Here is a 115,343-nt window from a genome sequence, read left to right as displayed (position 1 = left end):
AATAGTTGGGCCTTGAAACTTATCGTTAGGCCGTGAGCTCGAAAATGAAAATGTACCTCCCGCGCCAACCACGGCATTAAAAATCACACCACCCTGATCCGACACGGTGATCAGGGACGAGAAAAAACTATTAAACCGAAGGGTGAATTCTGAATAGCCGCCCCGGCATGGTGCACACGTACCAGGCAGTGGGCAATCGCAAATTTGCGCAGACGCACAAAGCGACGTAAACAGAAATATGGCAAGAAAGATGGTCTTTCCGTGACGGGCAATGCAGGTCGGTTGCTGGGAGTTAGGGTTCATTGAAGGAATCTGGCTGGAAGCGGTCTCGTTTTCAGGCCATACAACAGGTAAAGATAGCTATTTACCTCTCAGTGAAGAAGTAACCCCGACGGCTGTGTAAGTTTTACGTCCAATTTATCTCATTGCTGGACCGGCTGCTATGTGGCATAGTTTTTTAACGGGTATAATTCGCCCCAGCGCCTGAAGAGTTGTCACGTGGCGTGAATTTCTATACGGGAAAACCCTATTAATCTACATTAAAAATTTTCGGGCGGTCATGTCACAAAAATTCTGGTTTGACAGTCCCCGCCATAAATACAGCCTGACTACACCCGACAAACGAACCTTCTGAAAAAGTATACACTACTTTCTGGCGTCACGCCCGCCATGTTCATCGGCTGCCACCTGTTGAATCATCTCCTAATTATTGGTCCGGCCATCCACATCGCGTGGATGGAGCGGTTCGGGTTGGTTTATCGTCATCCCGTTATCGAGATACTTCTCCGCGCTGCCGTGTTAGTTGAACGATTGCCGGAATTCTACGGGCGATACGTTGGTCTTGCGCTTAAAGATCTTGCTGAAGGATTGGGGGTGCTCGAAGCCTAACTGATAGGCTATTTCGGCAATGGTGAGGTTACTGGAGCTTAGAATCTGTTTGGCTTTCTCGATCAGTTTGTGATGAATATGTTGCTGGGTGTTTTGGCCTGTATGGACGCGCAGCATGTCGCTGAGGTAGCTGGGCGATACGTGCAGGGCATCCGCGAGCTCTTTTACGGTGGGCAGGCCGATATTCGAAGGGTTGTTGAAGTGCGTGTTCAAGAGGTCGTCGAGCTTTACCAGCAGGTCGTTGCTGGCGGGTTTGCGGCTCATGAACTGGCGGTTGTAGAAACGGTCGGCGTGGTGTAGCAGTACTTCGATCTGCGAGACCATTACATTTTGGCTAAAACGATCTAGCGGCGCCTCGTACTCCTGCCGTATACTTTTGAACAGGGCCTCGACGGTGCGTTCTTCTTTTTTGGAAAGGTATAGGGCCTCGTTGATGGCGTAGGAGAAGAACTCAAATTGTTTGATGCCTTTGTCAAGTGCGTAGCCACGGATCAGGTCGGCATGAAACAGGAGTGAAGAACCGGCGGCGGGGCGATCGTTTCGTTCTTCGTAACACACCTGCCCGGGCGCGATGAAGGACATGACGCCCTCGTCAAAATCGTAGTAGCTTTGCCCATAGCGGATCTTTCCGTTAAAGTCTTTTTTGATGGCTATCATGTAAAAGTCGAGTGAGCACCCCTGAGAGAAGTCCGCGGCGGATTGGTGGATGTCGCGGAAGTTTACCACGCTGACCAGTGGGTGGTGTGGCTCGGCAATGCCCAGCATGCGGTGCATGTCGCGAATGGAACGGATCCGGATCGAATTTTTGTTCATGACGGAGAGAGCAAGGTGATTTTACAAAGATACAAATCGACCGGATTGGCTGTGTAGCCAAATTGTGGTGCCACGAAGCCAAAATGAAGATGCTGTCAGACAAATAGCAAGTTCCGGGTTTCCGGGGACTCGCCACAGCAAGATCTTTGGGCCATTAACAACAACCTGGCATCTATGCACGCCTCTGAAACAACGACTTTGCACACAGCGCTTACTACCGCCGACTGGCCGGCCATTGCCCGGCAGTTGCACGAAAGGGGGTACGCGCTTTTACCCAACGTCCTCCCCGACGCATTGTGCGAAACGCTCAAACACGCTTATGCTGCCCAGCAGGGGTATCGCAAGACGGTGGTGATGGAACGCCACCGGTTCGGGCTGGGTGAATACAAATATTTTCAATATCCCTTACCGCCCGCGCTGCAGACTATACGCGAAGAAGTATATCCGCACCTGGTGCCCGTGGCGAATGCATGGATGGAGGCGCTGCATCTACCGGACAGGTTCCCGGCCACGCTGCAAGCGCTTCTGGAACAATGCCGCGCGCACGATCAGCACAAGGCCACGCCCCTCATTCTGAAATATGGGGCCGGCGGATTCAACACGCTGCACCAGGACCTGTATGGCGAGGTATACTTTCCGCTGCAAACCGTATTCTTTCTCAGCGCCCCGGGTCATGACTACACGGGAGGTGAGTTTGTACTTACCCAACAAACACCGCGGGCGCAATCAAAGGCGATTGTATTGACGCCGGGTAAGGGCGATATGCTTATCTTCACCACCAACTTCCGGCCCGTGAAAGGCAGCAAAGGATATTACCGCGCCAGCATGCGCCACGGCGTGAGTGAGGTGCACCGCGGCGAGCGGTATACCTTGGGTGTGATCTTTCACGACGCCGTCAGCTAACCACCAGCATGCTTACGATGGACTTATTCCATGAACCGGCCACCGGCCCCACGAACCTGCTACCGTACGAAGGCACCGTACATTACTACGGTCCTGTCTTCACGCAAACCGAATCCGATCGCTACCTGCAAACGCTGCTGGACACAATCGCCTGGCGGCAGGATGAAGCGATCATTATGGGCAAACACATCTTCACCAAACGCCAGGTAGCCTGGTATGGCGATCGTGCCTTTTCCTATACGTATTCCAATACCACGCGGCATGCGCTGCCATGGACACCGGAGCTGCTGGCGCTGAAGGCTGTCACCGAGCAACGCACGGGAGAAACCTACAACTCGTGTTTACTAAACCTGTATCATACGGGAGAAGAAGGCATGGCCTGGCACAGCGATGCGGAACGGGATTTAAAACGAAACGGCGCCATTGGCTCGTTAAGCTTTGGCGCCGACCGTAAATTTTCTTTCAAGCATAAGCAACAGGGCCTGACCGTTTCAGTCGTATTACAACACGGCAGCCTGTTAGTGATGAAGGACACGACACAAACATACTGGCTGCACCGTCTGCCGCCGACAAAGCTTGTCACGCGGCCACGCGTCAACCTGACGTTTCGCACGATCGTTTCCTGATCACTCCGACCGCAGCGAGCTTACCGGGTTGACCGTTGCTGCGCGGATCGCCTTAAAACTTACTGTCACCACTGCGATGATGAGGGCCAGCACGGCGGCAAGGCCAAACATCCACCACGATAAGGACACACGATACGGGAATGTTTCCAGCCAGCGGGTCATGGCCCACCACGACGCCGGGAGCGCGATGAGCATGGCCAAGACGACCAGCTTCAGGAAGTCCGACGACAGCATGCCAGCAATGCCGGCGACCGAAGCGCCCAGTACCTTGCGGATACCGATCTCCTTTACGCGCTGCTCGGTGGCATAGGTAGCCAGGCCAAACAAGCCCAGGCAGGCGATGAAGATGGTCAGTCCGGCAAAGATGCTGAAGATGCCTGTGAACTGTACGTCTGCGTTGTATTGCTGACCAAACGATTGATCCAAAAAAGTATAGAGGAAGGGCCGTTGCGGCGCCACTGTATTCCAAATGGTTTGCAGCTCGGCAATGGTCTTTTCATAATTACCAGCTGCTATCTTCAGCGTGATATTGTTGAGCGATTCTATCGGCGCCAAACGCAATGCGAGCGGCTCGACCTTTCGGTGCAGCGATTGATAGTGAAAGTCTTTTACAACGCCTACGACAACACCCTCGCGTCCCCATTGCGAGAACTTCTTGCCAATGATATCCTCCGGATTGGAGTAACCGTATTGTTTTACCGCCGCTTCGTTCAGTAGCATTGTCTGCGTAGAATCGATAAGGAAGTTTCGCGAATATGCGCGGCCTGCTGCCATTTCAATACCGTATGTCGGCACAAAATCGAAGTCGATCTCATACAGCGACGGCCCTGCAGCTTGCATTTCGCCCGAAGGATCTTCCACGACAGTGTGGGCATTGGGAAAGAAGTTTCCCGGTACCGCACGCGATGCCGCGGCAGCTTTTACCGCGGGGTGCCGGCTGAGGGCGGCCTTAATGGCTTCGATCTTTTTATTCACTTCGGCGTCGCCGCCATAGTCGATCACCAGCATCTGATCCTTTTCAAAGCCCAGGTCACTCGACCGCATATGGTCGAGCTGCGAGAGTACAACGGCCGTACCGGCCATCAACGCAATGGATAGGCTAAACTGCACAACCACCAAGCCTTTGCGCAGTAATACACCACTGGTTGACGCTTTAAATTTGCCTTTCAGGACAGCGGCCGGTCGGAAGCCACTTAATACCAGGGCCGGATAGCTACCAGCCAGCAGGCCGATCGCGCCCGCCGCGAACAGCACCCAGGGCAGCACCATTTTCATCGCTTCGCCGCCACCCAATGTTTTCCCCGATAACTGTTGTACGCCGGGCAACACCATCAACGCCAGCGTAACAGCCACCAGCGCGGAAATAAACGACAGGATTACCGACTCCGTCAGGAATTGGTATACCAGGGTGCGCCGTAAAGCACCTACCGTCTTGCGCACGCCAACTTCTTTGGCACGCTCCATGGAACGTGCGGTGGAGAGGTTCATAAAATTGATACAAGCGATGAGCAGTATAAAGACAGCTACCGAGGTAAAGATATATACGTTCGACAGGCTACCGGTTACGCCAGGCTGGCGACCGGCCTTCGAATATAGATAAGCATCTGAGAGGGGTTCGAAGGTCATGGCATACCAACCACTTTCACCATCCGGCACGTTGCGTGCCACGAAGCCGGATGTGCGCGCCTCCATTTTTTTAATGTCGGCGTTCTCCGGCAATCGGAAGTAGGTATAAAAATCTACGTAGCCCCACCATCCAAAGATTTCGGGCCGGAACTTGCGAAAAGTGTTCATCGAAATAAAAGCATCGAACGAGAAGTGCGAATTAACCGGTATATCTTCCATAACACCGGTAACAGTTACCTGGAAGCGATTGTCGACACGCAACATCTGCCCCAAGGCAGCTTCCTCGCCAAAGTATTTACGGGCCAGGCTTTTCGTCAGCACGATGCCATTTAGCTCTTTCAGCGCGACGGCGGGATTTCCCTCCAGTAGCTTCCAGCTGAAAATATCAAACGTACCGGAGTCGGCAAATGTGATATTATTTTCCTGAAAGCGCCTGTCACCATGCTCCAGCAACATCGTGTTCGGGCTGGTAAATTGTGTCACGTGCTGTACTTCCGGATAGTATTCCTGGAGGGCCGGTCCTACGGGCGCACATCCCCATACCTGATATTCTTCCGGTGCCGGGGCCTGCAGCGTTGCGCCCTTTTCCGGGGAGCGGAATGATTGCAACACCCGGTATATAGAGAGTGCGTGCTCATGGTACTGATCGTACGAAAGCTCTTCGCGTATATAGAGGGCGATGAGCAGGCAGCAACACAGGCCGACAGCCAGTCCGGTAATGTTGATGGTGGTGTAGATCTTGTTTCGAAGCAGGCTTCTCCAGGCAATGACGAAATAGTTCTTGAGCATAGCAGGCGCTGATACAATTCGACGGCCAAAAAAAATAGCCCCTCCGGGGCCAATTACAGGCTTTTTCCCTGAGGGGCTGTTCGGTTACAAGACAAACCGTTCGCGTGCGGACGGCTATTTTTTCTCTTCTACAGGTACTTCCTGCGGGGTCTTTTCTTCTTCCGTTGCGCTATCCTTGCCCCAGTAGGCCCAGATGGCGCCGGCGACCAGCACGAGGATAATAGCTTTTCCGCCGATCTTGTCCCACAAGGAAATGGGGTTAGACGGCAGGTCGAGGTTGTAAGTCGACGCGTACGCCTGTAACTCTTCCTCGGTGACGTCGAAGTATACATCCTGATCTTTTATAGACAGGCAATAGTGCTCGTCGAAGTTCCAGATCGGCAGCCATACGATCCAGAATTGTTTGTAGACATAGGCTATATCCGCATATGCCTTATGGTCTTCTGAATAGAACTGAGTGCTATCGGGCAGGTCGGCTACCGGTATGATGTACTGGCACTCGGAGCAATAGGGTATCCGGGCACGGGCCGAAGACTCGGTATACACCACAAAAAGCAAAGCGGTTAGGAGAAGTAGTTTTCCTTTCATGTTGGTTGTGTTTGCGGTAAAGATACGGGAAGGTATAACTATACCCCACGGCAATCTATAAAACCCCATGGGAGCCGTTGTCGGGTATAAAATTATCGGCGAAAGGTGACTTCCGCCTGTAGAATTAATGTAACCGTAAAAGTGTCGCCGCCAGTAGCACCGGGGCCGACCTCCGTTTTTTACAACTGCCCATTTACCGGACCGGCTGCCGGCGCGAGTGATCGGCCGGCAACAAGCTCACAGTAATTTCCTTAAAGTGCAGAAGGCTGCATCACGAGGTACTGGCGTATCTCGGCCTTGAGCAGGCCGGTGATAAGCCTCATCTGCTCGTAGCTCTCCTGGATACGGGCGATCAGCAAGGCGCCCTCCAGCATGGTAAACATTTTGATGGCAAACTGCTCTGCCTGGAATGTATCCCGGAACTCGCCTGCTTCGATGCCCTGTTGTACGATACCCGAAATCCGTCCCTGGAAAAGCCAGATGACATTGTTCACCTGTTCTTTGATGACGGGGTGTGCGGCGTCGGCCTCTACCCCGAAATTCAGGATGGGGCAACCACCGTCATCGTCCTGCAGGAGGTACTCCTCGTAAAAGTCCAGTAGAGCAAAAAGCTTTTGTTTGCCTGTATGTTCGCGTGCTACTACTTTGTCGAGCCTGTCGGAGAGGCCCATAGCCAGGTAGTTAAATGACTCTCGGCAAATCTCTGCTTTGCTTTCAAAATTTCCGTAGACGCCGCCCTTTGCCAGCTTGGTCACTTCCATAATGTCCGTAATGGAAGTGCCGGCAAAGCCTTTCTGGTTGAAGAGGGGGGCTGCCTTTTCAATGATAAACTGGCGCGTCCGCTGCGCCTTCTTCATAGTAGTGACCATACGTGCGTTGTTAGTTAGCTTGGGTATAAAACATCCACAAGGTCAGCACGAAACCAGAGAAAAAGATATGTAGTTATTAAGCGGCTCCGCTCAATTATTAAGCGGTCATGGTCGCTACAAAGGCTTTGTTTCAACGGCCGATAAGAGCCTGTCGAAAAGGCTCGTTTGCACTAAAGCGCGTTCCACTTCGTCCAGCGCCGCCAAAAGGTTATGGGGCGTATCGGTCAGCGTCGCCAGAACTTTCGTGAGCACCTGCCATGCCGGCTGCATCTGCGCGACCAGGGCCTTACCCTTGTCGGTTAGCTGTAACAGTCGCTTACGCTCATCCTGCTTGTCTCGTCGGGAGCGAATCAGTTTGTGCTTTTCCAGTTCCTTTAACAAACTGATCGTCGATGGGTGGGCATACCCGATCTCGGTCGCGATTTCCACTACACTTAGCACGGGTTTCCGATGCAGGGCATAGATCACCGGAAACCACTTTGGTTCGAAGTCGATGCCTTGCGCTTTATACAACAGCGCACAGTCTTTCCGCAGTTGCTCGCTGAGGCGTTGCAGGCGGGTCGAGATCGCCAGGATACCAGCTCCGTCTATTAGGGGTGTGCTCATGGTTGCGCGGAAAGATCAAGGTAATAAAAGACTGTGTCGACGGGCATGACAGGGAACGCCGGGGGCAGGTCTTGCTTTTGAATCAAACGAAAGCCATTGCGTTCATAGAAACGCAGGGCTGCCTGCAACTTCGGCACGGTGCCGAGGTATAACACGTGCAAGCCGTGTTGCCTGCTATAGGCTATCAGCGTGTCGAGCAATTGCTGCGCTATACCCAATTCTTTGCCGCGATACTCTTTTCGTACAAACATCTTGCGGATTGCACCGGCGGGGCCGTCGAAGGCAATCAGCCCGATGGTACCTACGAGTTGTCCGTTATACCGCGCACCCCAGAAGCCGCCACCCGAGCCGTGATAAACCTCATCGAGCTGTAACAAGTCCGGTTGCGCTTCCAAGGTAACGGGCACATTGAATTCAAGCTGCTGAATGGGCAATATAATATCGATTACCTCCCGGCTGCAGGAATTGCCGATCGGATCGATGGAAAGCGAAGTTGTCATCTTCCATGTATTTATGTACAAAACTACGTAGTTAACTACATAAATACAAAACAGGAAAAACACCCTTCCCCTCCCATTTGGTTCTTTTCGATCTTTTGGGTAGGTTTCGTCCATGAGCCCTTCCGTGTTGCTTCCCGTATAGCCGCGCAGATGGGCTTTTTAATTTATTGGTAACCAAGACACTTCATCTATACTATGTCAAACGGAACTTCTGCTAGTGGAAAAGAGGAAAAAGAAAATGAAAGCCAGGAATTGAGTCTATCGGCCGCGCTGCTGGCCCCGCTTAATTCTATTTTTGAGGCGCAGGTACAATCTGCGCGTGCATTTCTAAACTTTATCCTTCAGATCGGCTTCCGGCATAAATATGAGGACGACGAGCGGGCCGAGATTGATAAAAAGATCAATAGCAGCGATACCGATCCGGAGCATAGGAAGGAACTGGAGAGAACACGCAAGGAGATCCAGGATTATGACAAAGCCCGGGCCGACATTAGAGTGCAGTTGGATAAATCCAAAGATCCCAACCAGCAACTCACCCCCCAGGAACGTGCCGACGTGGAGGATTTCTATCGCCGTTTCGGGGATCTTTACCAACAATGTTTTAGTTATCTCGACAGCAGCGGTAACATGCGTACAATCTATGTGCCTAACCTGGCGTTGCTGCCAGTACAACCGCTGGGTATATCGGACGCGAAGTTTAAGTTTTCGATGGAAATATCCGACACATCGGAGAAATACGACCAGATGGGTACGGTGCAATCGGAGAAAAAAGAGAGCCGCCCCTGGTACCTCATTCAGCCTAAGAGTGTGCGCGGCACTATTTCATCGGGCCAGAAAAGGGAGAACTCAAGGGCTATTGAAATTGAGATGAATGTCAAGGCCGGAGACATGCCGTTTGGGCTGCACAAAATGCTCACCGCTATTACCAATGTATCGACCGATACGATGAATAATGAATCTGTTCGCCGTCCCGGCGAATAATACATAAACAGCTAATCAAAATTTAACCCCTACAACTATGGCCGATGGAGATATCAACGTTAGCCCCGCGGAGTTTCAGAAAATTCCGCTGGACTTTATTATTGCCACCCCCCTCCTTACCACCATCAATGCCCACCGCCAGGCGGCGGAAACCACACTGGCGTTTATTACCAAGCTGCTGAATAAACCGGCGGATGGAAACGGCCCCGGCGGGGTCGACAACCTGCAGTTTAAAATGAAGGTTAATGAGGTTGACTCGACTGGTAAGTCTGTTCAAGTTGAGCGCGAAATTTCAGTGCCGCTGATTACGCTGGTAAAAGTACCCAGCCTGAACTTCGACTCGATGAGTGTGAGCTTTAACTATAACATCTCGCAGATCAGCAAAGAAGTAAATACCAACGCGCAGTCGGCTAAACTGGACATTGGCACCACGGGCATTCTCAAGGGTTTTTTCAATGCATCGCTGGTAGGCTCTGTCGAGCACAGCCGTACACGCGAAACAACCAGCAACCGTGGCGGCACACTGGAAGTAAAGGTGAACGTCAGCGAATCACAATTGCCCGCCGGGTTACAAAAGATTCTGGACGCGCTTGTTGAAAACATCGAGCTCCCAAAGTAGATGCGGTCGTCGCGGCAGAGCAAAGATCAAAATGGCCGCCATGGCTGACCGCGCGTGATTTTAAATGGTTCGATAAAGTATGGAATTCCGTAAGCGTCGTCGGCCTGCATCGCCGGTCCCTAAAGGATTTGCTGCCGCCTTTCTTCAAGAAGTGGTTCGGGCAGACATGAGCATGCACGACATGCAGCTGGCTGCCTGGCGACACTTCCTGGGAAGCGATCCCGGCGGCCGGGCGACCGGTGCCACGGAGGGCTTCGCCGACCAACGCTATCTTTCCCTTGAGCACGTGAGCCTGTCGTTTTATATCAAACCCCTGCCCGGCTTACCGTTTTGGCAGCGGGTAAAGCTGTCGTGGAATGTGCTGCGCGGCAGAAAAGTTATAGACAGCATCGGCCCACAGTGGTATGAAGTGTGCGCAGCCGACGACCCCGACCGCATCGCCGTCGTCGTGGAAGTACGCCGTTCGGTAGACGGCAAACTGGAGGTTACAACACAACAAAATGCCCTGTCATGAAGCTATCCAATATTACTTCTCACTGGTCAAATGCCGTGGATTGGACAACTGCGGCCGATTCTTTTTTCGTCGCACCCGGCGAGACTGTCCAGGAAGCTGCACGGCGTCTCGGCCTGTTCAATGTGGGTGAGGTAAAGAGCGCGAATAAAACGATCACGGGACGAGCTGATGTGCCACGCCCCCTGACAGTTTCTGATACACCGGAAGTTGTACCCCGCGAGGTAAAGGCCGTGATCGAAGCGATGGACCGCCTGGGGTATACAGTGTTCCGAAGCGGCCAGAAGAACTATGACTTGAACCTGGTTGGGCTTCGCTCTGAAAACAGCACGCCCAATGCATTTGACGACGAACTGATGGCATTCTGGAAGTGGGAGAATCGTTGGATGCTAAAACGGTATAAGATCACCACCGACCCGGGCCTGACGTACCTGACCGATCCTGAAAATAAACACGGCACGGCGATCCTGAAAGAAGGTCAATACCGAAGCTCGCACCGGCTGGGAAAACACAAAGGCAAATATGAAGCCCTGGTACAAGCTAAACCGCTTACTGTTATCCGCGACTTTAACCGCGATAAGCTGCTTGACTTTGTTTCCGGCAAAGAACAAACCGGCATCTTCGGTATTAATATTCACCGCGCCACGGCCAACGGTGAATCAACGTTTGTAAACAAGTGGTCGGCGGGCTGCCAGGTTTTTGCCCGGTCGGCGGAGTACAATGACTTTATCAAGCTCTGTAAGTTGGCGATAGCGGAATGGGGCAATTCATTTACCTATACCCTCCTGCGCCGAAAGGACGTTGGCCTATAAAAAAAATATACCCTATTGCGGGTATCTATACATCAAATCCAGCACAAAATAGAAGCGGGCGACGTATAGCGCTTTGTTGTATCAGTCATCATTCGTCCGCCATTTTATCCAACCCTTCCCCAGACTGAAGTACGTGCCATTCGAACCCATTGGACTGTGTTCGCTCTCACTCACGCTGTTTTTAGACCAACCGGTCGACACACCTTTCATTCCACTGGGCGGACAGCCTAAGCGTTGGTCGATTCGGCTATGCCGTATAGCGCTATCTGTCTCAATTTACGCGCGAAAACTCCGGCGTGGTGTGCGTTATCAGCTGTAATTGCGCCGGAATCGGATCGTGCTATTAATTCTCCAACTATATTAATTGACAACCCCTATGAAGATTCTTTATCAACATGTTAGACGAGCGACGGCCGTGTGTTTCCGGCGACGCTTTCTTTGGTTGGCAGCACTCTGCCTGCTGCTGACTTATCCGCTACAAGCCCAATACGTCGTAGAAGATTTGACGCCCAGTACAGTCATCCGCGAGGGGCTTTCACTGGCGCAAGCATCTGACGGCCGCATCTTTATCGCGGAACGCGCCGGCGTCGTGAAAGTATACCAGAACGGCACCGTGTCTACCGTGTTTACGGTCACTACGACCACGGACAGCGAGCAAGGGCTTCTCGGCCTTACCCTGCACCCGAACTTTGCGAGCAATGGCTATATCTATGTATTTTATACGCGTGCTGACAAGTTTAACCACATCATCGAGCGTGTGCAGATCAACGGCACCAACCAGGAAGTGGGGCGCCAGCAAATTCTGACGCTGGATCCGATCCAGGGTGGGTTTCACAACGGTGGCGACCTGCAGTTCTTTAACGGGTTCCTGTTTATCACCACAGGTGACAGCCAGAACAATGCTAACTCGCAGGACCTGACGAACTACCGTGGCAAAATCTTGCGTGTCACGGATGCGGGTCAGCCGGCGCCTGGCAACCCGTTCTTTGGCAGCGGCTCTGTTCAACGCCAAAGCATCTGGGCCTACGGCTTCCGGAATCCGTTCCGTCTGGTGCCCAACGCCCGAGCCAATAAACTGTTTGTGTTGGATGTTGGCACGTCGTGGGAAGAGATCAACGATATCACCAACCCCGCACCGCTGTATAACTACGGCTGGGGCCACCCGCAAGGCGGCGACGGTGTGCAAACGGAAACGAACCTGTTTGTAAATCCCATCTTTACGTATGCCACCGGTTCCATCGGCAATGCGCTGACCAACGGTTTGCTTTATAATCCCGTTGTATCGCGGTACCCGGGTGAGCTGACGAACAAATTCATCATTAAAGACTATGTGCGAAACGAGATGCGGGTGTTTGACCCGACGCAGAGCAGCCCCACCTCTACCATCTTCTATACCTCCCCGCATCGTTCAGCGCTGGGTATGATGCTGGGCAACGATGGATATATCTATTATTGCGATTATGGCACGAACGGAAACCTTATTCGCTTGAAGTATGGCGAAGGCCAGGCACCGCAGGTGATCAACCACCCGGTGTCGCAGACAATCGTGGAAGGAAGCCCGGTGACGTTTGGTGTAGACGTCTCGGGTCAGGAACCGTTTACGTATCAATGGCAGTATAATCAGGTCAATATACCGGGTGCCAACGCGCGCACGTACACCGTCGCGGCAGTGACGATGCAACAAGCCGGTAATTACCGCTGTGTTATTACGAATAGCATCGGCACGATCACCAGCAACAACGCTGTACTGACGGTGCGTGAATTTAACAACCGTCCGAATGTACAGATCACCGCTCCCGTAGCGTCTCTGACGTGGGATGCCGACGACAATATTTCCTTTGCGGCAACTGCCACCGACGTAGAAGACGGCGTGTTGCCGGCGAGTGCATTCTCCTGGAGCATCGATCTGTTCCACGAAGATGTACCGGGTGCAGGACACTCCCATCCCGGTGCGAGTCCGCAAGGCGTAAGGTCGGGTAACTTCATTGCCGGCAACCAGGGTGAGAAAACGCCGAACGTGTGGTACCGCTTTCTGGTAACGGTTACCGACAGCGATGGCTTGACGGACACCACCTATGTGGATGTACACCCGAACCTGATCACGGCTACCGCTACGACCGTGCCGGCCGGGCTCACAATCGAGCTCAATCAAAAACCTGGCGTGGCACCGCGTGTACAACGCGTGGTGGTAAATGCTGACCTGCAAGTTCTAAATGCGCCGACACCGCAGTTTATCGGCAATACACGTTACGACTTTGACCACTGGGCTCACGGTGGCACGGCCAATCAGCTCTTCCGCGCGCCGGGTGAGGACATTACCTATACTGCCCACTACACGGCTACAGATGTAAGCCAACGCCCTTACCTGGGTGTTGTCGGCCAGATACCGGGCCGTATAGAGGCTGAGCACTACGACGAAGGCACGGGCGCCTACTTTGATATCAACCAGGGCGGTGACGGCGGTTTCCGCGCCGGCGACGGCGTGGGCACAGAAGGCTGTTCCGAAGGAGGTAATAACATCGGTTGGGTGGTAGACGGCGAATGGCTGGAGTATACTACGAACGTAAACCAGGCTGGTAACTATACCATCGGTTTCCGCATTGCATCGCCCAACGACGCCCGCAAGCTGCACCTGGAAGTAGACGGCGTGAACGTAACAGGCACGGTGAACATCCCGAACACGGGCGGCTTCCAAACCTGGCAGACCGCTTCGGTTTCGAACATTCACCTGGCTGCCGGCTCCCATATCATCCGTGTACATTTCGAGGCCAACGACATCAACTTCAATTATGTCGACTTTACGTACGACGGTGACTCGAACACGGCGCCGATCGCCGACTTCGAAGCCAGCACGCAAACGGTTTGCCTCGGTGGTTCCGTAACCTATACATCTGTTTCCCTTGGACAAATCACTACCTACGCCTGGAACTTTGGCGCGGGTGCCACACCGGCCACCGCCACAGGGGTTGGTCCTCACACGGTGACATATGCCACGGCATCGGGTGCTGGCACGCGCACGATACAGCTGATCGTCAGCAATGCTGCCGGTAGCAATACAAAGACGGCGACTATACAGGCCACCAGCTGCACGAGCGTACAGACGCCGTTTGGGGGATCGCCGGCCATTATCCCGGGCCGCGTAGAGGCCGAGGCATACGATCAAGACGGCGAGGGCATTGCGTATCACGACCTGAGCACCGGCAATGCCGGAGGCGCATTCCGTAACGACAATGTCGATATCCAGGGAGCTGCCGGCAGCAACTATAACATCGGCTGGGTTGAAACCGGCGAGTGGCTCGAATATACTGTGAACGTAACCGTGCATGCCGAATATACCATCGCCTTCCGCGTGGCTACGCCTTACGACAACAAAGTATTGCACCTGGAACAGAACGGTGTAAACATCACCGGTCCTATTGCGGTACCGAATACCGGCGGCTTCCAGAACTGGCAGACCGTGAGCGTAACCGACCTTCATCTTCATGAAAACATCTCCGAGTTACGCGTGGTGTTTGAATCCGGCGATATCAACTTTGATTATATAGACTTTACGCCTGTAACCGAAGGTCATGATCCCGACCCAGAACCGGAGACCTCGATCAGTCTGACGCTGCAGGCAGAAGACGCTATGGTCAGTGGTGCTGTTGTTACCGCCAACCAGGCGGGCTATACCGGCTCCGGCTTTGTGGATTATGTAAACGCCAGCGGTGACTATATTGAGTGGAACGTGAATGTGGCAACTGGCGCGGCGGTAACCTTGTCGTTTGACTATGCACTTCTCGGCGGCAATCGTCCGCTGGATGTGGTGGTGAACAATGCCTCGTTGGGAGCATCCAACTTCCCGGCAACAGGTTCGTGGTCGACATGGTCGTCGGTAAACGTGGCCGCGACACTGCAAGCAGGCAACAATACCATCCGGCTGGCAGCGCGCGGTTCCAGCGGTCCGAATGTTGATCGCCTCCGCGTCAATAGTACCACCGCGGGTACTGGAACGGCACATATAACGTCACTTGCCGCGGTGGTGGGCAACGAATCTACCGTTAAAGCCTACCCGAACCCTTCCGCCGGGCGTTATTCACTTTCTGCTACGGTAGCCTGGACAGTGGTGAACGCTTTTGGAGAGGTAATCTTATCCGGCCACGGCCAGGAGGTAGACCTGACCCAGCGTCCTGCCGGCGTGTATACCATCATCGTCAGCGGTGGAAGACAGAAGATTAAAGTAGTGAAACACTAACATCCCAAACCTGTATACACAGTGGCCGCCCTATTCCGGGGCGGCTTTTTTTGTCTATTCCCATGATATTTACTGCAATTACAAATAATATAAACCCTATTAACTACAATTACGTACAATATCATATATTTACTACAATCTGATAAAATATCCGATGAAGAAGACGAAACTAGGTGAATTTGAAGAGCTGGTGTTGTTAACGATTGCCGCCCTGCGAGAGGATGCCTACGGGTTAAAGATCAAGCAGGAGCTGGAAGAACGCCTGCGCGAAGACCTTAGCATGGGCTCTATACAATCAGCTTTGAAGCGGCTGGAAGAAAAAGGATTTCTTACGTCAGAATTCGGGGAGGCGACACAAAAGCGCGGGGGTAAACGAAAACGTATCTATGAAATTACACCCTACGCACATCGCACCCTTGCCGAATTGAAGGCCATACGGGCCGATCTCTGGAAGTCTATACCGAAGCTGGCCAGTAGCCTGAAAACTATATGAGCGCGTTTAACGACATAGGCCCACCCCGGTGGCCTCTTAACATTCTTCGTTTCTTTATCAAGAAAGAATATCTGGAAGAAATTGAAGGCGATATAGAGGAGCAGTTCTATTACAATATAGAGCGATGGCCTGTTAAGAAAGCCAAACGAATATATGCCGTGGAGGTCATCAAACTCCTACGGCCAGTGCTGCTAAAGAAACTTGGACATTCTATCACCTTACCCTCCTACCCCATGTATAGAAACTATTTCAAAACATCGTTCCGGGGCCTGATGCGAAATCCGCTGACCGCATTTATTAATGTCTTTGGACTATCTGTAGCGATTGGCATTTGCCTTATCGTCTACGCCTTTATGCTTTACGACCGCAGTATCGACCAGTTCCATGTCAATAAACATGAAATCTATCTTACGACCTTTACCGCCGATCGGGAAGGCGAAACACAGCAATACGGCCGTGCTCCCCGCCCGCTGGGGGAAAGACTCCGGCAGGATTTTGCGCAGATCAAAAACGTATGCCGTGTTGAGGAAGGCAAGGTTGTTATAAAAAATGAAGACAATGTGTTTCATGAACAAATTCGGTATGTAGACCCGTCATTCCTCGATATGTTTACGTTCCCACTTAAATGGGGCGCCCCGAAATCGTTGTCTGATCTCAACAGCATCGTTTTAAGCGAAGACATGTCGATCAAATATTTTGGAAATGACAACCCGCTCGGTCGTGATATACTGGTGATCTTTAATGATACGACGAAGAAAACATTCAAGGTCTCAGGCGTAGCGGCAACGTTCCCCAAGTCGCGCGACATCGAGTTTGACTTTCTGGTGCACTTCGACAACACCAAGGTGGCAGACCGCACCTACGATACGGACGATTGGAGCGCCTTCCTTCCCGCTACCTTCATTCAGGTAGAAAATTCTGTTGGTCTTCAGGCTATCGAACACCACCTGGCGCCATACAAAAAATTACAGAACGAAGCGCTACCCGACCGCCCCCTTGTTGCCTTTTCGTTTGAACCGCTCACCACGCTCCACGAAAAAGCGTCAACCCTCCACGACGCCATTGTTCACGATTATAACGTAGAAGGAAGAATCGGTATGCCGATTATCGCGGTCTTCATGATCGTGCTGGCTTGTTTCAACTATATCAATATAGCCATTGTGTCCGCGTCCAAGCGCCTGAAAGAAATCGGCGTACGGAAAGTGATCGGCGCCAACCGGCGCAAAGTAATTATGCAATTCCTTTCCGAAAATGTAGTCGTCACATCGTTTGCTGCCGGCATCGGTATCGTCCTCTGCTATTTTGTGTTCCTGCCCTGGTTCGTGCAGTTTAGCGGATGGGAGCTCGAGCTCCCCTTATTGCACGGAAACCTTTGGTTATTCCTCATAGCGTTGCTTTTATTTACTGCCCTTGTTTCCGGGCTCTACCCTGCCCTATATGTTTCCCATTTCGAGCCAGTCAAGATATTCCGGGGTTCGTTGCAATTTGGAAAAAGAAATCCCTTCACGCGGGTATTTCTTTGCGTGCAGTTAATCCTGGCATGTATGACTATTACGGCCGGCGTTGTCTTCACGCAGAATAACCACTTTCAAAATAATCGGAGCTGGGGATACGATCAGAAACATTTAGTCTATGCAAATGTCCCTGACGCGCCAGCCTTTGACCGCCTGCACGCTGCTATGAAACAGCAGCCGGGCATTCTTCAATCGGCTGGATCAGCAGACCACCTTGGAAAAAAAATCTCGCCGGTGCTGCTGCGCCAACCCTCCCATCAACAGTATGAAGCCGGTCGATTGGCCGTCGACGCAAACTATTTTGAAACCATGGGCTTGCGATTGATTGCGGGGCGCGGGTTCCAGGAAGATTCAGAAAATGACCGTCGCGCGTTCGTCGTAAACGAGTCGCTGGTCCGCACGCTGAAGCTGAAACAGCCCCTGGGGCAACAGTTTGAACTGAACGGCACGCCGTATGAGATCATTGGAATCGTACAGGACTTTCATAGCCAGAATTTCTTCAACGAGATCCGGCCTACAGTCTTTACGTTGGCAGCCCCGGGAGACTATCGCTATTTATCACTGCGGGTCGAAAGCGGTGCGGAAGAGAGAGCCTACCAGGCCCTGCAACAGCAATGGGCCAAGTTATACCCTGAAATACCGTTTCAGGGTGGCCATCAGGTCGACACCTGGGGAACCTATTTTCACCAGGTGAACCGGTCAGAAACTTTTAACAAGGTTATTGCCACCATTGCCGTCTTACTGGCAAGCCTGGGGTTATACGGTCTGGTGACGCTCAATGTATCCGGGCGAATCAAAGAATTCAGCATTCGCAAAATGTTGGGAGCAGGCATTAGAAGTATAGCAGCCGTCATGTTGCGCCAATATACTTCCCTCGTGGCGGTATCACTTTTACTCGGTGCCCCCCTGAGCTATCTCTTTGCTCAGGCGTATCTGGACATGCTCTTCGCCTACCCGATGCCGCTGGACTATACCGGAACGGCTATTGCATTGATTATCCTGGCCACCATTGTGTTATCCGTCATTGCCACGCAAATCAGACGCATCGTAAAACTGCGCTCGGTAGAAGGGCTAAAGATGGAATAACATATCCCCAATTTCACCTCCCCTCTCGAAAGTATAGCGCTAACCTCTACAGGGTATTATGTAGAATAATTCTAAATAGGTATTGTAATTCCTACACAGAAGTTGCATAATTGCGGCGAGAAACCAACCTCTCCACACTATTATAATTATTTACCATGAAAAGTTTAGCGCTTACTCTTCTGATGTTACTGAGTGGCTCGGTGCTCTTTGCACAGACCACTGGCTCCGTGAGTGGCACGGTGAAAACTTCTGACGGCTCGCCGGCAGAGTTTGTGAACGTGATGCTTGAAGGCACTTCCAAGGGCACCGTGGCCGATGACCGCGGCCGCTTCAAGATTGGCAACCTGGCACCGGGGTCGTATACCCTGGTCGTTTCTTTTATTGGTCTGGAAACCCAACAACAGGTTGTTGAGATCACAGCGGGTCAAAACAAGGAAGTAAGTTTTTCACTGAAAGAAAACTCGTCAGAGCTGCAGGAGGTCGTCATCTCCGGTACGCGCGACTCGTATAAGGCCGACCGCACTTCTTCTTCCCTGCGCCTAAGCTCTTCGTTGCTTGAGACACCGCAGAATATTCAGGTGGTAACTGGCGAGGTTTTGAAAGACCAGCAGATCATCAGCATGAGCGATGGTCTGATCCGTAACGTAAGCGGCGTGACGCGCGCCGAACACTGGGGCGATATGTATGCCAACCTCAGCGCCCGCGGCTCGCAGCTACAAGCGTTCCGCAACGGTTTCAATATTGTAAACTCGTATTGGGGCCCACTGACGGAAGATATGGCATTTGTCGATCACGTTGAATTTGTGAAAGGCCCCGCCGGCTTTATGCTGGCGAGCGGCGACCCTGCCGGACTCTTCAACACCGTAACCAAGAAGCCCTCAGGCCAAACCAAAGGCGAAGCTACTGTAACGATGGGCAGCTGGGGCTTGTTCCGCACGGCCCTGGACCTGGATGGCAAACTGGAGTCCAGCGGTAAACTGCTGTACCGCATCAACCTGGCCGCGCAAAACAAGAACTCTTTCCGCGCCAACGAATACAACGACCGTTATGTAGTGGCCCCGGTAATCTCTTACCAGGTGGACGAAAAGACTAAGTTTACACTGGAGTATGACTACCAGCGCGCCAATATGAGCGACGTAGGATCGTTTTATCTTTTTGCCAAGAACAAGTTCGCGGAATTCGACCGAGACGTGACGTCTCTGCCCGCCGGCCTGCCCGGCACGGTCATCAACGATCACGCTGTATACCTGAACATGCAGCACGAGCTGGCAGACAACTGGAAGCTGACCGCCCAGGTAGCGCGGTTTATTTACAATATGGAGGGCTCTTCTATGTGGCCTACTATCTTTAACGATGACGGCACGTACATCCGCACCGTCGGTATCTGGGATGCCGACAGCAAGATGTCGTTGGGCCAGATTTTTGTCAACGGCGATGCAACCACCGGTAAGATCCGTCACCGCGTATTGGGTGGCATCGATATCGGCCGCAAGGCGTATATGGCTGACTGGAGTCAGGGGCACAACCTCGACTCACTTGACCATCCGTTTGACCCGTACAATCCCGATCTGGGTATACCACGGGCCGGCTATCCTAAATTTGACCGCGAGACGCCGCTGGTAGAACGCGCCCAGCAAACCGGTGGCATATACGACACCCGCTATACCAGTGCGTACCTGCAAGACGAGTTGGGCTTCCTGGACAACAAAATACGACTTACGCTGGCGCTTCGCTATACCGACCTCTCCATCGTGACCTACAACAGTGAACCCAACACCGCCGAGCATTTTACACCACGGATTGGTGTCAGCGTAACCCTCACGCCTACACTTTCCGGCTATGCTCTGTATGACCAGGCGTTCGTGCCGCAAAACCCGATGAATGTTACCGGTGGCGCTGACGTCAAACCTATTACGGGTGACAACCGGGAGATTGGCTTCAAGAAAAACTGGAGTGGCGGCTGGTCGACAACATTGTCTGCTTTCAGCATTTTGAAAAATGATGAGCTCACCAACAATACTCAAACGACGGAGGATCGAAATGATATGATCGGCATCGGTCAGAAGCGTGCCCAGGGTATTGAATTCGATTTGCGCGGCTCTGTTGTCCGTGGTCTGAATGCAATCTTTAACTATTCGTACATGAACTCGAAGGTGACAGAAGGCACAGCTGGATTCACCGAGGAAGGCGATATCGTCCCCGGCTTTGCCAAACAAACATTTAACACGTGGCTGACCTACAAGGTACAAAGCGGCATGTTTAAAGGCTTCGGCGCATCGGCTGGCTACACATTCCTTGTGGACCGTGCCACGTATTATACGCCGTCTCCGGATCCAAGCAAAAACCTGGAGGACTACTATAAGCTGGATGCTGGGCTGTCCTATGAGAAAGATCGCATTAGACTGACGATGAATGTATTCAATGTACTCGATGCCTATCTGTACAGCGGTTCATACGAAAACTGGGTAACGAACGCCAACCAAGAAACGTCTCCTGTTTACAGCTATCAGGTAGAAGCTCCGAGAAACGTACGTTTTAGCGTAGCGTACAGCTTCTAAGCAACGCGTTACACACATTGCGGCGTAACGCATAAAAGCTTGCGGAGTAAAATCTGCAAGCTTTTTTTATGGTACGCTCTCCTGTCCGCCTGTTGCTTCGCGTTCGGTTCACCTGTCCATTTATTTCTTCATTTGACTCCAACAGGCGGTGAGTATCGTCGGCAAACCGGTGGCAGGATTTTTTGGCTGACGCCACTAAAAAAACGAACATGAATAAGAACGAGACCTACAGCACCGGCCGCAGAAAAGCCATCGGCAGCCTGGGTGTGGGGCTGGCAACACTCGCAGTGCCCGCTGTACAACGGCAACCGCATCGGCGCCCGCGCATCCACCGGTAAGTATAGACAATCCGGTGACCAAATATCCGAAGCCTCCTTTCAAATATCAATCACAACCGTGGCCCGGCCTGGCATCCGAAGTGGCCGACCCGACAGCCAGCTATGCTAACGGGCAGACATGTGGGGCGGCGGGAGGCGGTGGCCAACCCTAACCGGTTCTAAATAAAAAAGGAGCATTTTTAGTGCTCCTTTTTTATTTATTCAAGTACACCTTAGCGCCTTGGCCGAGGTATACTCTCTATCATGTGTGTTAATTATAGCCGGGGTTGTTATCGCCAAGCGCCGGGTTGCGTTGTCTTTCATTATTGGACAGCGGCAGTAATAGATACGTAGACGTATAGGTCTTGCCCCAGGGATTGGTCGCACCCACGACGTTGACATATGTCACTTCGCCCGGATTTGCTTCACTCGTCTGCGGATAACGCTGTGTGCGGAGGATATCGAACCACGTTTTGAACTCGAACACCAACTCTCGGTTACGTTCAGTCCATACCTCTTCCACGAACTCCTGTGTCCCCAAAGCTGAGAGGCTGGCTTCAATATCCGCCGGATCCTGCTTCCAATATGCTCTTGCCCGTACCTGAGTGAGATAGTCGACAGCCTCTGCCGTTACACCTTCCGACTGTGCAATGGCCTCGGCGGCAATGAGTAGTACGTCGGAGTAAGTGTAAATGACAACGTCTTTACCGGAATTGCCGGTAGTGAACAGCGCCGTTTCGTCATACCAGATATACGGCGTGCGTTGAAACGTGATTATCTCACCACCGGTGGTGGTAACTGAGGTGTGGAAGTATTGTTTTTCCTGTATCCTCAAATCTTCATCAGGATCGTACATCGTGACAAACTCATCCACCGGTTGATAGGCTCCGTTTACCACAGAATACTTTACGACTTTGTCTTCCAGGCCCGCGAAGGCGGGGACAGTCCAGCGCGGATAGTCGCTTGCGGTGATCGCCGCATCATATTCCCGGTAGAAGATATACTCATTTGCAGTTTTGTCTGCGCGGCGTATTTGATTATACGCGCTATTCGGCAGGTCTACGTTGCCGCCGCTCATTTGGTGCGGGGTTAGGCTATAGCTACCAAATTCGCCGTTGACCACGCGTCGCGCCATCGCGGCAGCGTCCGCATAGTGATCTTCCTGCAGCGGGTAGCCGCTCATTGTCAGGTATACTTCCGCCAGCAATGTAGCCGCCGCACCTTTCGTCACGCGGCCGCTATTGGTGGCCATGGTGACAGCAGCCATATCGCTCTCGTTTACGGCCCACAGCAGATCTGTTACGATCTGGTCGTACACCGCTGCGATGGGTGATCTGCCCACGTAAACTTCATCTGCCAGCGATACCACGGGCTCGGTAATAAGCGGTACCTCGCCAAACAATCTCACCAGGAAATAATAAGCGTACGCACGGAAAAATCTTGCTTCGCCTTCCAGCTGACCGATCTCGGTCTCGGTAAGCCCCGGCGTGGTGGCAATATTCTCAATTGCGAAGTTAGCTCGTGCTACGCCGTTATACAGTTCGGCCCACCGATCGTCCAGATAACCGGAAATGTTCGTGCCGTTGAGCGTCAGTTGTTGCGCGTGGCTTGCGTGCACTTCCTGACCTTTGTATTGGTTATCAAAGAGGCCTGACATGTCTTGAAAGAAAATGGCAGGTGTACCGGCGTACGCCGAACCGTCAAACATCTGCGGTGCACCGTTTCGGTAAAGTGTATTTACGGCGTTAAAGGCATGATCGCGGTCAGAAAAGAACTGATCGCTTGCCATTTCATCCTTTGGTTCCTCCTCCAGAAAATCGGAACAAGAAAAGGCGCTTAGGGCGGCCAGGAGTATGATTAATTGTATTCTTTTCATAATCTGTTCAAGTTAAAGTGATCAGAACTGCAGATTTACACCAAGCGTATAGGTGGTAGGCTTTGGATACTGAAAGAAGAAAATGTTTTGGCCCCACTGTGCATCTGTTCCTGTCCACGAGGTCGCTTCCGGATCATACCCTTTAAATTCTTTCGAGTTGATCACAAAGGCGTTTTGTACGTTGGCATAGACACGCAGGTTACGCAGCTTGAGGCGCTCCAGCATTTCGCTGTTGAGGGTATATCCCAGCGAGAACAAATTGCCGCGCAGGTAGGAGCCGTCGGCTACCCAGTGGCTGTCGACCTCGCTGTTCTGACCGCCACGGCCCTGGTGACGGATCTCCTGCACCATCGTATTTTGGCGCTCGGGCGTCCAGCTGTCGGTCAGAATTGTCCGTAAGCCGTTGGCGATACCCGAACGATCTTCAGTCGAGTGGAAGAATTGCTGGAGAATGTCAACACCGTAAACAAATTGCAGATCGACGGTCAAATCCCAGTTTTTATACCGGAAGGTATTGATAAAGCTTCCCGTCCAGTCAGGCAATCCCTTTCCAATGATCTTCTTTTCGGTAGAGCGCTTGGCTTCTCCGGGCTTATAGCCGCGTTCAGCGGCCTCTTCCGCTTCGTCCGTGCTCCACGTGCCCAGGCGTTCGTAGCCCCAGAAGGAGCTTAACGACTCGCCTACCCGTAAGATGGTCTGGCTACCGGACACCCAGTTCGGACCTGGGAAAATGTCTTCATCATTTTCGCCGAGCTTTTCAATCCTGTTTTTGTTATAGTTGAAGTTAAGCGAGGTAGTCCAGCGGAAGTCGTTGGACTCCGCATTCACCGAGGTGATCATACCTTCCACACCGCGGTTCGACACGGAACCGATGTTGGCAGTTACGGTCTTGAAGCCGGACGAATACGGCACAGGTCTATCCAGCAGCAGGTCGGTGGTCAGTCTGTGGTAGTAGTCAAACTCAAACGACAGACGGTTGTTAAACCAACCCATATTGAAGCCGACGTCAAACTGACGTGTCTTTTCCCACTTCAGGTCAGGGTTTGCTATACCTCTTAAATGAGCCTCTGTGCCTCGTGTTCCGTTGATCAGCGTGTTGCCCGACTCAACGGTGGACAATGACCGGTAGAAACCGATTTCAGTGTTCCCGGTATATCCAAAGCTGGTACGCACTTTAAACTCAGTCAGGTTTGTGATATCCTGCATAAAGGGTTCGCTGGAGACCATCCAGCCCAGGCCAGCCGAAGGGAAAAACGCATATTTATTGTTTTTTCCGAATCGAGAAGATCCATCGACACGCCCCGTCAATGTCAACATATACTTATCGCGGTAAGTATAACCACCCCGGAGGAAGTAAGAGTTCATTGCCCATTTTTCATATTCTGACTCGGGCGCTTTCGGGATGCTACCGGCTTGCAGACGATTATATCGGAAGAAGTTATCGGCAAATCCTTCAACTTCCACAAAATTCCTGTCATAAACACGTTCCTGCCAGCTCAAGCCCAACACCCCATTGATGCGGTGGTCGGTGCCCAACTCTTTGTTATACGACAGGTAGGTCTCTTCCTGCCAGTAGTTTATGCGCTGTGATTCTACACGGGCGCGGCCGTTGGGAGAGGAGATGTTAACCAGGTCGGTTGGTGAATATTCCTGAAAGTCGCGTTCGTTTTGGTCGAAGCCAAATTGCGTGCGCAGGTCGAGCCCCGGCAGCAGGTGGAACGTCATGTATACGTTGCCAAACAACTGCGTTCTCTTGCGCAAACGATCTTGTGTCTCCAACACGTGCACGGGGTTGGCCATCGCCTCCAGGCTGTAGGAGTCTGTCACCATGTTGCTGGCTGCCCAGGAACCATCCGGAAACTTTACCGGGAAGATCGGGGGCATTTCGATCATCGTACGGCGTGGCATCTGGTGGCCTCCGGTCTCTTCTACTTCATTTTCTTTTACGACGTTCGCCAGCAGGTTCACACCAATCGTAAGCCACTTCGTGGGATTGGCGTCATAAGCGATTTTGCCACTGATGCGGTTCATCCAGCTGTTGAGCATAATGCCTTCCATGCGTGAGTAGTTCAGGAATGCACCCATGGACGATTTTTCGCTTTTCTGTTGGATAGACAGCTGGTGGTTATACGATATCGCGGTGCGGGTAGCCTCTTTCTGCCAGTCTGTGTCGTAGAGCGGGTTGCCGTTGGCATCAAACAAACGGGGATCGTCCGCCGTGAAAACCGGTGACGCGCTTGGATTATACTTCGGAGAGTTTTCAATACCGGTCTGTACTACGTCCAGCCACTCCCTGGCGTTGAGCAGGTCCATTTCCTTACGCATGTGACCGGCGCTGACGAAGCCGTCGTAGCCGATAATCATACCTTCTGTCGCGGCACCACGTCTGGTCGTTACAAGTATAACACCATTGGCACCTCGGGAACCGTAGATGGCGGTAGATGAAGCATCTTTCAGTACTTCCATGCTTTCGATATCATTGGGGTTCAGGTATTTGATATCTTCCATGACCACACCATCTACCACGAATAACGGACCGGAGTTGGCATTGATCGTTCCCACACCACGGATGATCACGCGGGGGCTGGCGGTAGGTGACCCTGAGTTAAGGAATACGTTCACCCCCGCTACTTTACCCTTGAGGCCCTGGAGGGCGTTGTTCACGGGTGCCGTCAGCAGGTCGCTTCCTTTTACCACGCCCACGGAACCGGTAACGTCCGATTTTCGCTGGGTACCATACCCAACAACAACAACCTCATTTAATGTCTTGGTATCAGCTGCCAGCGTGACATCGACGATACCGCGGCCGCCGACGGTGACTTCCTGCGTGGTGTAGCCAATGAACGAAAACACGAGAACGGCTGTCGCCGGATCGGCTGCCAGTGAGAATTTACCGTTCGCGTCAGTAGTGGTTCCATTGGAAGTGCCTTTCACCAACACGTTTACACCGGGTAACGCCTGTGCGTCGCTGTCGAATACAGTGCCAGTAATGGTAGTCTGCAACGCAGAAAGGTCCTCCGGTTGCTGAAATAAGTTGGCGTTAAGTGTACCGAGATTTGTCAGCGGCGTCGATGCTGTGTCCCTGCGTTTGTTTAATACAATGCGGTCTTTTACGACACCATATTGAATATGAAACGGGGTAAGCAAACGGTTCAATACACTGGAGAGCTTTTCGTTTTGTGCGTTGATCGTTACTTCTTCCTTGAGTGAGACGAAATTTTTGCTATAGATGAATTTAACATCCACGCTCTTTTCAATCTCGTCCAGCACCTTTGAGAGCTTACTATTTTCGATGTTAATCGTAACGTCCCGCTCTAAAGGGTTTTGCTCTTTACTGACGGCGGCAAAAGAAATTCCTGTCAGCATCAACATGACTGCGAGCTGCCTGCGCGTGATGTGGATCACTTTGCCCAGACAGGCATTTGTTTGTAGAAACTGTTTCATTTTCATTCCTTGTTTTGGGGTTGCTTAATGCAAGCGCGACACATCCACATCGCCTTGTTCTCTTCTTCCTTGTTGTGATTGTTGGTCTTTAGGTTCGTCGTTTTCTTTGCATGTACTCGTAATTTAGATTTAGGGGTTGGGTAATGGCGAGCATCCCTGTCCGCGCAAGCGAATGGTGTTGCCCTCAAGTTCATAGGTTGCATCAACCGACAGGCTCAACATCTCCAGAATGTCAGGCAGGTTCAGGTTGCTTAAATCTGCTCGCAAGAGGCAGTTCATCAGCGCTTTATTTTCGGCCTCGATATGGACACCAAACTTTTCATTTAAGAGCGGCAGCACATTATGCAACGGCTGGTTATCGAATACAAACGTGGTGGACTTCCAGATAGCAAGCTCGGGCAGGGCATGTCCTTCTTGTTTTTCCAATCGGTGTTGTGCTTTGACATAGCGAGCACGTTGCTGCGCAACGAGCGATACAGACGTTGCGTCGACCGCCGTTGTGTTACCAGTGTCTTGAATGTTGACAGATACTTTTCCGGTCATGACCGATACGTCGACGGATGGTGCGTTTTCGTAGGCTCTTATGTTAAAGCTCGTGCCAAGCACCCGCGTAAGCACGTTTCCCGAGGTGATGAGAAACGGTTTGGATGGATCGCGTGCGATTGAAAAGAATGCTTCTCCTTTTAATTGCAGTGTGCGTTCTGCATTCGAGAATGTAGTCGGATAATTCATCTCGCTGCCCGGCTGAAGCCAAACCACGGACCCGTCGGGCAAGGATTGGCGCAGAATCGTTTTAGAGGTGTTAACCACGTACAGTGTTTCTGTGGCACTGCCCATCTGCCCCGGCCCCGAATTGAGCGCCACGCGTTCTGTTAACCAATACGCTCCTATTGCCAGCGCAAGGATCGCGACAGACGCCGCGACGCGATAAAATAAGGAGTAGGAGTACGTGCGCCGCGGTTGCAAAAACGGCACGGGCTCTTGTTCCCCTAGCGTCTGCTTAATCCGCCGCAGCATGCTGCGCTCCAAAATGTCCTGTTGTGCCGGTGTGAGCGGCAGCTCCTGAACCTCCCGGGCATTCAGTGCCGCGTACCAGGCATTCACACGCATTTCTTCTTCCGGCGTGCATTCATGCTGCAGGTACCGCTGCAAAAGCTTGGGGGTGACATCCTTGCTATTCATCCACTATATCGATTTAGCAAGTAAGTCCGGTTAGCAAACGTTTTCCCCTACGCCAAAAGCCACTTTTTTTAAAATATCTGAAATATGGAATACCGTGCGCCGTGTCTTAACGTGCCTACCGAAATAGACACCAGGAAAAGCCCCAAGCCCGAATTGGCTTACGGCAAGAAAAAGAGTACAATAACCGACATCGTATAATGTCTAAGGGATGTCCGCAAAACCTTCAACGCTTTTAACAATTGGTTCTCTACGGTCTTTTCTGAAACCCCCATCTGCGCAGCTACCTGCTTGATGGAAAGGTTTTCTTCGCGGCTCAATCGGAACACTTCCCGGCACCGCGCTGGAAGCTTGTTCACTTCGCGATCTAAGGCATCGTGTAAATCATTGAGCAGCACTGTCTGCTCTGTTGTATCGTCGCGATCTTGTGTAATAGCTGTTTGTTTCTCCAGGTAAGTCTTCCGCGTAAGCTGGCGCTCGTAATACGATATGACTTTATACTTCGCAGCCGTAAACAAATATCCGGATAGATTTTGTACCTGCAAGGAAGCCCGGTTCACCCACACGCTAATAAAGATCTCTTGCACCAGCTCTTCGGCCACCATCTTCGAATGCACGCGGTTATAGGCCATGGCATACAACCTCTTCCAATATCGATAATAGATCTCATCAAACGCAGCCATATCCTGCTGCCGCATAAGCTCTACCAGTTTATCATCAGAATATACTTTGAATACGCGCATGGGGGTTTGCCGTCAAGGTTATTCGTCTATTCGAGGATAATATTAGAAATTTTCTGTCACAAAATCGCATTTAAAACGATTGAATAACATAAAACAACGATTTCTGCCCTGCTGTTCAGCCCATAGCCACGCACGGACCACCGTTGGCAATCAACCCGATACGGTCGACGATGAACCCGCCAGTTTATTTTTTAGGAACATACGTACCGGCATGTCCATAAACACCAACACCAGGTACGACAACCCGATCAGCAACACCGTACCGACAACGGTAATGATGCTCATCAGCAACAACGTAGGTTTACGTGTTTCAACATAGCTCATAAAGATCCAGATGAAGGGATAGTAGATCATATATAGCGAATATGGACGATGCCTTTACTACTTGCAGCTAACAAACAATATTAGTAGTTGGTCCGGCAAACCAGCTACTCCTCGGATTTGGCAATAGAGTGCCTAACAGGATCATAATACTCAATTCCGATCTCATCGCTCCAACTGTATAGCACGGCTTCTAAAGTCTCCAGGGAAGTTGCTGCAAAGGCAATATGATACTCTTCAGGGTCAGACTTTAACTCTTTGTCATGCGTTTCGTGCGGCGTCCCCTCACTACATTTCTGACACAACCACTCTACCGCCGTCCAGTCCTCTATGCCGATGCGAGCTTCGCGACAACGTGCCCGTAGATTCTCAAAATTCACATCCAGCTCAGTAGGTTTACATTTGACGCTGAACGTCTGATAAACGGACCTCTCGAGGTGTTGTATTTCATCGAAGACAGAATATTCTTTTCCTTCCGAGATCCGATGGCCCTTAGGCGAGCCGTCATTTAGCACCACATCCATAAAACCGTGACCTGATTCCGGAAACGGAATATTAAAAATCCTGGCACGGGCAGGACATATGCGAGTAGCCCATACCGTTTCCGCATCACCATTGGGGTTTATTCGGACCGACGCTCTACCTACATTACCTGCAGTATCTTCGTCGATAATTTCATAGTCCATGCCAAACACATTCCAACATGTGCGGGCCACTTTCCAACGATTCAACATTGTTGCCGCAATGCCCAGGTTCCAGTTGGCCGCCTGGTTCTCCGGCTCTAACTCCACGGCACGCGCATTGTGATAGAAAGACTTCTCCCACGCACACCGGTATTTATAGATCAACCCGAGATTGTAATGCGGCGTGGACCAATATTCTTTCTGTAAAAGTATCTTCTCATAAATGGCGATCGCTTTATCGTTATCGCCTTGATCACTAGCCTCCATGGCTAAACCCAACAGGATTTCTACACTTTCCATGTGGCCAATATAGCAATTTTTGAATTTCCTCAGATTGAGCCTGTTCGATAACCCGTTCTTCTAAAAAGGAACAACGTATATGAAAATTCCAACATCTCAAATACTTCAAAGCCAAAGCTATTGTACCAAGCCACATTCTTTAAAGAAGAAGTTTCGAGATAGATCGGCCGTTGGGCCATTTTGGAGCGATCAATAACATTTAACAACAACGTTGAACCAATTCCTTGATGTTGATATTTCGGATCAACACCGATGAACCATAGATAGGTAATGTCTCCTTTGGGATGATGTCCCTTTATCGCCTGCTCACGCTTAGCGATAGACGCTACCCTCAATAGCCCAATAGCAAAGATAGCCACCTTTATGTCCAGCAATATCGAACGAAGAGTCTGCTTCTTCTCTCGTGGATAAAGTATCAGCGCACAACCTGTATTGCCATCGCCGATCCAAATTTCACCAAACGAAAGACAAAGATCAAACGAATATTCCATGAGGGCCTTCATACGTTTCGCCTTGTGCCGGTCTTGCTTCACGACATGATTTACACTCTTGTTATCGTGGAACGATTTTACCAGGATATCGACGACCAAGGCGCGATCAGTATCTTCAGCTCTTCTCATAACAGAATTATTAAGCATTCTTTGAAAAGAAATTTACAATACTGGCTTTAGAAAACAAACAACGCATAACCGCAGTGCATGATCACCATGCTGCATTTGCACTGGCCCGAATTTTTAGTAAGCTCGTGGACAGTAACAAAAGAACTACCATGGAACAACGAGTAAGCGTCTTGACCATCGCGGCCGACAACCTGCCAGCTATGCAAAAGTTCTACGAACAAGTATTGGCATGGAAACCCGTGGCGGGCAACAAAGACATCGTCTTCTACCAACTGAACGGTTTCCTCTTTAGCCTTTGTAGACGCCCAGACTTGGCAAAATTTGTCGGTATACCGCCAGAGGGTAGCGGTTTCCGCGCGGTAACAATTGGTTACAATGTACATTCGGAGCAGGAAGTCCGGGATATTCATACCCGGCTAAAGGCTCAGGGGGTCGACGTATTGCAAGAGCCCACCGCGGCGCCGTTTGGCGGACTGTTTTTTTATTTTAAAGACGTTGAGGGAAACATCCTGGAGGTTGCGTATAACACTTACATTCCCCTTGACGAAAAAAACAATGCCGTCGGGCATAAGCCCATTGATCAGTTGTAGTTTTATGGTGATGTACCGACCAAGCCCCACGACTTTAAACCATCAAAACAGAAAACCAACACTTAAAAAGACAGTCACTGTCCCAATCACCCCGCCGAAATGTCTAATTCGCACCCCCTTATACGGATATAAAGACATTACCTTTGTGAAACAAAACCACCCCCAATTATGAAAACACTCAAATTCGTTCTAGTAACCGTGGCCGCGATCGCCATGAGCTTTGACCGCCCTGCCACTACCCTCACCGAGTCCGAACGGAAGTATGCACTGGAACTGCTGCAGAGTACAAAAGACGACCTGCTGAAGAAAGTGAAAGGACTTACAGCCGAACAGCTGAGCTTTAAAGCTGACGCTACCCATTGGTCAATCGCCGAATGCGTCGAGCACATTACCTTAGCAGAAACGCAACTTTTTGAATATGCTCAAGCGGGACTGAAAGAACCAGCCGATCCGTCTAAACGAAGCGAGGTAAAGACAAAAGACGACGAGCTGGTAAAGATGGTCGCCGACCGCAGCCAAAAACGTGAAGCGCAGGAAACCCTCAAACCCACCGGCAAGTTCGGATCCTTTGAGTCCACGCTTGCCGACTTCAAGGCCCAACGCGATAAACACATACTATATATCAAAAAAACGCCCGATGATCTGCGAAATCACTACAACGACTTCCCGTTTGGAAAACTTGACACCTATCAAACGATCTTGTTAATGGCCGCGCACAGCAGACGACATACAGCCCAGATTCAAGAGATTCTGGACAATCCTAACTTCCCCAAAAAGGATAGGTAGCAATCTATAGATCTGCGGCGAATGCGGAGATGCCTCGCCGCAGATCATTCACTTCCATAATCAATCCTTCCATCCCCGGCCGACGGTTCTGCTCCGTTGGCTTTTTGTCTTATTCGACCTCACCAAAGACTTGTTATCTTTAACGTCATGGATCAAACGCCAAATCGAAAAACACGATGGCAACGGTGAAACTGAACAGCGCCAAAGGCGTATGGGTAATGTTAGCGGCCATCATAGCATCGGCGATGGCATTTATTGACGCCACCGCGTTAAACGTGGTGCTGCCTGCTTTACAAGATGGCCTGCAGGCCACCAGTGGCGACTTGTTTTGGATACTGAATGCTTACCTGCTGATGTTGGCCTCCCTCATACTCGTAGGAGGTTCCTTGAGCGACACGTTGGGACGCAAGAAAATATTCATGGTAGGCATCGTCATGTTCGTAGTGGGTTCGGGATTGTGCGGAACTGCGAACACCGTTTTTCTACTGATTGTATATCGCCTCATGCAAGGCATCGGCGGTGCCTTCATGATTCCCGGTAGCCTGGCGCTTATCTCCTCTGCGATCGATGAGACTGAACGTGGTAAAGCCATTGGTACCTGGTCGTCTGCTACGACCATCGTGACCGTGGGCGGTCCCATTTTAGGTGGCGCCTTAGCTGACGCCGGCCTGTGGCGTTACATTTTTTTTATCAATGTTCCCATCGGTATCGCAGCATTCTTCATCCTTTGGACAAAGGTCGATGAGACCAACGCCGAGAACAGTAATCCTTCCATTGATATCCTTGGCGCCATCGTGATTGCATTGGGCCTTGCCGCCCTTACTTTTGGCTGTCTGAGTATGCCGGAAAAAGGCATTTACCATTGGCATGTCTACTTGCCTTTGATCGCCGGCACCATTTTGCTGATTGCATTTATCGCCATCGAGAAGGTCAGCAAATATCCCATGATGCCGTTGAACCTGTTCAACAACGGCACCTTTAGTGGCGCCAACCTCCTCACATTCTTTCTCTACGCCGGCCTTGGCACCGGTATGCTTTTCCTCTCGCTGAACCTGGTTCAGGTACAAGGCTATACACAATTGCAGTCGGGCCTCACCTTCTTACCCTTTACACTGTTGATGATCACCCTGGCGAAGTTCTCCGGCAAGCTCGCCGACAAATACGGACCCCCGGTTGTTTCTGATCATCGGCCCCGCAACGGCGGGCATAGGCCTGCTGTTGCTCGCCTTTGTCGGCCAGACCCGTGGCGTTGCCGACTATTGGGTCACCTATTTTCCGGGGATACTTGTCTTCGGGCTGGGAATGTCGATTACCGTAGCTCCCCTGACGTCGACCGTGATGGGCTCTGTCAGTCAGCAATATTCGGGGACAGCGTCGGGCATTAACAATGCCATCACACGCATTTCCAATGTCCTGGCCAATGCCATTTTCGGCGCCCTGGCCGTAATGCTCTTTTCCATGGCACTGCAGGCACGCCTGCGCGACGCAGATCTATCGGGCACGTCGCGACAGGCCGTGATGGCCCAGGCGGTAAATCTGGGAAATGCCGCGGTGCCTAAAGAAATTGACAATACAGCAAAAGAAAAAATAGAACGATATTATCACGAAAGCTTCATCGAAGCCTATAAGAAGATCATGCTCATCTCGGCGGGACTTGCATTCATAGGAGCATGTATGTCACTTCTGTTCATTCAGAACAAAACCGCGCATCAGCCCGACAAACCTTAGAGCTTCGTCCACTTCTTGTGCGTAGTCACTGTGCCGAGGGAGACCTTGATCAGGTATACACCGGGCTTAAGTTTCTGCGACTCCACAGGCACTTCCAATGTTCTTGTTCCTTTGTAGCCAGCAAATGTTTTGTACACCTCGTTGCCCATGATCGATTGCACCTGCAGGTGAACATCCCCTACGTATCCATTGTCGATGAGAATGGTAAAGCGCTCGGCTCCAGGGTTAGGATACAGTGACACCCCGGGCACGCCGCCCTCTTCCTCGGTACTTAATACAATTTCCTGGATTGGTTTCGGGCGTATCGTAGCATAGGCGGAATCTAAACACCCGGTGGCCTTATCGGAAACCAGTACAGAATATGTACCCACATCAAGTCCCCTCAGGATGTGATCCGTTCCCAAAGTATCGTCGGCAAAAATCTCCAGGCCGGTATACCAGGCATACTCGAAATTATCTTCCGGGTCGCCAACGCCATCGTTATCCAAATCGTTGACAACGGCCCGAAGCGCGCCGTTGGGATGCACGTCATCGTCAAGCTCCCTTTCCAGTACGATACGGGCGTCAACCCTGGAAAAGGCCTGGCCAACCATGGCGGATGTCGTATCCGATACACAATCCAACGTTTTATGGACGGCGTAAACCGTGTAAGCGCCCGATGCCAGGTTTACATAAAATGGCCCCATGTAGTCAGCCTGTGGCTTAACCATCGCCCCATTGAACCAATAGAAATCAAAATTAGCAACATCCTGACTGTTGCCTACAGGGACATAGGCTTTTAGCACACCACTGTTCGGCGTGAAGGGCAGCCCGGGCGCCGTTATACACGAGAGGTTATCTTGAATAACTTCCGCCACAAGCGGCACGGCGTTCGGGATGATCTTGACCTGAATAATATTGTCAGAGTAATCACACTCAACAATATCGCCGGATTGTGCCGATAGGTTCAAAGGAAGGGTCGTTCCATCGCCGTTTACCACGAGGTATAGATCAAATATCCCTCCCGGATTCTTCACATACGCCGTGGTAGTGATCGTATCCCCAGGATGCATGTCCGAAAGCTCAAAGGCCTTTGTACCCAAGTGCGTAGCAAATGAGGGGTCTGGTGTTGGATCTCCCTGATAAAAACTGATTTGCACCGTACCGTCGATGGTGGCGGTACCCGGGTTGGCGTATTTAAAAGTGACCTGAAGGCTCTCGTCCAAACAGGTGACGGGGATATAATCAATCAACTTCGCTTCACTGAAAGGAACAAAAGCCAGGTTCGGCGTGGGAAAAGACGGGCAGCCAAATACATCCAAATACGTTGTTTGACTCATAAATGTATTTAACGGCCGGTTAAGTCCCGGTTTGCAGGGCGCATCATGAGCGAAGGCCAGGTGATGCAATTGTTGCACGCGGGGGATTGTCAGGTTATCGTTAACATTGACAACGAAGTAACCATGTTGGTTCCACACCTTCCGTGCTGGCAGCCAGGGCCTATTCGCGGACTCGTATACACGCACTTCCCCGACATCGTACTGCGGAAGATCTTTTCCTGCCACAGCGTCCGACGTGCTACACGTTACACAAATCTCCGCCGATCCGTCGCCATCCAGGTCCACCACAATAGGATATTCATTTTGCGTGCGGGATGAGCACCGGATGGGTGTACTCCGCGTGACGACACCATTGAGTGCCGTGGTATAGATGGAAAAGTAATTTTCATCCCGGTGTATAACCTCGGCCCGACCGTCGCCATCCAGGTCAAACGTTGTCACACCGGTAATGCCCGATGTTCCCTCGGCTATTGTCACACGCCAAAGCAGTTGCAGGCTGGTGGCACCCTCTTTTAAAGCATACATATACGTCCCAGATACATAAACAGCATTCGGCGATCCATCGCCGTCAACGTCGGCAATGCTGATACGACCGGATCCATTTCGTCCACCCCTGGCGTCGGGGCCTGTACCAATAAAATCGGCGTATTTCTTCACAACATTGTTGTGAATATCCCAAAAGAAGATGGTTGTGTTATCGTCATATTTATTTTCCGAACCTGTGGTCAGCACGTCCAGGTAGCCATCCTGATTAAAGTCGACAATACTGGTGGGGTTGCTCGCAAGTCGGTTCGTACGGGTAAAGTATTGCGAAATTTGCTGGAGGGGTGTCACGGTCGCAATCATGGTTGTCCGATTAATGACAACACCATATATCCTGCCACCGGCTACTAACTCCAGATTAGCGGAAGTCGGAATGATATCTACCGCGATGGGGGCATTGCTGTTCTTACCCCAATTACTGGCGTCTACGACATATTGGCCTAACAATCCTCCGGTGTGCGCATCATAAATCTGCGTGCGTGTATATAATTCTACCAATCCATCATGATCAAAATCGGCCAGCCCGATCAACCCGGGCTGAAAAGGCAAGACCGCACTGGTCCAGAGCGGAGTCTGATTACAATCGTAGGCTACAATCCGGAACGTGGATTCGGTGCCCAAATTCTTCGTGATGACAAAGATCTCTGCACACCCGTCTCCGTCGATGTCTGCCGTGGCAATATCTTCATATCCTATCCCTTCATTCGGGATGGCCTGGGGGACATTGATCGAGCTCTTCAGGGTAAGCGTACCCGATGTCGCTGAAGGCACTCCAAATATGTTTATCTTATTGATGGAAGCCCCGGCGCCACTATTGTAATTGTTGTAGGTTGTTACAAGCTCGGTGTGACCGTCTCCATCGATATCACCGGCAACGATCTGGTTGACGTGGTTAGCAGGGCCGCCAGCACCGGAACTATACTTGAGCTTCGCCTCGATCGGCGGGAAAGCATCAGGCTTAACCCCACAATCAGCATCTGTCAAAAAGAAGTCAGCGCACGAAATGTTATATCGACAATCCTGGTCGTAGCAGTCAATAAAGCCGTCGCCATCGTCGTCATAGCCGTTGTTGCAAACTTCCTGCGCGTTTGACCGAGTGACAAAGAGGGCCAAGCAAAGGGCGAGGAGGAATAATAGCCGTATCATAGTATATAATAACTTACTATAAAGCTAAGGCTATAACTTCAATTTGAGGCCCCCTTTCTACCGTTATGTAATGTTTAGCAACAGATTGCTCGGAAAATACATTCCGATTCCTACAATTTCTTTCGCCAACGCTTGGTCTCCCCGACGTGTTATGTCGGAGTTGCTATATGTACTATCGTACCACAGACAGCACTCCTGGGTGCCACTCTGCAGACGGCGCGAAGCCACCAATGCCGAGCTCCAGTTGCGCCGAACGGAGCACGCCGAGTATGATTTTGTGAATATCCTGCGTGAAATTCAGGTAATGCGTATAACCCGGGCCACGCTTGCGGGCCTCGGCAAAAACTGTCTTACAAAACCGGGGTGGCAAATTCGATTCTTTGAATGCCACCAACTGCACCTGTATCTGTTCCAGCTGCTGCGCGGAAACATCCATCGACAACTGCTGACCAACATATCCGCGCACATCGTTTAAAACTCCTTCGACGGCAATCCTGCGGTGCTCGTTCAAGGATGCCACTACTCGGATCATTTCTTCCAGGGCGGCCTCAACGTCGGTTCCAACGAATCCCGAGGCTATTTTTATCGCTGCTCCCATTTTCTTAATCTTTCTTCAAATTTAAGAAAACTAAATAAATTAGTAAACAAAACTAATAATTTTTGTTTGTCCTCAGGGTTAGTCGGGTACTTAATGACCATCACAGTGTTGATTTTAAGGATCGGTGTTGATTTGTACCAATTTCCGCAAAAATTGCGTTGATGGTGCCCAAATCCTGAAAACCTGTCCGTCAGAAAGCCAGCCTCGGCCTTGTCATAGGCCTGCGTCAGCCGTTTCCGGTAACACCGGCCGTTGCCCGGTGAGTGACTGGCTCCAACCCTCTTCAATAGAATCGATCAACATGGTTCCACCAGCCATTTTCAAAATAAGCTTCGCTTACGTTCAGCGCGATGAGTATTACCATAAGAAGTTATCAAGGCAGGAAGCCTATCCTTGCCCCACGTGTGCGCGGCATGGTCGATAATCGTGATCAGGAGGTCGCCTCTCTATTTTTGGTTACAACAAAGTGCAATTCGGTTACGTCACGGTTTATAATCCTCTGCAGCTTTGCAGCATCAATTCAAGATTTATTGTATAAACCAAACCACATGAAAAAGATACTGCTTCTCGTATGCGTGGCACTTTCAGTTGCGTGCCAGGGTCAAATGCGTAAACCCCGCATTTTTCTATTCGTACCAGGGGCATGGGACGGTGGCTGGGACTACACCCGGGTCGACTCCCTATTGACGGCCGAGGGGCATATCGTTTACCGCCCGACGCTTACCGGGCTTGGAGAACGTGTACACCTGTCGAATACCGACATCAACCTGAGCACATATATTACGGATATCATAAACGTCATAAAATTCGAAAACCTCCATGACATCATTTTGGTAGGCCATAGCTATGGCGGCATGGTAATTTCTGGCGTAGCCGAGCAAATGCCTGAACGCATCAGACAGCTTGTCTATTTGGACGCCATGGTGCCCAACGATGGCGAAAGTGCGCAGGTAGTGTGTGGTGAGTTGTGGAATATCCTAATAAAGCCTCATATCAAAGATGGTTATGTTCTATATCCCTTTGGTACCACCACTTCAGCACAGCCGTCAGACGTGCCGCAACCGTTAAAGACTTTTACGGAACCACTCCGGATAAGCAACGCCCTTGTGAAGAAAATTCCAACTGCCTTTATTTTGATGACTAAAGGAGGGAAGAGCAATAGCGCGACGGACAAGATGGGCGTCGTCAGAGCGCGGGCACGGAACTGGAGAATTTATACACTGGAAGGGGGACACTACGCCATGCGCGAGCAACCCCAAAATTTAGTACGGAAGTTGGAACTGGTTTTGCGAGATGCCGGTTCCATGGGTGAGTGATCTGTTATGAAAAATAAAGTGCTTCATAGGATAAAAACAATCAGTGAATATCATGCCGTAATGGGGCTTTCTACGCCGGAGCATCCTTCGATCAGCGTGATCGACTACAACGATGTCGTGTTACCCTGCAAGGCAGAGATGAGTTTAATGTTTGATTTTTATTCTATCCTACTTGACCGGAATTTCAAAGCGAAAATGAAATATGGTCAGCAGCAAGGCGGTTTCGATGGTGGTATTTTGTTTTTTATGTCGCCTGGCCAGGTTTTTGAAATTGATCTCGAAGGGCGACAGGCCAACCGATCGGGCTGGATATTGCTCATCCATCCCGACTTTTTGTGGAATACGCCGCTGGCCAAGAACATTCGGCAATATGAGTATTTCAGCTATGCAGTAAACGAAGCATTGTTTCTTTCCGAAAAGGAAGAAACGACCGTCCTGAGCGTCATGCAGAGCATGGCACAAGAGTATGAGGCCAATATCGACAAGTTTAGCGAGCCTGTGATCCTGGCGCAACTCGAGTTGCTCCTAACATACGCCGATCGGTTTTATCAGCGACAGTTTATCACACGTAAAATTCCCAACCACACAACACTCCATCGCCTGGAAGATTTATTAAATGCGTACTTCAACAACGATGCATTAGTAACTGGAGCCCTTCCCACGGTGCAGTACGTTGCCTCTACATTGAATATTTCTCCCGGCTATTTAAGCGGACTACTTAAGACACTGACAGGGCAAACCACACAACAGTTCATTCACAGCAAGCTGATCGAGCATGCCAAGGAGAAACTCGCTACAACAAATCTTTCGGTGAGTGAGGTGGCTTATGCTCTGGGATTTGAACACCCACAGTCATTCAGTAGATTGTTCAAGGCCAAGACGAGCTTTTCACCCCAGGAATTCAAGGCAAGTTTTAATTGAGCTATTCTCACTACAAACGAATTGATCATCTCAATATCTCTGGAAAGCTCTCAAAGAGTAAGCGCTCGCGTGCAAGATTTATCAGGTCTCCATGCACTCCAAAATCATATGTCATCAATGCGACAGCTCCACCCTGATTGCTGGCAAGCTGAATTGCCGGTACAAAATCTCTATCGCCTGTCGATAAGACAACTAAGTTTCCCTTCATCGCATAATAGACTATGTAGCTAGCAATCGCGACATCAACCTGTTTCTGCGCCCCGCCCTCCATCTCATAGAGTTTAACAACAACACCGGATTGTTCCATGGTATGATAGAATTGCTTCAATCCATGGTCAATGCCATAGTGCTTATCTACTCCGTTAAAAATTATGGTACCGCAAGGGTTGTCGAATCGTTTCTCCAGAAATGCCCGCACCTTCAAGTAGTCAATCTTGCCGCGTCCACGGCTAGCCCGAGTAATGTAGCCGACATCAACGAGCCAAATAGTTTCAGTTTGTGCCATTAGTCGGCAACAAGTTAGGACAAAAAAAAGACCACACAAATTTGAGAAAGTCAACCGAATTATTCCATAATGACCGGGCACGTATGGGGAATTTAGTTTTTTGACAGCCAAATAATATTTTTTTACTTCAGGTAAAGCTCCCGGCCTGCGCATACCAGGACCGGGAGATTATATATACTTACAAGTTTTTATCAGAACGGATCCGGAACAATTGTCCAGCCATACTCGTCATGCAGTTGCCGCAGCTGATCCACGGCCGTTACCGACAGCGGTCCGATCATTGTCTCGCTGCCATCGGGAGCGTCCAGCTCCAACCAGCCCTCGCTTGTGTGACGGGCCACGGCGTGGTGGTAAACATCGCCGATGATCTCGTTCAGCACAGCCGGCGGGAAACCTACATTATCGGAAAGTTCGATATACGTTAACCGGGGATTGTTGCGTACATTAAAATATTGAATGCCGGTGCTGTTCAGTCCCAGAGACTCCAACTTGGTGTTTTGTGAAATATCCAGGGAGTCGCCCACCCCTGCCCAGGCAAGCGACAAGCTTATCAGCTCCGGCAAGGCACGCACCACGACATCGTCGTTCACGCCCCAGGGGAAAACGATTCCCAATCGGCCGACCGACGCCAGATCGCCGGACACACTGACGTGATAACGACCCACCGCGGGATATCTATGCCCAAACTGCAAGTAGGTCGGATCGTAAAGTTGTTCGACAGTGCCATCTCCCCAATCGATCGTGAATGGTGTCTGGGGCACACCAGCCTCCATCGAGATCCAGAAGATGTACGGCTCTGTGATGTCCGGTCCTGATGCGTACGGCAACGCGGTAAACGTGAGAGCCTCTACAAGCGTCACCTGCAGCGGCTCGCCGTTAAGTTCTGCCAGCAATTCTTGTAGTACAAACGTTCTGCGGTATGTGGCATGTCCGGGCACGTTCAGCACGAGCGTATACGTCCCTTCGGGATTTCCCGAAAACGCAACATCATTCGTCCGGGCCGGCAGCAACCGGTTGTAAAGCGTATCGCCGCTTTCAACCACGTATGCGTGCGCCGCCGAAAAGGCCAGCCCGGCGCTGTCGGGTCGAAAAACCGAAAGTTTAAAGAACGGGTACGGCACGACGTTGACGCGGAACGATACGTATCCGAACTGTTCGGGCGTGTGAATGCCTACGGGCACAACTTCTACCTCTACCTGCGCAAGGGCATCGTCGCTCACGGCAAAGGCTACCGGCAACGGGTCGTCTACCCAGGAAGCCATGTCGGCCCCCTCCTTCGGCGTGGCATACACCACATCGCCGGCCGCATTGCTCACCAGGAAGTCAGTAAGCTCGTAGTTTCCTCCCGGCAGGGTCAAAGGCTCGCTGACATAGGCATCGCCCATTTTAAGGAGTGTGACTTGTTGCAAGGTATATACCTCATCGCCACTCACCCGGCGAATGCTGACGTACACCGAAGCACCCTGAGGCAGAGAGGCCAGCGTACGCCCGGCTGGATCGGTCACTACACCGGCGCTTAGCGTAAACCGTATCTTTCCGGGAACCGCCGGTTCGTTTTCCCGACAGCCCATCATCGTGACCGCCAGCGAAGCAACATAAAAAAGCCAACTAAGTTTTTTCATAAGGGTATTTTTTAGGGTTTAGCAATACAATACCGCAGAAGTACCGTCGGCACTTCCGGAAGGATCATTGCCCCAGAACAGGGGCTATTGCCTATGGCACACAGCCATTGACACGACGCGCCGCCCACAGCAGCAACGAAAAGGCGAACAGATTTTTTCCATAGACAGTGTTGTTAATTTACTTACATCGCAAATGAAAAGATCCCTGCGAAATCAAAAGAAAACAGACGCACTCCCGGGAACACACGATATCAGCCAAATCCGCGGGGAGTATATAAATATAGAAACTTAATATTGTATTCATAACCGTGTGCATCGAATAAATCTTCACCATACTATGCGTAAACATACCGACGGAATCACAACAAAAGGCGGTGTCAATTTCGAAACTTCAGTAGTATCTGGTATTGAGATGTCGCGTCTAATCTGACCAATGCTCCTGTGTGCGGCATAGAGCTCTGCTGAGATCCGCAATAAATTTCCGGTCGATAGGCCGGTATTCTTAGCCGACATCGATTTTCTGACTGAACCACCGCTGTACTCCCCTCCGCTTATCAACCATTTGGCTAGCGGTACGTTTCGCGTGATCTCCGCCGCCCCTGGAGCATGAAGCCGTCCAACAGTGCGGCGGGGTATGCCCACTCCGGGGAGTCTCGGGAACACAAAATGCCGACTGACGCAGAGAAGGTTATTGAGACTTTTTTTGAGTGTAAAAAATGTGGTTAGCTGTTCCTATTCTCAAAAGGAGGTCTTATCTTTCTCATGCAGCCATTGGCAAGGTTGGTAGAGCCAATGGGTGAGGCCGGGCATTTAAGCTGCCTATGCTTCGAAGTATCTATTCGGCGAAAATCCAAACCGCAACTTGTTGCTTCATTAGGTTATCTTTTATAGACAAGCGTATTTTTTAACGGCGTATTTGATGAAAAGAAAGCCCCTTCTCATAGTCTTGAGTGTATTTCTCTTTTTCAATGTCTGTGGACAAAATCAACGACTGGTTTTCCATCACATTACCAGCGAACAGGGACTATCACAAAATCATGGTATATGTATTGGCCAGGACCATAAGGGGTTCATGTGGTTTGGAACGAACAATGGTCTCAATAAATACGACGGAGAAAAAATAACCGTTTATAAAAATGATGCCGAAGATTCCAGTAGTTTGAGCAATAACATGATCACTGTGATCTATGAAGATAAAGATAAAAATCTGTGGATCGGAACGCGCGGCGGACTTAATTTATATAATCGGGATATGGATACCTTCACACGGTTTCCCCTGGGTCCTGATCACCCGGAAAGCCTGGTTTATACCATCCTCGAAGATAGCCATAAAGACCTCTGGATTGGTACGGCCGACGGAGTGTATGTTTTAAACCAGGAGCACAAAATCGAACACATCACCGACATTCCGACAACTTGTTTGTATGAAGACACGCAAGGCAATCTCTGGATAGGAGCACGTGCTCTCGGGTTGTATCTTTTTGATCGAAAAAAAAAGAAATTTAAGCACTACGAACAAACCCGAATCTCTTCCATAGTGGAAGATCGTTACGGAAATTTATGGGTCGCTACATGGGGTAATGGACTGGTTTTGTTTGACCGCAAAAAGGAAGCCTTTACCCTGGCTTACACACACGACTTTCGTCGCCCGGAAAGTATCAGTGCCGACATGATATATTCCATGTACAAAGATCGCAAGGGTAACATATGGATAGGAACAGAAAACAGAGGGCTGAATCTTTTTAACCCGATCAAAAGAACTTTTGAAACTTATGCGCACGACGTCGCGAACAGAAACAGCATCAGCAACAACACCGTTTCAGCGATCTACGAAGACCGCACGGGCACGCTGTGGTTCGGCGTGCACAGAGGCGGGGTCAATTATTGCAATCCACGGTTGGAAAAATTCCAACACTATCAACAGGAGCCTTGTTCTGCAGGTCTTAGTCATAACAATATTAAAGGTTTCTGTGAAGATACGGATGGAAAAATATGGATTGCCACCGACGGTGGCGGGGTTAACCTGTTTGACCCGTCTACAAATACATTTATATACTTTAGACATGATCCCAAAGATGCCAACACCATCAGCAGCAACGTGATCATCTGTGTGTACGAAGACCGTCAGAAAAATATCTGGACCAGTGCATACCTCGAAGGCATTACCAAGTATGACAGGAAAAACAATAAATTCACTCATTACAAACATGATCCTAATGACAAAAGCAGTTTAAGTCATAACAATGCCTGGGACATTTTTGAAGACAGTAAAGGAAATTTATGGATCGGTACCCACGTTGGCGGTCTTAATCTAATGGATAGAGCAAGTGGCCGGTTTACACAATATAAATTTGACGCGGACAATGACAAAAGCCTAAGCAGCAATGTAGTCACCGCTATTTATGAGGATAAAAATAAAAATTTATGGATCGGAACGGAGAGTGGCTTGAATTTATTTGACCCCGCCAGCAACAACTTTACCAGGTATTACAGTGACGATAGACCAAGAAGTCTGAGCAATAACAACATCCTTTCAATATTTGAAGATCTGGCTGGTAACCTTTGGATTGGTACAATGAATGGTCTAAACCTGTTTGACCCGCAAACTGGCACAGCCCGGGTTTTTACTACTAAAAACGGATTCCCTAACAACGTTATTCAATCCATTATTGAAGATGACCATGCCAACCTTTGGATAAGCACACTGGAAGGAATATTCAAATTTAATTATAAATCAAACAAGGTAAGGAATTACCAGGCCACCGATGGCTTACAAGGGAATGAGTTTATTCAAAATGCTGCGCTTAAAACCCGCGATGGCAAAATGATGTTCGGTGGAAATAATGGGTTTAACTTCTTCCATCCAGATAGCGTTAAAGACAATCGTGACATGCCCCCGGTCTACATCACCGGTTTTCAGCTCTTTAATAAACCGGTGGAGATCGGTGAAGATTCGCCTTTAAAAAAGCATATCGGTGAAGTAAAAGAAGTCACCCTTTCGCATAAACAATCTGTGTTCTCTTTTGAATTTTCGGTACTGAACTATATAAGTCCGGAAAAAAATCAATACGCCTATAAGATGGAAGGCTTCGATAAAGAGTGGATTTACGCGGGTACACAAAATTCGGCCACCTATACCAACCTCAATCCCGGAGAATATGTATTCAAGGTAAAGGCATCCAACAATGATGGCTTCTGGAATGAACAAGGCACTTCGATCGACATCACTATTCCTCCACCTTTTTGGCTTACGTGGTGGTTTAGAGCCCTCGTAGGGCTCGCTACAACGGGGGGAGTTCTCCTTTTCTTAAGAATAAGGCTTAATGTAATCACGAAACAAAAAGCAGAGCTGGACAAACAGGTAAAACAGCGAACGGCTGAGGTCATTGAACAAAAAGAGGCACTGGTGGAACAAGCCGTAAATATGCAGACGCTCAATAGCAAACTTCAGGCGCAAACAGAGTCTCTAAAAAGCATGAATGAAGTGCTTCAGCAACAGAAGAAGGAGATCATAAACAAACATGAAGAGGCAGAAGCGGCTCGCCAGGAAGCCGAAAAAGCCAATCATGCCAAAAGTATTTTTCTCGCCACCATGAGTCATGAGATCCGTACCCCCATGAACGGTGTCATCGGCATGGCTTCGCTGATGGCCGAAACCTCTCTTACACTCGAGCAACGCGAATACACCGCGATCATCCAAAGCTCGGGCGAAAATTTGCTCGGCGTTATCAACGATATTCTGGACTTTTCGAAGATAGAATCCGGTAAAATGGAGCTGGAAGAAAAAGATTTCGATTTGCGCACGTGTATAGAAGAGGTTTTGGATATGTTCGCCAGTAAAGCGTCCACGATAGGATTAGACCTGATCTATCAGATGGACACCGATGTTCCCGACCAAATTATCGGAGATAGTCTGCGACTACGCCAGGTACTTCTGAACCTTGTAGGAAATGCTATCAAATTTACACACCAGGGAGAAATTTTTTTAGGCGTTCATTTGCGCAAAAGAGAGGATGCCCTGCTAACCCTGGGATTTGACGTACGCGATACAGGAATAGGAATACCGGAAGACAAATTAAACCGTCTGTTTAAAGCATTTTCCCAAGTTGACGCTTCAACCACCCGCAAATATGGAGGCACAGGTTTAGGGCTGGCCATTACCGAGAAGCTCGTTGAGTTAATGGGAGGCCAAATATGGATAGAAAGCACGGTAGGGAAAGGCACTACATTCTTTTTCACGCTGTCGACAAAACCTGGTGAAAAATCGGCACAAACCTATGTTCACCATGATATGGCAAGTGTCGAAGGAAAAAAGGTTCTCGTGGTCGATGATAATCAAACCAATCGTTTGATGCTGAACAACCAACTGGAACATTGGAAACTTAAACCCATCTTAGCTTTTTCAGCAAAGCATGCATTAGAGATCTTATCGGAAAGTCCGGGCTTCGACCTGGTACTTACCGATATGCAGATGCCTGAAATAGATGGTCTTCAACTGGGCGAATCCATCCATGATCTATATCCGGGTCTTCCCGTAATTCTTATGAGTTCTATTGGCAATGAGCGAAATGAAAAATATCACCCCATTTTCTCTGTCGTATTAAGTAAGCCTGTGAAGCAGAACGTACTTTCCAAAAGTATTCTTATAAGTTTGCATAAATACGACAGCTCCGCATCCGACAGAAAAAACGGTCAGAAACTCCATGCCGATTTTGCCAAACAATACCCTTTGCATATCCTTATCGCGGACGATAATCCGATTAATCAGAAGCTTGCTGTTCGTGTATTGGCAAAACTGGGTTATCAGGCAGATGTTGTATCAAACGGAAACGAAGTGATCGAAGCATTTCTTAAAACGAAATACGATTTGATATTGATGGATATACAAATGCCTGGAATGGATGGCCTTGAAGCAACTCAAAAAATACGCACGCTTTCAGGAACACAGCCCTTAATCATTGCCATGACCGCCAATGCTATGCAGGGCGATCGCGAAATGTGTTTACAGGCGGGTATGAACGATTATGTAAGCAAGCCTATAAACCTGGATCAACTCGTAAGTACGCTTGAACGATGGGCCCAAACTTTTCAGAAATAATGCCCTCCAGAAAAAAAGTCCCTACTTAAGCTTGTTTTTACGAAGTGAATACTTATAAAAGTCTTCAACCTTTGTACGGGCCCAGGGTGTTTTTCGAAGAAACTTGAGACTGGATTTTACCGAAGGCTCGTGCATGAAGCAATTGATCCGGATCTCTTCGGCTAATGTTTCCCAACCATAACTTTCCACAAGGTGGGTTACTATTTTTTCTAATGTTAATCCATGGAGCGGATCATTCGACTTACCTTCGGGGGCCATACAATATTCCTCGCCATAAAGATACGTTAATTCGTTTCAAACTTCGGATAAACGATTCGAGTCATGCATAAAATGGTTTCGTTCGTCGGTTGTGCCTTTGATGGATTGATGTGACTACTCTTCTCCAGTCAACTGCGTTCTGGCTTTTTGAAGCGAGGCCTTCTGCTCCTCACTGATCGACGGATAGCTGATTTTGAGTTCTTCAAATTTTCCTGCGATTGCCGACGCGATGGCGAGGCGGGCGTACCACTTATCATCGGCCGGAATGATGAACCACGGCGCGTGATCTTGTGACGTGGCGTTGATGGCCTGCTCATAGGCCTCCTGGTATTCCTTCCAGTGACCCCGCTCCCCGATGTCGCTCATCGAGAACTTCCAGTTCTTGGACGGGTCGTCAATGCGCTCGAGAAACCGCTTCTTCTGCTCCTTCTTTGACAAATGCAAAAAGAACTTGAGGATCACGGTGCCGTTTTTCGACAGATTCTTTTCGAAGCGGTTGATCTGCTTGAAGCGATCCTCCCAGAAGTCGCCAGTAATATCGGCTATACTCCTGATGCCGGGAATATTTTCACGGAGAACATATTCAGGATGCACGCGCGTTACCAGCACATTTTCATAGTGTGATCGGTTGTGTATGGCAATCTCGCCGCGTGCAGGGAGGGCAAGGTAGTGACGCCAGAAGAAATCGTGCTCTAGCTCATAGCTTGTGGGTGCCTTGAAGCTTGTCACCTTCACGCCGAGCGGATTGAATCCCGACATGATGTGTTTCACGGCACCGTCTTTTCCGGCGGCATCCATAGCCTGAAAAATAATCAGTACGCCATAGTGATTGTGGGCATACAGTTTGTCCTGGATGGACGCGAGTTTTTTGCGGCTTTCATCGAGAAGCTCAATGCCTCGCTCTTTTGTGAGCTCCCCAGTATAGCCGGTATCAAAGTCTTCGAGCCTGATCTTTTTACCCGTCTTGACACGCAAGCTCTCAACAGAGACGATCTCTTCATTTTCTTTCATACGAAAAGATACAGATAATTGGTTAGTTCATTTATATCTTCACATTTTATCTACCTGCGTGACTCGCCTCCCTAGGTGGATATCCGTACATTTTTTTGAATGCGTATGAAAAGTGAGATAAATCCTCGAATCCAACTTCACGATAAACATCGACCGGCTTTTTCATGACTGTGGTCAATTGCTGATGGGCAAACGCTAATCGTTTCTTTGTAAGCCATTTTTGTGGTGGCATGCCGAACGTATTGCGGAAATCCCGATTGAAGGCAGAGGGGCTTCGGCCAGTGAAATAACTGAAATCCTCAATTGTTATGTTGAACATAAAATGCCCTTCCATAAATCTCGCAAGATCATTCCGGCCAGGTGTTTCAAAACTACCCAGGACGTTGTCAATCTGCGGAATAGTTTCCCGAAGAATCTGCAGCAATTCAAAAATCTTCTCTGCACTAGCTTCTTCCGTTAATTTCGTTCGCCGGTCATACAGGCTCACGAGTGATCTGTAGTTGCCATCCAGCAACGGATGACTGCTTATGCAAAGCGGCGTAATATCCATTCCCAAAACGGAAGGAATGATGTTCAATGGAGAATAAAACTCCTTGGCATTTCGTCTGGATAGCTGGACGGCCAGTGCCTTATATTGGACTCCATTCACGGCGCTATTCACCAACCTGACCACCTGATTGTGCGAAAGGATAAATGTACTTCCAGCATCAAAAGTGGTGGATCCATTAGCTTGTACAACCCTGGTTTGCCCTGCGATCACCCATACAAGCAGGTGATGCTCGAGCAAGGCTTCCGTATGATAGAATGTATCATGACTTAATGACATCTTGATATCAGATGAAATATGATAAGAGCTTGAATCCATTAACGTTGTTTGCGGATATGGTCGTGACTGGAGGATCGGTTTATGGATACGAATAATAAAGTTGATATTCATACCCATAAATTGATACTTCAAATTCTAAGCATTTAGGAATGGATAGTCAATGTATCCTTGCGCCCCACCGCCAAACATGGTTGCCCTGTCCGGCTGGTTGAGCGATGTATCTTTCTCGAACCGCTGTGGAAGATCAGGATTGGCTAAAAACAGAGTTCCAAAAGAAATAAGTTTAGCAATCCCTTTTTTTAGTTCTGCTTCAGCAGACGCTTTGTCATAACCACTGTTGGCAATAATCGAATGCTTAACCTGCTTTCCAAACAATTCAATTTCGTCGTCATTCGGATAGCTTGGCACCGGAAATGCAGCGCTACGCCTCATTAACTCTACATAGGTGAAATCCAATTTATTGAGCTCCCCTATTAAATACGTGAAGGTCTCAACAGGGTTATCAAACAAAATATCACCATAAGGGTGGAAAGGCGAGAGCTTAATGCCAACTTTATCACCGCCAACAGCAACGATCAATTCCTGCATCACCTCCAAAACAAAGCGTATTTTGTTTTCGATACTCCCGCCATACGCGTCGAATCTTTTGTTGGCGTTGTCTGCTAAGAATTGATTGGGTAGATAACCGTTCGCAGCATGCAACTCGACCCCGTCAAATCCAGCCTTGATTGCATTCTTTGCTGCCTGGCCATAATCCTTTATTATTTGTTTGATTTCCCCAACGGTCAACTCCCTTGGTGTTTCATAATCCTTAGGGCCCTCGGAAGTGAAATGCTTCATGCCGGTAATAGCAACAGCTGATGGCGCTACCGGTAGAATACCTTTCCGGTCAACCGAATGCCCCACCCTCCCTGTATGCCAAAGCTGCGCGATAATAATTCCACCGTTATCGTGCACAGCATTGGCAACTTTTCCCCAGGCCTCAATCTGTTCGTTCGTGAAAAGACCCGGTGTAAAGGGACTTCCAATCGCCTGTTCGCTGATGTTGATGGCCTCTGTAAATATTAGCCCTGCACTTACTCTTTGAGTATAGTATTGAACGTGGACATCACCCACGACTCCGTTTATGTCCGCGCGGCTTCTCGTCATCGCAGACATGGCCATCCTATTCTTCAGTGGCAGACTCCCCAGTTGGGTTTTATCAATAAGGTTCATAATTTCTTAGATTACAGTACTTGCTTGTTTAAAATATGTTTGCTTCAAAAATTCCTGTACCGATAAAGGCTTTCTGCCTAGAAGCATTTCCAGATCCGTCGACGAGGATTGAAACTCCCCAAGCTTGATTGCTTCTGAGATGGCGGAGAATATCTTGACGAGCTGAGTAGGCAAACCGCGTTTTTCCATCGTCTCGATATAGTCGGCTGTAGAGGGATTGACAGTTTTTATATCAACACCTGCCTGCGCGCTTAACACGCTGGCGATCTCTGCTAAGGACAGATTTTCAGTATTGCTGATATTGTACGCTTTATTAAGATGCCCGTCTTGCAGACAGACGTTGGCGACCGCATCGGCGATGTCCGTACGGCTTACGTAAGCTGCCCTACCCTCCCCGGCTGGCAAATAGATACCCGTTTCCATTACCCTGTCCCCGAAGAGTATCGGCAGCAGTTCCGCATACAAATTGTCTTTGAAAATCGTATAAGGAATGCCGCTTTTCCTGATAGTTGAGTCTGTTGCTTTGACGGATGATGAAACGAAATCGAATGGGGAGTTTCCTATGTCATTCCCATCAAAAAAACTGGTGTAAAGCAAATGTTTTACACCGGCTTCTTTAGCAGCGGTAATTACGTTGTCGTGCTGTTCGATTCTGGCAGTGAGATCTCTTCCTGAGACTAGGACTAATTTCTCAATCCCTGCAAAAGCTTTAACTAATGTCGGGTACCAGTCATAGTCAGCTACTCTTAGCGTGACCCCTTTTGCTTTTAAATCCTGTGCCTTTGACTCTTCCCTAATCAAGCCAATGATGTTGTTAGCGTCAACACCTTTATCCAGTAGAGAATTGACAATAGATCTCCCGAGGTGCCCATTTGCTCCTGTTACTAAAATCATTTTTTTAAAGTTTAATGTTGTTACTTAATCACGATGTAAAGTTTGTGTGCTGAAAGAGGATAAACTTGTATCAGATCACTGTTCTTGACTGATACCCCGGGGGATGGTTCCCCTTCCATTAGATTAATGAAAAATACGGGATGTTCAATTAACCTCTATGACGACCTTGCCTATGTAACCACCTTCTTCAGCGTACTTGTAGGCCTCTTTTGCTTGGGCAAATGGAAACACCTTACTGACTTCAATTTCCAGCCCGTCGGCGATAGCATTCAACAATAGATCGATATTCTCTTGCGACGGAGCGGTAAGCAGGGCAAGATGTTTTTTACCCCTAAATAAATTCACAACAGGTGTTGTGAGAATGTCAAGAGGTTTCGGAACAGGATTTAAAAACAATGCCCTTGGCTTCATGATCTGTTTTGCATTTTTATAACCCAGCTTTCCTGACAAATCAACAATCACATCATACGTAGTTCTTTGAGAAAGAACATTCTCGTTTTTGTAATCTACCACTGCATGGGCGCCCCAGCGCTTTGCGAAGCCTATGGCATTTGTCCCGGTAACTGCCGTGGTGTTGGCGCCCATACGTTTTAGTAGCTGCAATAAAAACATGCCGAAACCACCACCGGCGCCATGGATCAAAATGTGAGAATTTGAATTGACTCCACCCATTTTCTGCAAAGCTGTAACAGCGGCAGCACCGACCGTAGGAATAGACGCAGCTTGATTAAAAGTAATGTCGGCTGGTTTTTTCCAAACAGATGTCGGGGAAACGGCAACGTATTCGCGTAAGGCTCCATCCTTCATATTGTTTTTCACCATACCAAAAACTTCATCTCCCTTCTTGAAGTTAGCTACCGCTGGCCCGGCATCTTCAATAATTCCAGCAAAATCAGTTCCCGTGTGCCGGGGAAATTTTGCGCCGGACATTAGCTTCATTTCACCTTTTCTGATTTTCCAATCCAAGGGATTAATTGAAACAGCTCTTACCTTCACCAAAATTTGATCAGGTTGAATAGCCGGCTTTGGCTCATCCTGGGTTTGTAACACACCAGTGTCCCCAAACTCTTTGTATGCAATCGTTTTCATCTGCGCGTATTCAATGTTTAATGAATATGCTACAAAGATGGCCGGCTTCAGGCTAATAGACTTGTATCAGATCACTGTTGTGTTTCAAGGCGATGGGCGGCATGCCAAACATTTCATGCATATACTTGTTTAATTGGGGTAAATCGTAAAACCCCGTGTCATATGCGATATCTGTAAGCCCTTTGTCTTTTTCCGAAAGCGTTACATAGATAGCCTGTCGTAATCTCGTCCACAGTAAATATTTAGACAAGCTGCTGCCGGTCTGCTCTTTGAACAACGACGCTAAGCGAGAAGGGGAAAGAAAAACCAGGTCAGCGAAGGTCTGTGGATTTATATCTCGTTCAAAGAAATTACTTCTGATAAATTCCACCATTGTTGTTACCCTTTCATCATACTGTATTGTTGGAACTTTTGAAAGCAACGCGCTGATGACCGTGTTTATATCAAAATGGTTTGTTCCCATTTTAAAAAAAGCATCTATTTCGGTTCTTGAATTAAAAATGATGTAATCTTGATTTGAAGCGAAGCTTCGGGCAAGTTCCAGGCCAATACTTGAATAAGGCTCTATATTTAGAACACTTAACGTCCCCTGTTCCGCTGTACATAAATGCGCAACGTGTGGTTTAATCAAAAATCCATAGATGTTTTTACACAACTCGCCACTAATAGTTGAAGTAAACGGATAGTCGTTTGACAACACAATCTGATAAGCCGAATGTTTATGAATCTCCACGGTAAGATTGCGAGCTGTAAGAGCAAGAATAAATGGATTGGCTGGTTGTTTTTTCATTTGAACGTATTCTGTAAAAGCAGTTTCAAAGTATTGATAAATACAGAGAATTCGCAACAAAGGTTAATGACATTTTAAACAAGTAGAATTAAAATTCTGAGCAAAGTAGATTGGAATTTGGAGCAAAATAAATTGATATTTTGAACAAACCCGTTTTGTGGGATGGAAGCCTTTGAAATAGCTCAATACGCTTTCGTTGCCAGGACTATTCGCGACCGTTCCAGTTCATGGGCTTCCTCGCAGCAACTGCGGTAACAACCGCTCAATCGCCACCCAGGTTGACACGTCTATAAAAACAGCAAAAAATATTTAAGGAGCTATAAAAATTGCGCCGGGCAGTTAGGTGAGTAGCCGTATTTCGACTTACTTTGAATACCTAATTCTTGACTTATGTCATCATCACATACAGATGCATCCCGAAGCAGTCTTGTAAAAGCTATTTTGATCACAGGTTTCATTGCCGGTACGTTAGATATAGTAGCTGCTTGTGTTAATGTATACATTACTTCCGGCACTGATGCGGTGATTGTTCTGCAATATATCGCCAGTGTATTTCTGGGCAAAGAATCCTATGCGATGGGTCTCGTTTCAGCATTGCTAGGCTTGACCGTGCATTATGCAATTTCGTATGGCTGGACGAGTCTATTCTTTCTGCTTTACCCTAAGTCGAAATTTCTTTCCGGCAATAAAGTGGCGGTTGGATTGCTGTATGGATTATTTGTCTGGCTGGTAATGAATCTTGTTATTCTCAAGCTTATCGGATTGGACAAGGGGTCCTTTAATTTGCTCCAGGCTACAATTGGTTGTGGTATATTAATGTTCTGCATTGGCTTACCCATAGCATGGGGTGCGAATACGTATTACAACCACCGATGACTAAGTCTTGTCATGTACCTGTTCCATTGGCTACGGGCCGGGTGTTTAGAAATACAGGGGATATTCGTTTCGAACATCTCGAACCCGTTATGCTGCGGCAAGTTCGTTCGCTATAATGAAGCGCAAAATATGAAGACGGACAACAAATACTGCCCGATCGAAGCTCTCAGATGCTTGAGCGCCATGGATACATTGTTTTCAACGGTGTGTGGGGCAATTTCCAGACGCATGGCGATATGTTCGGCCGAAAGCCGTTCTTTCCACCGGAGTTTGAAAATGGTTTGGCACTTCTCCGGTAGCTGAGAAAGACTGGTATCGATGACGTTTTCAAGATCTTGCAAATCCTGCCATTCTATTGTCGAATTATCATGCAGTGATGCCGAGAACAGCGCCAGATCCGCGGCGTATGCTTTTCGGGCCTTCTCAGACCGGATCACATTCAACATCGCATGACGTGCCGATACCAGCAAATAACGCTTTAATGAGCTATTGATTTTAATCACACCACGTTTTGCCCACAAGTAATAAAATACCTCCTGTACGATCTCCTTACTCTCTTCGACTTTGTGAAGGCTATTGTAAACGGAATCGAAGATGCCTTGGCTATGCCGATCGTAGATCGCCTGGAAGGCCATCTGATCGCCCTTTTTGATGAGCGCCATCAAGGCGCCATCATCATATGCTATATAGCGGTCTGGCTTCAACTTTACTGGTTTGGGCAGGTGGTACTCGTTTACCTAATCTGCAAGTTAAAAAAATCGCTCACAAATTCATGATCCGACACCGATTCACAGGCGCACCTCAATTGCAAACGTAGCCAAAACGAGGTTCCCTACGTTTTTGTATTTTTTTTGAAAGAAATCGCGAATCAGTCGGGAGTTCGGCGCCAGTTCGGTGCCTTTATAGGTAAGGGAATAGTTGTCCCCAAGCCTAAACCCTGTTATGCATCTATGAGCGAAAGTGAATTCAGCGACCTGATCAGACGTTATCAGTCGGATACCTGTACCCCACAGGAAAGAGCGCTTGTTGAAAAGTGGCTCGAAAACCGTACTGAAAGCAATCAGTCAGAAAAGATTCCTCCGCAGGAACGTAAAGAGATATTATCCGACATCTCGATAGCGCTGTTTGAGAAGATCACAGCAGCCAGGGAGCAACAGAACACGCTGACGCCATGGTGGCGAATGGCGGCCGTTTTTGCATTGGTAGCCGTATCAATGTATTTTTTGTGGCATGTAGCCTATCGGCCGTCGGCTGCCGAGCCAGAAATCCTTCACGCCTCAACCTCGGGTAATGAAGTGCGCAAAGTGATGCTGGCCGACGGTACCATTATCTGGCTAAAAGGTAACAGCTCTGTCTCCTATCCAAACGAATTTTCCGGCCGCGAACGCAACGTCACCCTTAGCGGTGAAGCCCTGTTTGAAGTGGCAAAGGATGCCGCACATCCCTTTATTATATCCTCTGGCGAGTATAAGACCACTGTTCTGGGTACCAGTTTCAATCTTAAGGTAACACCCGAAAACGTCGAAGTATTGGTGCTCACCGGCAAAGTTGCCATCACGTCCAGCCGGCGGACGGACCGGATTATTGTAATGCCCAATCAAAAAGCGTCCTTCAGCGGCGTAAACGAGCAACCCGAAAAAGCACAGGTCAAAATAGCGGAACAACAGCAGGTGATCGACCGAACGGAGTACGATATGAATTTCCGGGATACCCGCATGGATGAGGTCATCAAGAGAATTGAGAAGAAGTTCGATGTTTCTACTGCCTTACAAGAGGGTACGTTGGCGAACTGCATTATCACGATCGATCTCACAGATCAGTCGCTCGACCGGACATTGGATATGGTCTCTGCCATTCTGGGATTCACTTATGAGATAAATAACAAAGATATTTCAATTCGCGGCGACGGCTGTGAAGCAATAAATAATGCCTATAACCTTAAACCATAAAAATGCATATGCGCGCATATTCTCGTAGCCATTCACCATAACGATAAAAAAGCAGGGGTGTTGGTACCACCCCCGCTTGTCTCTCGCCCGTGCAAACCCCGACCAGGTCGGGAATAAAAGGGCAAATAGTCTCTTTCAATTTCTTGAATTCAACAGCATAAATATATGGAAAAAACCTCTACCAGGTATGATTTACCTGCCGTAGTAAGGGCGTGCTGGCCATGCAGTGCCCACTCAATAAAGGCGGATCGGATAGTAAGAATTATGAGAATAGCGATGGTACAGGTTACGGTTGCGCTGACCTTCTCAGTATTGGCAATCGCGCATCCAAACCATGCACAGGAAGTGCTTAACCGGGAAGTGTCACTTACGCTGAGCGAAGTAACACTCGAGAAGGCGTTGATGAAGATTGAATCGACGGCCCATGTGCGTTTCGGCTATAGCCGTAGCAAGTTGAACCTCGGGTTAACCGTTTCCGTTACAGCGTCTAATAGAAGGCTCGGGGATTTACTGGATTCGCTGCTTTCTCCGCACAAAATACAATACAGCGTACAGGCCGAGGGAGATTACATCATCCTCACCGGCAAATCATCCGTCGACACCACGAATGAGGCTTTCATAATGCAACAACCATCCGTTGCGGTCACCGGTAAAGTGACCGATTCACAAGGTGTCGGTCTGCCGGGTGTGAATGTGCTCGTGAAAGGGACTACCAACGGGGTGACGACAAACGCCGGCGGGGAGTATACCATCGACGCCATACCGGGCGATGTGTTGTTGTTTTCCTTTATCGGGTATAAAGCGCAGGAGGTGAAGATTGAGCAGCAAACAATTCTCCATGTTACGTTAATCGAAGATGTCACCACCCTTCAGGAAGTCGTCGTAACCACCGCGTACGGGGTCGAAAGAAAATCGAAGGAGATTGGCTATACGGTTACAAAAGTTGCCGGGACAGAAGTGAATAAAGCCAACTCCGGAAGTCTGTTAACGGGCCTCGTCGGGAAAGTGGCGGGGCTCAGCATTACAACGCAGAGTTCGGATATGACGCCCCAGATGCGAATCCTCTTGCGCGGTGTCCGGTCGTTTGGCGCCAATACCAATAACCAGCCTTTATTTGTCTTCAATGGTGCTCCGCTTTCGTTCGGCAGTGATCAGACCGCGGCTTCGCAAGCCCTGGACTTCATCAACAACCTTAACCCGGCCGATATTGAAGACGTAACGATATTAAAAGGCGCAAACGGTACCGCGCTGTATGGCCCGGAAGGTGTCAATGGCGTGATCATCATCACGACAAAGAAAGCCGCGCTAGGCTCACCGGTGATCAACTTCGCCAACAATACTTCGATTCAGATCGTCGATTTCAGGCAAGACTACCGTCAGCGGCGATTCGGCCTTGGAAGCGGCCTGGTAGATAGCGAAGGCAATGGCATCTATGATCCCATGGGTAGTTACAGTTGGGGACCGGCATATGACGGCAGCGTGGTGCCTATCGGCTATCCGGATGAAAATGGAGACTTACAGTATATAACATACGACTATAAAAAAGATTCAAGAAAATTCTTTGAGGCCGCGCTGACCAATAGAACCAACCTGTCCTTTTCGCAGGCCGATGTGAGTTCTTCCTATTACCTGGGACTGGGCTACGTGAAACAAACCGGGCTCCTTCCCGACGACAGGCAAAATCAGCTGAATGTATTGTTGACAACGACCAAAAAGATCGGTAATGCCGTAAAGATCCAGACCAACTTCAACTATTCGAGAGTGGATAGTGACCGGGGTAGAAACCTGGAAGCTACAATAAAAAGTATTCCCAATTTTATTCCCTTATTAGATTACCAGGATTGGCAACATGGATACTGGGCTAACCACGACCGGTATTACAAGGGCATCAGTCCATATGAAGAGCTTGCCAATAACCGTTCGAAGGCTACCACCCACTCGCTGAACGGTAACCTGACTTTCGACGTAACTCCCGTTCACTGGCTTACCATTACCGAACGTCCAAGTGTAAATTATACAGCTGCCTATATAAAGACTACCGGCAGGGCCGTGAGGTTTGCAGATTTTGTCACGGACCCTCAGAAGCTTTATGATATCGGTGCCACCACCTCAGAGCTGATGATCAGCAATACCTCCGTAAACAATGATTTTATAGTGTCGACCGTTCATAAAGCCGGTGATTTTCTCATTCGGACGAACGTAGGGAATACTGTTCGTCAGAATTATATCAAGGAAATGCGGGCTGGCGCGCAGCTCGCGGGTAATGTATTCAACCTGGCTTTTAGCGTCACACCCGTCCAGGCATCCGAGAGTGCCATTCTGTCCAGAACAACATCGGCCTTTGGTAGAGTTTCCGCCGGATACAAGGATATGATTTTCGCTGAGGTCACCGGCAGGAACGAATGGGATTCCAAACGCGCGAAGGTTGCCCGGGGAAAAGACTTCTATGCCAGCGTCAATACATCGATCCTGCTCAATCAGATGGTGCCCGTTCTCAAAGAACTGAAATGGCTAACGTCTGCCAGGCTCAGAGCGTCGTTTGCCAAATCGGCGAACATGAACATCACGCCCTACCAGTCCGAACGGATCTTGTACCTGACGGATGGATACCCCTATTTAAATGCCGATCAGTCCAACTATGTATATGGCTACGGCTTCCTGGCGGACAACAACCCCAATCCCTTGCTGGAACCCGAGAAAGTTTTCTCGCAGGAATACGGCTTGAGCCTGGGCTTCAAAAACATTCTGACAGCAGACTTCACCTATTACTACCAGTTAAACAACTCGGTCATTCTCAACGTGGCTAACGCCTGGCTGAGTGGATTTCCCACGACCGACAATGCCGGCAAGTTCGAGAATCACGGCGTGGAACTTGAGCTGACGATCAACCCGATAAAGCTTGGGCGTGATTTTTCAATCTCCGCCAAGGTTACCGGTGCCATCAACAATAACGAAGTACTATCCCTGACGCCGGTATACAACGGCATGTTTCCCGTTGATGATCCGGGCGGACAAAAATACTTTGCAAGACCGGGGCATAGTGCGTATGAATTTGGCATCACCGACTGGCGGCGCGATCCGCAGGGACGCGTCGTTATTGATAAAAACAATGGCTTTCCCATCCAAGCAGATTATGGAGAATATCAAATTGGCGGTAATACGTTGCCACGATATTCTTCATCGCTTTCGCTGACTTTTAACTGGAGAAAATTCGGCATGTCTGCCCTTCTTGACTACGTAGGCGGGTATAATCACATGTTTTCCACTTCAGGCGGCTTCTTTATGGGAACGGATCCGCGCACTACGTATAACGATCGAAAGCCATTCGTTTTTCCAAATTCTGTTTACATGGATGACAACGGGAATTACGTCGAGAACACGGATATAAAGGTTCAAAGTGCGGGCCAGGATTTGTACACACGGTATTCGACCCGGAATATTTATGGTTTGTCGAGTGGTGCCTTTCTCAAGCTCAGGCAGGTGTCGTTCGAATACAATCAGCCCATCAAGTCCACTTCGATCAAGTATCTCACTGCTACCCTGTACGCACGAGATGTGTTTTCGGTATACCCAAGCTCCAACGTGTATGGCGATCCCAGCCTGGTGCGCGGCCCGGGCTACCGCGATTTTATAACAGCGGGCAACAATGCATCCGGTGGCAACTCCGATGAATCCGTACTACCGGGTACCGTACTCTTCGGCCTGAGTCTCTCGGCTACATTTTAAAACCATGAATTCTTTAAATCGCTTTTGATGATGAGAAATAAAATAACTTCAATTATGACCGCTGCGGTTTTAATGCTCGGCATGGCGGCATGCGATAATTGGCTCGATGTCAATTACGATCCGCGTAATTTAACAGACAATAGTGCAACCGTCGAAGTCATAATGCCCCCGCTACTGGAGCGATGCGCCAGCGTTGGCGGTCCGTGGGTCATTCACCATTGGATGGGCTATTGGAGCCATTGGAATATGACTGAAAACTATGGGGCCGTGAACTACAAAGATGTTCAGGCTACGGGCGCGTTTTACTTTAATGCAATACCTCCGGCGGAGATTCCATACCTGGAGAAAAAAGCCAAACAGTCCGATCAGCTGTTCTACTGGGGTATTGCCAAAGTAGTGAAGGCCCTCAAGTGGAGCCAGGCAGTGGATCTGGTCAATAACATGCCGTATGAAGATGCCTATAATATAAAGATACTTCAGCCGCGATACAGCCAGGGCGAGGCAATCTACGAAGATCTGATCAGGCAACTGGATTCGGCTACTATACTGATAAAAACGGCGACAAGTCTCCAAAGTGCAGACATCATCAATACCGACATCATGTTTCATGGCGACAAAGTCAAATGGGCAAAACTCATCAACACGGTAAAATTAAGATTACTCATCCACCAGGCTAACCGCACTGACCGGCAGCAATATATTCTGAGCGAAATTCAAAAAATCGTCAGTGAAGGATCCGGCTTTCTGGGAAGTGGGGAGGATGCCTCCGTCAACCCCAACTACAGCACAGACCGCCACAAAGTGTCCCGTTATTTTGGATCGTATTCCAGTCATAATTTTCAGTGGGGTGGCGGGTTTTACGATGCGCAATATCAGTTTACATCCACACAAGTAGCGCACGCCAATGTGTATGCACTGGAACTGCTCAAGTCGGACAACGACCCCAGGATCGGCTTGCTCTATAGCACTGTCGATACCCCGTTTACCCCGGGCGATCCAGAACCGTTTACTCAATCAGCTCCACTCGAATTCAGAGGCAATCAATTTGGCCTGTATGTCGATGCCCTCACATACCCGTATCAGGACATGCTCCATGTCTCGGCTGTTGGAGGCTCCAGAAACATAGCCGACGTAAACCCGTCGGCGCAAGGGATTATCAAGGGCAGAAACATGAGCGACTGGGTGCTGACCAGTGTGGAAAGCATGTTTTTGCAGGCAGAGGCTGTACAGCGAAGCTGGATCGCGGGCGACGCGGAACAAGCTTATCTGGACGCCGTAAATGAATCTTTCCGTTGGCTCAATGCTGGAGGCAATTCCAGCGATCCTTCGCTTTCCGATGACATTTTTGCCACCTGGTATACGGACCAGGTTTCGTCCGGCAATGAATGGGTCAGTTGGGAGGCGGCGCCCGACAAATACAAATTATTGATGTACCAAAAGTACATGGCCCTGAATGGAATAGAATCATTGGAAACCTGGAATGACTACCGAAGGAACGGTCGATTCCCCGATGTTCCTTTATCGGGAGCTTCCAACCGGGTAAGCGACGAGATTCCTTTCCGATTGCTGTACGATCAGAATGAATATCTATACAACGCCAATAATGTCAATGCACAAGGGGCGATCGATATGTTCTCCAGTAAAATTTGGTGGATGCCGGATTGATCGCGCTGATATTCCTTTGATCGATACCGTCAGCAGGCTGCCTCCGCAGCCCGGCCTTTCCACCTTATAAAAAGAAATTTAAATGAACTTATATATCTCTATGGCATGCCTGTGCCTTGCGGGCTCGGTATGTCTCGTCAATCGCGCGGAGGCGCAAATGATTCCGCTCAATCCCGCCGTTACCGTCGGCACGCTGCCCAATGGTTTTACGTATTACATTCGAAGGAATACAACGCCGTCCGGACGGGTTACGATGTACCTGGCCAACAAGGTAGGCTCGATCCTGGAGTACGACGATCAGCAGGGGCTCGCTCATTTTATGGAGCACATGAGTTTCAATGGTACAAAGCACTTTCCCAAAAATCGGTTAGTCGAGTACCTGGAGCAGGCCGGCGTTCGGTTTGGTGCCGATCTAAATGCTTATACGAGTTTCGATGAAACCGTTTACCAATTGCCCCTGCCCCATCATAAAATTTGTAACTTTCGTCGCAGCGATGACAATAAAGAAGGATTAAAAATAAAGCGCCATGCGAAAAACACTCATTCTCATAGCAGTTGTTCTCAGTATTCCTTTGCCCGGCGGGGTGATATGGGCGCAAAGCGTCTTGTATAAAGGTATCTTTCCGTTAAGCGAGGTAACATTATTGGATGGACCTTTTAAGCATGCCCGTGATCTTAACCTCCAGGTAATTCTACAATACGATGTAGATCGCTTGCTGGCGCCGTTTTTAAAAGAAGCGGGCCTGCCTCCGAAAGCGCTGAGCTATCCGAACTGGGAGGGGTTGGATGGACATGTCGGCGGACACTATCTGTCTGCATTGGCCATGAATTACGCAGGCACCGCAAACGCTGCTTGCAAGAAGAGAATGGAGTATATAATCGATGTTCTTAAAACGTGTCAGGATTCCCATACAAAGCATCATGCTGTGTGGGGCGCTGGTTATGTAGGGGGTGTGCCCCATAGCCAGGAAATCTGGTCAACGTTAAGTACCGGCGATTTCAAAGCTTACCGTGCAGCCTGGGTGCCGTGGTATAATGTGCATAAGATGTATGCCGGGTTACGGGACGCGTGGATATATGCCGGAGACGAGGATGCCAGGCGTCTGTTTTTAACGTTTTGCGATTGGGGGATAAAAATTACAGCCTCGTTGACGGAAGCGCAAATGCAGACCATGTTGGATATGGAGCATGGTGGCATGAATGAGATTTTTGCAGATGCATACCAGATCTCGGGGGACGTCAAATATCTGACGGCCGCAAAACGTTTTTCACACAAGGCCCTTCTGGATCCCCTATCTTCGGGCATCGATAACCTCGATAACAAACATGCCAATACCCAAGTGCCGAAAGCTATTGGTTTTCAGCGCATCGCGGAACTTACGCAGGACAAACAATATTCAGATGCCGGCCGTTTCTTCTGGGAAACTGTTACCCAGAATCGATCGATCGCTTTTGGCGGCAACAGCCGCCGAGAATTTTTTCCCGCGATAGCCTCCTGCGAGGATTTTGTACATGATGTAGAAGGGCCCGAGACCTGCAACTCGTATAATATGCTCAAGCTGACCGAGGATTTGTTCCGTGTACATCCGTCGGCGGAATATGCGGACTACTATGAGCGAACGTTATATAACCATATTTTGTCAACGCAGCATCCCGTTAGCGGTGGGTATGTTTACTTTACACCCGCCCGTCCGCGACACTACCGCGTGTACGCTACGCCCAATGAAGCGATGTGGTGTTGCGTGGGTAGCGGCATGGAGAATCACGGCAAATACAATCAGTTTATTTACACCCACAACAACGATTCATTGTTCCTGAATCTGTACGTCGCGTCGGAATTACACTGGGCGGAGAAAGGTATCCGGATTCGTCAAGAAACAAACTTTCCGTATGCGCAACAAACCCGGTTGAAGGTTACCGAAGGAGCATCGCATTTTACCTGGATGGTACGGTATCCTTCGTGGGTAGACGAAGGTACATTGAAAATCAAGATTAATGGAAAAAATGTTGTGTATACGGCCAAACCATCATCGTATATCGCGATTAATCGGAAATGGAAAAAGGGCGATGTCGTGGAAATCCAGCTGCCGATGCATCGTCGGATTGAACACCTGCCCAATGTCCCCCATTACGTGGCCATACTTCATGGCCCCATCCTGCTTGGCGCAAAAACCGGTACCGAAGATTTAAAAGGTTTAGCGGCGGACGACAGCCGTTGGGGCCATATTGCGAACGGTGAGCGGCTTCCGATCGACAAAGCGCCGATCATTATCGAAGACGATCTCCCCGAGATGGTCAATAAGCTCAAGCCGGTATCGGGAAAGCCCTTAGCCTTTACGACGTCCGGATTAAACACCATTCATGCTGCCGACGTCGTGTTGGAACCGTTCTATCAAATTCATGATTCCAGGTATATGATGTACTGGCTGGCCTTGACTCCTCGTCAGTATCAGTCATACCTCGATTCATTGGGCAGGTTGGAAAAAGAAAAACTAACCGTACAAAAGCGAACAATCGACTTTGTCGCACCGGGTGAGCAACAACCCGAAGTGGATCACGCCATGGAAAGCGATCAATCGCGAGCAGGGTCTACACATAACGAATTTTGGAGGGATGCTGAGGATGGAGGGCATTTCAGTTATCAGCTCGCGACAGGAAATGAAAAAGGGCTGAGTCTGATGGTTCGATATTGGGGAGCAGAATGGGGAAACCGAAAGTTTGAAATTTATATCGACAACGAGAAATTGATTACAGAAGATAACACCGGGAGGTGGAATCAATCAAAATTCACTGACATGGTGTATGCTATTCCTGATTCGATGATCCTGGGCAAGAAACATATCCGGATAAAGTTTCAATCACTGCCGCAAAACTCGGCCGGCGCCGTTTATTATGTGCGCTTGCTCAAGGAAGGTGGACCGGATAAGTAATCCACAGGCATCTAGTTTTCCTCCCTATGCCCCTGTATTCTGAAAAAATCGAAATCAACGCTTCCGCCCACATGTTGGCTCGCATACTGAAAGATTCCATAACGGTATCCCATAAAATGAGGCAATGTATAGCTCATTTTAAGTTGCGCCCCGATCGTCATCCACGACTCTCCGTCCAGGCTGTAAAAGAATGACGCGGTATCGTTTCGTTCGTTAAAGACACATTCGATTTTCAGGAAGACAGCATTAAGCCTGAGCGGCAGGCGGGCTATTTCAACCGGCCTTTCTGTTTCAGCGCTGACCATGACAATACTCTTCGTACCATTGCTCATCTTCACCCCGACAAGCCCATATCGCTTCTGCAGCACAGCCAGGCCGGCAAAATCACCATCCTTCATGTTCGATACATCGAGAAAGGTTATGCCGGAGCACGCTGGGCCGATCGTACGCTGCGTAAGGGTGTTCCGCGCCTGAAGAAAAGAAGTATCTATCCTACCCGTTGTGAGACGTAGATAACCAGGTCTCGCGGCGAGAGACCAAAGCGTATTGTCGGGATTGTGGTTCCATTGCCAGACGAGCGGCAACGGCCGATCGAGTTTTCTTCTGTTAAACTCGTCGGAAGCAACGATGCCGGGTACGAGGCCCCGGCTGGAAGGAAGATTGAGCTCTACAGGCACCTTGCCCTTTTGCCCTAGTATAGGCCAGCCGTCAACCCATTGTACCGGCACCAGGTAAGGAATGCGCCCCACCGCACCAAAGTCGCGAAACAAATAGGCATACCAGTTGCCGTCGGGCGTATCGATCAGGCCGCCTTGCGCCACGCCAAGATCTTGCAAGGCCAGGCGGCCTTCATACGGGCCGGTTATCTTGTCGGCGCGATGAATTACCACCGTGCGCATCCCACCTTTCGGCCAGGTAATGTTAAACAGGTAGTATTTGCCGTTCACTTTGAACAACTGCGAGCCTTCCGCTTTCAGGCCGACATCAGGACCTGCCGGTGCGCTGGCGTCTTCTATGATCACCTGCTCGGTTGTGCCGGGCTTTATACCCGAAGCATCGGCTGTAAGTTCCACCAGCCGCAGCGTACCCACCCCATAGACGAGGTACACGCGTCCATCGTCATCAAAGAAGAGTGTATGATCGTGATAGGACGGTTTGAACGACGAAACTTTCCACGGGCCTTTCTCGATGTTACGCGTTGTAAAAATATAGGTCTTCCCCGTGGTCTGCGCAAAGGTCGTAACGTAGTAGGTACCGTGGTGAAACCGCATGCTGCTAGCCCACGATCCCCTGCCGTACGAATTTTTGCCGTCGACCAGATTCAACGCGTCGATGTCCGCCAACGTGTCATAGGCATAGTTGACCAGCTGCCAGCTCACCAGGTCTTTCGACTTCATGATGGGTACGCCCGGACTCATGTGCATGGTGGTACTGCTCATATAGTACACATCTTTCACGCGAATTATGGACATATCCGGCACGTCCGCAAAAACTACGGGATTGCGCGCCTTCCACGACTGTGCCCCTGCCAAGAAGGTAATGCACTCCAGGAGAGGCACCAGCAGTACCAGGAGAAAATTCCGACAGGAAGAAAGAATGACATGTTTCATCAAACGCAAAAAATTTTAACCCCTTTCCTTGATCCGAAGCAACGTAAATGATCCCGCCGGTGCATTGTACTCAAATGTCCGCGTTATTTTCAACGTGGATTCGACAAACATCACAGGGTGCTGATCGTCGTATGAATTTTCCTTTTCCGGAGGCCCCTGCAAGACTGTTTGATGCGCGGTGGAGGTAATGCCTTTGAAGCCCGACAGGTCGATCTTCATAACCTTCGCATCTTTTCCTGCATTCGCTGTTATTAATTGTTCTAAATACAATTTATCACAATTAATATCACAAAGTCAAGTAGCAATAGAGATGCAGAATCCTGCGCTGAGTACAGGGCCAATTGATGCCGGCCAGTACCGGCTATGCCTCGTTTACGATCATTCGAGAACCATGACAAATCCGCCATTTACCGGGAGCACAAGATCCCGCTTCCTCCCCTTCGAAACGTTAAATTCATCTTTTGAAAACAGGGACCCATTTCGCCCCTCGGTGTAAAGTGTGGCCTTACTTTTTTTGAATGGAGCCAGATCGAGATTTATCTTCCGCCCGGTGGTATCTCCATTAATGCCCGCAATGTACCAGCGATTACCACTTCTTCTGGCAATCACAACATACTTTCCGGGATAGCCGTCTATGAAAGTTACGTCATCCCAATGGTCAGGCATGGTTCGCAGGAAATTCTTTACGTCATCCGGCACTTCTGCCATGCCCTCCGGCGACTCCGCATAGTGCTGAATCCCCGACAAAAACAAAACCGACAACGCGAGCTCGAATGCAGCCGAAGTTTTTCTTGTACATTGACTATGGGTGAGCTTATGCAAGTTCATGGGCGTGAAGTCCATGGGATCATAGGCATTGCGTGTAAAGGGTAGCATGGCGCAATGATTCGCTTGCACGTCGGCATGATGCTGGCTGAACGTGACCATCTCCATACCCATTACTGCTTCTGCCGAGACCAAATTAGGATAGGTGCGATGCCAGCCTCTTGGAAGCGTAGCGCCGTGAAAATTCACCAATAATTGATACGCTGCCGCATCTTTTAAAATATCCAAATAGTATTTCATTACGCTTTGACCATCGCCGCCGAAGAAATCCACTTTTATACCTTTAATACCCATCCCCTGAATCCGTGTAAATTCCTTTACCCGGTCTTCATGCGAAAGGAGAAGATTTTTGGGATGATACTCCACCGTATTCCAGTCTCCGGCCGAGTTATACCAAAGTATAAGCCCAACATTCTTTTTTACAGCGTAATCGCTTAAAACTTTTATGCTGTCATATCCGATCTTTGTATCCCAGTCGACGTCGATCAGACAATACTGCCAATGCATCTCCGCGGCATAATCGATATATTTTCTTTGTTCACGAAAAGTAATATTTTCATCCTTGCTGTTGATCCAGCTCCAGCTGGCTTTCCCGGGCTTTACAAACGATACATCTTTTAGCACGTTTGCCGGCGCGAGGTCTGTACCGAGAGTAGATTCCATGATACTTTTAAGACTACCCACCGCAATAATTCTCCAGGGAGTATACCAGGGCTGATTGTTCACCGGTAGATAACCGCCGCCCGTATACACCTCTTTGGGATCGGGCATGCCTATGTGATAGATACTGCTCAGGGAGTCGTTCAACAACCTGCTGGCGCAGTAGTGTTCATCTACACCGGTTTCGGTTATCAACGCCCAGATGGCATTTGTTTTGAAAAGGGCCGGGAAGACCCACCCGGAATGAAAAGAAGGCATTGTGCCTGCCGGTATATCTTGTTTGTAATGCTCCTCGTAGCTCGGATAAGTGTGATTCCATCCCTCCTTGGCCTTGCTCATGGGTTGTAGCCATGCCCTGGCCGCTGTGCTGAAGTGAAAGGATGTGGCTTCGCGTTCGATGACCTGTTCCTGATTGACCCAGGGGAAATAATATCGAAAGGCAAGACCATCGTCCGACATCCGGAAGATAATATCCATCTGTTTCCCCTCCGTATTTGCAAATGAAGCTGTCAACTGCTTCGCCTCATAGTGAATGTTGCTTTTTTTTGCATTTGTCATCTGATAGTCGTCCTTTACGAGCAGGGGCTCCGATAGGGAGAGTAATTTCATCCCTTGCGAGAAATTATGCCCTTTCATCACAATCCCCAGCGTAGAAGGTTCAAGCACCCTTACCCCCGATTTCATCAGGTTATACTGTATTTCGCCCGACTCCGAGAGCGATAATTTCAACTGCAGCAACTTGTCTGGGCTTTCCAGCCGGACAGTTTGCTGTGCCTGAGCCAACACGGCAAAGCACAAAGACAACAACAGTAGTATTCTTCTATACATCCAGACTAAAGGTTTAATGTTCTATTATTTTGAAGTGGTAATCCTAACCACTACAGCAATATCGTTAGAAATCACCTTCGTTACCAGCGAGTCACCCTCCTGCAACGAGCTTTTCCGGATTCCGGTTTCCTGCGTTCAGACCAATGATGGCCTGTAGCCTTACATGATCTCTAAGCCTATTTTAACATTAACACCACCTCGGCTTCATTCAGGCCAGGCGCCGAAAGAATAACCTTCACTGACCCCGGGTTTTCCGCCTGAATATATCCCAACCATTTGCCACAGAAGGCTTTTCGATTGTTCCCCTTATAATCTTCATGACTGGCCAGGTCGCCACTTTCAAGGCCGATAAGCCTGGCAGGTCCTTCGAGTCGGCAGCTAATTTCGTGCTCCGACGACGGCACCACGTTTCCCGCTGCATCCGTCACCTCCACGACAATGTGAGCAACCTCGCGACGGGCTGCGGACAGGATGGCTCGATCCACGGTCACTGTCAACTGACTGGCGGCGCCTGCTGTTTGAAGCGTATAGCGGCCTGTCTCCTTGCCTTTAGTATAGGCCACGAGGGTGGCAGTGCCGGGCTGGTAGGCAACTTTCCAGCGGATGATCTTCTGTTCACTTTCCAGCAGCGGCTTCCGGCTAACAAGCCGATCGTTTATAACCAACTCCGCCTCGTCGGCGTTGGTATAGCCCAGCACAGTGAGCGAATCACCCGCCGTCCAATTCCAGTGGGCGGCGGCCCCCCCGCCCTGGCGTCGTGCGCCCTCATGAGAAATCTTCGCGGCCGCCAGGTATATCACCGGCTCATCGGTCCACAGGCTTTTGCGATAGTAATACTCCGGCTTCGGAAAACCGGCCAGGTCTACCAGACCTGCGCCACTGCCGCGTACAGGCCAGGCGCGGGCTTCGCCGAGAAAGTCGATACCAGTCCACAGAAACTGGCCGGCGATGAAGTCATTCTTCACCACTGCCTCCCAGGCGTCATATCCTTTGCTGTTTTCACTACCATAAATAATTCGGTGGGGGTGTTGATCATGATCGTCGGCATAGCGGTACTCCTGGTAGTTATACCCCACCAGGTCGAGCGCTTCTGGATACGTGGTGAGGTTGGACATCACCACCCCTGCCAGGGCCGCTGTCACGGGACGGGTAGTGTCATATTGTTTCACCACCCCCGCCAGGTGTGCCGCGATCTCGCCGAGGCGCCTGGCGGGCGGGTTGCCCGCCTGATAACCCTTTCCATAAATCTGCGGGTTGCGGCCCGTGTTGAGAATTTCGTCGGTATAGGGGTCGTTGGGATAATCAATCTCGTTGCCAATGCTCCACATCAAAATGCAGGTGCGGTTACGATTTCGCAGAATCATGTCGCGCACGTCGCGGTCGGCCCACTCCGCAAAGTTTTTGCTGTAGCCATCCTTGCCGGGCTCCCCAACGTTCCAGCCCTTGATCCATTTGTTTTTGCTTACCTCCCACTCGTCAAAGGCTTCGTCTTGTACGATCAGGCCGAGCTTGTCACATAAGTCATAAAGGTAATCCTGGTGTGGATTATGGCTCATCCGGATAGCATTGCAGCCCATGGCTTTGAAGAGCCGGAGGCGCCGCTCCCATACATCGGCGGGAACGGCCGAGCCAAGGGCGCCCGCGTCATCGTGGATACACAGGCCTTTGAGTTTGACGTTGCGGTCATTCAGAAAGAATCCTTTGGCAGCATCAAAGCGAAAGCTGCGGAAACCGACGGCCTCCGTTACCGTTTCTGTCTCCTTTCCGTCTACAGACAACGTTGTGCGTAGCGTATAAAGTGTTGGGGTCTCCGGCGACCATAGCTCCGGCTTATCGACGTCCAAGTTCATCGTGACATCGCCGCCGGTCACAACAACGTGTCCGGAGCCCTCGCCACGGCTAACGGTCTTACCGGCCGCGTCGACCAGTTGGGCAGTTACACGCACGGCTGCGGGTTTCTTTGTTTGGTTCTCAACATGCACCGCCAGGCGGGCCCGTGCACGGGTGGCAGACACCTCCGGTGTCGTAAAGGCAATACCCCATACCCCAATGTGTACCGGCGCCAACGTCAGCAGGTATACGTTTCGGTTGATACCCGAACCACTATACCAACGGGAGTCGCCAAAGTCGGTATGATCTACCTTTACAGCTACGACATTTTCGCCCTGCTTATTCAGGTGCGGCGTAATGTCGTAGTAAAACGAAGCGTAACCGTTGGGGCGTTTGCCGAGGTGCTGGCCGTTGATCCACACGTCACTGTTTTTGTATACGCCGTCGAAGTACAGGTACAGCCTTTTGTTTTGTTGTGTCGGAACAAGATGGAACGTTTTACGGTACCACCCAATTCCCGCTGGCAGGTAACCCGTCCCACTGGCCCATTCTTCGCTGAAGGGCCCTTCAACACCCCAGTCATGTGGAAGTGAAAGGGCACGCCAGGAAGCATCGGTGGTCGTAGGTTTCTCCGCGCCGGCAACATCACCTTTGTGAAATCTCCAACCGTCGTTGAACAACATGCCGCGGCCCTGCTGCGCACAAAGCGGTATAGCCAAAATTATAGAAGTAAACAGCAGGAAGATTGATGTCGCAGTCAGGTATTTACCGGGTAGAATAGGCATCATAAGATATCGTTCGTTTTTATATCGTCTCAAATCATTGTTCTACGGCACGCGGCCGTCATTCATGTTACTCCAGCGTGCTGACCAGCGTCACGACAGACCGGCCAGGAATAGTGACAGGCTCGTGACTGTCTTGCACAGGTCGTGGTTTCAGATCGTCACCGACGCCGGCCGAAGTAATGTAGGCGATAACCGGTACGTCCGCACGCCCCTCAACCGACAGATGCAACGGCACGTCTTCCCGGCCATAGTTCACGATCACAGTAACGAGTTTGTGTGTATCGTCGTGCACATAAGCAGACACCAGCAGCCCCTGCACATTATCGATCGCAACATCGTCCGACGATACGGCTACTCGTACCGATCCCGGCCTCACAAAGCGGCTAAAGTTACCCAGCGCCCACAACAGCTTGGTGTCCTCCACCGTGCCATCGGCCTTATTTTTTTCTACATATACCAGGCCGTCCTTATAGTCGTATGCCGACAGCGACGTCCACCAGTGCCATGCAGAAGCGTTGGCAACGGTCAGGTCGTGATGAACGAGACGCGCCACATACAAAGCCGTCGTCATACCGCGGTCCTTACCGGGGCCGGGTATCTCTTCTTGCTCACCAAGCACGCAATATTCACTTTGCCAGAACTCCAACGGTACGGATGATGCTTTTATCTTGGCGTCTACCGCTTTGCGGACGGAAAGCATTTGGTCCATCGGTGCCGACGTGAAATAACTGTGAGCGGAGATGACCTTATCAACCGACTTCATGTCGCCTACGTACCGCGGTGAGGTCGGCGAAAAGAAATCGTCCACCTGGTTTCCGCGGGTGGGCTTGTCGGCCGTTTCGTACAGGTAGTTGATTTTACCTGCTTCGGCCAGTTGTATTTTGGCGGCAAGACCCTCGGCGATGAATACAGAGTCGAGCTTGCGGGTGATGTCGTATATCTCCTGGTTGGTATAGGGGCTTCCCTCCTGCCCGTTGCCGGTCCACTCCCACTGTGGCTCATTAAAGGGACTAAGGTAGTTAAACACCGTTCCCTGGTCACGGAAGTGTTTAACGACTGTGGCCAAAAACACGGCGTAGTCGCCATAGCGTGAGGACAAGATGTTGCCCTGTTCACCGTTGCCGGAGTAGGCCTTGCCGTTGCGGGTGAGTTGTACCGGGGGGCTATTCACAAACGCCACAAACCGATCCACCCCGCGCTGGCGGGCAGCTTCCAGAAACCACTGCTGCCCGGCTTGCCGCGTCCAGGTATAGCTCCCGTCGGTATTGAGAAAGCCCTCCGTACGACGCCATTCATCGCTAATATTATTCTGGGCCGCACTGCCGGCGCCGATGTTGAAGCGCCACAGCGACAAGCCAATGCCCTGAGGCTTTCCGTTGGCGTCGTTGTCCATACTGAATAACCAGTCGGCTACCCGCTGGCGTTTGTCGTCGGGCCATTGGCCTACAAACTGGCACGCCCAGGCGTCCGAGCCGCCAAAGTTATGGATGGTCTGCCGCCGGTCGTCGACGTGTATGGTAACAACGCGTGCGTCGGTCGTGACGGAGACCGAATCATTCCGCGAGCAGGTCGTCAGAAGGACCGCCAGCGCAAGGCACCAGGGTCTGAAGTGTGTAAAGAGAGATTGCATGGATAGTATATATCTTCAACATCGATCCCGGAAGCATATTGCTCCCGGGATCGTGAGTACAAGGGCTAGTAATGTGGGCTCTGATCCAGACGGTCGCCGGACGATTGAATCTCCGCGCGGGGAATGGGGAGCCAGTAATGTTTTTCCTCAAACTTGCGTCCATCGAGCGCTACTACCTTCTGGTACGTCAGGGTATTACCGCTTTTGGTGATTGATACACCGTAGGCGGGTTCGTTCTCAGTGTCCATGGCGATCATCCACCGGCGCACGTCGTAAAAGCGATGCTCTTCGAAGGCAAGTTCCACCTGACGTTCGCGGCGAATGGCATCGCGCATACCGTTCTTGTCAAGTCCCGCCGGTAGGTCGGGCATATCCGCGCGCTGACGTATGAGGTTGATCGCGTCATACACCGAGGCGTCGGGGCCGGCCACTTCATTCTGCGCTTCCGCGTAGTTCAGCAGTACCTCGGCATACCGCAGGTAGATCCACGGCTGCGTGCCGGCAACGTCCCATGGGTTTTGGATAGGCAGTGCATCGTTCAGGAATTTCTTCAGGTAGTATCCCGTCTTCGAGGCGTTCCAATTGTCCTGACCGTCTTTGCTGTCTTTTCCGCCGGGCAGGAAGGTTTCGATCTGACGGCCGCGGTAGTCCGAACCGTTGTGCAGAACGCTGGCATTAAAACGCGGGTCACGGTTGGCATAGGGGTCGGCTTTGTGCGCAGCGTTGTCCCAATCAAAAGGCACCGCCGTGGTCGCATCCACCTTCACTTCGTAAGCATCCACCAGATTTTGTAACGGCGAGTTTCCAGCCCAGCCACCGTATCCGTTCGGACCGTTGGAAATTTCAAGGCAAACATGGCGCGCGCCGACGGCATACAGCCGCTCGAAGATGATCTCGTTGCTGGAAGGCGAGAGGAACAGCGAGCGGTAGTCGGGGTGCAGCGAATAGCTCAGGTCCATCACGTCTTGCGCCGCGTCGGCCGCCGCCTGCCAGGTGCCCGCATTGTACAACGGACTGGCCGCATACAGCAGCATCCGTGCTTTCAGCGCCAGCGCAGCGCCGCGGGTAGCCCGGCCAAGTTGCCACGTGGAGTTGTTCGAAGCCGGCAACCCGGAAGCCGCTTCGTCGAGCTGAGCAACCACATACTGTACGCCTTCCGCGATGCTCGATTTTTCAAACAATTCTTCGGCCATAAGGTCGTCGGTGAGGTTATAAACCTTGTCGCCCATCAGCACCACCGAGCCGTAGTTGCGCACCAGGTCGTGGTAGCGATACGCACGAATAAATTTCAACTCTGCGGTGAGCCACGCTTTGTGAGTCGTGCTCATCTGTACCTGGTCGATCACGCTCAGCGCATAATTACACTCACGAATGCTTCGGTAGCTGCGCGCCCATTGTGTACCTGTAATGCCAAGATTCTCCGGGGCCAGTTGCCCCCGTTGCACCACCCAGGTGTTATCATCGTTGTTGTAGATAGCTTCATCGGTAAGCGACGCCCACAGGGCGTATTCAAAACCACGTCCGAAACCAGGCGGCGTACCTTCGGCTTCCTTGTCTTGAAGGCGCACACCCATATAGCGGTTTATCACAAAATCTTCGAACAGCGACGAGTCGTTCACAATCGGATCGTCGCCGATACGGTCGGTCGCTTCAACATCCAGCAACCCGTCGTTGCAGGCACCGGCAAGGCAGGCAAGGGCGGCCAGGACTACCGGGTATATACACTTTACTTTAAAGTTCATAGTCATAATGATTAAAACTGAAGATTGACGCCTACGTTGATGATGCGCTGCTGCGGATAAAACTGACCGCTTTCGCTACTGCCTTCCGGATCGTAATCTTTCACATTGGTAATAGTAAAAAGGTTAAATGCATTCGCATATACGCGCAGGTTCGATAGATGCAACCTGGAGGCCAGCGCGCCGGGCACGTTGTAACCGATAGCGATGTTTTTCAGACGCAGAAAAGACGCGTCGTTCAACCAGAAGTTGTTTTTATACGACCCATTGATGGACGCAGACGCCCTGGTGTCCACACGCGGGTAGCTGCCGTCGACGTTCGAAGGACTCCAGCGATTGTCGGCCCAAGTGCTGTAAAAGTTACCGACAGTGCCCGACTCCGCCAACACATATTGGCTCACGCGGCTCTGCCCCGCAAAGAGAATGGACACGTCGAAGTTCTTCCAGCCAGCGTTGACATTAACGCCGTAGGTAAGTTCCGGAATGTTACCATACCTGGTACGCACCTGGTCGTCGGCCGTAATCTCACCGTCGTCGTTATAATCTTCATAGATCAGGTCGCCCGGTTGAGCATTTGACAAGTGCGGGTAGCTGTCGAGGTCCGCGGCGCTACGGAAGATACCGATGGTGTTGTATAGCAGGTAGCTGTTCAGCGGCCGGCCGGTCTGACGCTGGTACGGCAATACCGAAGAGGCCTCATCCATAAAGATCACCTCGCTTTTAGCATAGGTCATGTTGGCCGAAACGTTGTACCAAAAATCCCCGGTGTGTTTATACCCCACCGTCATCTCGATACCGCGGCTTTTTACTTCGCCGATGTTTTCAGATGGTACCAGCGGGTTGTAGGGATTGTTCGGATCCTTCGGATCAAAGGGATTAACAATCCCCGAACTGCCGGGTATCGAAGCGTTGCGCGGCGCCAAAATATTAGAGCGGTCTTGAAGAAAGTATATAAACTCCAGCGAGAAGTTGCGCAGCACAGTGGCGTTCAGGCCAATGTCCGTCTTCTTGGCCACTTCCCAGGTAATCCGTGGGTTGGCCAATTTGGTCAGATCAATGCCCGGATGCTTGTCGCTTCCGATCACGTACACGCTGTTAAACGAGTAGTTGTTGAAATACTGAAACTGCCCCACGTTGTCGTTTCCTAACCGGCCGTGCGAGGCGCGGATTTTGAGGTCGTCGAGAAACGTCACGTTGTCGGCAAACCAGCTTTCCTCCGAAATCCTCCACCCTGCAGAAACAGCCGGAAAAGTGCCATACTGCTCTCCGTCGGGGAAGGTAGACGAGCCATCGATCCGCACCTGCACTTCGGCCAGATACTTTTCTTTGTAGTTGTACGCTGCGCGGCCAATATAGCTTTGCCGGGTATAGTTATAGCTGGATCCTGTGTTGTCACGGTCGGTCGCCGCCGATCCCCCCTGGGTCAGCTCAGGGGTGAGTGACGTGGGGTAGTTCAGACGCGTGGCGCCCATCTTTTCGCGATGCGTTTTGCTCTGCTCGTACGCAACAAAGGCATTGATGTTGTGGTCGCCCAACTGGCGCTCGTAGTTTAACTTGCCGTTGTAACTGATCAGGCTGTTGTTTTCCTGCGACTGCGTCATCTTCGCGGCACCGGAAGATCCACCGGTAACCGACCGGGTATAAACATCGGTCGCGCTGTTATAGCCATAGACAGCATACGGCTGGGCAAAAGACTTGGAAAAATTCCAGGTCTTGTCCACCGCATAAAAGCCGTCCACGGAAAGCCCCTTCACCGCAGGAATAGCATAGCTTGCCCGCAAAATGCCGTTGAATACCTGGATGGGATTTTTGTTCGTACCTCCGGCGCTTGTCGCCAGCATAATGGGGTTGTTGTTCTCGATGCCCGTGGACGGAAAGCCGTTCGGGTAACGCGCAATGACCGTCGGGTACGCCCGGTAAATGGACCGGAAAATATCGTTCGCCCCCGTGGTAGGAAAGATACGGTCCTCCTCGCGGCCAGCCAGCGACAGCGATACTTTAAAGTCCTTGGTGATGTTGGCGTCTATATTCGACCGAAAGTTATACTGGTTGTACTTCGTCGCACCGTGGCGGTACAGACCATCCTGGTATATTTTGCCGAGCGATACATAGTAGCGAATGTCTTCCGTACCACCATTAATGGAAAGGTTCTGCTGGTTTTGCAGTGCAACAGACTTGAGAGTTTCGTCCGCCCAGTTGGTGTTGGGATAATTGACGGGGTCCGAACCATCGCGGAAGCGCTGCAGCTGCTCTTCGCTATAGTGCTGGTTCATGCCGCCCGCCTTATTGTTATAGTAATCTATCTCGTTCTGAATGGTCGCATACGTAAAGGCATCGGCCATGTCGGGCAACCGGGTCGGCGACGAAAAGCCCTGGTTGAAGCTGTACGAAATCGTAGGCTTGCCGCTCTTGCCGCGTTTGGTGGTCACGAGTATTACGCCGTTAGCAGCGCGACTGCCGTACACAGCGGCAGAAGCGTCTTTCAGAATCGAAATGCTTTCAATGTCGTTTGGATTAAGTCGCTCCAGGCCACCGAGCTGGCCCGGTATACCGTCGATAACCACCAGCACGTCGTTATTACCGGTAGTGGCCAGACCACGAATGTTATAGCTGCTGCCGTCGTAGCCGGGCTCACCGCCACGGTTGCTGGCAATGATGCCCGAAAAGCGGCCCGCCAGGGAGTTGGACACGTTGGTTTGCGGACTCTTGACGAGGTCACCGCCTTTCACTTGCGAAACCGATCCGGTCAGGGTCTCGCGTTTCTGCTCACCGTATCCTACCACCACAACTTCCGACAGGGTCTCGATATCCGTCACCAGGGCAACATCGATAGAAGTCCTGGTACCCAGGGGCACCTCCTGAGAGGTATAGCCAATAAAGGTAAAGATGAGCACCGGGTCCTTGCCAGACACGCGCAGGCTATAACGTCCATCGGTGTCGGTAGTCGTGCCTTGCGAGGTCCCTTTCACAATCACGCTCACCCCTGGCAGGGGTGCATTGTCCTCTTGAGCCGTGATGACGCCCGTCACGGTCACCTCCGTTTGCGCTCGCAGGGAGCCGGAACAAAGCAGGCCGCCACAGACTGCCACGAGGAGCAGCACCCGGGGCGCCAGGATGTTTAGTAAATGTTTTTTCATCATAGGTTTGTTTATTAGGTATGGGAAATGGCTTCTGCAAACCATTGCATAAAAGTGACCGAAATCGTTTGCTATGAGCGGGGGTGAACTTGTATTTCGTGAGGGGCGGATGGGTAAGGGCCCCAGAAACGCTCTATTGGCGTCTTTTTAGCGGTCTACTCCATAAAAAAGTACGTACAGGGGGTATCGGCTCCGAAGCAGGTCAAAGATTAACCCGTCTCCCCCGCGTTTTTCAGAAAGTCAGACGGCGAATAGCCAAATTCCTTGACAAAACACTGCCGGAAATACTTCAGGTCCGAGAAGCCAACCATGTACACAACCTCAAAGACTTTATATTTTTTGGACTTCAGCAGCTTGGCCGCCTCCTGCATGCGGAGAGACCGCAGATACTCCACCGGCGAGAGGCCGGTCAGCATTTTCACCTTCTTATATAATAAAGAGCGGCTCATGTTGAGCGCCTCGCACAGTTCGTTTACATTGAAATCCTTGTGGTCGAGGTTGGTCAGCAGCATTTCATAAATAGTGTGCAGAAATTTCTCGTCGGGAGATTGCGACGCCAACGGCTCCGGTCCGGGCGTTTGAGCTGTAAACAGGTTGCGGTAAAAACGCTTAAGGGTCTCGCGTGACTGCAGCAGGTTATTGATCGTCAGCGTAAGCATCTCCGGACTAAACGGCTTGGTAATGTAGGCGTCGCCGCCGATCTCGATCCCCTCCTTGTGATGGGTTAGCGATGTTTTGGCCGTCAGCAATACCACCGGAATATGGCTCGTGCGGATATTGTGTTTCAACTCACGACAAAAGTCAATGCCGTTCATGCCCGGCATCATAATGTCGCTGATCACCAGGTCGATGTGGTGTTCGGCGGCCAGGGTAAGTCCCTCCCCCCCTTCCACCGCCTCCATCACGCGGTAGTCTTTCGCCAGGTATTCGCGTAAAAACGTACGGATGTCTTCATCATCCTCTACAATCAGCAGACAACGCTGTCCCTTGCGACCGGTGACATCGTCCGCAGCCTCTTCGAGTAGCAACGGCGGGGTAGGCACGACGACGCCCCCGGGTTGTAGCAGGAACTTGTCCTCACCGGCATCAGGCACAATCTCGTTCGGTTTGAAATGGTCCTTACCCAGCGGAAGCTTCACGCTGAACGTCGAACCACTCCCTTCCGTGCTTTCAACATAAATCTCCCCCCGGTGCAAGTTAACCAGCTTCTTAGCCAGCGCCAGGCCAATGCCCGAGCTCATCGGCCCGGAGCTGTCGCCACGGTAAAACCAATCGAATACACTTCCCAGTTGTTTACGCGGAATGCCGATGCCATTGTCTTTCACCTTGATCGACACCTTGCCCTGCGGCCACTTTTCAGACACCTGCCGGTGCAGCGATACGCTGATTTCACTGCCCTTGCCGATATATTTAAAGGAATTGGAAATGATATTCGTAATCACCATCTCCATCTTCTCTTTATCAAACCATACCTGCAACGACGGCACATCGGAATAAAACCGGAAGGCAACGTTCTTACGCGAAGCCAGTTCCTGAAAAGTAATACAGATCTCTTCCACAAAAGCTACCAGATCGTCTTCCGTCACGTGAAGAACGATGTTGCCGCTTTCGATCTTACGATAGTCCAGCAGCTTATTGATCAGGTTCAGCAACTTGTGCGCATTGCGGTATACCATCTTCAGTTTACGGCCGTTCGGAGTATAGCTCCCCTCGCGCGTCACCATCTCTTCCAACGGGCCGATCATCAGCGTCAGCGGTGTACGAAACTCGTGGCTAATCTCGGTAAAGAAGGTCAGCTTCTCTTGCACCATCCGCCGCTCGCGCTTGCGTTGCGCTTTTTCGATCTTGAGCCGCTTCCGCAGGATAGTTTGTTTCCTACGCACAGTTACCACCGCGAAACACAGTCCCCCCGCGACCACCACATACAAACAATACGCCAGCGGTGTGCGCCAAAACGGCGGCAGGATGGTTACGGCAATACTCGCATACTCGTCGCTCCAGGCATTCTCCTGATTAGACGCCTTGACTTTAAATATGTAGTCGCCGGGCGCTACGTAACGATACGTGGCCGAGCGCTGCGCGCCGACATAGTTCCAGTCATGATCCAGCCCTTCCAGCTTGTAGGCATACACATTCTTCTCGGGATAGCTATAGTTAATGCCTACAAAGTCAAACGTAAACACCGACTGATCGTGCGTCAACGCAATGGCCGGCGTGCGGCTGATAACCTGGCGTAGCACAAAGTCGCTGTCGTTGCGGGCATTTACTTCCACCGGTTTGTTGAACAGCTGAAAACCCGAAATCATCACGCGCGGCTTCTTAATATCCTGTTCCACCTGGTCGGGATAAAAAAGGTTGCAGGCCATCGTACCGCCAAAGCACATATACCCCGTCAGGTCGTTGTACAGCGCTGCCCCCGGGTTGAACTGCCCCTCTTGCAAACCATCGTTCACGTCGTAATTGGTAAACTTCTCCGTCACAGGATCATACTTCGAAATACCTTTGTTGGTGCTAAGCCACAGATTGTCGGTATGGTCCGCCAGAATAGCATAGACTGTATTGTTCGCCAACCCGTGTTTGTCACTAAAGCGGCGCAGCGCTTTCCGACCCGGGTTGTATACACTCAACCCTCCCCCTCCGGTACCGATCCATAGCATACCCTTACGGTCGAAACGCAATGCAAAGATCACATTGCTTTTGAGTTGATCTTTTGCATCCGACGAATAGAAGTATCGTTGGGACTGCGCTGCGCCCGCCGCCCGATAATGCACGCCATCGCCGTAACAGCCTAGCCATAAACCACCAATACTGTCCTCCGCAATCGCGCGGATGTCGCCATCGTGCAGTACCCCCGTGGACCCCGGCACCTGGCTGTAGCCGCGACGCGTTTCATCCACCCGACAAAGCCCCCCGCGGTTGGTACCCACCCACAATGTGTGCTGCGCGTCTTCGAAGATCACACGTACGTCGTGCCCCCCCGTCAGCGCCGGGTCGCCCAGGTAACGGTAGTGCTCGAAACGGTCGTGCTCGTTGTCATAGCGAAACAATCCCTGTGAATAGGTACCGAACCACAGATTGTTATGGTGATCACGAAAAGCACTGAGCACAGCGTTGTCTTTCAGACTTCCCGCGCGCCCGTCAGCCTTGTAATGCCCGATGGTCTCGCCAGTACTACGCGCGCGGTATATACCGTCGCCATCGGTACCCAGCCACAAGCTGCCGTCGGCATCATAGCACATACCGTAGTATTGCACATAACTAAGCGACTCGTCGGTATACTGCTTGCGCTGAAACTTTATAAACTTCTCCCGCAAGCCACTTATCATATACACGCCATCACCAAACGTACCCACCCATAGGTTCTTGTCTTTGTCTTCGTACAGTGACAGAATAGTGTGTTTGGAGATATTGTAAGTGTCCAGATTCTGAATACGCTTAAAGATGATATCGTCCAGATTGCGACTACCGAGCTGCCGCAGGTCTAACGCATAAAGGCCACCACCTTGCACGCCGATCCAAAGGTTTTCATGGCTATCGGCCAGTAGGGTAAAGATGCTCCTGCCCGCAATGCCGAACTGTGCGTCGTTGAAGGTATAAAAAGTGTTCTCCTGCCGCTTGTACAGCACCAACCCATTGGCCGTACCGATCCATAGGTTACCCGCCTGGTCCTCCGCAAAACACCGCACCGTATGCGACGGCAGCAGCTTCTTATCCGACAAACTCTCATGTTTTTTTTCGATCTTCCCCTTGCTCACCTGGAACACGTCAAGCCCGCCGTTCTGGGTCCCCACCCACAGTAACCCAAACTTATCTTCCAGCAACGTCAGCGTCTGCGTACTCGTAAGCCCAGCCAACGTTTTGTCAGTGTATGGTGTGAAAGTATGGGTAGTCTTATCAAACGACGCAAAACCTGCCCCATACCACGCCACCCACAAATTGCTCGCGCCCCCCTCGGCAATAAAACTCACGTCGTTCCCAACGCCCTTCGCATCCGACGGCAGCGGGTGTTTATACAACGTAAACTGTTCCTTGAGCTGGTCGAAGAGGTGCAGCCCCTTGCGAGAAGAAACCCAAAACGCCCCGCGCGAGTCTTTAAAAATACTTTGAATGAAGTTGTCTGCCAGCCCCCGAACCTGGTCGGGGTCGTATTTAAAGACCTTAAAAGAGTAGCCATCAAAGCGGTTCAGACCGTCCTCGGTCGCAAACCACATCAGCGATTGCTCATCCTGCGTCATACTATTAACCACGCCCTGCGAAAGACCCTCCCGAATGCCGTAATGCCGAATGCGGCTCTTAGGCTCGTGCGGTATAAACGCGGTCAGCAACAGTACAGCTGCGCCCAATATCAGTCCGCGCAACGCGTGCGAAAAACAATATCCGTTCGTATCACAATTCATGGTCCCCACAGCTAAGTCCGGACAGCCAAGTTACCACAACCCCTCTGGCTTGCAATGGGGGTATTTGTGTAAACCATGGGGGGTATTTGGATTTAAAAGGCCTCCCCGCCACCCATGTGCGAAAACACAGCGGGCCTGGGCAATCCCATTCTATGAGCTTGCTCCACCCAATTTGTTAAGCGGGTCAAAGTGACGCTCAAACATTTTACCACTGAAATAGTCTCTTGTAGATATAGCTTTTACGCAGAAAAATTTTTAGCTTCATTAACTTTCCAACGGAATCTCGAAGATTCTCTATAAATGATCCGTTCATCTGTAAAAGATTGTAAACTGATCATTTAAGCGATGTACTCCCATCTCATATTCAACACTTATATCATGTATGGCCATTTCAGCCGGATCACTTTTTATTTGACGAACACATTTAAAAGGATAACATAAATTCTCTCACCCCAATGCAGATTAGCATACTGCAAGAAAGCCTTCTATCTCGATTAAGGGTTTCACGAATATTACACTTCAATGATATGACTGAGGCCCTGACGAACCTTCATGAGTGTGTGTGTCTATGTGTGATGCATGTGTATATATGTGTGCATGTGTGTCAAGAAATATTTCCGTCAACATAGTATTAGATTCTTTTCACCACCCCGTTTTACCTCAAATACACTTTTAGTAAAAATAAAATCTACTGTTGAGTTGGTGCGTTGAAGTCGCTGGGCAAATATCCGGTGGTTGGAGATCTAGTTTGTTTGGACAAACTATTATACCTCGCCAATGGATGCGCCTGGTCACTGGTAATGGTTGTGTTGCCTGCCTTTAAAGATACAGGCGGCTTTTTGGTAGAATGAATTGCTCCTTTGCCGGAGGTTCAGATTATAAATTTTCACAACAAAAAAACCATTATTCTATGATCAAAAAAGTACGAAGGAGGGTAAAATTGCTAATAACTCTGGGCCTGAGTCTTTGCTTTGCGATAGCCGCACAAGCACAGACCACCACGGTTGCTGGCAAGGTAACGTCTAACGGTGACGGTTCTCCCCTACCCGGTGTAAGTGTATCGCTGAAGGGCACTTCAACGGGCGCGTCAACCGATGCTGACGGAAATTACACGATAGAGGCTCGCAGCGGCGCCACGCTTGTATTTTCATTTATAGGTTATGCCACACAAGAAGTGAATGTTGGCACACAAACCGAAGTGAATGTTGTGTTAGTGGAAGATATTACGCAGCTCGGTGAAGTTGTGGTGACTGCTTTTGGTTTGGAAAGAGATAAGAAAGCGCTAACCTATTCAGCACAGATGGTCCAAACTGACGAACTTTCAGAAGCACGCTCCCTGAACGTGGCGAACTCCTTGTCAGGAAAGGTAGCAGGGCTAAGCTTCTCAACCACCGGAAACGGTGTTGGCAGCTCGTCAAGAATTACGCTCAGAGGTAACCGGTCACTAACGGGAAACAACCAGCCGCTTTTCGTCATTGATGGTGTGCCGATGGATAATTATATGAGCCCCACATCAACGCCGGGAACGGACATTGGAGGAACTACCACCTTTAACGGTATCTCAAGCATCAACCCGGAAGACATTGCTTCCATTTCAGTATTGAAAGGTCCATCAGCAGCAGCGCTCTACGGAACACGTGCAAGCAACGGGGTTATCATTATCACCACTAAAAAGGGCTCCGCGGGGCAGAAAGCTACTGTATCCGTTTCATCAAATCTAATGTTTTCCAAAGCATATAACATGCTGAACCTTCAAGACCAATATGGTCAAGGACGTGCCGGCGTGTATGATCCAGCATCCCGGAATAGTTGGGGACCTGAAATGGTTGGTCAGGAAGTAGCGGCATGGCAACTTTCATTCAATCCTAATTACGCAGGGCCGGCAACCTATGCACTTACCCCCCAGCCAGACAATGGCATGGACTTCTTCAAAACCGGGTACAACTGGGCAAAGACCATTTCTACGTCAATGGGAAATCAGAATACCCAGGGATATTTTTCCTATACTAATACCACTTCAGAAGGTATAGTACCAGGTAACGAGCTGAAAAGGCATAACGTGAATTTGCGCGTCACCAGTGACCTTAGCAGCAAGCTGAAACTGGATGTAAAGACCAACTACATCTATCAGGAAATCGACAACGCGCTGAATACTGGCGAGGGATCGATCGGTGAGGGTGCTTATGCAATGCCCAGAAGTATGCCCTACGCGCAATACAAGGATTATCAGTATATAGATCCTGCAGGACAGATTCGCTACAATTGGCCTACTCCAAACTCTATCGGGGGAGTACTGGAAAACCCAGCCTGGCTCGCCAAAAGAAACCTGAGAACAGACGAGCAAAACAGGTTTATCGGGATGGCATCGTTGAAGTACAACTTTACCAGCGCGCTCAGCCTACAGGTGCGATCCGGACTTGATCAGTCATCGATTTCAACAGATATTTCCAAGTATGCTTCACAGTCAGTAATTGCGAATGAGGTTGGGAGCTATTCACAAGCAAGAGGAACCACTCGTGAGTTAAACTCAGACTTTCTTCTGGCTTACAACAAAAAGTTTGGAGATTTATCTGTTAACGTAAGTGCGGGTGGTAATTCGCTAGTACAAACACGATCTACGCTAACGGTGAGTGGTCCGCTTAGTAAGAGAAACTTTTTTGCGATAAGCAACATCTCTTCTTATACACCAGTCTCTGAGCCTTATGACAAGCGAATCAACTCACTGTATGGTTTTGCTCAGTTAGGCTACAAAGACTATCTGTTCCTGGATGTTACAGCACGTAATGACTGGTCTTCAGCGTTGCCTAAAAATAACAGATCGTATTTCTATCCATCGGTAGGTCTTTCAGGAGTATTGACGGATATATTTAGCGTTGAGTCCGAAATATTGACTTATTTGAAAGTAAGAGCTTCGCATGCTTCTGTGGGTAATGACACCGAGCCTTATCGATTAAGTCAACAGATTTTTTACTACGGAACGGATGGTGGAGTCGTGCAATCATCAACCATGCTCAATAATCCAACGCTTAAGCCGGAAATCTCCAGTTCAAACGAGTTCGGATTAGATGCCCGGTTTTTGAATAACCGGATCGGGTTAGATTTCACCTTCTACGAAACCAAGACTAAAAACCAGATCTTTACTATAAACGTGCCGGAATCTGGCGGGTCTGCAATCGAGGTAGTGAACGGAGGTTCAATTCGGAACAGAGGGATCGAAGTGGTACTGAACGCAGATATTATCCAAAGCGATAATTTCAAATGGGATGTAACCCTCAACTATTCAAGCTACAGAACGAAGGTACTGAGCATCATGAAAGGTCGTCCCTCACTGTCGATCAGAACAGGATCTGAGCGACTGGTCCAAACAATTATTAAAGAAGGAGGCGGCTACGGTGACCTTTACATCAGAGGTTTTAATCGTACAGCCGATGGACAGATTCTGGTAAATGGAACCTCAGGTTTGCCAGAATTCACTCCTGGCTTTGATATTAACGCAGGTAACTTCAATCCGGATTGGCTGGGTGGTCTTCAAAACAGGCTGTCGTACAAAAACTTCTCTCTTAGCTTCCTGATCGATGCCAGGGTCGGCGGTACAGTGATCTCCTATACCCAGTCAAAACTGGCCGGCGGGGGAGCAAGCGACATTACAGTAAGGGGACGGGAAGAGAATTTTGTAGTAAAGGGGCTTGTTGCTACGCGTGCTTCTGATGGAACTATTACATCTACGACACCGAATACAACTTCCATTTCGGCAGAAAATTATTGGACGCAGGTTGCAGGCCGGGACCCAAGATCTGCAGAAGATTTTGTATTTAGTGCAACCAATGTCCGTTTGAGAGAATTGGTACTCGGGTATTCACTGCCGAAGAAATTTTTAGAAAAAACTCCACTCACGGGAGTGAATTTCTCGATTGTAGGAAGAAACCTGTTCTTTATCGTGAACAAGGCTAAGTACTTTGACCCTGAACAAGGGGTAGGCGTAGGAAACCTCCAGGGCGTTGAATCATTCAATATTCCTACCACCAGAGACATCGGGTTTAATGTGAAAGTAAATTTTTAAAAGAAAGTCGTAATGAAAAAGATTACAATAAAGTATATCACACTGGCCATGCTGATATTGTCGGTGAGCTGTACCGGGGATTTTGACGAGATTAACACCAATCCGAATACCCTTACAGCAGATCAATTGGATGCGACCCTGGCAGGTCCGTCATTTGCCAACGCCTTGTACAAGGGAATCAGCCATTCGTCCTGGGCCCTTCCGGAGGATGACCCTGGAACGTTCGGACTTATAACGATGCTACATTCCATGCTTTTTACGCATTACTTTTCTGCCGGTCCCACGGATTGGGCAACAGAAAGAAATGGGATCAACGATGGATGGAGAGGCCGCGGGTGGTTGAGATTTTATACCCTGGCAGTGCCTTCGCTGAGAAATACCTATACTGCATCAGAAGGAAATGCTGAAGCGTTGGCCATTGTTGATATTTGGAAGGTTTTTATGTTCCACCGATTCACCGATTCCTGGGGTGCTGTGCCTTATTCCAAGGCAGGAAAAGGCGGCGCATCCGTAGCGTATGATTCCCAGGAGGCAATGTATCAGGATTTTTTCAACTTGCTTGATGCTGCAAATACTACATTGAGTGCCACCTCGCAGAGCAAGGTAGGTATTTTTGAAACTTTTGACAGGATATATGGTGGCGACGTTGAAAAGTGGAGAAGATTTGGCAATTCATTGAGGTTGCGTCTGGCATTGAGATTATCGGATGTGGCTCCTTCTACCGCTAAAGCTCAGGCGGAAGCTGCCGTAGCGGCGGGTGTTATCGAGTCTAATACTGGAAGTGCTTATTTTGCGACGAGCGATAATGCATATAATGACTTTGTCGATATAGCAGGTGGTTGGGGATTTTATATGTCGGCCGATCTGGAAAGCATCCTGAAAGGATACGATGACCCGCGGCTTTCAAAATGGTTTGCGACCAATCCAGACGGAGAATACATAGGTCAGCCAAATGGTGGCGGAAGTGTACGAGGCTGGAACACGAATGACTTAAGTCAGATAAATCGAGCCACTTTTGTAAGTGGCCCAACAAAACCGATCGAAGTTATGATGGCATCTGAGACCTACTTTAATCTGGCAGAAGGTGTTCTGAACGGATGGAATATGGGTAGCGGAACAGCACAGTCTCACTACGAACAAGGCATCCGCTTGTCTCTGCAGCAATGGGGCGTTACAAGTGAATCTGAAATTAACACCTATATAACAGGAACAAGCACGGCAGTTGAACCCACTCTTGTCTCTTATTATGATGATGCCGGCTTAAGTACCACGCCTCCCGTGAACGTACCGGTATTATGGGCCGGTTCTGAGAGTGACCAACGAAAGCAGATTACTGTGCAGAAATACCTTGGACTTTTCCCGGAATCATGGGAAACGTGGTCTGATCTGCGAAGAACTGATGCCGACATTTTGTATCCTTTGTTGGAAACAGAAAATTCTGCTGTCGGAAGAGGAATCATGAAAAGGTTGACCTATCTGCCGAACGAGTACAGTACAAACAGAGAAGCAGTTGATGATGCTGTCAGTACCATTCCAGGAGGACAGGACGTAGGTAGCGCGAACGTTTGGTGGGACGTTAATTAATAATTTACTACCCACGAAAAATTAATACTGAACTTGCTATGCGGAAAAGGGGAAAATCTCAAAGGAGGTTTTCCCCTTCTTACTTCATGGGAGCGAGCAACTCGCGATAGTGTTTAAAGATTTAACTTGCTCGCGTCACCTATCCCCAGTGATCGGCACACGATCAGTTGCCTGCACTTGCTGTGAACGTGTATGCTTAAAATCCTGCAGGAACTCCCGGGTAGACTTGCCGGTAAGCGCTTTAAGTTTGCGGTGTAATTGTATACGGCTTAACCCACTGGCTGTTGTGAACGCTTCTGCGTCGAAGGTGGCTTCGGTATAACGTTCTTCCAGGATCTCCAGCAAGGAATCCATAAAATCTGATTCCGGATCGGATGAAAATATATCCCGCGGTTGTGCGAGCTGTTGATTGAAAGCATGGCGCAGGTTCTCGCGTTGCGCAATAATGTTCTGTACCCGCAGGCGAAGCTCTTCGGGTACGAAAGGTTTGCTAATGTATTCATCGGCATCGGCTTGAAGCCCTTGTGCCTTGTTCTCCTGTTCTGCATTCGCCGTCAGCATCACCACCGGGATATGGCTGGTGATCGTAGCATCGCGCAGCTTCTCACAAAAGTTATTGCCATCTGCCGGCAATGTCTCTATATCGGTAATAACAAGATCGGGCACTTGCGCTTGCGCCTTCTCCCATCCCGAGTTTTCGTTGGTGGCAACGATCGTCCGGAACTGTGTTTTTAAGGTCTTCTCCATTAGCGAGCGCATCGCCGCGTTATCCGCAATGACCAGCACAACGGCCTGGTCGCTGGTTTCATCGTCCTGTACGGCAAGCGCGGCCTCGAGCGTAGCCACCGCAGGTGGAACGGGTTTCGGCTCGGCCGCGACAGAACGGGGCGCCGGGCGTGGGCTCGGGGAAGGAACGGGCGCTCCCTGCCCCGTGGCACGTGCCCGTGGCGTTGGCACTTTCGTGTCAGGTATCTTTTCAGATTTCCTGGCCCGAGTCGAACGCCGGTAGTACAGCAGAGCACCTAGCCCCGTCAGCAACACTACCAGCAATACCGCAGCCGTCAGGTAATTACGTTGTGCCGTGAGACCCTGTAACTCGCGTTCCAGTGCCTGAACCTGGTTCTCGGCGGTGAGCGTAAGGGAGTCATCAGCCTCTTTATTTCGCGCATACCGCGCTTCGAGTTCCCGGTATTGTGCCAGCGCTTCTTTCCGGTGTACGGTGTCGTTCAATTGTAAATAGGCGTGCAGCTGTGTAAAAGCTTTTTCGTATTGCTTACGTTCGGCATACCATTGTGCCAGCGTATAGTAGGCGTCGGGCAGCGAGCGCACATTGGTGGCGGTCGTTGCCGCGACGACATTGTCCACTAACGTCTTTTCAGCATCCGTGCCGCGGCGACGCGAAGTCGAGACGACGGCCAGGGACGTCTTGATGCGGTTCATCATGACGCTGTCGCCGGAGACATAGGCCAGAGATAACGCTTGCAGGAGATAACGCTTGGCCTGCTCGGGGTCTTTCCGGGCCGTGTACAGCATGCCGAGGGAATACAAGGTCTTCATGGCTTCCGGTGTGAGCTTCATGGCCTCTGCCTGCGAAAGCGCGCGTTGGTAAAAGTCGGCCGACGTTTCATAGCGCCCCATGCCGGCATAGGCTTTGGCCATGCCACTTCGGATCGCGAGGGTTTCGCGCGCATCTTTCACCACATCCTGTAACCTCAGGGCTGACTGAAAATACTTTTCTGCCTCGCGGTACTCTTCCTGCTCCAGCAGGTCCATTCCCAAACCGCGCAAGCTCAGCGATTGTCCGCGAAGGTTGCCCGATCTCTCGAATACACGCAACGCACGGCTGTGATAGTCGGCAGCGCTGACCGGATTTCGTAACGACAAATGTGTATTGCCAATGGTTAGCAACTGCTCTCCATAAGAAGGATCGGGCTCGATGGCATCGAGGTACTCTAATGCAGAGATCATATAAGGAAGTGCCTCTCTCAGATCTCCTTGCCGCTGGAAGTAAAGACCGGCGGTCATGAAGTAACGCGAAGCTATTTTATGGTCCTTACGATTGTCGGCAAATAGATTTCCCAGCATCCCTAAGTAATGACGGGCACTATCGGGCCGGCCACCGGCCTGGTAAACAAGCGTAAGTTGTGCATACGTGTTTGATAATGTATAGGGCGTCCCGGCAAGGGACGTCACGTGGTGAAGGCTGTCGATACGTCGCTGCGCAGGCTTCTGCCCATACACCGAACAAAAAGCAAACAACACGGAAAAGCAGAGTAGCCACCGCATAAATAGAAGGGTTTTAAGTAGGGTTTTATCGTAACGAAGGTACGAATTCCCCCAAAACCACTCCATAAAATATTTTTTGATCGGTGTTTTTTCATGAACCGATCCGACAGCTTCCTCCGCCCGATGTAGATTTTCATCAACAAACCCGGCCCATCACATGGATTCATGCGCCATCTTGCAGCATGTTCGCAGCAAACAGATGTACCGTGAAAATATCTTTTTTAAGCACAATGATTTACGATAAGTAGCGTTGTTGCCCGGCTGCAGCAACAGTGCCCCGGGCATCTCAACTCCTGCTGCGTAACATAGCATGGAGTTTCCAGGCCAGGTTAGTCATGCATTGCAACGCATTCAGCCGAATGTATACACCACTACTCTCGACGCTTATCAAACCAACGCGATACGTTTCGCTATGATTGGATTTTCAACACACGCTCCCCCGGCGAATGGTCCAGCGTAAGGTTATGTACAATGGGAGAAACGAAGAGTTCAAAATAAATTTAGAACTGTAGCACCATCTGCAGCTAGCCCATTGAGCAGCTAAACGCACAGATTGGGGATCTAGGCGACGATCATAGAACTGTTGAAAACTTGCTTGGCACTGGGGTTCCAAAACTCTTCCCGCTAGCTGAAGCATATATAGAGAGTGAACATTGAGGGGAAACGGTAGATCTTTAGTTCGATATATCCCGAAAAATTGAATTTCGACGGAACGAGGGTTCGAACTATTCGAGTCAACGAATTACCACAAACGATCTATCTGATCAACAACAATTTAGAGGACAAAAAAAGACCAGACAAATCTCGAAAAACGAGTTTGTCTGGTCAAGTCGGGGTGGCCAAACACGAACCACCTACCTTAAATGCTGTATGTCAATTACTTACTAAAAGTCTCCAGGCTCTAGGGCGAGATAAGGGCGACACGCAATACAACGCCTTAAACTCACCTCATTGTGCATTATAAATATACGTATTTCATGCGATTTTGAGCGTAAAAGAACCGAGACTTTCTTATTCAAACCATCAAATTCTTTCAAGGAGGTTCATCGCGTGTAGCCGCAGAGATGCGCCAGTACTTCGTGCTCCGGAAGACCGGTGTATGCGCAAAACTCGCCAAGTGATATTAATTGATGTTTCTCTTTGCCTAGCTCCTTGCGCATCCTAGCCATGATCTTTCGGGCGTACCGACCGCTTTTGCCGGTGATAAGCTCTATGTCTTTTGAGTATATAACGACGCGTTTGAGTTCCATAATACTTTATCTATGCTACTGCTATCCCGATGGTTTAACGATGCGTCGGGAATATAGCAATTGGAAGATTTAGGAAGAATTGGCACAACATAACCTGATGCGGAACCTGCTCTTTTGACGACCGCCCCTTTCATTATTCTTTTGCTGCTGTTGTTGCAACGACGGCCTAACCGCCTTGGGCATGTAAACAGGGCGGACAACGAAACAATAATAAATGGCAAGACAAGAAGGCCTGATCAAACTGACAGGCCAAATGGGAGGCGTAAGCTTCTACAAAACCGCGCAGGACGGGTTCCTGGCGCGGACAAAAGGCGGAGTGGATGGAGAGCGCATTAAGAACGATGCCGCCTTTCAGCGCACACGTGAGAACGGATCGGAATTCGGCAGAGCCGGCACCGCCGGCAAGCTGCTTCGCACCGCTTTCCGGGCGCTTACAATCAACACATCTGACGGCAGGATGCCGAGCCGCCTGACGGCGGAGATGATGAAGGTGATTAAGGCAGATGCGACCAACTTGCGCGGCGAGCGCAATGTGATTGACGGCGAAGCGGAGCTGTTGCGTGGGTTTGAGTTTAACGAAAACGCGAAGCTGAACCGTACATTTTTTGCGCCTTACACCGCGACCATCGACCGCACCGGCGGCGGCGCGACCATCGACATTCCGGCGTTCATCCCGGCCAATATGATAGCGGCACCACAGGGCGCTACACACGTGCGGCTGGTCGCGGCCTGCGCGTCCATAGACTTCCAAGGCGAAGACTACGGTACAGACAGCGCATCAAGCGCGGAACAGTCGGTAAGCAGCACAGCACCACTGGCTGCGCTATCGCTGGAGATGTCGTTTGGAGAAACCGACGGACAACCGCTCTTCCTGGCGTTTGGCGTGGAGTTCTACCAAGTCGTTAACGGCGCTATGTACACCCTCAAAAACGGCGCGTACAATGCCTTAACCCTGGTGACTGTAGACGGAGGTGCATAATGGAGCTGGAGCTGAATCGGCAATATTATCCAGAAGGAACAAACGGCCACATTCAACACGAGGGGCAGCTAGTCTGTCCCTCTATTGAGCTACCGTGGCGGGAAAACCGGCGGAGCATTTCGTGTATACCGGAAGGCCGGTATGAAGTGCGAAAACGGTATACGCAAAAGCGCGGGCATCATCTCCTGGTAGTAGACGTACCTGGCCGGAGCGGAATCCTAATCCACCCGGCGAACGACGCACAACGGGAGCTGCTCGGCTGTATTGCACCGGTGACGACAATCACCGGCCCCGGACGCGGTATCCAATCGCGGGCAGCAAACGAGAAGTTGAAAGCGCTGGTAACGGCTGCACTGGACCGAAAAGAAAAAGTTTTTATCACGATTAAATCGAAAGAACAATGAATGTAATTCAACGAATGCAGGCGCCAACGCCGAAGTTTTTCAAAACGCTACGGGCTGTTGGCCTGGCCCTGGCGGCGGCCAGCGGTGCGCTGCTTGCCGCGCCGGTGGCACTGCCGGCAGCCATCATTACCATTGCCGGCTACCTGACAGTGGCTGGTACTGTGGCAACGGCCGTAGCACAAACGGCGGTGGCCAAGGATGGCGACGACGAGAGCGAGTACGACGATGACGGCCCTTAGTGAAAGCACGGTGGCGGGCGTGATTGGCGGAACCCTCTCTTCCGTCTTCGTAACGCTTCACCTGGTGAACGCCGTGGAAACTATTGTGCTGTCGGTTTTAGGTGCTGTGGCGAGTTTCCTGGTGTCGCTGGGTATGGAGTGATTAGAAAAAGGATCCGCTCGCTGTAAATGAAAAGGCCTCCCGGGGGAGGCTTTTTTCATTTTAGCATTTTGTACATCAAGCTACGCTTCGCTCGTTGAATTAGCGTTAGCTGCTCGTATAATACGTCTTGGTACTTTGCCAGTGTCGTGAGCGCGTTCAGAGCCTGACCGAAACTTTCAGCTTCCTCGGCCACCTTCTCTGCAACGGTGACAATCAGCTGTCTAAGATCATCGAGGTGAATAAACGCGATCACGGTACCAGACAAAAACTGGCGGAAGAAACCACCCTCCCATAAGCCGTAACAAAGCCAGTAAAACCGCTCTCTTTCAACGGCATCTTCGGCCAGGAATACAAAGCAATTCGGGCAGGGCTTTGCCAGTGGTTTTCCTGCATTAGTTCCCTTGGACAGTATGAAGAAGTGTTCTCCAGCATACTCTTTCATCATTCGGTGTGTTTTGATTTTCATAGATTACGGCATTTGATTTTTGCCGCTGGCGCGCACACACTTCCAGAGAAAAGAAAAAGGAAAAAAAGAAAAGAGAAGCCGACTCACTGCCTGCGGGAAGGCGGAAGTCAAGGTTTTTGATAAAAAATAGTTTTGTGCTCTGTAGGTTATCGTTCGGAGTGGCCTGGTTCCGAAAACTATTTTTTATCAAAACCCGCAGGGCCTGACCTTGACTTCCGCCTTCCCGCAGGCACACCTTTGGCGGCTCTTTGATTTTATTCCACATGGCTAACGTAATCATTATACATATTTCACTATCTTCCTAACCGTTGTTAACATTGTGACTATGCCCATTAATGTATATTTTGATGAAGCTGGAAACACCGGCGACAATTTGTTAGATGTAAATCAGCCTGTTTATGCTCTAATGTCCTGCAGTTTTCAGCATGAAAGAGCCGATGAACTTCTTTCTCGGATCAAGTGTCAAGCAGACGAAGTTCATTTTAAGTCCATCCGAAAGTCTAGATCAAATCAACTTCAAATATTACAGATTTTAAACGACGACGCAATTTCCGAGGCTTCGGTTAGATATTCAGTAAGTGATAAAGAATTTGCCTTAACTGCTCATATTGTAGATCGATTAATTGAGCCGGTGCTTTATCACGATATGAATCACGACGGATATGGGTCAGGGTTAAATGCTCATTTGGCAAATAGTCTATACGTAATCGGAAAGTTTGGATGGGGACAGGAGAGATTTGCAAAAATGCTATTTGCGTTTTTGCTAATGGTCAAAACGAAAACAAATGAATCCATCGCTAATTTTTATACCGTAATGCATGATGAATATAAAATATCGGATGATGCCACTCGTGGATTACTAGATTTAATAATGTCCAGTATGCGACACATAAGAGATATACTCTCACATTTAGATAAATTTGATTTAGATCTGGCATTGACGTCCTTTGTTATTTTGTGCAATCAGTGGGGAGAGACAGTAGAAGAGCCATTTAATGTTTTTCACGATGATTCAAAACAGATTGAGTTTTCAAAGCATTACCTTGAGTTTCTGTCGTCAAAAAAAATAGAGCCTGCGGTTGTAGGTTTCGAAGGTGATACATTAAAATTTCCCTTTCTAATTCGAGAGTTATCCCTTGTTAATTCGAAAGAAGTAAAACAAGTTCAACTCGCCGACATTTTAGCGAGTTCGGTCCGTCATGCTGTAACGGAAATTTACATTAAGAAAAGCGAAGATCGTTTCGCAAGGGAAATATTGGAGACCCGACTAATGCATCTTTTTCACCATTCGATATTTCCCGATTTTAACAGTAAAATGCCGGATATGACACAGAAAAAGGGAGAAAATATTCTAGACTATCTAGCCAATTTGGCTTGCAAACACGAAGAGGCGCAGTTGAATCGAAAAAGTGGGGAGTCCAATTAGGGCAAATCACCTTTGATCGATCATTGATCCCTTCGTGGAATAAGAAGAGTAGCCCAACACCAACTGCCCCATGAAAAAGAAGTCCCTATACGGGGTTCCTTGAAATGCAAATACTAAACCACAGCAAACGAATACTATACTGAGGCCAACCCCAGTTGTCAGTCTCCTGAAATTTAAAGAGCGATGGATCAGGCCACGTGCGCCAAATACCTACCAACAGCCACCAGCCGCCGATACGATCACGATATAAAACTTTGTACATGCGTGAATGAGTTAGGCAAGAGCCCCCTAAAAAGGGAGCTCTGAAAGACAAACTTCAAACCAGAACACACGCACCAGGAACAGCTCTTTGCGATAGCGACGCGAAGAACCAACATGAAGACTAAACGCAGCCCACCACTTAGGGGCAATGCCGACCAACAGCCACCGGCCGCCGATTGGTACACGAAGGATGTATTTAAACATAGGGCCCACATCACGGGATCGGTCAGAAAGGTGCAAGGGCCGCCAAAAGAAAATACTACCTGTAGCCGCGATGGCTGGGGCGGCGGAAGCGAAAGGTGGAGATTTTGTTTTGAGCGGGCGCAGCGAACCCTTGCAGCTTTCTGATCCGCACGCCCGTAACTTTGGTCCTGTGTTTAAGTGCAGCACGCCGTAAGTCACAACGACTCACTCCCCGGTCAACCGAGTTGTAAAGGACATCGTAAGCGACAAACCGTCCGTTGGTCTCTCGCGCGCCCGAGCCGGCGTATGGGGGGTGCGGGGGGAGCCGGCGAGGATCAAGGCGCGCACCAACAACTGGGCTTGGCCCGCCCCTGCGGTCCCCCCGCAAAAAATAAAGGCGGGACAAGACCGCGCGAGCACGGGTGGTTGTGTAAAAGCTGGCCGCTGATTAGGCAGAGCGCAGCGGCGCCATATAAAAAACACGTCAGCAGGGCCGGACAAAAGGCATGACAGGGGCGGAACGGAATGGGCTACGGAACGAGGCAAGTGCGGCAGGGAACGGCAGGGTGCCCAGGCGCGCTGGAATGTGCGTAGTAAGGTCTGGGCTCCCTGCCGGCGCGGAGTGGGTAGGCCATAAAGAGGAGCCCCTGGCGGGACTTTTGTGCCGGCCCCACAACCACCCGCGCGGAGCGCACCGCTTCGACCTTGAGGCAGGCCGGAGGCTGCCAAGGCGCGGGTTAGGCATGCGCGAGGGCGTGCGGTGGGAGTCGTGGGACTGCCGTCATAAAGAAACATATGGTGATGCATGAGAACCCGTTACTAAGGACACCCGCAATAGGGATAGAAGCGGAAAGCCGGAAGCGCGATGACCCAGAGGCGGCCGGACTTGTGGCGGATAGGCCAGGCCGAAGGCATTACCAGTTTGAATCAAAACCAGTAAAACAACACAAATTACTTGTTGTAGATTATTTTCTACGGAATATCTTATACCTAACGTCGAAAATACACTCTTTAATATACAAAGACTCAAACCCCAAATTCAGATAGTCCTTGCTTAATGGTATCGCCTATAGCCAGTATGATATCTCTCAATATGGCGACTGGGAAAGTCTGTACAGGCATCGGGAAAACTAGCCAGATGCTCCAAAAATGAAAACATTATTTTCGAAAAGAATCGTTCGCTTGTAGCATCTAGAAGACTATACCAGCGAATAGCCATAAGCTCAATAAACATTTATGTCTGAAAAAATACAAATAGGCATCTATGCGATTAAAGATGAAATCAGGGAATTGGTTAAGCACCAGCCTCAAACGACGGTAGTCGATATACCCTATTTGATAGCTTTGTTGAAAAAAAAGAAGTTCAAAGAACAATTAGTTAATCCAAACCTATCGACAGAATTTACAATTCACCTCTTCTTTAAAAAGACTACTACACCGATTCTCTGGAAGGATTTTATCGGCGTAGTGGCTAAACCAGGTACTGATATTGTATCGCGGACTAAAAATTCAAATGAAAGCTATGTAATCCTTTTTCAAAATAATCGATCGAACAAAATCTATGCAATAACAGGTGGATACGGACATACTGCCCTGCAAGGTATTACCGAGAATGATTTTGGACTTGAAATACTATCTAGGATAATAAAGGCTGATGACAAAACAATACGGTCGTCTAGGGAGAAAAATCTCACCGGGGGAATTCTAGGAGAAATAAAATTTTTCCGAAAGGACTACAATCTTAATGAAAACGAAAATTTTGGAAATTTTTACCAAGAATTACAATCTGCGCTCAATCCAGATCACCTAAAACTCTTTGGTTTTACTCAAGATGATATCGACTCTGATAAGCTTTGCATTGCAAAAAATTCCTTCACGATAAAAAAGACAATATCGTTCGATCAATTACTAGTCATTATAAAGAGATGTGAGGAGCTATTAGCTACCGTAGCCCCTGTGGTGGAAATAAATGGCGTTAAGAAACTAAGCAAGCCAGAGCAAATACTAATCGTCGACCTCGAACGCTCGGTTATTACTTCATGTTATGAGGAGTACTGCGAAAGGCAGCCTACTTGTGATGTTGAGCTTTGTCATCGCGATTTCGATAAATACTTAGACGCCGCAAAGTATACAATCACATTTAAGTACAAGGGACCTGAAGAGGTCGAAATTCACGATCATCCGATAAAGAAAATAGCAGTAGTGGTAAAATTTATAAGATCTAAATTTCTCAGACTCGACCTAAACGAATTTATTCGAGTTCTAGGCGCCACAATAATAACGTCATACGATAGCGACGGAAATATCATGACGACTGACAAGCTTGAAAACCACTACTATACAGAAATTTATCACCAACAGAAGAGCTATTTTCTTCATGAAAAAGAATGGTTTGAAATTAAACCGGGATTTATAAGTAAACTAAATGCACAATGCGGCGACTTCATAGCCAAATATCTCTACCGCGGCGACATTGACAAATGGACCAATGCCACAGACATAGAAGACACGTTCAACGAAAAGCATATTGGAAAAGCAAAAACAATTGTATTACACAAATGCACCCCTGAAAATATTGAAGCATGCGATGTACTTCAATGGGATGACGAGAATGTATATCTAATTCATGTTAAATCTGGATTTGATAATTCTATGCGAGATTTAGCTAATCAAATCCTCATATCTGCCAAGAGAATAAATGAAGACACAAAGACTGGGTTCGTCTTCTTAAAACTTCTTTTCAGTTCCGCAAAGAAATACAACGGCACAGATAAGTACTTTTTGGATGTTAAAAAACAGTTGGATAACATCTCAGAAGATCAATTTCTAGACATCTTTGCTACGAGAAAGATTACACTTGTTCTTGCCGTACGAGACACCGCGAAAAAGAAACGCAATCTTATTGATATAACATCATTCGAATCAAACATTGCAAAATTCTCCCTTAGTGAGTTGATAAAAAATCTTCGGGGTATGGATGTTGGATTTCAGGTATTGGACCTATAGGAATAAAGCTTTCCTTGACGCAGGAAATTAACTCATTATATAATGGATACTTTGACAATTAGAAAGATCATTGATCGAATCCCTAAATTCACTTACCGTGCGTTTCATTGGATCGGGAAAGGTCTTCCAGTCTATTCCAAGTAATTAATCAACGGAACAGAAAGTAGATTCCAATGGCTCATTAGCTTCACCTATGAGTGTCCGCCTACGACTGGCCGAATATCCCGATAGTCTAGATGGGCTTTATTATTTGTTTTAAATTGTAGTGAGTCAAATTTAGATCAAGGAAGTGAATTTATGATAGAAAAATGTTATAGATGCGATGTACCACTTTTAAGAAAAGAAGAAGCAAGTTTGGCAGATGTTGAAAAAGGACGCTATGCCTCGTTAGAGCATATTATACCTAATTTTTGTGGCGGTGTGATCACGAGTTGGTTCCTTCTATGTGTGAAGTGCAATAGCGAATTGGGTAGTGAATTGGAAGGAGAATTAGACAAGCAATTGCTGCTTCATACGTTATTTACTTTTGACCGCGATCGAGGTAAGCAACCTGATGGATATTTGACTGCTTATACGCAGGAATCGAAGACGGAAATTCAAGTGAACAAGAAATTGGAATGGAGACATCCTAGGCCTAAAATTGAAGTTGATGACGAAGGAAGACTTGTGCGATTTTCCTGTCGCGATATAAAGCAGGCCCGCTCAATACTTCAGGGCTTCAAAAGGCGTTTTCCCGAGATTGACGTCGAGGAGAGTATCAAACATTTAAAGTTAGTAGAGGAGTATCAGAATGAAAAAATTGACTTCAGTCATAGATCACTTGGAGGTTTCGAAGTGCATCGTGCGATTGCGAAAATCGCCGTTAATTATTATCTCCATCAAGGAGGGAATAGAGAATTAATTCAGGATATAATTCAATACGTTAGCCATCCCGGAAAAAGAAATGTATTTGTCATATTCTACTATTCTTTTATGGAAATTCACTCTTTAGGCGAGAAGGAAATATCGAATCTTATTTTCCTTAAGGGTGATCCTAAGAAGGAACTTTTGTATTGTTATATTGAATTGTTTAGTACAGCGAATTTTTTGGTTATCTTAAATAGATCCTATACTGGAGAGGCCTTTACGAATACTTACTGCTACGACATCATTTTAGGTGAGGAGATTTTTGGCAAAGAAGTAAATCTAAAATTATTTCGAGATCCTATCGCCTGGTTTATATACAATAATGAACTTAATGACCATCATCGAGAGACTGAAGAGTATGTGAAGGATAAAGTTACCAGAGCTTTAAAAATATACCAGGACATGGTATATGGAGATGATGAGTATGAATATCGTGCTGATGATAGCTATTCAAAAAATCACCCAATGTAGTTTTTTCTTATAATGACCCTAATAAATGTTTGATAAGTTATCTCTTTAATTTTACCTTCATAAAAGTATTTACTATGTCTCTTACTTTACACAGCGTAGTCAACGGCACAACGCCTCAAGCGGAATTTGTTTGGATTCGTGTTGATGTCGACGTCAATACAAGGGGATATGCTCTTGTGGACCGCACCTTGACAGCAGACGGCCAGGTCTCTAATGAATTTCGTCATATTTTTGTATTCCCGAATTTGGCAGTTCGGAGAGGCGACTGGATTCGTCTGTTTACTGGGACAGGAAATTTTTCAAGAAATGAAGCGGATGGCTCCCCTGGTAACTTTATTTATAATCTTTACTGGGGGGCAAACGCTTGTGTTTATAATAATAGAGGAGGCGATATTGTAACACTTTTGAGATATACGACTATCAATCAAGTAACCGTCCCCTCAGTTCAATAAGTCGACTTTTGGGATGGCATTTTAAATTCAACCGGTGTTATATTCATATAACTTCAAGGCGGTCGCTTCGAGAACGATACAAATGGTCACAAGTGGCGGATTGATTTACAAGCAACAAGCATTCTTGTTGCTTGTATAACACTTACGTTAGACAAGCTGAACATGAGTCGGAATCTGTTTCAGAAATACAATTCTATTTCGAGGTGCCGGATAGGGCATCGCGACGTAGTTATGTACTAAAAATGACAGAAATAGTCGTATCGAAATTCCGTTCTATCAGCCTCGATTTCTTATCCCCTTGGGTCAAGGGGGGTATTTCGATTTCAATTGAGCCAAATCAGATTTTGGATGATCTTGTGTATCTGGTTGTGTGACCGCAAGCAATAACGGTAAGTTTTTTGTGCATTAACAAAATGCCGAGTTGACAATCATGGCTTTAACCCTTTCCATCAATTTCGGTTGCTTATGGGAAGCTGATTCAGTTCTTCCCTATAGGTTTCCCAACCAGGCATGTATTTGTTTAGATAGGAGATGAAACGGTCGTTGTGTTTGCGCTCCAGGAGGTGGATCATTTCGTGTACTACGATGTATTCCAGGCAGTGCAGTGGTTTTTTTGCGAGCTCTAGGTTTAGCCAGATGCGGCGGGCCTCTATGTTGCAGGTGCCCCACTTGGTTTTCATTTGTTTTACGCCGAAGTCGCGAACCTTTACAGGGATTTTCTTCTCCCACTTCTTGATGTATGCAGGGATTAGTTCTTTCAGCTCGCGGCGGTACCACTGGTTCATGATTCGTTGCCGTTGGGAGGTTGGCGTGTTTGGCCGAATGTGCAGATCAATATGTTTTTTGTTCACGACGATACGGGCAGGCTCGTTTGCCTCTATGATGCGAAGTAGGTATTTCCTGCCTTGGAAATAATGGGTTTCTTTGTTGATGAATTCACGCTTGCTCTCCCGGCGCTGGCTTTGGATTTTCTTCCGCTGTTTTCTTATCCAGGAGAGTTTGGATATGGCGTATAGCCGGATGGTTTCTTTGCTTAGGTGCATGGGTGCAGCTATGCGTACGTCACCGTGGGGCGGCAGTACGCTGAGGTGCAAGTTTTTGATGCTTTTTTGAACCAGTTCTATCTTGATGTCGCCTAAAACCATATCTACTTTAAGTATTCCCCCTGCTCCTTAATCACGTCAAACACTTTTACGGTTTCGTCGAAGTCGTTTAGCTTTTTGTAGATCACTTCTTTGATCTTGTTTTCTTTGGCGCTGTCACCCTTCCAGCCCGACGGCGCATATTCCACGACGACGTCGTGGACCATCAGGGCCTTTTCAACATCCTGGTCAAAATAGTGGTATAACACTACTTTGGCCGGGCTATCAAGTTCCCTCGGCGTGTCGGAAGTTTTACCTTCTTGCACTTGCTTGGCAAGGGCGGCAATCTGCTTGAGGTATTCTTCGTAGTCGATCGCCTTGGCTTTTCTTTGCTTGATGATCTCCGAGAGCAGGAGACTCATTTTTTCGAAAAATACGGGATCTGTCAGATGTTCCTTTACAATTTTGGTGCGTACATTATTCTCAATTGTTTCTGCCATCGCCGCCGGGTCGGCAGTGATCGCTTCCGGAAGGGTCTCTTTGGCCTTTTCGAGCCCAAGCTTGGTGATGATTTCCAACAGCGACAGGCTCTCAAACTCGGAAATCTGTCTCGGTTCGTCTGCGTGCAGGTAGTTGTCTATGAGGTGACGCATGTCGGCCTCGTAATCCTTCATGTCGAGTTTTTCGCCGCTGGCATTTTTTATGGCTTCGCGTAGATCGATGTAGAATTTAAGCCGGTTGTCGATGTGCTGGATTTCGTGGGCGTTGTATCCTGCTGCTTCCATTTCGTCGGCCAGGTTGGCGTAAGCTCGGATGAAGGCGACGGTTTTCTTATACAATTCCTGTCGTAAGAACTCACGCTCTTTGAGGTCTTCCGGAAGCTCGGTATTGCCGCAGAAGTAATAGCGGTACGCGGCATCGTCTTTGGGATTAGCAACAGGCTCGCAAATTAACTCCAACTGCTCAAGCGCGGTGTCGAGCCGCTCACGGGCTTTTTCCAGCCGTGACTGCAGCAGGATGTCGCAATCTTCCTTCTTGAACTGGTCATAGGCGAGCTCGGAGGTGTACACCTGGATGGCTCCGGTGCCTTTATCGTTTACCAGGTTTTTAAACAAATCTTTGTAATCGACGATATAGCCAAGTTCTTTGTCGTCCGTATCCAGGCGATTGACGCGGCAAATGGCTTGAAACAGACCGTGGTCCTGCATGGACTTATCGATGTAGAGGTACGTGCAACTTGGCGCATCGAAACCGGTGAGTAGCCTTGAGACAACGATCAGCAATTTCATCTTTGCGGGGTGCTTGATGAACAAGTCCTTTGTTTCCTCTTCGTATTCTTCGGTGGCTCTTTTGCCGAGGATCTTTGTGTAGATGTTATAAACGGCCTGCTTTTCGGTTTCAGTGTTTTCACCAAGCTCCTCGTTTACGACATGCCGGGTGCTAGGATTGTAGCTGGTGATGATGCCACATTTGCTTTTTAAGTGCGTGAGCTGAAACAACTCATAATATTGACATGCTTCGTAAATGCTGCCGGCAACCAGGATGGCGGTGCCTCTGTCGTCGTTCAGGCGGGGCTTGACGCTAAAGTCGAGGATGATATCGTTCACGACCTTGCCCATCCTGCTTTTGGAACTGAGCACCTTCTGCATGGTGCCCCATTTCTTCTTTAGCTCGGCCCGTTGGAAGTCGTTTAGCCCCTTCGTCTTAGCATCAAACCAAAGGTCGATGTGGTCTTGTGAGCTTATTCTCTGGTCAATGTCGCGGGCTTCATAGACAAGATCAAGTACGACCTTGTCTTCCACAGCTTCGTTGAATTTGTAGGTGTGAATGTATTTGCCGAACACCTCCAGGCTTGTTTGTTTATCCTGCTTTAAAAGCGGCGTGCCAGTGAAGCCGATGAATACAGCGTTGGGCAAAATGGCTTTCATGACGTTGTGAAGCCTTCCGCTTTGTGTGCGGTGGCACTCATCGACAAACACAAACAGTTCTCCTTTTACATTTGGTCGATTGTTCTCTATCTCCTTAATGAACTCATCGAATTGCTTGTCTTTGCTTTTGCCAAACTTGTGAACGAGGCTGCAGATCAGTCGCGGGGAGGGCTGACTGAGCTTGTGCATCAGATCTTCACCACTTTTGGCGCGTTCCATCGTCTTCTCGCCGGTATTGGAAAACACCTTCTTGATCTGAGCGTCCAGTTCGGTGCGGTCTGTAATGATGGCAATACGGGCATCCGGGTTGTTGGCCAAAATCCATTTGGCCAACAGGACCATGGTGATGCTTTTTCCAGAGCCTTGTGTGTGCCAGATGATACCGCTTTCTTTCCGGAGTACGTGCTGCTGGGCGGCTTTGATACCGAAATATTGGTGGTAGCGCGGCAGCTTCTTTCGCCCGTCGTCGAACAGAACAAAGTCGTGTATGATTTCGAGAAAGCGCTCTTTGCTACAGATCTTTTTTAAATATTTGTCCAGCAGCTCGGGCTCGTATAGCTGTTCATCTTCACGCCACGTGAGATAGTATTTGGCGCTGGTCTCGATGGTGCCATAGCGCAAGCCTTCGCTGTCACTGCCGGCAAAACAGAACTGGATTGTGCTGAAGAAATCCTGGATAAACTCCGTCTGCTGGTTGGTCAGGTTCTGCCGAATGCCTTCGCCAATGTCTTTGCTGCTTTTTTTGAGCTCGATGACGGCGAGGGCAATGCCGTTTACATATAATACTACGTCCGGTCTTTTGTCATGGATACCTTTTATGGTGACCTCTTCGGCAATATAAAAGTCATTGTTAAGCGGATTCTTCCAATCGATCAGCCAAATCGCATCGGTCTGCTTGGCTGTCCCCATTTTTACAGATACACCGTAATGAAGCAAATCGTATACAGACATGTTGTTGAAATACAGGTCGCGTTGGTGATTGTTTGCTTCGTTGTGGAGTTTGTCGACCGCCTTTGAGATGTGCTCTTTGGAGTAGCCTTGTTTTTGGAGAAATAATGTTAATGGGATTTCTTCAATATTGCTATTGCCTGCGCGATCGTGCAGATTTCCCTCGAAGAGGAGCGCATAACCCAACTCTTGTTGGAATAGTTTAACTATACGGTTTTGGGTTATGCGCTCGCTGTTCATAGTAGTCTTATCTTGCCGGTAAGGAGGTTCTGCATCATGCCGGATTTGATTTCCTGGTATTTCTTCTGCTTCGATTCTAACAATGCTATTTCGGAATCGAAGTCTCCTAAGATAGCAGATATCTTTATTTGATCACCAATCGTAGGGGGTATTAGAACTTTGAAGTTCTGCAAGGTTGGTAGTCTTAGCGAATCCACTGTAGCTTTAACGGAGTTTTGCATCGCGTGTCGTCCAAAGTTTTCGCACATAAACCTGTAGATATATTTGACTGAATAACCCTCTCGAAAGTCACTGATCTTGTAAACTCTCTGATGAAAATCAAACCTACCATTAAAATAATGAAAAATATTTCCGATGCCGCCTTCGCCAGGGATTAGTATTGCCTCACCATCATAGCTGTATGTGTTAATCCTTTCAATGTTTTGAGAACGAACAAAAAAAGGATAATTACCACCATCAACTTTATCTTGGTTATTTTTTTTTCCAGTGTATATTTCTGAGATATCTCCTAATCTTCTCATCTCCCACCCTCCTTTAGGCGTAAGCAACTCTTGCATGGCGCCTTGTTTGATGTTGCGTTTTTTGGCGATGAGTTTTTCTAAACTGCTGATGAGGGCATCGGTGTCGGAGAGGGCGGTGGCTATGGCGGCTTGTTCTTGGAGGGTTGGTGGAATTGCACAAGGAATGTTGACCAAAGTTCCTTTCGATAGCTTGTATCGACTTGCGCCTTGGCGAGTCAAAAATTGTGAAATGTCTTTGTTTTTGAAATAATGGTAAAACCATTGGGTGATCGTAATACCTTCTCTTCCTTTTATTAAATGAGCGTGATTATTGACATTAAATTTACCTCGTGCTAATTGAGTCATCGGCATTTCCCTCCACTTTAGGAAGTGATCGCCATCTTCTCCAATTAGAGCATATTCACCCTCAACCCGATACTCATTAATGTAATCCTGAATTTTCGTTGGTCCATAATATGGATAAATACCCGGCATTTTTTTTCGTATATCCTCACTAATCGGAAATCTCAGAGTATTGAAAATATCAAAAGCCTCTCGTATCGTTAATACATTCCAGTCGACGGGTATTATACCTGCATCGGTAGCTTTATTTTTGTTTTGTATCACCATGCAAATCCCATTTTCTTAAGGTGAGTATTCACTTTTCTTTCCAGTGCAAGAACTTCCGCGTTTTGCTGTGGTAACGGCAATTCATAGCGCTCTGCGAGCTGTGTGATTCGTAGCGTAATAGTTTCACTTACCTGATCCATTTCCTCATTCATCCTCCTTTCAATCTCAGCCATCCATTTGTAATCTACAACCAGAATTTTCACATCATCTTCCGCGAGAGTTTTATAACGTTCAGTTACTCTATCGCTTAGCTGAAGAGCGGCCGTTTCTATTTCTTTTTTGACGGCAGTTTGCTCATCTGCTAGTCTCAGCCAACCTTCCAAAGCTTTTATTTCGTCAATGCTTTTTTTGTCATTCTTGATCTCCTTAAGGCGTTTAGATACGATTATTCTATTGACTTTATCCATCATAGAAAAGAATCCTTCTTCGCCAGAGTACTCGTCTGTAAGTTCCTCAATTTCGCTGGTTAGTGCCTCCCTTTTTGCTTCCATGGCGTCGATGGCCTTCTTGTCGGCCTTAAAGAAGCGATCAATTACCAGTGTCTTCGGCACTAAATCGCTATCCAATATCACTTCCTTCTTGCCTTTATTGATATTATATAGATCGGCCTTCCATCCATTTGCGGCGATGAGATAGCAGTCGTCTTGCATGGTGCTATTCCAGTAGGTCATCAAATGCTGGTAGACGTCGTATTTATCGACCAGACCTTCACTGGAATAGATTTTCAACAGGTCTTCGGATATTTCGTTGATGACCTGCCGAGGCTTAAAGCCCTTCTTTAGTTCCTTGAGCTGCTTCGTACTCCTCTTTCGCCAGGTGTTGAAGAGTTTATCGAGCTCTTTTATAAAATTCAAGAACTCGGGATGATTAAATATCGTGTTATTGATTTCTTCTTTAGTAACCTTTAGTTTACTGTACTTCTTGCGCTTGCTGGTAGAGAATAGATCCTTCCGCAAGGTAGGGTATACTTCCCAGTATTTAGCCAGAGCATCGATGTCGGCATTGGGAATGTCACCCAATAAATGTGCTTCGATGTCGTGAATATCCTCCGCTTCCTGGTTGTCGATGTAGCGCGGGATATTCAGGTTGTAATCATTCTTCGGGTCGGCGATTTCCGCGAGCGAAACCATGCGGCTGTACTTGGCTAGTTCCAGCTGCTTATTGAATACATCTACGATTTTGTGGATATCTTGTTCGCGAAGGCGGTTTTTGTTCCCGTCTTTCATGTATTCTTTACTTGCGTCTATGATGAAAATGCCTTTACGTTTTTCGACGTTTTCTTTGTCGATCACTATGATACAGGCGGGAATGCCCGTTCCGTAGAACAGGTTGGGTGGCAGGCCGATAATGCCTTTGATGTATCCCTTCGTGATGAGTTTCTTGCGTATTTCACCTTCGGCGCCGCCACGGAATAAAACGCCATGGGGAAGGATTATACCCCCCTTACCTTTTGACTTAAGCGACTTGATGATGTGCAGCAGAAAGGCATAATCACCATTCTTTTCTGGAGGGATGCCAAAGCCGGCAAAGCGATTGTACCTATCTACTACAGCCTTCGTTTTGTCATCTATCAGACCGTTGGTCCAACTGGCGAACGAGAACGGGGGATTCGCCACGGCATAGTCAAAGGTTTCGAGCATCTCGTCAGTGCCCGCTTTTTTAATGAACTTTGGATCCGCAATGGTATTGCCTTGGCGGATGCCGTGCAGGTTTTGTGCCTGGTTATGTAACACCATGTTCATGCTGGCCAACGCGACTGTGGCAATGTCCATTTCCTGGCCGTAGAGGGTTATCGCCTTCTCAGCCTCTTCGCCTGCCCTAATAAGCAGCGAGCCCGAACCACAGGTTGGATCGTAAATCGTTGTGCTGGCGGTGGAGTTGCTCTTGTTGATGCCGATGATCTTGGCCAAGATACGACTTACTTCCGCTGGTGTATAGAATTGCCCCTTGGACTTACCGGAGTCTGTGGCGAAGTGGCGCATCAGGAATTCATATGCATCGCCGAGGATGTCGTCATCGTCGGCCCTGTTCTTGGAGAAGTCAAGGTCGGGGTTTTCGAAGATGGCAATGAGCTTGGTGAGTTTATCTATCTTGTCTTTGCCGGTGCCGAGCTTTTCATCGTCGTTGAAGTTGGCGAAATCACTCATCTTGTTCGCATCGCGGATGGGCGCAAAGATTTTTTTGTTGATGAAGTCGCCGATTTCGGGTTTGCCCTTCAGCTTTACCATGTCCTGGAACGTGGAGCCTTTTGGTATGGTAATGGGCGCGAACGGAGTGTTGGCGTATTTATCGCTGACATACTTAATGAACAGCATCGCCAATACATAGTCCTTGTATTGACTGGCGTCCATTCCTCCTCTTAGCTGGTTACAACTTTCCCACAGGCTGCTGTAAAGTTCACTTTTCTTAATGGCCATTCTTAGGTCTATCTACTTTTATTTGTATTGATATTTTATTTTACTACTAACGACGATCATAGCGCTGGAGGAATTCCTTGATTTCACCAAGCATTCGTTCAACGTCGCCGGGCGCAGGAATTTCCGACCATGATAGTTCGGAAAGTTCACTGACATATTGGGGAGTCAGACCGCTCCAATAGGTTACATGATCTGCGAACAGCGGCGACTCGGCCATGGGCAGCTGGAGCCACGGACCGGCGAAGGTGCCATTTCCCTCGTCGTCGTCACGAACCATGTCAAGTAATGCAAAGCTTTCATCTACAAGTACCAGACCGCGTAAATCTTGCTGTTGCAAAATTTGGTACATGTCATAGAAATGTCGGAGTTTGCCCAAGACCTGAGCCTGGCTATCGTGAGAAAGCCGGACGACTGAAAGTAACTTTTCGAAGAAAGTCCGTTCGCGGGTGAGTACGTTGATGGTGAAGGGCTCCAGCCCGTATTGTTTCACCTGGTCGCTAAAGCCCGGAGAAAGAAACTTGCCGAGCATGGAGATAATCTCTTTCTTCTCGTGCGGCACGGGCTGCGTGAAGGCATTTATCTCTAACTGGATGTGATCTTTTACGGCGCCGAAGTCTTCGGCGCCAATCTTTTTATCATACTGATAGAAGGTCTTTCTATTCCTGCCTCGTTTCTGTTCTGACGGATGCGCAAAGTATGTAAGGCCGGCAGTGACGGAAGTTTCCACCTCTTTGATGAGTGCCTTTAATTTTGCATCGCTGATTCCTGGCTGTTTGAGTATGGCCAGGTCTATGTCTTCGGAAAACCGCTCGATGCAACCATGTGCTTTTGATAGCGCTGTACCACCTTTAAATACAACGTGGTCGGCATATTGCGATTCCGCCAGGTTTTTTAATACACGGGTAACCCAATAGTCTTTCTCGATGAAAATTTCTCTGAGCTTATAATGGGTGGCGGCGGCTTCTACGGCCTCTTTGAAATCAGGTGCGGTATGGAAGGTCATTTGATATTCCAGGAGCTTTTGTTTGGAAGTGCTTTTTCGGAAACTCCTAGCTCAAATGTAGAAAGCTTATTTAGATTTTTCTTCAGATCAGTAGTCGCTATACCATCAAAAAAACATTCCAGAAAAGCTCCCAGCAGGGCGCGTGTTCTTGGCCGGTAGTCCTTTACTAAGCGCGGAAGGCGTTTCTTTTCAGCATCGTTGAGTGCATTGATTTTTCGCCGTAAAACTTTCAACGATTCATCCGGTGACGAATCGGGGATTGAGCTAATATCTTGAAAAGCATCTAATAGTTGTAGCAAAGGAATATCCTGCTCACGAATGTCAGCGTTGCTTTTTACAAAGCGGATCTTATACCCATCGAGTTCTTTAGGCTCCTTGGGATTGGGCGTAGCGATAACCAACGTGTTTGATACTTGAGTGGTCAGCCCTAATTTATTGTATACCAGCAGCCCGGTTAGGTAGCCGATCCATTTATTATTCTTTCGAGTAAAGAGCTGGATGATCTCGTTTTCGCTCGGCCGGATTCTGCCATAGGCAGACTTTTTAGGTTTGTAGTATTTGCCTTTCTCCAGGCGCTCAATCACGCCTTCGCTTCTTAGCCGGCTCAAAGATTGGGCTACCGACCCGACTTCGGACGCACTTAGTTTTAACGTGTCGTAATCGAACACCGCTCCCGGATCGAGTTTGTCGATTCTATCTCTGACTAACTGTGCTATGGTAGACATGTTGCTATGACGTTTGTTAGAAACAGGTGCTGCCAGTAACCTCTGTGCTACTACACCTCCTCCTATTAACGATAAAGATAATGGCATAGTTTAAGATGGACAAGTTTTTAGGTCGGTTAACTTGACAACCGGCGTTAGAGGATTGAAAATCTTTAGAAAATGCGACTTTTTCCTTCTAACCTGGCCGTTTCGGCGGCTCCGGAGCTGTGTAACGCGTTGAAGACTGCGAAAATAGTCCTTCGTGGGCCAGTTGCCGGCCGGCACCCATGTGGCAGCGCCCTCCTGTCGGGAGAGCGCTGGATTCATGTGGATAGAAAGGTTTGCCTACTGTCGTTGATCTTTATGCAAGTCATCGAACGAGATGAGGTTGAACATTTCGCGCATGCGGCTTCGGACACGGGGGCCGTACATGGTCTCGATCTCGTCGGTGGAGAGGTTGGTAGTGATGTGGGTGAGCATGCCCTCGGAGACGAAGCGGTCATAGCGCGAGAGGATGATTTCGGCCATGACGTTGCATTGGTTGCCGAAGTGTTTCAGGGCTTGCTCGGACCCGAGGTCGTCGAAGCAGTAGGTTTTAGGACCTTTGCGGAGGTCGTACGACTGGCGGCTGTAGCGGTGGATGATATCGTAGCCTTCATGCTGGAAGTCGAAGGAGATGTCGCGGGTGGCCTTGAGGACGAAGCTGTAGTCGGGGCCTGGAACGCGGCGCATCAGGCTCATGAGGGTGGTTTTGCCGCAGCCGATGGGGCCAGTGAGGGCAATGCCTTTTTCGAGGTTGATGCCTAAGAGATCGGCCTGGAGGGTATCTTGGAGGAAGTATACCAGGAGGTGGCGGACTACCGGGTAGTCAGCCGGGCGTATGGTGAATTTGGGACCGAACTGTTTTTGGCCAAGGCGCTCGACTTGCTGGATGAGCCAGGTGAAGTCGTACCCGGCAATGTGAGGCGTGTCGCTTGTGGTGGTGGGTTTCGCATTCGGGGATGTGCCGGTAACCGGTGAGGGCTTAGAATGGCTTTGAGTAGCTTTTTGGGCCAGTGTTGAGAGGGCCGGGAATTGGTTGGGTGTTGTTGTTTGCATGGTTAAAGTTTTTAGCGTTTTTGATCCATTTGCGGGCTGCGGCCCGCCAGTCTTTGATGGGCGCTCGGCCGATTACCCAGCCGACGGCCTGGTAGTGGTCGAAGAATTTTTCGGCTTCGGCGGCAGTGGAGAGTTGCTCGGTGAAGTATTCCTGGGCTTCCTGGATCGCGCTCGGGGTCGAGGCGGTTTCGCGGCCGCCGCGCCCCCCAGCCCCGGCTGTTTGTTTTTGTCGATGATGATTACCGGTACCAGTTGCCTGCGGGTTCGCGTCCGCGACCCGATCGTTAACAAAATTTGAATTTTCATTGCTTGTGCCATACTCGTTTAAACCGTTTATACTGTTTGCATTATTTGTACTGTTTGTATTGTTTATATATAACGTCTCTCGGGCGTTATCGCCAGCATTACCGCGACCATTACCACCACCTTTGTCACCACCTTGATCGGTTATGATACCGTTATCGGTAGCGTTGCTGTGACCATAATCGCTGGCATTGCCGGCACCATTACCGCCACCCTTATCGCGAACACTATTGCTTTCGACGCCGTTGTTAGTGTCATTATCGCAACCATTGTCGTCAGCCTGGCCGTTACCATTATCGTCAGCTTTATCGCCACCAGTATCGAATCTGCGCATGTGGACACTGCTGCCCTTGGCAGGGTGGAATGATGGTTCGTAGCAGATGTATCCCCACTCGGAAAGTTCTTTAATGGTGCGAATGTAGAAGTTGACCGAGCCGATGCCGGCGTTACGCATGACCTCGGCTCGCTTGATCATGATCGGGGTGCGAAAGCGGGCTTGGTTCCACTCGAAGAAGAGGGCCATGTATAGGGCGTAGTGTTGCATTCTGAGCCGCTGGTCATCGCCAAAGTTGCCCATCCAGGTGTTGAGATGCAGGATGTAGTTCATGATCTCTTACGCGCTTTAGCAGGGCCGTTGTCGAGGAGAGTGGCGAGGTCGTCGGGTGGTTGGGTTTTGTTTTCTTCGAGCATCTTGGCGATGTCTTTATAGGCATAATAGAATACGCCGCCGATCTTGGTGAATGGTAGTTTGCCTTTTACGCGAAGCATCTGCAGTGTGTTGGGTGAGATCATCAGTATGCGACGGACTTCGCTGGACTTTAGCCATTCGCGCATGGGTGCGCCTTTGCGTTGTGAGAGAATGTCGGAAATATCCTGAAGCAGTCTTTCTTTGAAAGCTTCAAGATCCTCCACAGTAACGATGTTTGCTGTTGCCATAAATCTGTTTGTTGGTTTTGACAGAGGCAAATGAAGCAAACGAATCAACTAAATACCAAGCACCGTTTGATGCCATTTGAGTGGCGCTTTATCAAATAGATCTATATATACTCAAACTCGTTCAACGTGTAGTGACAGGGTAATGAATTTGAGACTATTAGTGAGTATTTGAAATATGATCTTTTTCTATTAACAGCTATCGATTATAGACATGATCTATATTTGAGGGAAATTTCAGAAATACCAGGCAAATCGGCCTTATCGGAAAATAAAAAAGCCACCTTTCGGTGGCGGATGATTATTTTGATTTCTCGTTGAGAAGCTTCTCGAGTAACGCAATCTTATCTCGCTCGGCTTTCAAAAGTTCTTCATATAGCCGTTTAGTCTCTGCAATCAACACGTCATTCTTTTCGACTAACTCGGTAATCTTATCTAATGAGTTTGTAGTATTGTCACCGCCAAACTGATAGTATGGACTTTGGCTATTTTGCGAATGGATGTTTGCTCCTTCGTAGTTATTCTGGATATTGTACACAGCTTTTTCTTCATCAAATTCTAAAATTGCTTCTGCCGGCAGGTTGAGTGCCTTGGCTAACTCCTCGATCTGAGCAGGCTCAATAACTTCTTTGCCCTCGAGGTACGAAATTCGTCGTTGGGTCCAATCGCCCCCAAGTCTATCAACGAATGCTTCTTGCTTAAGGCCTAACATTTCACGGAACCGTTTCAGGTTTTTGCCGTGATGGACGGTCTTGGATTTGTATGTTTCTTTCGAATCTGACATGATACAAATATATCATTTTCGCGTTCTTCTGAGCGGTTTTTCATAATGATTTTTTGGGAAATGTATAGCTATTGCTAAAGCAAACGTGGCATTACTAAAGCGCACGACAATCGTCTGAGATATACAGTACTTACCCCCTAATTTTCAATTTTGAACTAGGGCCATGTGCGCGCATACCCTTGCAAGTTGGTTGCTCAAGAATCTGATCCCTGACAGGCAGACGGGCCGTTGCCGGCGACTATCCACCGGCTGTCTACCGAAGGGCTAAAATGTGGTTAGTGAGCTAGTTAGAAACACAGATGTTAGAATTTATGTAAACAAATAACCCGCAAAAACATGCCATCAAGAGATGCAAAATCACCCGCTGTCGGCAAAGCCGCCGACAGGCAGACCCCGCTTTATCTAATCGAAGAGGTTCTTAAGACGAGCCGCCGGATGCAGCTGCTTAAAAAGGACCGACCGCGCTCGAGTCGATCCAAAGAGTATGCAGTATTTGTCGAGAACAATGAGGCGCTACAGAAACGCTTCAATAAATTTTTCGACGAAACTATCGACATTTTAAAAGTACCCCACGAGGGAATGGACTGGTTTATCATGACGCTGTGCGAGTATGGACAGAAAGTGAACGATGACTTAAGCAATAGCCGCCGGTTGGCCGCGCAGTTTTATCAAGCGTTTGAAGTTGTAAGAAAAGACTGGCCGACGTTGCGTACATCTAAATCTTCACGTGAGAAAAGTAAATCTGCTGGATATGGGGAGCGCTGCTAGACAATCGACGGTAACGGACATGCGCGAGTTTGCCGTGGTGCTGGAAAGGATCGTGGCCGCGTTGGCACCTGAGCGTGTGCTCTGCCTGGGCAGCCGGGCAAACAAGTTCGAGGGCTGGTCGATATTCAAAACCCGATATGAAGAGCAAGTACATGTGACGGTAGACTTGTTGGTGGTGCTGCGCAGCGACGACCGGCGGAAGCCGGACGAAGCAGTGGAACTGATTTCGGTGTTCAATAGCGCCACGCTGCACGTGAATGCACTGGTGCATAAGCTGGCCTTTGTTAGCCAGGCACTGGCCACTGGCGGGCTGTTCTTTTCTAACGTTCACAATGCCGGCATTCTGCTGTACGAACGCCCCGAGGCAAAGCAGATGTTTGTGCCGCCATGGAACGATGTGAATGTGGCGGAAACGCAGCTGCGCCTGGTAGCCCAATGGGAAGCGTGGTTTGGGATGGCACAGCGGGCGATCAGCGAGGCGAAGCATAGCATTGCCAGGGGTGAGTATGTGTTTGGCGTAGGGCTGCTGCAGCACGCTGCAGAATACACGTGCGTGGCGATGCTGCGAATGGTGACCGGGTATAACCCGCCAACGCGAAACCTGCGGAAGCTGCTTGACCTGGTGGGCAATGTGTCGGCGAAAGCGACGATGGTGTTCCCCGGCAGCACACGGGAGGAAGATGCGCTGTTTGATGTGCTGATGAATGCCCAGGCCCGAGCTCGATACAAGGAGGGCTACACGGTGTCGGCGGAGACGGCCGGCATCCTGGTTGCCCGGGTGGAGAATCTTCAAGTCGTAGCGCGTGACGTTTACGCGGCACGGATGGCGGAGGTGTCGGCCGAGCATGGCGACGCCGGTGGCGATACGTGCGGGGTAGCATTTGCACCTGGTGCGAGTAGATAGGTTTTGTAATACGGCCTTGGTTGTCCCGGGCAATTTAACCCCGGCGGCCAGAGCCATTTGAACTACTATAAAAGATAAACATGAAAGGACTTACGAATACACCCGACTTTAGGCCGCGGGAGATTACGATATGTAGTAAGCACGAGAGCAGGGCGCCGTCCTACTCGGTTGTTGTGCCTGAGCTCCGGCTTCGTGGACAGTGGATGAAACAGACGGTGTTCGGCATCGGCAAACGCGTGGTGATCGACTACGTTGACGAAAAACTGATTATAACGCTGGCGAAGGAACAACCGCCATGGGTCAAAAGGGAATGATTGGGTAAGGTTGGGCATCACCTGGGCGGCAGTGGAGGCCGCCCAGGGTGTTACAGATTGTGGGATTGTTTTCTAGGGCCATAATCCTCTAAATGGCCACGCCACCGTAGTAGCCCGCCAGATATTGCTTCGCAAAATCTGCATCGTTCGGAATGCCCTTCAGATCAGCTAACGAGTATAAACGTGAAGACTCATTGCTACCTTTCTCTGTGAAATAAAACTGATCCCTCCGCATAATGGTGGGAGACAGCATGTTTGTATCGCGACTTGTAAAAACGAGCTGCGTTCTGTCTTTGTTGACTTCCGGATTGTTCAGTAGGTTGACAATTTTTAAGAGCAGTGAACCGTGGAGATGGTTATCGATTAAAATCAGCCCCGTCACGGGCATCGTGAATGCCGGGAAGACGACCCCCACAGGACCAAGTATATTCTGTGTGCCGTAAGAGTCTATGGTGAAGTATCTCCGAACACGGGCGCAAACGCCTTCTTTGTCGAAAGAGCTGGCATAGGTTAGGAAAAGATTGTGCTGGGAGGACATCTCGGGAATTGGCTCTTTGTTACCTAGCTTATCCTTGTTCACTACACCGTTGTGGCGCGTGAATAGTTCAACCATGTTCTTTTCCTTTTGACCGAAAAGCCATTCATCAACTATTATCTCTCTGTTAGTCGTACTACCATGCTGAGCTGTGGATTGGTCGTTCCTTCGAACTGTAAAGCCGTAGCGATATTTCTTGTCTTCGATCACAGCAACAATCTGGAAAAATGATTCCTGTTTATAGGGCGCTTCCTGGTAAAGAAATGGATCACACAATACTCCAAGGCGGGACTCGGTGCTGGCTTCGTTTCTTATGGCACGGATGAAATAATCAAGTGCCCGAATGATATTACTTTTCCCGCTGCTGTTGCATCCGTAGATGCCCAACGTCTTCAGCAACTTCAGATCGCCCATTGAAACGATGTTATTGGCATCGACGTAGTTCAAATCTTCCGGGCTTTCGAGGTTCGTGGCAATAAAGCTCAGCGTTTGTAAGTCCTTGATGGAACGGAAATTCTGTACACTAAACTCGACAATCATCTTCTGAACTTATAGTCGTGTTGCTATCGCCGGCAAAGTTTATGAAATATTGCCTATCAGACGGTGTACGCTATGGCATATTTTATACCAGCGCTATCTTAAAATGATTGTATAATTATAAGGTAAACTATTCTCGAAAAAGATCATAAAAGGTGGTCGTATTCGGCGGCGGTCAAAATAAAAAGGGATCGCCGTAGCGACCCCTAGTATTTTTTATTCTAATCTCCTTGAGAGCCTAAGCGCGAATTATTTCGAT

85 protein-coding genes and 1 pseudogene (2 of these 86 running past the window's edge) are annotated in these 115,343 nt (G+C 49.2%); 37 read left to right on the top strand and 49 right to left on the bottom strand.

Annotated elements, in window-relative coordinates; genetic code table 11:
• Together K7P01_RS18815 and K7P01_RS18810 are read right to left on the bottom strand one after the other, a co-directional pair.
• Positions 1-303, bottom strand: the 5' end (the start) of a protein-coding gene (locus tag K7P01_RS18815; RefSeq protein WP_267295891.1) for an HYR domain-containing protein. Its footprint begins 1,407 nt before the window's first position; 303 of the gene's 1,710 nt are visible here — the first part of the coding sequence; the start codon lies at positions 301-303; its stop codon lies off the left edge, out of view.
• 495 nt (positions 304-798) lie between these two features.
• A complete protein-coding gene (locus tag K7P01_RS18810; RefSeq protein ID WP_267295889.1) occupies positions 799-1,701 on the bottom strand; it encodes a helix-turn-helix domain-containing protein in 903 nt (300 codons plus the stop codon).
• A 174-nt stretch (positions 1,702-1,875) separates the two neighbouring features.
• Between K7P01_RS18810 and K7P01_RS18805 the strand changes: the two genes are divergently transcribed.
• Positions 1,876-2,604, top strand: a complete 729-nt coding sequence (locus K7P01_RS18805; RefSeq protein ID WP_267295887.1) for a 2OG-Fe(II) oxygenase — start codon at positions 1,876-1,878, stop codon at positions 2,602-2,604.
• Between the two features lie 17 nt (positions 2,605-2,621).
• Positions 2,622-3,230 carry an alpha-ketoglutarate-dependent dioxygenase AlkB family protein gene (locus K7P01_RS18800; RefSeq protein WP_267295886.1) on the top strand — a complete coding sequence of 203 codons (609 nt, stop codon included), beginning with the start codon at positions 2,622-2,624 and terminating at the stop codon, positions 3,228-3,230.
• On the opposite strand, the gene K7P01_RS18795 is transcribed toward K7P01_RS18800, so the two are convergent.
• The 5 genes from K7P01_RS18795 to K7P01_RS18775 form a co-directional block, all read right to left on the bottom strand.
• Positions 3,231-5,645: an ABC transporter permease gene (locus tag K7P01_RS18795; RefSeq protein WP_267295884.1), complete on the bottom strand. Its 2,415-nt coding sequence runs from the start codon at positions 5,643-5,645 to the stop codon at positions 3,231-3,233.
• 114 nt (positions 5,646-5,759) lie between these two features.
• Positions 5,760-6,233, bottom strand: coding sequence for a hypothetical protein (locus K7P01_RS18790; RefSeq protein WP_267295882.1), 474 nt, complete (start codon positions 6,231-6,233; stop codon positions 5,760-5,762).
• Between the two features lie 251 nt (positions 6,234-6,484).
• On the bottom strand, positions 6,485-7,102 hold the full coding sequence (locus K7P01_RS18785) for a TetR/AcrR family transcriptional regulator (RefSeq protein WP_267295880.1): 618 nt from the start codon (positions 7,100-7,102) through the stop codon (positions 6,485-6,487).
• A gap of 114 nt (positions 7,103-7,216) precedes the next feature.
• Complete coding sequence (locus tag K7P01_RS18780; protein ID WP_267295878.1) at positions 7,217-7,708, bottom strand: MarR family winged helix-turn-helix transcriptional regulator; 492 nt, start codon at positions 7,706-7,708, stop codon at positions 7,217-7,219.
• A complete protein-coding gene (locus tag K7P01_RS18775; RefSeq protein WP_267295876.1) occupies positions 7,705-8,208 on the bottom strand; it encodes a GNAT family N-acetyltransferase in 504 nt (167 codons plus the stop codon). The genes K7P01_RS18780 and K7P01_RS18775 overlap by 4 nt, the downstream gene beginning before the upstream one ends.
• A 195-nt stretch (positions 8,209-8,403) precedes the next feature.
• Here K7P01_RS18775 and K7P01_RS18770 point away from each other — a divergent pair, with 195 nt between their 5' ends.
• From K7P01_RS18770 to K7P01_RS18730, 9 genes are all read left to right on the top strand, one after another.
• The gene (locus tag K7P01_RS18770) at positions 8,404-9,189 is read left to right on the top strand and encodes a DUF2589 domain-containing protein (protein WP_267295874.1); all 786 of its coding nucleotides are present in this window, start codon (positions 8,404-8,406) and stop codon (positions 9,187-9,189) included.
• Positions 9,190-9,226: 37 nt separating this feature from the next.
• On the top strand, positions 9,227-9,808 hold the full coding sequence (locus K7P01_RS18765) for a DUF2589 domain-containing protein (protein ID WP_267295872.1): 582 nt from the start codon (positions 9,227-9,229) through the stop codon (positions 9,806-9,808).
• A 79-nt stretch (positions 9,809-9,887) separates the two neighbouring features.
• A complete protein-coding gene (locus K7P01_RS18760) occupies positions 9,888-10,322 on the top strand; it encodes a hypothetical protein (RefSeq protein WP_267295870.1) in 435 nt (144 codons plus the stop codon).
• Entirely contained in the window at positions 10,319-11,131 is an 813-nt protein-coding gene (locus K7P01_RS18755) for a hypothetical protein (protein WP_267295868.1), read from the top strand. The genes K7P01_RS18760 and K7P01_RS18755 overlap by 4 nt, the downstream gene beginning before the upstream one ends.
• A 376-nt stretch (positions 11,132-11,507) precedes the next feature.
• A complete protein-coding gene (locus K7P01_RS18750) occupies positions 11,508-15,365 on the top strand; it encodes a carbohydrate-binding protein (protein ID WP_267295866.1) in 3,858 nt (1,285 codons plus the stop codon).
• Positions 15,366-15,519: 154 nt separating this feature from the next.
• Entirely contained in the window at positions 15,520-15,858 is a 339-nt protein-coding gene (locus tag K7P01_RS18745; protein WP_267295864.1) for a PadR family transcriptional regulator, read from the top strand.
• Complete coding sequence (locus K7P01_RS18740; protein WP_267295862.1) at positions 15,855-18,458, top strand: ABC transporter permease; 2,604 nt, start codon at positions 15,855-15,857, stop codon at positions 18,456-18,458. The genes K7P01_RS18745 and K7P01_RS18740 overlap by 4 nt, the downstream gene beginning before the upstream one ends.
• A gap of 155 nt (positions 18,459-18,613) precedes the next feature.
• The gene (locus K7P01_RS18735) at positions 18,614-21,016 is read left to right on the top strand and encodes a TonB-dependent receptor (RefSeq protein WP_267295860.1); all 2,403 of its coding nucleotides are present in this window, start codon (positions 18,614-18,616) and stop codon (positions 21,014-21,016) included.
• Between the two features lie 209 nt (positions 21,017-21,225).
• Positions 21,226-21,354: a hypothetical protein gene (locus K7P01_RS18730; RefSeq protein ID WP_267295858.1), complete on the top strand. Its 129-nt coding sequence runs from the start codon at positions 21,226-21,228 to the stop codon at positions 21,352-21,354.
• 250 nt (positions 21,355-21,604) lie between these two features.
• Here K7P01_RS18730 and K7P01_RS18725 read toward each other — a convergent pair whose 3' ends face one another.
• The 7 genes from K7P01_RS18725 to K7P01_RS18695 all read right to left on the bottom strand — a co-directional run bounded on the left by K7P01_RS18725 (position 21,605) and on the right by K7P01_RS18695 (position 30,499).
• Positions 21,605-23,209, bottom strand: a complete 1,605-nt coding sequence (locus K7P01_RS18725; protein ID WP_267295856.1) for a RagB/SusD family nutrient uptake outer membrane protein — start codon at positions 23,207-23,209, stop codon at positions 21,605-21,607.
• Positions 23,210-23,230: 21 nt separating this feature from the next.
• Positions 23,231-26,653, bottom strand: coding sequence for a SusC/RagA family TonB-linked outer membrane protein (locus K7P01_RS18720; protein WP_267295854.1), 3,423 nt, complete (start codon positions 26,651-26,653; stop codon positions 23,231-23,233).
• Positions 26,654-26,782: 129 nt separating this feature from the next.
• Entirely contained in the window at positions 26,783-27,835 is a 1,053-nt protein-coding gene (locus K7P01_RS18715; protein ID WP_267295852.1) for a FecR family protein, read from the bottom strand.
• Between the two features lie 158 nt (positions 27,836-27,993).
• Positions 27,994-28,575 (bottom strand): RNA polymerase sigma factor, encoded by a 582-nt coding sequence (locus K7P01_RS18710; protein ID WP_267295850.1) that lies wholly within the window; start codon positions 28,573-28,575, stop codon positions 27,994-27,996.
• A gap of 150 nt (positions 28,576-28,725) precedes the next feature.
• Positions 28,726-28,929, bottom strand: a complete 204-nt coding sequence (locus K7P01_RS18705; RefSeq protein WP_267295848.1) for a hypothetical protein — start codon at positions 28,927-28,929, stop codon at positions 28,726-28,728.
• A 74-nt stretch (positions 28,930-29,003) separates the two neighbouring features.
• Positions 29,004-29,879: a tetratricopeptide repeat protein gene (locus tag K7P01_RS18700; RefSeq protein ID WP_267295846.1), complete on the bottom strand. Its 876-nt coding sequence runs from the start codon at positions 29,877-29,879 to the stop codon at positions 29,004-29,006.
• 29 nt (positions 29,880-29,908) lie between these two features.
• Positions 29,909-30,499 carry a GNAT family N-acetyltransferase gene (locus K7P01_RS18695; RefSeq protein WP_267295844.1) on the bottom strand — a complete coding sequence of 197 codons (591 nt, stop codon included), beginning with the start codon at positions 30,497-30,499 and terminating at the stop codon, positions 29,909-29,911.
• A gap of 149 nt (positions 30,500-30,648) precedes the next feature.
• On the opposite strand from K7P01_RS18695, the gene K7P01_RS18690 reads away from it, so the two are divergent.
• The 4 genes from K7P01_RS18690 to K7P01_RS18675 all read left to right on the top strand — a co-directional run bounded on the left by K7P01_RS18690 (position 30,649) and on the right by K7P01_RS18675 (position 33,603).
• Positions 30,649-31,089, top strand: coding sequence for a VOC family protein (locus K7P01_RS18690; RefSeq protein WP_267295842.1), 441 nt, complete (start codon positions 30,649-30,651; stop codon positions 31,087-31,089).
• A 168-nt stretch (positions 31,090-31,257) separates the two neighbouring features.
• Complete coding sequence (locus K7P01_RS18685) at positions 31,258-31,875, top strand: DinB family protein (protein ID WP_267295840.1); 618 nt, start codon at positions 31,258-31,260, stop codon at positions 31,873-31,875.
• A 176-nt stretch (positions 31,876-32,051) separates the two neighbouring features.
• Positions 32,052-33,260 carry an MFS transporter gene (locus K7P01_RS18680; protein ID WP_267295838.1) on the top strand — a complete coding sequence of 403 codons (1,209 nt, stop codon included), beginning with the start codon at positions 32,052-32,054 and terminating at the stop codon, positions 33,258-33,260.
• Positions 33,214-33,603: an MFS transporter gene (locus K7P01_RS18675; protein WP_267295836.1), complete on the top strand. Its 390-nt coding sequence runs from the start codon at positions 33,214-33,216 to the stop codon at positions 33,601-33,603. The genes K7P01_RS18680 and K7P01_RS18675 overlap by 47 nt, the downstream gene beginning before the upstream one ends.
• On the opposite strand, the gene K7P01_RS18670 is transcribed toward K7P01_RS18675, so the two are convergent.
• Entirely contained in the window at positions 33,600-36,611 is a 3,012-nt protein-coding gene (locus K7P01_RS18670) for an FG-GAP-like repeat-containing protein (protein ID WP_267295834.1), read from the bottom strand. The genes K7P01_RS18675 and K7P01_RS18670 overlap by 4 nt on opposite strands.
• A gap of 172 nt (positions 36,612-36,783) precedes the next feature.
• The gene (locus K7P01_RS18665; protein WP_267295832.1) at positions 36,784-37,209 is read right to left on the bottom strand and encodes a hypothetical protein; all 426 of its coding nucleotides are present in this window, start codon (positions 37,207-37,209) and stop codon (positions 36,784-36,786) included.
• Between the two features lie 548 nt (positions 37,210-37,757).
• Here K7P01_RS18665 and K7P01_RS18660 point away from each other — a divergent pair.
• Complete coding sequence (locus K7P01_RS18660) at positions 37,758-38,525, top strand: alpha/beta fold hydrolase (protein ID WP_267295830.1); 768 nt, start codon at positions 37,758-37,760, stop codon at positions 38,523-38,525.
• 6 nt (positions 38,526-38,531) lie between these two features.
• Positions 38,532-39,446 (top strand): helix-turn-helix domain-containing protein, encoded by a 915-nt coding sequence (locus K7P01_RS18655; protein ID WP_267295828.1) that lies wholly within the window; start codon positions 38,532-38,534, stop codon positions 39,444-39,446.
• A gap of 25 nt (positions 39,447-39,471) precedes the next feature.
• Here K7P01_RS18655 and K7P01_RS18650 read toward each other — a convergent pair whose 3' ends face one another.
• Together K7P01_RS18650 and K7P01_RS18645 are read right to left on the bottom strand one after the other, a co-directional pair.
• On the bottom strand, positions 39,472-39,951 hold the full coding sequence (locus K7P01_RS18650) for an NYN domain-containing protein (RefSeq protein ID WP_267295826.1): 480 nt from the start codon (positions 39,949-39,951) through the stop codon (positions 39,472-39,474).
• Positions 39,952-40,142: 191 nt separating this feature from the next.
• Positions 40,143-41,573: a hypothetical protein gene (locus tag K7P01_RS18645; protein WP_267295824.1), complete on the bottom strand. Its 1,431-nt coding sequence runs from the start codon at positions 41,571-41,573 to the stop codon at positions 40,143-40,145.
• A gap of 919 nt (positions 41,574-42,492) precedes the next feature.
• On the opposite strand from K7P01_RS18645, the gene K7P01_RS18640 reads away from it, so the two are divergent.
• Positions 42,493-46,671, top strand: coding sequence for a hybrid sensor histidine kinase/response regulator (locus K7P01_RS18640; protein WP_267295822.1), 4,179 nt, complete (start codon positions 42,493-42,495; stop codon positions 46,669-46,671).
• A 21-nt stretch (positions 46,672-46,692) separates the two neighbouring features.
• Here K7P01_RS18640 and K7P01_RS18635 read toward each other — a convergent pair whose 3' ends face one another.
• From K7P01_RS18635 to K7P01_RS18605, 7 genes are all read right to left on the bottom strand, one after another.
• Complete coding sequence (locus K7P01_RS18635; protein ID WP_267295820.1) at positions 46,693-46,929, bottom strand: VF530 family protein; 237 nt, start codon at positions 46,927-46,929, stop codon at positions 46,693-46,695.
• A gap of 114 nt (positions 46,930-47,043) precedes the next feature.
• A complete protein-coding gene (locus K7P01_RS18630; RefSeq protein WP_267295818.1) occupies positions 47,044-47,940 on the bottom strand; it encodes a polyphosphate kinase 2 family protein in 897 nt (298 codons plus the stop codon).
• Between the two features lie 46 nt (positions 47,941-47,986).
• The gene (locus K7P01_RS18625) at positions 47,987-48,877 is read right to left on the bottom strand and encodes a helix-turn-helix domain-containing protein (protein WP_267295816.1); all 891 of its coding nucleotides are present in this window, start codon (positions 48,875-48,877) and stop codon (positions 47,987-47,989) included.
• 24 nt (positions 48,878-48,901) lie between these two features.
• Positions 48,902-49,981 carry an alkene reductase gene (locus tag K7P01_RS18620; protein WP_267295814.1) on the bottom strand — a complete coding sequence of 360 codons (1,080 nt, stop codon included), beginning with the start codon at positions 49,979-49,981 and terminating at the stop codon, positions 48,902-48,904.
• A 6-nt stretch (positions 49,982-49,987) separates the two neighbouring features.
• On the bottom strand, positions 49,988-50,875 hold the full coding sequence (locus K7P01_RS18615) for an SDR family oxidoreductase (RefSeq protein WP_267295812.1): 888 nt from the start codon (positions 50,873-50,875) through the stop codon (positions 49,988-49,990).
• A 144-nt stretch (positions 50,876-51,019) separates the two neighbouring features.
• Positions 51,020-51,964, bottom strand: a complete 945-nt coding sequence (locus K7P01_RS18610; protein ID WP_267295810.1) for an NADP-dependent oxidoreductase — start codon at positions 51,962-51,964, stop codon at positions 51,020-51,022.
• A gap of 52 nt (positions 51,965-52,016) precedes the next feature.
• Complete coding sequence (locus K7P01_RS18605) at positions 52,017-52,754, bottom strand: helix-turn-helix domain-containing protein (RefSeq protein WP_267295808.1); 738 nt, start codon at positions 52,752-52,754, stop codon at positions 52,017-52,019.
• 390 nt (positions 52,755-53,144) lie between these two features.
• Between K7P01_RS18605 and K7P01_RS18600 the strand changes: the two genes are divergently transcribed.
• Positions 53,145-53,630: a hypothetical protein gene (locus K7P01_RS18600; protein ID WP_267295806.1), complete on the top strand. Its 486-nt coding sequence runs from the start codon at positions 53,145-53,147 to the stop codon at positions 53,628-53,630.
• Between the two features lie 110 nt (positions 53,631-53,740).
• Here K7P01_RS18600 and K7P01_RS18595 read toward each other — a convergent pair whose 3' ends face one another.
• Positions 53,741-54,334: an RNA polymerase sigma factor gene (locus K7P01_RS18595; protein ID WP_267295804.1), complete on the bottom strand. Its 594-nt coding sequence runs from the start codon at positions 54,332-54,334 to the stop codon at positions 53,741-53,743.
• A 246-nt stretch (positions 54,335-54,580) separates the two neighbouring features.
• Here K7P01_RS18595 and K7P01_RS18590 point away from each other — a divergent pair, with 246 nt between their 5' ends.
• The 5 genes and pseudogenes from K7P01_RS18590 (at position 54,581) to K7P01_RS18570 (ending at position 63,900) form a co-directional block, all read left to right on the top strand.
• On the top strand, positions 54,581-55,579 hold the full coding sequence (locus tag K7P01_RS18590; protein ID WP_267295803.1) for a FecR family protein: 999 nt from the start codon (positions 54,581-54,583) through the stop codon (positions 55,577-55,579).
• A 264-nt stretch (positions 55,580-55,843) separates the two neighbouring features.
• The gene (locus K7P01_RS18585) at positions 55,844-59,305 is read left to right on the top strand and encodes a SusC/RagA family TonB-linked outer membrane protein (protein ID WP_267295802.1); all 3,462 of its coding nucleotides are present in this window, start codon (positions 55,844-55,846) and stop codon (positions 59,303-59,305) included.
• 54 nt (positions 59,306-59,359) lie between these two features.
• Positions 59,360-60,970, top strand: coding sequence for a SusD/RagB family nutrient-binding outer membrane lipoprotein (locus K7P01_RS18580; protein WP_267295801.1), 1,611 nt, complete (start codon positions 59,360-59,362; stop codon positions 60,968-60,970).
• A gap of 100 nt (positions 60,971-61,070) precedes the next feature.
• A pseudogene (locus tag K7P01_RS18575) lies at positions 61,071-61,433 on the top strand (M16 family metallopeptidase); the annotation flags it as partial.
• 64 nt (positions 61,434-61,497) lie between these two features.
• Positions 61,498-63,900 (top strand): glycoside hydrolase family 127 protein, encoded by a 2,403-nt coding sequence (locus K7P01_RS18570; RefSeq protein WP_267295800.1) that lies wholly within the window; start codon positions 61,498-61,500, stop codon positions 63,898-63,900.
• Positions 63,901-63,911: 11 nt separating this feature from the next.
• Here the strand turns inward: K7P01_RS18570 and K7P01_RS18565 are convergent, their stop codons facing one another.
• The 8 genes from K7P01_RS18565 to K7P01_RS18530 all read right to left on the bottom strand — a co-directional run bounded on the left by K7P01_RS18565 (position 63,912) and on the right by K7P01_RS18530 (position 81,341).
• The gene (locus K7P01_RS18565; protein WP_267295799.1) at positions 63,912-65,510 is read right to left on the bottom strand and encodes a glycoside hydrolase family 43 protein; all 1,599 of its coding nucleotides are present in this window, start codon (positions 65,508-65,510) and stop codon (positions 63,912-63,914) included.
• Between the two features lie 15 nt (positions 65,511-65,525).
• Positions 65,526-65,729: an alpha-L-arabinofuranosidase C-terminal domain-containing protein gene (locus K7P01_RS18560; RefSeq protein WP_267295797.1), complete on the bottom strand. Its 204-nt coding sequence runs from the start codon at positions 65,727-65,729 to the stop codon at positions 65,526-65,528.
• Positions 65,730-65,888: 159 nt separating this feature from the next.
• Entirely contained in the window at positions 65,889-67,823 is a 1,935-nt protein-coding gene (locus K7P01_RS18555; protein WP_267295795.1) for a glycoside hydrolase family 97 protein, read from the bottom strand.
• 176 nt (positions 67,824-67,999) lie between these two features.
• Positions 68,000-70,441, bottom strand: coding sequence for a sugar-binding domain-containing protein (locus tag K7P01_RS18550; RefSeq protein WP_267295793.1), 2,442 nt, complete (start codon positions 70,439-70,441; stop codon positions 68,000-68,002).
• A 64-nt stretch (positions 70,442-70,505) separates the two neighbouring features.
• Complete coding sequence (locus K7P01_RS18545) at positions 70,506-72,068, bottom strand: glycoside hydrolase (RefSeq protein ID WP_267295791.1); 1,563 nt, start codon at positions 72,066-72,068, stop codon at positions 70,506-70,508.
• Positions 72,069-72,133: 65 nt separating this feature from the next.
• On the bottom strand, positions 72,134-73,810 hold the full coding sequence (locus tag K7P01_RS18540) for a RagB/SusD family nutrient uptake outer membrane protein (RefSeq protein ID WP_267295789.1): 1,677 nt from the start codon (positions 73,808-73,810) through the stop codon (positions 72,134-72,136).
• Between the two features lie 11 nt (positions 73,811-73,821).
• Positions 73,822-76,947 (bottom strand): SusC/RagA family TonB-linked outer membrane protein, encoded by a 3,126-nt coding sequence (locus K7P01_RS18535; RefSeq protein WP_267295787.1) that lies wholly within the window; start codon positions 76,945-76,947, stop codon positions 73,822-73,824.
• Positions 76,948-77,153: 206 nt separating this feature from the next.
• Positions 77,154-81,341: a hybrid sensor histidine kinase/response regulator transcription factor gene (locus K7P01_RS18530; protein WP_267295785.1), complete on the bottom strand. Its 4,188-nt coding sequence runs from the start codon at positions 81,339-81,341 to the stop codon at positions 77,154-77,156.
• Between the two features lie 910 nt (positions 81,342-82,251).
• Here K7P01_RS18530 and K7P01_RS18525 point away from each other — a divergent pair.
• Entirely contained in the window at positions 82,252-85,401 is a 3,150-nt protein-coding gene (locus tag K7P01_RS18525) for a SusC/RagA family TonB-linked outer membrane protein (RefSeq protein WP_267295783.1), read from the top strand.
• Between the two features lie 12 nt (positions 85,402-85,413).
• Positions 85,414-86,985: a SusD/RagB family nutrient-binding outer membrane lipoprotein gene (locus tag K7P01_RS18520; RefSeq protein ID WP_267295781.1), complete on the top strand. Its 1,572-nt coding sequence runs from the start codon at positions 85,414-85,416 to the stop codon at positions 86,983-86,985.
• Positions 86,986-87,120: 135 nt separating this feature from the next.
• On the opposite strand, the gene K7P01_RS18515 is transcribed toward K7P01_RS18520, so the two are convergent.
• Both K7P01_RS18515 and K7P01_RS18510 read right to left on the bottom strand, forming a co-directional pair.
• Complete coding sequence (locus K7P01_RS18515; protein ID WP_267295779.1) at positions 87,121-89,271, bottom strand: tetratricopeptide repeat protein; 2,151 nt, start codon at positions 89,269-89,271, stop codon at positions 87,121-87,123.
• Between the two features lie 1,043 nt (positions 89,272-90,314).
• Positions 90,315-90,521 (bottom strand): hypothetical protein, encoded by a 207-nt coding sequence (locus K7P01_RS18510; protein ID WP_267295777.1) that lies wholly within the window; start codon positions 90,519-90,521, stop codon positions 90,315-90,317.
• Between the two features lie 214 nt (positions 90,522-90,735).
• Here K7P01_RS18510 and K7P01_RS18505 point away from each other — a divergent pair, with 214 nt between their 5' ends.
• The 4 genes from K7P01_RS18505 to K7P01_RS18490 are packed head-to-tail and all read left to right on the top strand — an operon-like array spanning position 90,736 to position 92,285.
• Positions 90,736-91,500, top strand: coding sequence for a hypothetical protein (locus K7P01_RS18505; protein ID WP_267295775.1), 765 nt, complete (start codon positions 90,736-90,738; stop codon positions 91,498-91,500).
• Positions 91,500-91,904: a DUF5675 family protein gene (locus tag K7P01_RS18500; RefSeq protein ID WP_267295773.1), complete on the top strand. Its 405-nt coding sequence runs from the start codon at positions 91,500-91,502 to the stop codon at positions 91,902-91,904. Before K7P01_RS18505 ends, K7P01_RS18500 begins: the two co-directional genes overlap by 1 nt.
• Positions 91,901-92,143 carry a hypothetical protein gene (locus tag K7P01_RS18495; RefSeq protein ID WP_267295771.1) on the top strand — a complete coding sequence of 81 codons (243 nt, stop codon included), beginning with the start codon at positions 91,901-91,903 and terminating at the stop codon, positions 92,141-92,143. The genes K7P01_RS18500 and K7P01_RS18495 overlap by 4 nt, the downstream gene beginning before the upstream one ends.
• A complete protein-coding gene (locus tag K7P01_RS18490) occupies positions 92,130-92,285 on the top strand; it encodes a hypothetical protein (protein ID WP_267295769.1) in 156 nt (51 codons plus the stop codon). The genes K7P01_RS18495 and K7P01_RS18490 overlap by 14 nt, the downstream gene beginning before the upstream one ends.
• Before the next feature lie 55 nt (positions 92,286-92,340).
• Here the strand turns inward: K7P01_RS18490 and K7P01_RS18485 are convergent, their stop codons facing one another.
• Positions 92,341-92,751, bottom strand: coding sequence for a DUF6943 family protein (locus tag K7P01_RS18485; protein WP_267295767.1), 411 nt, complete (start codon positions 92,749-92,751; stop codon positions 92,341-92,343).
• Positions 92,752-93,076: 325 nt separating this feature from the next.
• On the opposite strand from K7P01_RS18485, the gene K7P01_RS18480 reads away from it, so the two are divergent.
• From K7P01_RS18480 to K7P01_RS18465, 4 genes are all read left to right on the top strand, one after another.
• Complete coding sequence (locus K7P01_RS18480) at positions 93,077-94,177, top strand: DUF3800 domain-containing protein (RefSeq protein ID WP_267295765.1); 1,101 nt, start codon at positions 93,077-93,079, stop codon at positions 94,175-94,177.
• A gap of 1,680 nt (positions 94,178-95,857) precedes the next feature.
• Positions 95,858-97,627 carry a DUF6119 family protein gene (locus K7P01_RS18475; protein WP_267295763.1) on the top strand — a complete coding sequence of 590 codons (1,770 nt, stop codon included), beginning with the start codon at positions 95,858-95,860 and terminating at the stop codon, positions 97,625-97,627.
• Positions 97,628-97,924: 297 nt separating this feature from the next.
• On the top strand, positions 97,925-99,004 hold the full coding sequence (locus K7P01_RS18470; protein ID WP_267295761.1) for an HNH endonuclease: 1,080 nt from the start codon (positions 97,925-97,927) through the stop codon (positions 99,002-99,004).
• Between the two features lie 74 nt (positions 99,005-99,078).
• A complete protein-coding gene (locus K7P01_RS18465) occupies positions 99,079-99,456 on the top strand; it encodes a hypothetical protein (RefSeq protein WP_267295759.1) in 378 nt (125 codons plus the stop codon).
• Positions 99,457-99,905: 449 nt separating this feature from the next.
• On the opposite strand, the gene K7P01_RS18460 is transcribed toward K7P01_RS18465, so the two are convergent.
• The 10 genes from K7P01_RS18460 to K7P01_RS18415 form a co-directional block, all read right to left on the bottom strand.
• The gene (locus tag K7P01_RS18460; protein ID WP_267295756.1) at positions 99,906-100,601 is read right to left on the bottom strand and encodes a M48 family metallopeptidase; all 696 of its coding nucleotides are present in this window, start codon (positions 100,599-100,601) and stop codon (positions 99,906-99,908) included.
• Positions 100,602-100,603: 2 nt separating this feature from the next.
• A complete protein-coding gene (locus K7P01_RS18455; protein WP_267295754.1) occupies positions 100,604-103,654 on the bottom strand; it encodes a type I restriction endonuclease subunit R in 3,051 nt (1,016 codons plus the stop codon).
• Positions 103,651-104,784 (bottom strand): restriction endonuclease subunit S, encoded by a 1,134-nt coding sequence (locus K7P01_RS18450; protein WP_267295752.1) that lies wholly within the window; start codon positions 104,782-104,784, stop codon positions 103,651-103,653. Before K7P01_RS18450 ends, K7P01_RS18455 begins: the two co-directional genes overlap by 4 nt.
• Positions 104,778-107,201: a type I restriction-modification system subunit M gene (locus tag K7P01_RS18445; RefSeq protein WP_267295750.1), complete on the bottom strand. Its 2,424-nt coding sequence runs from the start codon at positions 107,199-107,201 to the stop codon at positions 104,778-104,780. The genes K7P01_RS18450 and K7P01_RS18445 overlap by 7 nt, the downstream gene beginning before the upstream one ends.
• Positions 107,202-107,247: 46 nt before the next feature.
• Entirely contained in the window at positions 107,248-108,204 is a 957-nt protein-coding gene (locus K7P01_RS18440) for a nucleotidyl transferase AbiEii/AbiGii toxin family protein (RefSeq protein ID WP_267295748.1), read from the bottom strand.
• Positions 108,201-108,929: a type IV toxin-antitoxin system AbiEi family antitoxin domain-containing protein gene (locus K7P01_RS18435; RefSeq protein WP_267295746.1), complete on the bottom strand. Its 729-nt coding sequence runs from the start codon at positions 108,927-108,929 to the stop codon at positions 108,201-108,203. Before K7P01_RS18435 ends, K7P01_RS18440 begins: the two co-directional genes overlap by 4 nt.
• Before the next feature lie 324 nt (positions 108,930-109,253).
• On the bottom strand, positions 109,254-110,006 hold the full coding sequence (locus K7P01_RS18430) for a P-loop NTPase family protein (protein WP_267295744.1): 753 nt from the start codon (positions 110,004-110,006) through the stop codon (positions 109,254-109,256).
• A complete protein-coding gene (locus K7P01_RS18425; protein WP_267295742.1) occupies positions 109,933-110,916 on the bottom strand; it encodes a hypothetical protein in 984 nt (327 codons plus the stop codon). The genes K7P01_RS18430 and K7P01_RS18425 overlap by 74 nt, the downstream gene beginning before the upstream one ends.
• Positions 110,913-111,245: a helix-turn-helix domain-containing protein gene (locus K7P01_RS18420; RefSeq protein WP_267295740.1), complete on the bottom strand. Its 333-nt coding sequence runs from the start codon at positions 111,243-111,245 to the stop codon at positions 110,913-110,915. Before K7P01_RS18420 ends, K7P01_RS18425 begins: the two co-directional genes overlap by 4 nt.
• A 298-nt stretch (positions 111,246-111,543) precedes the next feature.
• Positions 111,544-112,026 (bottom strand): helix-turn-helix domain-containing protein, encoded by a 483-nt coding sequence (locus K7P01_RS18415; protein WP_267295738.1) that lies wholly within the window; start codon positions 112,024-112,026, stop codon positions 111,544-111,546.
• A 336-nt stretch (positions 112,027-112,362) separates the two neighbouring features.
• On the opposite strand from K7P01_RS18415, the gene K7P01_RS18410 reads away from it, so the two are divergent.
• The 3 genes from K7P01_RS18410 (at position 112,363) to K7P01_RS18400 (ending at position 114,012) form a co-directional block, all read left to right on the top strand.
• Positions 112,363-112,794, top strand: a complete 432-nt coding sequence (locus K7P01_RS18410) for a hypothetical protein (protein ID WP_267295736.1) — start codon at positions 112,363-112,365, stop codon at positions 112,792-112,794.
• On the top strand, positions 112,754-113,698 hold the full coding sequence (locus K7P01_RS18405) for a HEPN domain-containing protein (RefSeq protein WP_267295734.1): 945 nt from the start codon (positions 112,754-112,756) through the stop codon (positions 113,696-113,698). Before K7P01_RS18410 ends, K7P01_RS18405 begins: the two co-directional genes overlap by 41 nt.
• Before the next feature lie 80 nt (positions 113,699-113,778).
• Positions 113,779-114,012: a type I toxin-antitoxin system SymE family toxin gene (locus tag K7P01_RS18400; RefSeq protein ID WP_267295732.1), complete on the top strand. Its 234-nt coding sequence runs from the start codon at positions 113,779-113,781 to the stop codon at positions 114,010-114,012.
• An 88-nt stretch (positions 114,013-114,100) separates the two neighbouring features.
• On the opposite strand, the gene K7P01_RS18395 is transcribed toward K7P01_RS18400, so the two are convergent.
• Together K7P01_RS18395 and K7P01_RS18390 are read right to left on the bottom strand one after the other, a co-directional pair.
• Positions 114,101-115,087, bottom strand: coding sequence for an AAA family ATPase (locus tag K7P01_RS18395; protein WP_267295730.1), 987 nt, complete (start codon positions 115,085-115,087; stop codon positions 114,101-114,103).
• Between the two features lie 246 nt (positions 115,088-115,333).
• Positions 115,334-115,343 carry the 3' portion of a hypothetical protein gene (locus tag K7P01_RS18390; protein WP_267295728.1) on the bottom strand. It continues 155 nt past the right edge of the window, so the window shows 10 of its 165 coding nt (coding positions 156-165); its start codon lies beyond the right edge, outside the window — the gene reads right to left on this strand; the stop codon is at positions 115,334-115,336.

This window comes from Parachryseolinea silvisoli (assembly GCF_021190955.1).
In the GTDB taxonomy this organism is placed as follows: Bacteria; Bacteroidota; Bacteroidia; order Cytophagales; family Cyclobacteriaceae; genus Ohtaekwangia; species Ohtaekwangia silvisoli.
Note: the sequence above shows the minus strand (reverse complement) of the source record. Positions and strands in the feature narration are given on the sequence as shown.

Bases quoted from the DNA above. Each gene is read 5' to 3' on its own strand.
- K7P01_RS18585 (WP_267295802.1), top strand. From the start codon at position 55,844: ATGAGAATAGCGATGGTACAGGTTACGGTTGCGCTGACCTTCTCAGTA.
- K7P01_RS18655 (WP_267295828.1), top strand. From the start codon at position 38,532: ATGAAAAATAAAGTGCTTCATAGGATAAAAACAATCAGTGAATATCAT.
- K7P01_RS18545 (WP_267295791.1), bottom strand. From the start codon at position 72,068: ATGCAATCTCTCTTTACACACTTCAGACCCTGGTGCCTTGCGCTGGCG.
- K7P01_RS18700 (WP_267295846.1), bottom strand. From the start codon at position 29,879: ATGGAAAGTGTAGAAATCCTGTTGGGTTTAGCCATGGAGGCTAGTGAT.
- K7P01_RS18620 (WP_267295814.1), bottom strand. From the start codon at position 49,981: ATGAACCTTATTGATAAAACCCAACTGGGGAGTCTGCCACTGAAGAAT.
- K7P01_RS18635 (WP_267295820.1), bottom strand. From the start codon at position 46,929: ATGGCCCCCGAAGGTAAGTCGAATGATCCGCTCCATGGATTAACATTA.
- K7P01_RS18660 (WP_267295830.1), top strand. From the start codon at position 37,758: ATGAAAAAGATACTGCTTCTCGTATGCGTGGCACTTTCAGTTGCGTGC.
- K7P01_RS18720 (WP_267295854.1), bottom strand. From the start codon at position 26,653: ATGAAACAGTTTCTACAAACAAATGCCTGTCTGGGCAAAGTGATCCAC.
- K7P01_RS18475 (WP_267295763.1), top strand. From the start codon at position 95,858: ATGTCTGAAAAAATACAAATAGGCATCTATGCGATTAAAGATGAAATC.
- K7P01_RS18550 (WP_267295793.1), bottom strand. From the start codon at position 70,441: ATGATGCCTATTCTACCCGGTAAATACCTGACTGCGACATCAATCTTC.
- K7P01_RS18670 (WP_267295834.1), bottom strand. From the start codon at position 36,611: ATGATACGGCTATTATTCCTCCTCGCCCTTTGCTTGGCCCTCTTTGTC.
- K7P01_RS18580 (WP_267295801.1), top strand. From the start codon at position 59,360: ATGACCGCTGCGGTTTTAATGCTCGGCATGGCGGCATGCGATAATTGG.
- K7P01_RS18625 (WP_267295816.1), bottom strand. From the start codon at position 48,877: ATGAATATCAACTTTATTATTCGTATCCATAAACCGATCCTCCAGTCA.
- K7P01_RS18590 (WP_267295803.1), top strand. From the start codon at position 54,581: ATGAGCGAAAGTGAATTCAGCGACCTGATCAGACGTTATCAGTCGGAT.
- K7P01_RS18430 (WP_267295744.1), bottom strand. From the start codon at position 110,006: ATGCAAACAACAACACCCAACCAATTCCCGGCCCTCTCAACACTGGCC.
- K7P01_RS18715 (WP_267295852.1), bottom strand. From the start codon at position 27,835: ATGAATAGCAAGGATGTCACCCCCAAGCTTTTGCAGCGGTACCTGCAG.
- K7P01_RS18710 (WP_267295850.1), bottom strand. From the start codon at position 28,575: ATGCGCGTATTCAAAGTATATTCTGATGATAAACTGGTAGAGCTTATG.
- K7P01_RS18400 (WP_267295732.1), top strand. From the start codon at position 113,779: ATGAAAGGACTTACGAATACACCCGACTTTAGGCCGCGGGAGATTACG.
- K7P01_RS18680 (WP_267295838.1), top strand. From the start codon at position 32,052: ATGGCAACGGTGAAACTGAACAGCGCCAAAGGCGTATGGGTAATGTTA.
- K7P01_RS18465 (WP_267295759.1), top strand. From the start codon at position 99,079: ATGTCTCTTACTTTACACAGCGTAGTCAACGGCACAACGCCTCAAGCG.
- K7P01_RS18695 (WP_267295844.1), bottom strand. From the start codon at position 30,499: ATGAGAAGAGCTGAAGATACTGATCGCGCCTTGGTCGTCGATATCCTG.
- K7P01_RS18800 (WP_267295886.1), top strand. From the start codon at position 2,622: ATGGACTTATTCCATGAACCGGCCACCGGCCCCACGAACCTGCTACCG.
- K7P01_RS18785 (WP_267295880.1), bottom strand. From the start codon at position 7,102: ATGGTCACTACTATGAAGAAGGCGCAGCGGACGCGCCAGTTTATCATT.
- K7P01_RS18705 (WP_267295848.1), bottom strand. From the start codon at position 28,929: ATGATCTACTATCCCTTCATCTGGATCTTTATGAGCTATGTTGAAACA.
- K7P01_RS18760 (WP_267295870.1), top strand. From the start codon at position 9,888: ATGGAATTCCGTAAGCGTCGTCGGCCTGCATCGCCGGTCCCTAAAGGA.
- K7P01_RS18525 (WP_267295783.1), top strand. From the start codon at position 82,252: ATGATCAAAAAAGTACGAAGGAGGGTAAAATTGCTAATAACTCTGGGC.
- K7P01_RS18765 (WP_267295872.1), top strand. From the start codon at position 9,227: ATGGCCGATGGAGATATCAACGTTAGCCCCGCGGAGTTTCAGAAAATT.
- K7P01_RS18515 (WP_267295779.1), bottom strand. From the start codon at position 89,271: ATGCGGTGGCTACTCTGCTTTTCCGTGTTGTTTGCTTTTTGTTCGGTG.
- K7P01_RS18645 (WP_267295824.1), bottom strand. From the start codon at position 41,573: ATGAAAAAACTTAGTTGGCTTTTTTATGTTGCTTCGCTGGCGGTCACG.
- K7P01_RS18665 (WP_267295832.1), bottom strand. From the start codon at position 37,209: ATGGGAGCAGCGATAAAAATAGCCTCGGGATTCGTTGGAACCGACGTT.
- K7P01_RS18455 (WP_267295754.1), bottom strand. From the start codon at position 103,654: ATGAACAGCGAGCGCATAACCCAAAACCGTATAGTTAAACTATTCCAA.
- K7P01_RS18650 (WP_267295826.1), bottom strand. From the start codon at position 39,951: ATGGCACAAACTGAAACTATTTGGCTCGTTGATGTCGGCTACATTACT.
- K7P01_RS18485 (WP_267295767.1), bottom strand. From the start codon at position 92,751: ATGAAAATCAAAACACACCGAATGATGAAAGAGTATGCTGGAGAACAC.
- K7P01_RS18610 (WP_267295810.1), bottom strand. From the start codon at position 51,964: ATGAAAACGATTGCATACAAAGAGTTTGGGGACACTGGTGTGTTACAA.
- K7P01_RS18530 (WP_267295785.1), bottom strand. From the start codon at position 81,341: ATGAATTGTGATACGAACGGATATTGTTTTTCGCACGCGTTGCGCGGA.
- K7P01_RS18605 (WP_267295808.1), bottom strand. From the start codon at position 52,754: ATGAAAAAACAACCAGCCAATCCATTTATTCTTGCTCTTACAGCTCGC.
- K7P01_RS18735 (WP_267295860.1), top strand. From the start codon at position 18,614: ATGAAAAGTTTAGCGCTTACTCTTCTGATGTTACTGAGTGGCTCGGTG.
- K7P01_RS18425 (WP_267295742.1), bottom strand. From the start codon at position 110,916: ATGAACTACATCCTGCATCTCAACACCTGGATGGGCAACTTTGGCGAT.
- K7P01_RS18600 (WP_267295806.1), top strand. From the start codon at position 53,145: ATGTCATCATCACATACAGATGCATCCCGAAGCAGTCTTGTAAAAGCT.
- K7P01_RS18395 (WP_267295730.1), bottom strand. From the start codon at position 115,087: ATGATTGTCGAGTTTAGTGTACAGAATTTCCGTTCCATCAAGGACTTA.
- K7P01_RS18415 (WP_267295738.1), bottom strand. From the start codon at position 112,026: ATGTCAGATTCGAAAGAAACATACAAATCCAAGACCGTCCATCACGGC.
- K7P01_RS18740 (WP_267295862.1), top strand. From the start codon at position 15,855: ATGAGCGCGTTTAACGACATAGGCCCACCCCGGTGGCCTCTTAACATT.
- K7P01_RS18560 (WP_267295797.1), bottom strand. From the start codon at position 65,729: ATGAAGATCGACCTGTCGGGCTTCAAAGGCATTACCTCCACCGCGCAT.
- K7P01_RS18505 (WP_267295775.1), top strand. From the start codon at position 90,736: ATGGCAAGACAAGAAGGCCTGATCAAACTGACAGGCCAAATGGGAGGC.
- K7P01_RS18440 (WP_267295748.1), bottom strand. From the start codon at position 108,204: ATGACCTTCCATACCGCACCTGATTTCAAAGAGGCCGTAGAAGCCGCC.
- K7P01_RS18565 (WP_267295799.1), bottom strand. From the start codon at position 65,510: ATGAAACATGTCATTCTTTCTTCCTGTCGGAATTTTCTCCTGGTACTG.
- K7P01_RS18535 (WP_267295787.1), bottom strand. From the start codon at position 76,947: ATGATGAAAAAACATTTACTAAACATCCTGGCGCCCCGGGTGCTGCTC.
- K7P01_RS18770 (WP_267295874.1), top strand. From the start codon at position 8,404: ATGTCAAACGGAACTTCTGCTAGTGGAAAAGAGGAAAAAGAAAATGAA.
- K7P01_RS18410 (WP_267295736.1), top strand. From the start codon at position 112,363: ATGCCATCAAGAGATGCAAAATCACCCGCTGTCGGCAAAGCCGCCGAC.
- K7P01_RS18690 (WP_267295842.1), top strand. From the start codon at position 30,649: ATGGAACAACGAGTAAGCGTCTTGACCATCGCGGCCGACAACCTGCCA.
- K7P01_RS18480 (WP_267295765.1), top strand. From the start codon at position 93,077: ATGCCCATTAATGTATATTTTGATGAAGCTGGAAACACCGGCGACAAT.
- K7P01_RS18755 (WP_267295868.1), top strand. From the start codon at position 10,319: ATGAAGCTATCCAATATTACTTCTCACTGGTCAAATGCCGTGGATTGG.
- K7P01_RS18745 (WP_267295864.1), top strand. From the start codon at position 15,520: ATGAAGAAGACGAAACTAGGTGAATTTGAAGAGCTGGTGTTGTTAACG.
- K7P01_RS18615 (WP_267295812.1), bottom strand. From the start codon at position 50,875: ATGATTTTAGTAACAGGAGCAAATGGGCACCTCGGGAGATCTATTGTC.
- K7P01_RS18730 (WP_267295858.1), top strand. From the start codon at position 21,226: ATGAATAAGAACGAGACCTACAGCACCGGCCGCAGAAAAGCCATCGGC.
- K7P01_RS18520 (WP_267295781.1), top strand. From the start codon at position 85,414: ATGAAAAAGATTACAATAAAGTATATCACACTGGCCATGCTGATATTG.
- K7P01_RS18725 (WP_267295856.1), bottom strand. From the start codon at position 23,209: ATGAAAAGAATACAATTAATCATACTCCTGGCCGCCCTAAGCGCCTTT.
- K7P01_RS18795 (WP_267295884.1), bottom strand. From the start codon at position 5,645: ATGCTCAAGAACTATTTCGTCATTGCCTGGAGAAGCCTGCTTCGAAAC.
- K7P01_RS18540 (WP_267295789.1), bottom strand. From the start codon at position 73,810: ATGAACTTTAAAGTAAAGTGTATATACCCGGTAGTCCTGGCCGCCCTT.
- K7P01_RS18450 (WP_267295752.1), bottom strand. From the start codon at position 104,784: ATGGTGATACAAAACAAAAATAAAGCTACCGATGCAGGTATAATACCC.
- K7P01_RS18420 (WP_267295740.1), bottom strand. From the start codon at position 111,245: ATGGCAACAGCAAACATCGTTACTGTGGAGGATCTTGAAGCTTTCAAA.
- K7P01_RS18685 (WP_267295840.1), top strand. From the start codon at position 31,258: ATGAAAACACTCAAATTCGTTCTAGTAACCGTGGCCGCGATCGCCATG.
- K7P01_RS18460 (WP_267295756.1), bottom strand. From the start codon at position 100,601: ATGGTTTTAGGCGACATCAAGATAGAACTGGTTCAAAAAAGCATCAAA.
- K7P01_RS18750 (WP_267295866.1), top strand. From the start codon at position 11,508: ATGAAGATTCTTTATCAACATGTTAGACGAGCGACGGCCGTGTGTTTC.
- K7P01_RS18675 (WP_267295836.1), top strand. From the start codon at position 33,214: ATGGGCTCTGTCAGTCAGCAATATTCGGGGACAGCGTCGGGCATTAAC.
- K7P01_RS18630 (WP_267295818.1), bottom strand. From the start codon at position 47,940: ATGAAAGAAAATGAAGAGATCGTCTCTGTTGAGAGCTTGCGTGTCAAG.
- K7P01_RS18435 (WP_267295746.1), bottom strand. From the start codon at position 108,929: ATGTCTACCATAGCACAGTTAGTCAGAGATAGAATCGACAAACTCGAT.
- K7P01_RS18555 (WP_267295795.1), bottom strand. From the start codon at position 67,823: ATGTATAGAAGAATACTACTGTTGTTGTCTTTGTGCTTTGCCGTGTTG.
- K7P01_RS18780 (WP_267295878.1), bottom strand. From the start codon at position 7,708: ATGAGCACACCCCTAATAGACGGAGCTGGTATCCTGGCGATCTCGACC.
- K7P01_RS18775 (WP_267295876.1), bottom strand. From the start codon at position 8,208: ATGACAACTTCGCTTTCCATCGATCCGATCGGCAATTCCTGCAGCCGG.
- K7P01_RS18510 (WP_267295777.1), bottom strand. From the start codon at position 90,521: ATGGAACTCAAACGCGTCGTTATATACTCAAAAGACATAGAGCTTATC.
- K7P01_RS18810 (WP_267295889.1), bottom strand. From the start codon at position 1,701: ATGAACAAAAATTCGATCCGGATCCGTTCCATTCGCGACATGCACCGC.
- K7P01_RS18640 (WP_267295822.1), top strand. From the start codon at position 42,493: ATGAAAAGAAAGCCCCTTCTCATAGTCTTGAGTGTATTTCTCTTTTTC.
- K7P01_RS18790 (WP_267295882.1), bottom strand. From the start codon at position 6,233: ATGAAAGGAAAACTACTTCTCCTAACCGCTTTGCTTTTTGTGGTGTAT.
- K7P01_RS18500 (WP_267295773.1), top strand. From the start codon at position 91,500: ATGGAGCTGGAGCTGAATCGGCAATATTATCCAGAAGGAACAAACGGC.
- K7P01_RS18445 (WP_267295750.1), bottom strand. From the start codon at position 107,201: ATGGCCATTAAGAAAAGTGAACTTTACAGCAGCCTGTGGGAAAGTTGT.
- K7P01_RS18490 (WP_267295769.1), top strand. From the start codon at position 92,130: ATGACGGCCCTTAGTGAAAGCACGGTGGCGGGCGTGATTGGCGGAACC.
- K7P01_RS18805 (WP_267295887.1), top strand. From the start codon at position 1,876: ATGCACGCCTCTGAAACAACGACTTTGCACACAGCGCTTACTACCGCC.
- K7P01_RS18570 (WP_267295800.1), top strand. From the start codon at position 61,498: ATGCGAAAAACACTCATTCTCATAGCAGTTGTTCTCAGTATTCCTTTG.
- K7P01_RS18470 (WP_267295761.1), top strand. From the start codon at position 97,925: ATGATAGAAAAATGTTATAGATGCGATGTACCACTTTTAAGAAAAGAA.
- K7P01_RS18495 (WP_267295771.1), top strand. From the start codon at position 91,901: ATGAATGTAATTCAACGAATGCAGGCGCCAACGCCGAAGTTTTTCAAA.